This window comes from Cupriavidus sp. 22TCCZM04-2 (assembly GCF_057798895.1).
In genome coordinates, this window is record NZ_JBYOJS010000005.1 from 1 (window position 1) to 109,129 (window position 109,129).

112 protein-coding genes and 1 tRNA gene are annotated in these 109,129 nt (G+C 67.0%); 60 read left to right on the top strand and 53 right to left on the bottom strand.

All coding sequences use genetic code 11. From position 1 onward, the window contains the following. Positions 1-690: 690 nt before the first annotated feature. From AC3FKG_RS10005 to AC3FKG_RS10015, 3 genes are all read left to right on the top strand, one after another. Positions 691-1,077, top strand: coding sequence for a DUF488 domain-containing protein (locus AC3FKG_RS10005; RefSeq protein ID WP_483709660.1), 387 nt, complete (start codon positions 691-693; stop codon positions 1,075-1,077). A gap of 104 nt (positions 1,078-1,181) precedes the next feature. Next, entirely contained in the window at positions 1,182-2,426 is a 1,245-nt protein-coding gene (locus AC3FKG_RS10010; RefSeq protein WP_483709661.1) for a nucleoside recognition domain-containing protein, read from the top strand. 498 nt (positions 2,427-2,924) lie between these two features. Beyond that, complete coding sequence (locus AC3FKG_RS10015; protein WP_483709662.1) at positions 2,925-3,203, top strand: DUF1488 family protein; 279 nt, start codon at positions 2,925-2,927, stop codon at positions 3,201-3,203. Between the two features lie 17 nt (positions 3,204-3,220). Here the strand turns inward: AC3FKG_RS10015 and AC3FKG_RS10020 are convergent, their stop codons facing one another. Beyond that, on the bottom strand, positions 3,221-3,691 hold the full coding sequence (locus tag AC3FKG_RS10020; RefSeq protein WP_488742973.1) for a universal stress protein: 471 nt from the start codon (positions 3,689-3,691) through the stop codon (positions 3,221-3,223). A gap of 150 nt (positions 3,692-3,841) precedes the next feature. On the opposite strand from AC3FKG_RS10020, the gene AC3FKG_RS10025 reads away from it, so the two are divergent. Next, entirely contained in the window at positions 3,842-5,065 is a 1,224-nt protein-coding gene (locus AC3FKG_RS10025) for a helix-turn-helix domain-containing protein (protein WP_488742974.1), read from the top strand. Positions 5,066-5,102: 37 nt separating this feature from the next. After that, the gene (locus tag AC3FKG_RS10030; protein ID WP_483711563.1) at positions 5,103-5,756 is read left to right on the top strand and encodes a Vgb family protein; all 654 of its coding nucleotides are present in this window, start codon (positions 5,103-5,105) and stop codon (positions 5,754-5,756) included. A 5-nt stretch (positions 5,757-5,761) separates the two neighbouring features. On the opposite strand, the gene AC3FKG_RS10035 is transcribed toward AC3FKG_RS10030, so the two are convergent. Further along, the gene (locus AC3FKG_RS10035; RefSeq protein WP_483709665.1) at positions 5,762-6,505 is read right to left on the bottom strand and encodes an endonuclease/exonuclease/phosphatase family protein; all 744 of its coding nucleotides are present in this window, start codon (positions 6,503-6,505) and stop codon (positions 5,762-5,764) included. Further along, positions 6,502-8,706, bottom strand: a complete 2,205-nt coding sequence (locus AC3FKG_RS10040) for a VTT domain-containing protein (RefSeq protein WP_488742975.1) — start codon at positions 8,704-8,706, stop codon at positions 6,502-6,504. Before AC3FKG_RS10040 ends, AC3FKG_RS10035 begins: the two co-directional genes overlap by 4 nt. Before the next feature lie 240 nt (positions 8,707-8,946). On the opposite strand from AC3FKG_RS10040, the gene paaA reads away from it, so the two are divergent. From paaA to AC3FKG_RS10075, 7 genes are all read left to right on the top strand, one after another. Continuing rightward, the gene (gene paaA / locus AC3FKG_RS10045) at positions 8,947-9,960 is read left to right on the top strand and encodes a 1,2-phenylacetyl-CoA epoxidase subunit PaaA (protein WP_488742976.1); all 1,014 of its coding nucleotides are present in this window, start codon (positions 8,947-8,949) and stop codon (positions 9,958-9,960) included. A 22-nt stretch (positions 9,961-9,982) separates the two neighbouring features. Beyond that, positions 9,983-10,270, top strand: a complete 288-nt coding sequence (gene paaB / locus AC3FKG_RS10050) for a 1,2-phenylacetyl-CoA epoxidase subunit PaaB (RefSeq protein ID WP_483709668.1) — start codon at positions 9,983-9,985, stop codon at positions 10,268-10,270. 12 nt (positions 10,271-10,282) lie between these two features. Beyond that, on the top strand, positions 10,283-11,125 hold the full coding sequence (paaC, locus tag AC3FKG_RS10055; RefSeq protein ID WP_483709669.1) for a 1,2-phenylacetyl-CoA epoxidase subunit PaaC: 843 nt from the start codon (positions 10,283-10,285) through the stop codon (positions 11,123-11,125). A gap of 30 nt (positions 11,126-11,155) precedes the next feature. Continuing rightward, complete coding sequence (paaD, locus tag AC3FKG_RS10060) at positions 11,156-11,710, top strand: 1,2-phenylacetyl-CoA epoxidase subunit PaaD (RefSeq protein WP_483709670.1); 555 nt, start codon at positions 11,156-11,158, stop codon at positions 11,708-11,710. A gap of 31 nt (positions 11,711-11,741) precedes the next feature. Then, positions 11,742-12,830 carry a 1,2-phenylacetyl-CoA epoxidase subunit PaaE gene (gene paaE, locus AC3FKG_RS10065; protein ID WP_488742977.1) on the top strand — a complete coding sequence of 363 codons (1,089 nt, stop codon included), beginning with the start codon at positions 11,742-11,744 and terminating at the stop codon, positions 12,828-12,830. Between the two features lie 107 nt (positions 12,831-12,937). Next, the gene (locus AC3FKG_RS10070) at positions 12,938-13,732 is read left to right on the top strand and encodes a DUF1835 domain-containing protein (protein ID WP_483709672.1); all 795 of its coding nucleotides are present in this window, start codon (positions 12,938-12,940) and stop codon (positions 13,730-13,732) included. 44 nt (positions 13,733-13,776) lie between these two features. After that, positions 13,777-14,412, top strand: a complete 636-nt coding sequence (locus AC3FKG_RS10075) for a TetR/AcrR family transcriptional regulator (protein ID WP_483709674.1) — start codon at positions 13,777-13,779, stop codon at positions 14,410-14,412. A 19-nt stretch (positions 14,413-14,431) separates the two neighbouring features. On the opposite strand, the gene kefC is transcribed toward AC3FKG_RS10075, so the two are convergent. Together kefC and kefF are read right to left on the bottom strand one after the other, a co-directional pair. Next, a complete protein-coding gene (gene kefC, locus AC3FKG_RS10080) occupies positions 14,432-16,243 on the bottom strand; it encodes a glutathione-regulated potassium-efflux system protein KefC (protein WP_488742978.1) in 1,812 nt (603 codons plus the stop codon). After that, entirely contained in the window at positions 16,240-16,809 is a 570-nt protein-coding gene (gene kefF, locus AC3FKG_RS10085; RefSeq protein ID WP_488742979.1) for a glutathione-regulated potassium-efflux system oxidoreductase KefF, read from the bottom strand. Before kefF ends, kefC begins: the two co-directional genes overlap by 4 nt. 354 nt (positions 16,810-17,163) lie before the next feature. Here kefF and AC3FKG_RS10090 point away from each other — a divergent pair, with 354 nt between their 5' ends. Beyond that, positions 17,164-17,859, top strand: coding sequence for a GNAT family N-acetyltransferase (locus tag AC3FKG_RS10090; protein WP_483709679.1), 696 nt, complete (start codon positions 17,164-17,166; stop codon positions 17,857-17,859). Between the two features lie 84 nt (positions 17,860-17,943). Here the strand turns inward: AC3FKG_RS10090 and AC3FKG_RS10095 are convergent, their stop codons facing one another. From AC3FKG_RS10095 to AC3FKG_RS10115, 5 genes are all read right to left on the bottom strand, one after another. After that, complete coding sequence (locus AC3FKG_RS10095) at positions 17,944-18,435, bottom strand: Lrp/AsnC family transcriptional regulator (RefSeq protein WP_211946200.1); 492 nt, start codon at positions 18,433-18,435, stop codon at positions 17,944-17,946. A gap of 382 nt (positions 18,436-18,817) precedes the next feature. Next, positions 18,818-19,393 carry an EF-hand domain-containing protein gene (locus AC3FKG_RS10100; protein ID WP_483709680.1) on the bottom strand — a complete coding sequence of 192 codons (576 nt, stop codon included), beginning with the start codon at positions 19,391-19,393 and terminating at the stop codon, positions 18,818-18,820. Between the two features lie 173 nt (positions 19,394-19,566). Further along, complete coding sequence (locus AC3FKG_RS10105) at positions 19,567-20,271, bottom strand: type II secretion system protein N (protein ID WP_488742980.1); 705 nt, start codon at positions 20,269-20,271, stop codon at positions 19,567-19,569. A gap of 71 nt (positions 20,272-20,342) precedes the next feature. After that, a complete protein-coding gene (locus AC3FKG_RS10110) occupies positions 20,343-21,563 on the bottom strand; it encodes a globin domain-containing protein (RefSeq protein ID WP_483709683.1) in 1,221 nt (406 codons plus the stop codon). Positions 21,564-21,664: 101 nt separating this feature from the next. Beyond that, positions 21,665-22,117 carry an RrF2 family transcriptional regulator gene (locus tag AC3FKG_RS10115; RefSeq protein WP_488742981.1) on the bottom strand — a complete coding sequence of 151 codons (453 nt, stop codon included), beginning with the start codon at positions 22,115-22,117 and terminating at the stop codon, positions 21,665-21,667. A 198-nt stretch (positions 22,118-22,315) separates the two neighbouring features. Between AC3FKG_RS10115 and gspG the strand changes: the two genes are divergently transcribed. The 11 genes from gspG (at position 22,316) to gspF (ending at position 33,692) form a co-directional block, all read left to right on the top strand. Beyond that, entirely contained in the window at positions 22,316-22,789 is a 474-nt protein-coding gene (gene gspG / locus AC3FKG_RS10120; protein WP_483709687.1) for a type II secretion system major pseudopilin GspG, read from the top strand. Positions 22,790-22,804: 15 nt separating this feature from the next. Next, positions 22,805-23,305 carry a prepilin-type N-terminal cleavage/methylation domain-containing protein gene (locus tag AC3FKG_RS10125; protein WP_483709689.1) on the top strand — a complete coding sequence of 167 codons (501 nt, stop codon included), beginning with the start codon at positions 22,805-22,807 and terminating at the stop codon, positions 23,303-23,305. Continuing rightward, positions 23,302-23,709 (top strand): type II secretion system minor pseudopilin GspI, encoded by a 408-nt coding sequence (gene gspI / locus AC3FKG_RS10130; protein ID WP_483709690.1) that lies wholly within the window; start codon positions 23,302-23,304, stop codon positions 23,707-23,709. Before AC3FKG_RS10125 ends, gspI begins: the two co-directional genes overlap by 4 nt. Then, a complete protein-coding gene (locus AC3FKG_RS10135) occupies positions 23,687-24,403 on the top strand; it encodes a PulJ/GspJ family protein (RefSeq protein WP_483709691.1) in 717 nt (238 codons plus the stop codon). The genes gspI and AC3FKG_RS10135 overlap by 23 nt, the downstream gene beginning before the upstream one ends. Before the next feature lie 2 nt (positions 24,404-24,405). After that, the gene (gene gspK / locus AC3FKG_RS10140; protein ID WP_483711564.1) at positions 24,406-25,419 is read left to right on the top strand and encodes a type II secretion system minor pseudopilin GspK; all 1,014 of its coding nucleotides are present in this window, start codon (positions 24,406-24,408) and stop codon (positions 25,417-25,419) included. Positions 25,420-25,674: 255 nt separating this feature from the next. After that, positions 25,675-27,066 carry a type II secretion system protein GspL gene (gene gspL, locus AC3FKG_RS10145; protein ID WP_488742982.1) on the top strand — a complete coding sequence of 464 codons (1,392 nt, stop codon included), beginning with the start codon at positions 25,675-25,677 and terminating at the stop codon, positions 27,064-27,066. An 8-nt stretch (positions 27,067-27,074) separates the two neighbouring features. Then, on the top strand, positions 27,075-27,677 hold the full coding sequence (locus AC3FKG_RS10150) for a type II secretion system protein M (RefSeq protein WP_483709694.1): 603 nt from the start codon (positions 27,075-27,077) through the stop codon (positions 27,675-27,677). Then, the gene (locus tag AC3FKG_RS10155; RefSeq protein WP_483709695.1) at positions 27,677-28,483 is read left to right on the top strand and encodes a type II secretion system protein N; all 807 of its coding nucleotides are present in this window, start codon (positions 27,677-27,679) and stop codon (positions 28,481-28,483) included. Before AC3FKG_RS10150 ends, AC3FKG_RS10155 begins: the two co-directional genes overlap by 1 nt. Before the next feature lie 35 nt (positions 28,484-28,518). After that, the gene (gspD, locus tag AC3FKG_RS10160) at positions 28,519-30,927 is read left to right on the top strand and encodes a type II secretion system secretin GspD (protein WP_488742983.1); all 2,409 of its coding nucleotides are present in this window, start codon (positions 28,519-28,521) and stop codon (positions 30,925-30,927) included. Positions 30,928-30,935: 8 nt separating this feature from the next. Further along, on the top strand, positions 30,936-32,462 hold the full coding sequence (gene gspE, locus AC3FKG_RS10165; RefSeq protein WP_483709699.1) for a type II secretion system ATPase GspE: 1,527 nt from the start codon (positions 30,936-30,938) through the stop codon (positions 32,460-32,462). Positions 32,463-32,474: 12 nt separating this feature from the next. Continuing rightward, complete coding sequence (gene gspF, locus AC3FKG_RS10170; protein ID WP_488742984.1) at positions 32,475-33,692, top strand: type II secretion system inner membrane protein GspF; 1,218 nt, start codon at positions 32,475-32,477, stop codon at positions 33,690-33,692. Between the two features lie 35 nt (positions 33,693-33,727). Here gspF and AC3FKG_RS10175 read toward each other — a convergent pair whose 3' ends face one another. Next, entirely contained in the window at positions 33,728-35,005 is a 1,278-nt protein-coding gene (locus tag AC3FKG_RS10175) for an NYN domain-containing protein (RefSeq protein ID WP_488742985.1), read from the bottom strand. A gap of 346 nt (positions 35,006-35,351) precedes the next feature. Between AC3FKG_RS10175 and AC3FKG_RS10180 the strand changes: the two genes are divergently transcribed. Then, positions 35,352-38,945 carry an indolepyruvate ferredoxin oxidoreductase family protein gene (locus tag AC3FKG_RS10180; RefSeq protein ID WP_483709702.1) on the top strand — a complete coding sequence of 1,198 codons (3,594 nt, stop codon included), beginning with the start codon at positions 35,352-35,354 and terminating at the stop codon, positions 38,943-38,945. 70 nt (positions 38,946-39,015) lie between these two features. Here the strand turns inward: AC3FKG_RS10180 and AC3FKG_RS10185 are convergent, their stop codons facing one another. After that, positions 39,016-39,627: an HD domain-containing protein gene (locus AC3FKG_RS10185; RefSeq protein WP_483709704.1), complete on the bottom strand. Its 612-nt coding sequence runs from the start codon at positions 39,625-39,627 to the stop codon at positions 39,016-39,018. A 145-nt stretch (positions 39,628-39,772) separates the two neighbouring features. Between AC3FKG_RS10185 and AC3FKG_RS10190 the strand changes: the two genes are divergently transcribed. The 4 genes from AC3FKG_RS10190 to AC3FKG_RS10205 all read left to right on the top strand — a co-directional run bounded on the left by AC3FKG_RS10190 (position 39,773) and on the right by AC3FKG_RS10205 (position 43,225). Continuing rightward, the gene (locus AC3FKG_RS10190; RefSeq protein ID WP_483709706.1) at positions 39,773-40,123 is read left to right on the top strand and encodes a GFA family protein; all 351 of its coding nucleotides are present in this window, start codon (positions 39,773-39,775) and stop codon (positions 40,121-40,123) included. 21 nt (positions 40,124-40,144) lie between these two features. Beyond that, entirely contained in the window at positions 40,145-40,555 is a 411-nt protein-coding gene (locus tag AC3FKG_RS10195; RefSeq protein WP_483709709.1) for a VOC family protein, read from the top strand. Between the two features lie 78 nt (positions 40,556-40,633). Beyond that, positions 40,634-41,911, top strand: coding sequence for an MFS transporter (locus tag AC3FKG_RS10200; protein ID WP_488742986.1), 1,278 nt, complete (start codon positions 40,634-40,636; stop codon positions 41,909-41,911). A gap of 192 nt (positions 41,912-42,103) precedes the next feature. Further along, a complete protein-coding gene (locus AC3FKG_RS10205) occupies positions 42,104-43,225 on the top strand; it encodes an MFS transporter (RefSeq protein ID WP_488743099.1) in 1,122 nt (373 codons plus the stop codon). Between the two features lie 2 nt (positions 43,226-43,227). Here AC3FKG_RS10205 and AC3FKG_RS10210 read toward each other — a convergent pair whose 3' ends face one another. Next, positions 43,228-44,115, bottom strand: a complete 888-nt coding sequence (locus AC3FKG_RS10210; RefSeq protein ID WP_488742987.1) for a DODA-type extradiol aromatic ring-opening family dioxygenase — start codon at positions 44,113-44,115, stop codon at positions 43,228-43,230. Between the two features lie 180 nt (positions 44,116-44,295). Between AC3FKG_RS10210 and AC3FKG_RS10215 the strand changes: the two genes are divergently transcribed. The 3 genes from AC3FKG_RS10215 (at position 44,296) to AC3FKG_RS10225 (ending at position 46,615) form a co-directional block, all read left to right on the top strand. Next, positions 44,296-44,697: a hypothetical protein gene (locus AC3FKG_RS10215; protein WP_488742988.1), complete on the top strand. Its 402-nt coding sequence runs from the start codon at positions 44,296-44,298 to the stop codon at positions 44,695-44,697. Positions 44,698-44,856: 159 nt separating this feature from the next. After that, complete coding sequence (locus tag AC3FKG_RS10220; protein ID WP_483709716.1) at positions 44,857-45,852, top strand: hypothetical protein; 996 nt, start codon at positions 44,857-44,859, stop codon at positions 45,850-45,852. A 136-nt stretch (positions 45,853-45,988) separates the two neighbouring features. Further along, complete coding sequence (locus AC3FKG_RS10225) at positions 45,989-46,615, top strand: DNA-3-methyladenine glycosylase I (protein WP_483709717.1); 627 nt, start codon at positions 45,989-45,991, stop codon at positions 46,613-46,615. Between the two features lie 30 nt (positions 46,616-46,645). On the opposite strand, the gene AC3FKG_RS10230 is transcribed toward AC3FKG_RS10225, so the two are convergent. The 3 genes from AC3FKG_RS10230 to AC3FKG_RS10240 all read right to left on the bottom strand — a co-directional run bounded on the left by AC3FKG_RS10230 (position 46,646) and on the right by AC3FKG_RS10240 (position 48,647). Further along, entirely contained in the window at positions 46,646-46,873 is a 228-nt protein-coding gene (locus AC3FKG_RS10230) for a hypothetical protein (RefSeq protein WP_488742989.1), read from the bottom strand. 394 nt (positions 46,874-47,267) lie between these two features. Continuing rightward, positions 47,268-48,197: a cation diffusion facilitator family transporter gene (locus AC3FKG_RS10235; RefSeq protein ID WP_483709719.1), complete on the bottom strand. Its 930-nt coding sequence runs from the start codon at positions 48,195-48,197 to the stop codon at positions 47,268-47,270. A 6-nt stretch (positions 48,198-48,203) separates the two neighbouring features. After that, positions 48,204-48,647 (bottom strand): MarR family winged helix-turn-helix transcriptional regulator, encoded by a 444-nt coding sequence (locus tag AC3FKG_RS10240; protein ID WP_483709721.1) that lies wholly within the window; start codon positions 48,645-48,647, stop codon positions 48,204-48,206. Positions 48,648-48,773: 126 nt separating this feature from the next. Between AC3FKG_RS10240 and AC3FKG_RS10245 the strand changes: the two genes are divergently transcribed. Continuing rightward, positions 48,774-50,309, top strand: a complete 1,536-nt coding sequence (locus AC3FKG_RS10245; protein WP_488742990.1) for a DHA2 family efflux MFS transporter permease subunit — start codon at positions 48,774-48,776, stop codon at positions 50,307-50,309. Between the two features lie 121 nt (positions 50,310-50,430). Beyond that, positions 50,431-50,682 carry a hypothetical protein gene (locus AC3FKG_RS10250; RefSeq protein ID WP_483709723.1) on the top strand — a complete coding sequence of 84 codons (252 nt, stop codon included), beginning with the start codon at positions 50,431-50,433 and terminating at the stop codon, positions 50,680-50,682. Between the two features lie 69 nt (positions 50,683-50,751). Here the strand turns inward: AC3FKG_RS10250 and AC3FKG_RS10255 are convergent. The 18 genes from AC3FKG_RS10255 to AC3FKG_RS10340 form a co-directional block, all read right to left on the bottom strand. Further along, positions 50,752-50,827: transfer RNA gene (locus AC3FKG_RS10255), tRNA-Ala, on the bottom strand. Between the two features lie 73 nt (positions 50,828-50,900). After that, a complete protein-coding gene (gene soxB, locus AC3FKG_RS10260) occupies positions 50,901-52,622 on the bottom strand; it encodes a thiosulfohydrolase SoxB (RefSeq protein WP_488742991.1) in 1,722 nt (573 codons plus the stop codon). Positions 52,623-52,740: 118 nt separating this feature from the next. Beyond that, positions 52,741-53,238 (bottom strand): TlpA disulfide reductase family protein, encoded by a 498-nt coding sequence (locus tag AC3FKG_RS10265; RefSeq protein WP_483709725.1) that lies wholly within the window; start codon positions 53,236-53,238, stop codon positions 52,741-52,743. 10 nt (positions 53,239-53,248) lie between these two features. Then, positions 53,249-53,923: a sulfur oxidation c-type cytochrome SoxX gene (gene soxX / locus AC3FKG_RS10270; RefSeq protein WP_488742992.1), complete on the bottom strand. Its 675-nt coding sequence runs from the start codon at positions 53,921-53,923 to the stop codon at positions 53,249-53,251. A gap of 18 nt (positions 53,924-53,941) precedes the next feature. Beyond that, complete coding sequence (gene soxA, locus AC3FKG_RS10275) at positions 53,942-54,769, bottom strand: sulfur oxidation c-type cytochrome SoxA (protein WP_483709727.1); 828 nt, start codon at positions 54,767-54,769, stop codon at positions 53,942-53,944. A 76-nt stretch (positions 54,770-54,845) separates the two neighbouring features. Further along, on the bottom strand, positions 54,846-55,304 hold the full coding sequence (locus tag AC3FKG_RS10280) for a DsrE family protein (RefSeq protein ID WP_483709729.1): 459 nt from the start codon (positions 55,302-55,304) through the stop codon (positions 54,846-54,848). Positions 55,305-55,383: 79 nt separating this feature from the next. Continuing rightward, positions 55,384-55,695: a thiosulfate oxidation carrier complex protein SoxZ gene (soxZ, locus tag AC3FKG_RS10285; protein WP_483709730.1), complete on the bottom strand. Its 312-nt coding sequence runs from the start codon at positions 55,693-55,695 to the stop codon at positions 55,384-55,386. Between the two features lie 46 nt (positions 55,696-55,741). Further along, the gene (gene soxY, locus AC3FKG_RS10290) at positions 55,742-56,197 is read right to left on the bottom strand and encodes a thiosulfate oxidation carrier protein SoxY (protein ID WP_011299383.1); all 456 of its coding nucleotides are present in this window, start codon (positions 56,195-56,197) and stop codon (positions 55,742-55,744) included. Positions 56,198-56,364: 167 nt separating this feature from the next. Next, positions 56,365-56,691: a c-type cytochrome gene (locus AC3FKG_RS10295; protein ID WP_483709731.1), complete on the bottom strand. Its 327-nt coding sequence runs from the start codon at positions 56,689-56,691 to the stop codon at positions 56,365-56,367. Positions 56,692-56,808: 117 nt separating this feature from the next. Next, positions 56,809-57,843, bottom strand: a complete 1,035-nt coding sequence (locus AC3FKG_RS10300) for a c-type cytochrome (RefSeq protein ID WP_488742993.1) — start codon at positions 57,841-57,843, stop codon at positions 56,809-56,811. Continuing rightward, complete coding sequence (soxC, locus tag AC3FKG_RS10305; protein WP_488742994.1) at positions 57,827-59,176, bottom strand: sulfite dehydrogenase; 1,350 nt, start codon at positions 59,174-59,176, stop codon at positions 57,827-57,829. Before soxC ends, AC3FKG_RS10300 begins: the two co-directional genes overlap by 17 nt. 69 nt (positions 59,177-59,245) lie before the next feature. After that, positions 59,246-59,662, bottom strand: coding sequence for an ArsR/SmtB family transcription factor (locus AC3FKG_RS10310; RefSeq protein WP_483709736.1), 417 nt, complete (start codon positions 59,660-59,662; stop codon positions 59,246-59,248). A gap of 75 nt (positions 59,663-59,737) precedes the next feature. Further along, positions 59,738-60,637, bottom strand: coding sequence for an EamA family transporter (locus tag AC3FKG_RS10315; RefSeq protein WP_483709738.1), 900 nt, complete (start codon positions 60,635-60,637; stop codon positions 59,738-59,740). Between the two features lie 92 nt (positions 60,638-60,729). Next, positions 60,730-61,989, bottom strand: coding sequence for an FCSD flavin-binding domain-containing protein (locus AC3FKG_RS10320; RefSeq protein WP_488742995.1), 1,260 nt, complete (start codon positions 61,987-61,989; stop codon positions 60,730-60,732). Between the two features lie 8 nt (positions 61,990-61,997). After that, positions 61,998-62,324: a c-type cytochrome gene (locus tag AC3FKG_RS10325; RefSeq protein ID WP_483709742.1), complete on the bottom strand. Its 327-nt coding sequence runs from the start codon at positions 62,322-62,324 to the stop codon at positions 61,998-62,000. A gap of 128 nt (positions 62,325-62,452) precedes the next feature. Next, complete coding sequence (locus tag AC3FKG_RS10330) at positions 62,453-63,271, bottom strand: BON domain-containing protein (RefSeq protein WP_488742996.1); 819 nt, start codon at positions 63,269-63,271, stop codon at positions 62,453-62,455. Positions 63,272-63,302: 31 nt separating this feature from the next. After that, positions 63,303-63,890, bottom strand: a complete 588-nt coding sequence (locus AC3FKG_RS10335; RefSeq protein ID WP_483709746.1) for a phosphoheptose isomerase — start codon at positions 63,888-63,890, stop codon at positions 63,303-63,305. Positions 63,891-63,975: 85 nt separating this feature from the next. After that, positions 63,976-64,359 carry a YraN family protein gene (locus tag AC3FKG_RS10340; protein WP_483709748.1) on the bottom strand — a complete coding sequence of 128 codons (384 nt, stop codon included), beginning with the start codon at positions 64,357-64,359 and terminating at the stop codon, positions 63,976-63,978. Between the two features lie 11 nt (positions 64,360-64,370). Between AC3FKG_RS10340 and rsmI the strand changes: the two genes are divergently transcribed. Further along, the gene (gene rsmI, locus AC3FKG_RS10345) at positions 64,371-65,267 is read left to right on the top strand and encodes a 16S rRNA (cytidine(1402)-2'-O)-methyltransferase (protein WP_488742997.1); all 897 of its coding nucleotides are present in this window, start codon (positions 64,371-64,373) and stop codon (positions 65,265-65,267) included. A gap of 90 nt (positions 65,268-65,357) precedes the next feature. Here the strand turns inward: rsmI and AC3FKG_RS10350 are convergent, their stop codons facing one another. Continuing rightward, positions 65,358-66,104 (bottom strand): septal ring lytic transglycosylase RlpA family protein, encoded by a 747-nt coding sequence (locus tag AC3FKG_RS10350; protein ID WP_488742998.1) that lies wholly within the window; start codon positions 66,102-66,104, stop codon positions 65,358-65,360. 260 nt (positions 66,105-66,364) lie between these two features. Here AC3FKG_RS10350 and AC3FKG_RS10355 point away from each other — a divergent pair, with 260 nt between their 5' ends. The 3 genes from AC3FKG_RS10355 to AC3FKG_RS10365 all read left to right on the top strand — a co-directional run bounded on the left by AC3FKG_RS10355 (position 66,365) and on the right by AC3FKG_RS10365 (position 68,101). Next, a complete protein-coding gene (locus tag AC3FKG_RS10355; protein WP_483709751.1) occupies positions 66,365-67,015 on the top strand; it encodes an MBL fold metallo-hydrolase in 651 nt (216 codons plus the stop codon). Between the two features lie 24 nt (positions 67,016-67,039). Further along, positions 67,040-67,687 (top strand): exonuclease, encoded by a 648-nt coding sequence (locus tag AC3FKG_RS10360; RefSeq protein WP_488742999.1) that lies wholly within the window; start codon positions 67,040-67,042, stop codon positions 67,685-67,687. 186 nt (positions 67,688-67,873) lie between these two features. After that, on the top strand, positions 67,874-68,101 hold the full coding sequence (locus tag AC3FKG_RS10365) for a hypothetical protein (protein WP_483709753.1): 228 nt from the start codon (positions 67,874-67,876) through the stop codon (positions 68,099-68,101). 95 nt (positions 68,102-68,196) lie between these two features. On the opposite strand, the gene arsC is transcribed toward AC3FKG_RS10365, so the two are convergent. Continuing rightward, positions 68,197-68,556, bottom strand: a complete 360-nt coding sequence (arsC, locus tag AC3FKG_RS10370; RefSeq protein ID WP_488743000.1) for an arsenate reductase (glutaredoxin) — start codon at positions 68,554-68,556, stop codon at positions 68,197-68,199. A gap of 142 nt (positions 68,557-68,698) precedes the next feature. On the opposite strand from arsC, the gene AC3FKG_RS10375 reads away from it, so the two are divergent. Beyond that, positions 68,699-69,322 carry a GNAT family N-acetyltransferase gene (locus AC3FKG_RS10375; protein ID WP_488743100.1) on the top strand — a complete coding sequence of 208 codons (624 nt, stop codon included), beginning with the start codon at positions 68,699-68,701 and terminating at the stop codon, positions 69,320-69,322. Between the two features lie 173 nt (positions 69,323-69,495). Here AC3FKG_RS10375 and AC3FKG_RS10380 read toward each other — a convergent pair whose 3' ends face one another. Both AC3FKG_RS10380 and AC3FKG_RS10385 read right to left on the bottom strand, forming a co-directional pair. Then, complete coding sequence (locus AC3FKG_RS10380; RefSeq protein WP_488743001.1) at positions 69,496-70,764, bottom strand: M20/M25/M40 family metallo-hydrolase; 1,269 nt, start codon at positions 70,762-70,764, stop codon at positions 69,496-69,498. 49 nt (positions 70,765-70,813) lie between these two features. Continuing rightward, complete coding sequence (locus AC3FKG_RS10385; RefSeq protein WP_488743002.1) at positions 70,814-72,067, bottom strand: allantoate amidohydrolase; 1,254 nt, start codon at positions 72,065-72,067, stop codon at positions 70,814-70,816. 398 nt (positions 72,068-72,465) lie between these two features. Between AC3FKG_RS10385 and AC3FKG_RS10390 the strand changes: the two genes are divergently transcribed. The 6 genes from AC3FKG_RS10390 to AC3FKG_RS10415 all read left to right on the top strand — a co-directional run bounded on the left by AC3FKG_RS10390 (position 72,466) and on the right by AC3FKG_RS10415 (position 79,367). Next, complete coding sequence (locus AC3FKG_RS10390) at positions 72,466-73,857, top strand: C4-dicarboxylate transporter DctA (protein ID WP_483709759.1); 1,392 nt, start codon at positions 72,466-72,468, stop codon at positions 73,855-73,857. 47 nt (positions 73,858-73,904) lie between these two features. Next, entirely contained in the window at positions 73,905-74,597 is a 693-nt protein-coding gene (locus AC3FKG_RS10395) for a GntR family transcriptional regulator (protein ID WP_483711566.1), read from the top strand. Between the two features lie 506 nt (positions 74,598-75,103). Further along, positions 75,104-75,904 (top strand): SDR family oxidoreductase, encoded by an 801-nt coding sequence (locus AC3FKG_RS10400; RefSeq protein ID WP_488743003.1) that lies wholly within the window; start codon positions 75,104-75,106, stop codon positions 75,902-75,904. Positions 75,905-75,936: 32 nt separating this feature from the next. Next, positions 75,937-76,722: an enoyl-CoA hydratase-related protein gene (locus tag AC3FKG_RS10405; RefSeq protein WP_488743004.1), complete on the top strand. Its 786-nt coding sequence runs from the start codon at positions 75,937-75,939 to the stop codon at positions 76,720-76,722. Between the two features lie 79 nt (positions 76,723-76,801). Beyond that, positions 76,802-78,463 (top strand): long-chain-fatty-acid--CoA ligase, encoded by a 1,662-nt coding sequence (locus AC3FKG_RS10410; RefSeq protein ID WP_488743005.1) that lies wholly within the window; start codon positions 76,802-76,804, stop codon positions 78,461-78,463. Between the two features lie 70 nt (positions 78,464-78,533). Beyond that, the gene (locus AC3FKG_RS10415; RefSeq protein WP_488743006.1) at positions 78,534-79,367 is read left to right on the top strand and encodes a crotonase/enoyl-CoA hydratase family protein; all 834 of its coding nucleotides are present in this window, start codon (positions 78,534-78,536) and stop codon (positions 79,365-79,367) included. Here the strand turns inward: AC3FKG_RS10415 and AC3FKG_RS10420 are convergent. From AC3FKG_RS10420 to AC3FKG_RS10430, 3 genes are all read right to left on the bottom strand, one after another. After that, on the bottom strand, positions 79,364-79,723 hold the full coding sequence (locus AC3FKG_RS10420; protein WP_488743007.1) for a DUF2784 domain-containing protein: 360 nt from the start codon (positions 79,721-79,723) through the stop codon (positions 79,364-79,366). The genes AC3FKG_RS10415 and AC3FKG_RS10420 overlap by 4 nt on opposite strands. Before the next feature lie 20 nt (positions 79,724-79,743). After that, positions 79,744-80,658 carry a LysR family transcriptional regulator gene (locus AC3FKG_RS10425; protein WP_483709766.1) on the bottom strand — a complete coding sequence of 305 codons (915 nt, stop codon included), beginning with the start codon at positions 80,656-80,658 and terminating at the stop codon, positions 79,744-79,746. Between the two features lie 64 nt (positions 80,659-80,722). Further along, a complete protein-coding gene (locus AC3FKG_RS10430) occupies positions 80,723-81,673 on the bottom strand; it encodes a LysR family transcriptional regulator (RefSeq protein WP_488743008.1) in 951 nt (316 codons plus the stop codon). A 342-nt stretch (positions 81,674-82,015) separates the two neighbouring features. Here AC3FKG_RS10430 and AC3FKG_RS10435 point away from each other — a divergent pair, with 342 nt between their 5' ends. Continuing rightward, positions 82,016-83,311 carry an MFS transporter gene (locus tag AC3FKG_RS10435; RefSeq protein WP_483709769.1) on the top strand — a complete coding sequence of 432 codons (1,296 nt, stop codon included), beginning with the start codon at positions 82,016-82,018 and terminating at the stop codon, positions 83,309-83,311. A gap of 29 nt (positions 83,312-83,340) precedes the next feature. Beyond that, positions 83,341-84,552, top strand: coding sequence for a M20 aminoacylase family protein (locus AC3FKG_RS10440; protein ID WP_483709771.1), 1,212 nt, complete (start codon positions 83,341-83,343; stop codon positions 84,550-84,552). A gap of 69 nt (positions 84,553-84,621) precedes the next feature. On the opposite strand, the gene AC3FKG_RS10445 is transcribed toward AC3FKG_RS10440, so the two are convergent. After that, on the bottom strand, positions 84,622-85,425 hold the full coding sequence (locus AC3FKG_RS10445) for a hypothetical protein (protein WP_488743009.1): 804 nt from the start codon (positions 85,423-85,425) through the stop codon (positions 84,622-84,624). A 230-nt stretch (positions 85,426-85,655) separates the two neighbouring features. Between AC3FKG_RS10445 and gcl the strand changes: the two genes are divergently transcribed. From gcl to ypfJ, 6 genes are all read left to right on the top strand, one after another. Further along, on the top strand, positions 85,656-87,440 hold the full coding sequence (gcl, locus tag AC3FKG_RS10450) for a glyoxylate carboligase (RefSeq protein WP_488743010.1): 1,785 nt from the start codon (positions 85,656-85,658) through the stop codon (positions 87,438-87,440). A 127-nt stretch (positions 87,441-87,567) separates the two neighbouring features. Continuing rightward, entirely contained in the window at positions 87,568-88,350 is a 783-nt protein-coding gene (hyi, locus tag AC3FKG_RS10455; RefSeq protein WP_483709776.1) for a hydroxypyruvate isomerase, read from the top strand. 70 nt (positions 88,351-88,420) lie between these two features. Beyond that, on the top strand, positions 88,421-89,341 hold the full coding sequence (glxR, locus tag AC3FKG_RS10460; protein ID WP_488743011.1) for a 2-hydroxy-3-oxopropionate reductase: 921 nt from the start codon (positions 88,421-88,423) through the stop codon (positions 89,339-89,341). Positions 89,342-89,440: 99 nt separating this feature from the next. Continuing rightward, positions 89,441-90,748: a glycerate kinase type-2 family protein gene (locus AC3FKG_RS10465; protein ID WP_488743012.1), complete on the top strand. Its 1,308-nt coding sequence runs from the start codon at positions 89,441-89,443 to the stop codon at positions 90,746-90,748. A gap of 76 nt (positions 90,749-90,824) precedes the next feature. Beyond that, on the top strand, positions 90,825-92,288 hold the full coding sequence (gene pyk / locus AC3FKG_RS10470) for a pyruvate kinase (protein ID WP_483709780.1): 1,464 nt from the start codon (positions 90,825-90,827) through the stop codon (positions 92,286-92,288). Positions 92,289-92,522: 234 nt separating this feature from the next. Further along, positions 92,523-93,401, top strand: coding sequence for a KPN_02809 family neutral zinc metallopeptidase (gene ypfJ / locus AC3FKG_RS10475; RefSeq protein WP_488743013.1), 879 nt, complete (start codon positions 92,523-92,525; stop codon positions 93,399-93,401). Between the two features lie 254 nt (positions 93,402-93,655). Here ypfJ and AC3FKG_RS10480 read toward each other — a convergent pair whose 3' ends face one another. The 8 genes from AC3FKG_RS10480 to AC3FKG_RS10515 form a co-directional block, all read right to left on the bottom strand. Continuing rightward, entirely contained in the window at positions 93,656-94,012 is a 357-nt protein-coding gene (locus AC3FKG_RS10480) for a hypothetical protein (protein WP_483709782.1), read from the bottom strand. Positions 94,013-94,265: 253 nt separating this feature from the next. Next, positions 94,266-94,685, bottom strand: a complete 420-nt coding sequence (rnk, locus tag AC3FKG_RS10485) for a nucleoside diphosphate kinase regulator (protein WP_488678547.1) — start codon at positions 94,683-94,685, stop codon at positions 94,266-94,268. Positions 94,686-95,228: 543 nt separating this feature from the next. Next, the gene (locus tag AC3FKG_RS10490) at positions 95,229-95,675 is read right to left on the bottom strand and encodes a Cd(II)/Pb(II)-responsive transcriptional regulator (protein ID WP_483709784.1); all 447 of its coding nucleotides are present in this window, start codon (positions 95,673-95,675) and stop codon (positions 95,229-95,231) included. Between the two features lie 41 nt (positions 95,676-95,716). Next, entirely contained in the window at positions 95,717-96,130 is a 414-nt protein-coding gene (speD, locus tag AC3FKG_RS10495; RefSeq protein WP_483709785.1) for an adenosylmethionine decarboxylase, read from the bottom strand. A 10-nt stretch (positions 96,131-96,140) separates the two neighbouring features. Further along, a complete protein-coding gene (locus AC3FKG_RS10500) occupies positions 96,141-96,308 on the bottom strand; it encodes a hypothetical protein (protein WP_483709786.1) in 168 nt (55 codons plus the stop codon). Positions 96,309-96,312: 4 nt separating this feature from the next. Beyond that, positions 96,313-97,827, bottom strand: coding sequence for a DUF4178 domain-containing protein (locus AC3FKG_RS10505; protein WP_488743014.1), 1,515 nt, complete (start codon positions 97,825-97,827; stop codon positions 96,313-96,315). Between the two features lie 9 nt (positions 97,828-97,836). Further along, positions 97,837-98,868, bottom strand: a complete 1,032-nt coding sequence (locus AC3FKG_RS10510) for an SPFH domain-containing protein (protein WP_483709789.1) — start codon at positions 98,866-98,868, stop codon at positions 97,837-97,839. Between the two features lie 40 nt (positions 98,869-98,908). Beyond that, positions 98,909-99,295, bottom strand: coding sequence for a DUF350 domain-containing protein (locus tag AC3FKG_RS10515; protein ID WP_483709791.1), 387 nt, complete (start codon positions 99,293-99,295; stop codon positions 98,909-98,911). Between the two features lie 177 nt (positions 99,296-99,472). Between AC3FKG_RS10515 and AC3FKG_RS10520 the strand changes: the two genes are divergently transcribed. The 5 genes from AC3FKG_RS10520 (at position 99,473) to AC3FKG_RS10540 (ending at position 105,254) form a co-directional block, all read left to right on the top strand. After that, positions 99,473-100,984, top strand: a complete 1,512-nt coding sequence (locus tag AC3FKG_RS10520) for a polyamine aminopropyltransferase (protein WP_488743015.1) — start codon at positions 99,473-99,475, stop codon at positions 100,982-100,984. A 21-nt stretch (positions 100,985-101,005) separates the two neighbouring features. Next, the gene (locus AC3FKG_RS10525; RefSeq protein ID WP_488743016.1) at positions 101,006-102,673 is read left to right on the top strand and encodes an FAD-dependent oxidoreductase; all 1,668 of its coding nucleotides are present in this window, start codon (positions 101,006-101,008) and stop codon (positions 102,671-102,673) included. A 76-nt stretch (positions 102,674-102,749) separates the two neighbouring features. Further along, the gene (locus tag AC3FKG_RS10530; RefSeq protein WP_488743017.1) at positions 102,750-103,106 is read left to right on the top strand and encodes a hypothetical protein; all 357 of its coding nucleotides are present in this window, start codon (positions 102,750-102,752) and stop codon (positions 103,104-103,106) included. 112 nt (positions 103,107-103,218) lie between these two features. After that, positions 103,219-104,097 (top strand): protease HtpX, encoded by an 879-nt coding sequence (gene htpX / locus AC3FKG_RS10535; protein ID WP_483709795.1) that lies wholly within the window; start codon positions 103,219-103,221, stop codon positions 104,095-104,097. A 101-nt stretch (positions 104,098-104,198) separates the two neighbouring features. Further along, a complete protein-coding gene (locus AC3FKG_RS10540) occupies positions 104,199-105,254 on the top strand; it encodes a GNAT family N-acetyltransferase (RefSeq protein ID WP_488743018.1) in 1,056 nt (351 codons plus the stop codon). Here AC3FKG_RS10540 and arfB read toward each other — a convergent pair. The 3 genes from arfB to AC3FKG_RS10555 form a co-directional block, all read right to left on the bottom strand. Next, positions 105,244-105,648 (bottom strand): alternative ribosome rescue aminoacyl-tRNA hydrolase ArfB, encoded by a 405-nt coding sequence (gene arfB, locus AC3FKG_RS10545; protein ID WP_483709798.1) that lies wholly within the window; start codon positions 105,646-105,648, stop codon positions 105,244-105,246. The genes AC3FKG_RS10540 and arfB overlap by 11 nt on opposite strands. A 38-nt stretch (positions 105,649-105,686) precedes the next feature. Beyond that, positions 105,687-107,075 (bottom strand): FAD-binding oxidoreductase, encoded by a 1,389-nt coding sequence (locus AC3FKG_RS10550; protein ID WP_488743019.1) that lies wholly within the window; start codon positions 107,073-107,075, stop codon positions 105,687-105,689. A 298-nt stretch (positions 107,076-107,373) separates the two neighbouring features. Further along, positions 107,374-108,219 carry a MipA/OmpV family protein gene (locus AC3FKG_RS10555; RefSeq protein WP_488743020.1) on the bottom strand — a complete coding sequence of 282 codons (846 nt, stop codon included), beginning with the start codon at positions 108,217-108,219 and terminating at the stop codon, positions 107,374-107,376. Positions 108,220-108,461: 242 nt separating this feature from the next. On the opposite strand from AC3FKG_RS10555, the gene AC3FKG_RS10560 reads away from it, so the two are divergent. Both AC3FKG_RS10560 and AC3FKG_RS10565 read left to right on the top strand, forming a co-directional pair. Continuing rightward, positions 108,462-108,845, top strand: a complete 384-nt coding sequence (locus tag AC3FKG_RS10560; protein WP_488743021.1) for a hypothetical protein — start codon at positions 108,462-108,464, stop codon at positions 108,843-108,845. Between the two features lie 9 nt (positions 108,846-108,854). After that, on the top strand, positions 108,855-109,088 hold the full coding sequence (locus AC3FKG_RS10565) for a YMGG-like glycine zipper-containing protein (protein ID WP_483709803.1): 234 nt from the start codon (positions 108,855-108,857) through the stop codon (positions 109,086-109,088). Positions 109,089-109,129: the final 41 nt, after the last annotated feature.

The following is a 109,129-nucleotide window of genomic DNA, read 5'->3' on the forward strand; positions in this document are numbered from 1 at the left end:
GATCAAACTCTTCAGTTCAATCTCTGTGTGGACCCGAAGGTCCTCGCTCTTTCGAGCGGTCGCTCACTCTCAGAAAACTGACTGACCAGATCCGAAAATCCAGTCACGTTTTGCTGTGCGAGCACTGTATAACTTGTGAAGCTCCGAAGTCCGAAAACTTCGTGCGTCCGCTACCCAGCGCCCACACTTATCGGTTGTTTGGTTGTTAAAGAGCTTCGCCGCCGGCTTTGCCGCTCAGCGCGCTGCGTTGTTTGCAGCAGAGAAACGAGATTATGTAGCACTTTCTTCGTTTCGTCAACCAGGTCAGCAATCTTTTTTGCTCCGTTCGTCACGCCAACTTCGCGCCGCCGAACCACCCGATCAACCCCGCAACCCTTGCTGCGTCTGCTTTGCAGCGCCGCGTTGTGTTGCGAGGGGGCGAATATTACGGCGGCCCGCCGGCTTTGGCAAGCCATTCCGGAAAATAATTCCAGGCGACAGAAAGACGGCGCATGAAGCATGAGAAAGCGCGCGTTGGGATCCGCTATCCGCTCACTGTTCGGACGCCCTCCAAATGCCAGTGCACATATATATAAGGATGTTCCGAACAGACGACCGCCCCAAGCGCCACATGCAGGCGTTTGTCATGCGCGACACGATGATTCATCATCGAAGACTTCAGCATCTCGCAACTGCCGTGCGGAGACTTCCATGACCATCCGGATTGTTCGATTGGGTTCCCCGCGCGCCGCGGATGAAGGCCTTCGCATTGGCACGGTCCGACGCCCGCCTCGGGGCGTCCCCAAGGCAGAGTTTGCCAGCCGCGATTACTACGACGTCTGGTATCCCGTCCTGTCGCCCTCGGCTGAACTGGTCGCCGAGGCACTTTCCGCCGAGGACGATAAAGCCTGGCGCACCTTCGTCAGGCATTTCCGCAAGGAGATGGCCGAGCCCGATGCCAGCCATACGCTGGACCTGCTGGCAGCGCTCTCGCATAAGGCCAATTTCTCCGTGGGCTGCTATTGCGAAGACGAGGCGCACTGTCACCGCTCGGTACTGCGCGAACTGCTCGCCGAGCGCGGCGCACAAATCGCCTGACGAAGATCCTGCCACCCGCAACGGCGCGCGGCTATGATGCGACGCTTGTCCGGGTCCGGGGCCGCAAATCCGACCCGGCCATCCCTTCTTCGTCCTGACTTCCGATGGTCCTGAACTTCGTCTGGCTCGGTTTCTTCCTGACTGCCTTCCTGGCGGCGTGCATACGGCTCGCCAATGGCGACGTTGCAGTGTTCCCGGCGATGCTGGCCAGCCTGTTTGACAGCGCCCGCACAGCATTCGAGATCGCTTTGGGACTGGCCGGGATCATGAGCCTCTGGCTCGGCATCATGCGGATTGGCGAGCGCGCCGGCGTCGTGGATGCCTTTGCGCGGCTGGTGAACCCGCTGCTGCGTCACTTCTTCCCCGGCGTGCCGCAAGGCCATCCGGCCCAGGGCGCAATGATGATGAACATCTCGGCCAACCTGCTCGGGCTGGACAACGCCGCGACGCCGCTGGGCCTCAACGCGATGCGCGAACTCCAGACACTGAACCCGCGTCCTGAAGTGGCGACCAATGCCCAGATCATGTTCATCGTACTGAATACCGCTGGCCTGACGCTGATCCCGACTTCGGTCATCGCCATGCGGCAGGCCATTGCGATCAAGCAAGGGCTGGTCGGGTTCAATGCGGCGGATATCTTCCTTCCAACGCTGCTGGCCACCGGTGGCTCGTTCGTGGCAGGCCTGCTGGCGGTTGCATGGGTCCAGCGGCTGAACCTGTTCCGGCCGGCGGTGCTCGCCGCCTTTGCCATGGCCGCGCTAGGCCTGGGTGGACTCCTGGCCTGGCTTCGTCATGCGTCACCGGACAAGGTGAGCCAGCTCACAGCACTGGCAGGCAGCGGCTTCATTCTTTCGCTGATCACCCTCTTCCTGGTGTGCGGCGCCATACGCCGCATCAACGTCTATGAAGCCTTTATCGATGGCGCCAAGGAAGGCTTCGGCGTCGCCGTGCAAATCATTCCATACCTTGTTGCGATCCTGGTGGCAATCGGGCTATTCCGAGCTACCGGCTGTATGGACATTCTGATGCACGGCCTGACCGCCGGCTTCGCCTGGCTGGGCCTTGATACGGAGTTCGTGCCCGCGCTGCCCGTCGGGTTAATGAAGATCCTCTCCGGCGCCGGCGCCCGCGGACTGATGGTGGATGTGATGACGACCTATGGCGTAGGTTCCTTCCAGGGCCGGCTTGCAGCCATCATCCAAGGATCGACCGAGACCACGTTCTATGTCCTGGCGGTCTATTTCGGCAGCGTCAACGTGCGCAATACGCGGCAGGCGCTCGCATGCGCGCTGGTGGCCGATGTCGCCGGCTTGTTCTGCGCTGTCGGGGCTGCGTATCTGTTTCGATAGAACTTGAAAGAAGCGCCGCATTCGCCGCACGACAGCAAAATTCGGCCGCGCTCGTTGTAGTGACACAACACAATGTGTCAAAAGCAGAACATTCCCTGATCACTACTTGGTGCGTCGCAACAAGACGTGTATAGTGAAGTCTGTCTCCTCCACCACCTCGGTGGATTCCAACCCGCGCAGAACACTGCGCGGGTTTTTTTTGCCCGAAATCTGGCAAAGCTGACCCCGTCATTGGCTTTCCGCCGCGACCGCAGGCGCAATCCGGACGCGGCCCGAACTTGAGGCGATTGCCTCGCGATGATGCAACAGTGCTGCGGATCGTTGCGGACGACACATGGATTCGCTGATTTGCCGCATCGCACCAATTCTGCCGTCGCGGAGCGGAGCCAGTTGTTTCACCGTGCCCGATTCGACGCAAGGGCGATTTGCAGCCTTTACCACGCCGACCAATGTCCTAGACTGTTGTCATTGATTCGTCGACCGCACGAGGGGTACGTCATGTCCGCTGTCTCGTTTCCTCGCGCCACCCCGACCTACTGCGCGGTCAGCCTGAGGCTGTCCTGCCCGGCAACGGTCAACGGCAGTCCAACCCGGTATTCCGTCACAGCCGAAGCGCTCGAAGCGCACTTCGGCGCGCGTTCGCCGCGCGAGGAGGACCTGCTGGCTGCGTTTACCAGCAATCGCCAGCGCATCGAGCAACTGGCGGAAAGCCTGTTCGAACTGACCGAAGCCCGCGAGATCGTGCTGCGCAGCGGACATTTCCGCTTCGCGGGCTGACCGCCGGCCCCTGTAACTCAGTCCGCGGCGCCTTCACCACGCACCAGCAGCACCGGCATGGTGGATTGCCGGATCACCGCCTCGGCCACGCTGCCCAGCACCAGCCGGCGCACGCCGCGCCGCCCATGCGTGCCAATCACGAGCAAATCGGCCCCCCACTGATGCGCCGCTTCATTGATGGAGGCCCCGATGTCGCCCGGTACGGGTGCTTCGCTCACCAGCCTGGTTTCGTGCTTCACATTGGCGGCGGCCAGGTGCCTGGCGGCCTCTTCGAGCGCGCGCTGCCCACTCTCTACGAACGCCTTCTGAACCTGGCTTGGATCGTAGAAGCCCGCATCGAAAAGCGGCGTCGCGCTGTCCACGACATAGAGAGCGAGCACGGTTGCGCCGCCCGGGCCCGCCACCCGAACCGCCTCATCCAGGGCCAGGGTGGACGTGCTGCTGCCGTCCACCGCTACCACGATCTTGTTGTACGCCGCGCCGGTCATCTTCGTTACCTCCGTGGACAGGAAAAGGGAATGGCGGCTGCAAGCCGCCTTTCCCATACTACACGTGCTGCCTGCGGCACGCGGCGGACAGCCGCATGCTAGATTACGCGCGATCACCAACGATGAGATGAGAAGCGTGGCGGAATCCGGATGGACTCGCTAATCACAGCTGCCGCTTGCGCGCTTGCGTCAGGTGATCCGCTCGGCGCGCTCAACCGCGTCGCCCTCCGTGACGATGCACCGGCGCTGGCGCTCCGCGGGATCGCCATGGCGCAACTGGGCGATTTTGCCCGGGCCAAGGCACTGTTGCGTGCCGCCGCGCGCGCGTTCGGCCCGAAGGAGGCAGTGGCTGGCGCGCGTTGCATCGTCGCCGAGGCCGAGATCGCCCTCGCCTCGCGAGACCTGGGCTGCCCAGTCCGGGCGCTGGACGCGGCGCGCGCCACGCTGGAAGCGCACGGCGACCGAGCCAACGCAGCGCATGCCCACTATCTGCAGGTCCGTCGCCTGCTGCTGACCGGCCATCTCGATGAGGCTGAACACCGGCTTGCCGGACTGGATCTCGCTACGCCCCTGCCGCCCGCCCTGCGGGCCGCGCACGAACTTGTCGCGGCCGGCATCGCAATCCGGCGCCTGCGGACGACGGCGGCCCGCGTCGCGCTCGGCCGGGCCGCCGACGCGGCGCGTCAGGCCGGCATTCCTGCCTTGATGGCCGAGGTGGAAAACGCCTCCGTCGTCCTCGATACGCCTGCTGCACGCTTGCTCACGCGCGGCAGCGAGCGGTTGCTCCGGCTCGACGAAGTGGAAACGCTACTGGCCTCCGGAACACTGGTGGTCGATGCGTGTCGCCTCGTCGTGCGCAACAACCACAGCGTGGTCGCGCTTGCCCGGCGCCCGGTGTTGTTCGCCCTTGCACGCATGCTTGGAGAAGCGTGGCCGGACGATGTGCCGCGCGACACGCTGATCGCGCGCGCGTTCCGCACGAAGTTCTCCGATGCTTCGCACCGTGCGCGGCTGCGCGTGGAGATCGGCCGGCTTCGCGCGGCGCTTGGGCCGCTGGGTGACATCACGGCGACTGGCCGCGGATTCGCGCTCGCGCCCCGCGATGCAACCGATGTCGCCGTGCTGGCACTCCCCGTCGAAGACGCCTACGCCACCGTACTAGCCTGCCTGGCCGATGGCGAGTCGTGGTCAAGCTCAGCTCTGGCGCTTGCGCTCGGCGCCAGCCAGCGCACCATGCAGCGCGCCCTCGATGCCCTGGCGGCAACGGGCAAGGTGCAGCCCGTCGGCCACGGCCGCGCGCGTCGCTGGATGACGCCCCCTATCCCTGGATTCGCGACGACCTTGTTACTCCCTGCGCCGCTGCCAGGCAGCTAGCATGAAACGCACATCAACCCGTGACGAGGACAGGAACATGAAGCGATCATCAGCAGCGGAAATCATTCGGGAATACGGCCCGTTCCCGGGCGTCGACGCCATCCACGGCGTCACCTACGACGGACGCCAGGTATGGTTCGCCTCCGGCGACAAGCTCAACGCGCTCGATCCGGCCAGCGGGCAGACAGTGCGCGCCATCGAATTGCCCGCGCATGCGGGAACAGCGTTCGACGGACAACACTTGTTCCAGATCTCCGAGAGCCGCATCGAGAAAATCGATCCACAGACCGGCCGCGTGCTTGCCACCATTCCCGCGCCCGGCGGCGGAGGCGACTCGGGTCTGGCCTGGGCGGAAGGATCTCTCTGGGTGGGGCAATATCGCGAGCGAAAGATCCACCAGCTTGACCCGGAAACCGGCAAAGTGCTTCGCACCCTGGAGTCGAACCGCTTCGTAACCGGCGTCACATGGGTCGATGGCGAACTATGGCACGGCACATGGGAAGGCGAAGCCAGCGATCTGCGGCGCATTGATCCTCGCTCCGGCGAAGTCTTGGAGCGGCTCGAGATGCCAGCGGGTGTCAGCGTGAGCGGGCTCGAATCCGATGGCGGGGACCAGTTCTACTGTGGCGGCGGCAGCAGCGGAAAGCTCAGAGCGGTGCGCCGCCCTAGGAAGGATGCCGCGCAGGCATGACCCACCTACCTTGAACTGAGCTGCATGCGCGCCAGCAGCGGCAGGTGATCGGAGGCGAGCCGCGCGAGCGGGCTGCGGTGGCTTGCCACCGCGACCAGGTGCGCGCGCGGCGAGGTCCAGATCCGATCGAGCGCGAGCAGCGGGCAGCGCGACGGAAACGTCGAGACATGCGGCGTGCGTTCGAAATACGCATGCAACCAGCGCAACGGCCGGCCCCACAGGAACCATTCATTGACATCGCCCAGCAGGATGGTCGGCTGGGCCGGGACTTCGGCCAGCGCTGTAAGCAGCTTGCGCACCTGCGCACGGCGCTCGCCGGGTCGCAGGCCGAGGTGCGTGGCGATCACGCGCAACGCGAAGGTGCCGGACTCGACCGCATTGCAGGCGAGCTGCGCATCGATCGCGCCGCGTGGTTCGTACCCGTTCACGCTGAGATCGATGTGACGAACGGCCATCGGTGGGTAGCGCGTCAGCAAGGCATTGCCATAGTCGCCGCCATCGCGCACCAGCGTCGGTCCCGGTATCGCGTGCAGCCCGGTATGTTCGGACAGAAAGCGCAGCATGTCGAAGCCGGTGGCGCGGGTTTCCACCTCCTGCAGCGCGACCAGGTCGGCGCGCAGTTCGCGCAGCACTTCGCAGATCCGCTTGGGTACGAAATGCCCGTCAGTACCGACGCCGCCGTGGATGTTGTAGCTGGCCACCATGATTTCGGCATGCCTGGCCGCCACGGCCGGGGTGGGCGCGTTCATTGCGGCCGCTCGCTCGATGCGGCGCGCGTGCCGCTCGTGTGGACGACGCCTGTGCCGCATGCAGGGCCTTGCCGGGCCCGTGTGCGGCGCTGCCGTCTTCGCCGCAGGAACAGCCACAGGCCGGCCGGCAGCAATAACACAAGCCCCAGCAGCGCGAATGTCGCGGCGCCGGGATTGTGCGCCACGGCGGCGATGCGGTCGACCAATGACGCCGACACGATGATGCCCGGCGACATGCCGATGGCGGTCCCCAGCAGGCAATCGCGCAGGCGGATGCGCGACGCGCCGACCACGAGATTGACCAGCGTGAACGGCGCCACCGGCACGAGTCTTAGCGCCACCATCGCCAGCACGCCGTGCTGGCCGACCCGCTGGCTGAGCCGGTTCAGCCGCCGGCCGCCAAAGCGCTGCACCGCATCGCGACCGAGCAGGCGTCCGGCCGTGTAGCCCGCTGCCGTGCCCAGCACCGTGCCGGCCAGCGCCACCGCGGCCCCATACAACGGCCCGAACACCACCACCGTCACCACGATCAGCACGGTCACGGGGAACATCATCAACCCGCCAACGACATACGCTCCCAACATGACGAGCGGGGCCAGGGGCATGTCGTCGACCCGTTCCATCAGCGCCAGCAGATGCCGGAAGTCGGTCCACTCGCGCAGCGGCGTGTAGCGCCATGCGAACACCACGCCGGCCAGCGCGAGCACGAAAACCACCAGCATGGCCACGTGGCTGGCCGCGCGCGGCCGCGTCTCGTGGCCGATGAACTCCGCCATCACCTGGTCGGTGTCGATGGGCTCGATCGGGTCGAGCAGCGTGGCGTCGGGCAGCACGGCGTCGACATCTTCGGCAACGCTCGGCGTAAAAGGCTCCAGCGTGCGGCCTTCGGTCCGATGCAGCGCGCGCAGCGCGTCATGCAGCCGGGGATGCGTTGCCATCGCCCGATGCAGGACCTCGGGCGTGACCGCAAGGTGTTCGCAAAGCAGCCGGTCGCGCATCGCGCGGATCGAAGCCGCGATACGGGCGTCGCCGTTCGATTCGATAACCAGGTTGCATTCGGTATCGAGCCCGAAGGACCGGTTGCTGAGGTTCGCCGAGCCGATCGTCAGCAGGCGGTCGTCCACGACCATCACCTTGCTGTGGACGTTGACGCAGGCGCTTCGCAAGCCGGGCACTTCCGGACAATAGAGCCGGAAACGACCATGCGCATCGGCCGCGCGCAGGTCCCGGCAGAGTCGCGCCCGCAGTACGCCCATGGTGGCCTCCTCCAGCCAGCCGCTTTCCGAGCGGCGCGAGACCAGGGCGATGTCGGGCCCCTCGGGGTCGCGCAGGCGCGACGCAAAGGCGTCGGCAATCAGTCCCGAACTGAAGTACTGGTTTTCGAGATAGAGGCTGCTTTGCGCGGCGGCGATCGCATCGGCGTGGAGTGCGCGAACTTCGCTGACGGCGGGCGCATCGTCGCGGGCCGGATACGTGCGGCTGATGCCGACCGGCATCTCGGTGGCGTCCGGTGAGACCGCGCTGGGCCAAGGGTCCGACTGCGGCATCTCCGGTACGTGCGGATGGCGTCCCGTCGCGTGCAGCCAACGCTCGGCCGCGAGGTCGCCCAAGGCGCGCGCGGCCGCGCCGTCGACCATGCACTGCACGTCATGGAACGGCGCGTAAGGCTTGCCGTCCGGATCGATCCGGCGCGGGTCGTCGGCACGGTGGTCCGGCGTATCCCAGCGGCGGATGGTCAGGTCCAGCCCGCCCACGAACGCAAGACAGTGATCGATGACCACCACCTTCTGGTGGTGCGATGCGCCGGCAGGGTGACTTCCATCCAGGCAGAACGACAGCCGGCGGTGTGCCTGCCAGTGCTGCCGCGCCGCGGGCAGGAACTGGCGCTCGAACGCAAACACCATGGCGAAATCCCAGCTCAGCACATAGATGTGCAGGCCGCTGCGGCGCTCGCACAGGGCATTGAGAAAGTCGCGAAGCTCGGCCGGCAAGCCATCGTCCGGCGCGTCGTACGTCAGTCGCATTCGGCTGTCGATGTCCCACCCGAGGATGAAGATGGTTTGCTCGGCACGCATGAACGCCTCGCGCAGCGCGGTGAAGTAGGCATCCGCATCGACCAGCATCGCAAAGCGCGCGCATGGCTTCACGCGCCAGCAGTTGTGCCCGGGACGTAGCAGCGAAGCTTGAGCATCGTTTGTCATGGCGAACAGTACGCCGCGCAAGTTTCGTACCGATCGCCCAGTCATTGAAGCGAGCCCGCACGCGAGCCCATGTCGCGCCGGCTTTGCTTGTCTTTGTAAAAGTTGCCAGGACGCTGCTTCCGAGCCAGGTCGCGTGGCGCGCATTCCGTTTAATTGACCGACCGGTCGGCTTATATATAATGGGGCCGAACCCAGGCGCAAGCCGGTCGCGAGAACCGGGCGCCGCCAAAGGAGGCTCCCATGTACACGCAGAGTCTGGACTTGCCCGGCAATCCCGCTGCGGTCGCTCCATCCGAGCCTGGCCTCGACGACGCCAGCCGCCAGGCGGCGTTCGATGCACGCATGGCCGCCGACAGCAAGATCGAGCCGCAGGACTGGATGCCGCAGGCGTACCGCAAGACGCTGGTCCGGCAGATCTCCCAGCACGCGCACTCGGAAATTGTCGGCATGCTGCCCGAAGGCAATTGGATCAGCCGCGCGCCATCGCTCAAGCGCAAGGCCATCCTGCTGGCCAAGGTGCAGGATGAAGGCGGCCATGGCCTCTATCTCTATTCCGCCGCCGAAACGCTGAACGCCTCGCGCGACGAAATGATCGATGCGCTGCACACCGGCCGGGCCAAGTATTCGTCGATCTTCAATTACCCGACGCTGACCTGGGCCGACGTCGGCGTGATCGGCTGGCTGGTCGACGGCGCCGCGATCATGAACCAGATTCCGCTGTGCCGCTGCTCGTACGGGCCGTACGCGCGCGCGATGATCCGCATCTGCAAGGAAGAGTCGTTCCACCAGCGCCAGGGCTTCGACGCGCTGCTGGCGATGATGCGCGGCACCGACGCCCAGCGCGAGATGGTGCAGGACGCCGTCAACCGCTGGTGGTTCCCGGTGCTGATGATGTTCGGGCCGCCTGACGCCGCCTCCACCAACAGCACCCAGACCATGGCCTGGGGCATCAAGCGCATCTCGAATGACGACCTGCGCCAGAAATTCGTCGATGCGACGGTCGAGCAGGCCAAGGTACTCGGCGTCACGCTGCCCGACCCGGGCCTGCAATGGAATGACGAGCGCGGCCACTACGACTACAGTCCGCTGGACTGGGACGAGTTCTGGCGCGTGATCAACGGCGACGGGCCGTGCAACCGCGAGCGCCTGGCTACGCGCGTGAAGGCCCATGACGATGGCGCGTGGGTGCGCGAAGCCGCGCTGGCTCACGCCGCCAAGCAGGCTGCGCGCGCGGCGCGGCGTGAAGCCGCCTGAGGCAACGGACAAGGAGACCAGCATGACCCGGAACGAATGGCCGCTGTGGGAAGTGTTCGTGCGCAGTAAGCAGGGCCTGGAGCACAAGCATTGCGGCAGCCTGCATGCGGCCGACGCGCAGCAGGCGCTGCACATGGCGCGCGACGTCTATACGCGCCGCCAGGAAGGCGTGTCGATCTGGGTGGTGCCGTCGACCGCCATCACCGCCAGCGCGCCCGAGGAAAAGGCCGAGCTGTTCGACCCGATGGCCGACAAGATCTACCGGCATCCGACCTTTTACCAGCTGCCCGACGAAGTCAATCACATGTAAGGGCCCGCCACCATGACGACCCCGACGCCCGACCTCGCGCTGTCGCACCTGCCGCCCGAGCGCACCGCGGCGCTGCGCTACGTGCTGCGGCTCGCCGACAATGCGCTGATTCTGGGCCAGCGCAATGCCGAGTGGTGCGGCCACGGCCCGGTGCTCGAAGAGGACATCGCGCTGGCCAATATCAGCCTGGATCTGATCGGCCAGTCCCGGCTGCTCTACGCCCACGCCGGCGAACTCGAAGGCGCACTGACCGGCCGGCCGCGCCATGAGGACGACTACGCGTACTGGCGCGGCGAACGCGAGTTCGGCAACTGGACGCTGGCCGAGCTGCCGCATAGCGGCCCGCTGGCCGGCACCGCGAGCAGCGACCGCGACTACGCCGTCACCATCACGCGCAATTTCCTGTACAGCGCGCTGATGGTCGAGCTGTGGAACGTGCTGCAGGCCAGCACCGACTCCGGGCTGGCCGCCATCGCGGCGAAGTCGGCCAAGGAAGCGCGCTATCACCTGCACCACGCCGCCGGCTGGATGGTCCGCCTTGGCGACGGCACCGGGGACTCGCACCGGCGCATGCAGCGCGCGCTCGACCATCTGATGCCGTATATGAACGAGTGCTTTGCGGGCGATGACGTGGAGCGGATCGCTGCCGCGCAGGGCGTGGCCGTGCCCACCTCGGACCTGCGCGACGCATGGGAGGCAACGGTCGACGAGACCCTGGAGGTCGCCACGCTCGACAAGCCGGTGCCGAGCGCCTTCGTGTCCACCGGCAAGCACGGCCTGCATTCGGAGCATATGAGCTACCTGCTGGCCGAGATGCAAAGCCTGGCGCGCGCCCATCCCGGCGCGCAGTGGTAGCGCGCGAGCGGCAGCGAACGGGGAGCCGACATGAGTACCGTGGCCAAATCCGACCATGCCAAACGCACCGCGCGTGCCTGGATGGTGCTGGAGGCTGTCCCCGACCCGGAAATCCCGGTGGTGTCGATCCGCGACCTCGGCATCCTGCGCGAGATCGCGGTGGCCGACGGTGCCGTGCTCGAAATCACGATCACGCCGACCTATTCCGGCTGTCCGGCCATGTCGCAGATCGCGGAGGATATCGGCCACGCGCTGGACGCGGCCGGGCTCGGGCCGTGGCGGATCCGCACCGCCCTGTCGCCGGCATGGACGACCGACTGGATCAGCGACGCTGCGCGCGAACGCTTGCGCAAGTTCGGCATTGCCCCGCCGCAGCCGTGCGGCGCAGCGGCAGCAACGCCCGCCGTGCAGCCACTGAACTTCGTCCCACGCGCGGCACGCGCGGGGGCGCCTGACACGGTCGCGTGCCCGCGCTGCGGCAGCTTCCACACGCAGGAAATCTCGCGCTTCGCGTCGACGGCCTGCAAGGCGCTCTACCGCTGCCTGGACTGCCGCGAGCCATTCGACTATTTCAAGCCCTACTAAACCACTGATCCACCGTCCCGAGCGAGCTGCCATGACCCCACAGTTCCATCCGCTGCGCGTGGCGCAGTTGCGCCCCGAGACGGCCGACACGATCTCCATCGCGTTCGAGGTGCCGGAATCCCTGCGCGACGCCTACCGCTTTACGCAGGGCCAGTTCCTGACGCTGAAGGCCCCGGTCGATGGCCAGGATCTGCGCCGCTCGTACTCGATCTGCTGCGGGGTCCAGGACTACGCCGAGCGCGGCGAACTGCGCGTGGCGGTCAAGCTGGTGGAGGACGGCGTGTTTTCCAGCCACCTGCACGACTCCCTCGCGCCCGGCCAGCTCGTCGACGTCATGACGCCGGACGGCCGCTTCTACGTGCCGCTCGACGCCAGCGCGGCGCGCCACTATGTCGCCTTTGCCGCGGGCAGCGGCATCACGCCGGTGCTGTCGCTGATCCGCACCACGCTGGCGGCGGAGCCTCGCAGCCGCTTCACGCTGGTCTACGGCAACCGCAACGTCGACAGCATCATTTTTTCCGAAGCGCTCGAAGACCTGAAGAACCAGTACCTGGCGCATTTCACGCTGTACCACGTGCTGTCGCGCCAGCCGCAGGAAGTCGACCTGCTGCACGGACGCCTGGACCATGCCCGCGTCTCTGCCTTCCTGGCAACGCTGATCCCGGTGGACGATATCGACGCCGCCTTCGTGTGCGGCCCGGCGTCGATGATCGACGAGGTGGAAGCCGCGCTGCGCGACGCCGGGCTGGACCCGCACCGCATCCACGCTGAACGGTTTGGCGTGCCGTTGGATCGCCAGAAGCGCGCCCCGGCCCCCGCCCACGCCGATCATGCCGGCACGGCCGAGCTCGTCGTCGTGCTGGACGGCAAGCAGCACACCATGCGCCTGCCCATGGAAGACGGCAAAGTGCTCGACACCGCGCTGGCCGCAGGCCTGGACCTGCCATATGCGTGCAAGGGCGGCGTTTGTTGCACCTGCCGCGCCAAGGTGCTGGAAGGCCAGGTCGAGATGGAGAAGAACTACACGCTGGAACCGTGGGAAATGGAGAAGGGCTTCGTGCTGACCTGCCAGGCCCGTGCGCTCACGCCGCGGGTCGTGGTCAGCTACGACGAACGCTGAAGCTGCACCATCTAGCGAAGTTGCGCCGTGATTACAATAAGAAAGGGGCGCATTGCCGGCCCACGCAAGGTGACTGAGAACCGTCCCACGCATATACAATCACGGCCATGCAATATATCCACGTCGTCAACGGCGATGTCGCCGGAAATACCCTGCGCCAGGCGCTGGCCCAGGCTGCCCGGCCCGATCCCGTGATCGTGCTGCGCGACGACCTGGCCGTGGGACCGCTTGTCGACGTGGACGGCATTGGCCAGATCCGCGCCGGCTTCTGGCAACGGGTCGCCCCGCACACCGACATCGACTTTCCCGCCGAAATGCGCCAGGCACTGGAGCAGCTGCAGATGCTGCGCCAGAGCGAAATGGAAATCGCGATCTGGCACGGACAGAGCGCCGCCGACCAGCTGATGCTGCGCCGCGTGGTGTTCCACCTGTACCAGGCGCCCCAGCGCATCAATGAAGTGGCCATGGACCTGCGCGAGCTGGAACTGCCGCCGCAGGCCGGCCTGGCCGCGATCGGCATGTACTCGCCGGCGCGGCTGGCGCGGCGCTTCTCGACCATCGCGCCGGTGTCGGTGCTGCGCCTGGGGCGGCTCGGCTACGAATGGCAGCAGAACGTGCGCGAGAATGCCGACGTGCGGCTGTGGAAAGGCAATACGCTGGTACCGGCGGCCTACCACAGCATCGACGACATCATCATGGACCGGGCCCCGGCCGACTGGACACCCGCCGCCCAGGTGGTGGGCAGCGTGATGGGCGCTATCGAAGGCTTGCTGGCCAGCGACTGGTTCGTATTCTGGCGCTGCCGGGAACTGATCTCCACGGGCCGGCTGGTCCTGCGCGGCAACGCGGATTCCCTCGACACTTGCGAACTGCGCCGGCACCTGACGTCCGGCGCGGAATAACGCGCCCTTCCCTTCCCCCTCCCCGGACACCCTGCCGGACCGATATGGCGCGAACCAAGGCCCCCGACTTCGAAGCACAGCGCGAGCAAATCCTGGAACTGGCGGCCGCCGCCTTTGCCAACAGCAGCTATCCGAGCACCTCGATGGCCGACCTGGCCGCCGCCTGCGGCACCTCCAAGGCGCGCCTGTACCACTATTACGAGAGCAAGGAAGCGATCCTGTTCGACCTGCTGGACCGCTACACGCGCCGGCTGATGCTGATCGTCACCGAGGTCGAGGCCGATTCCGAGCGCCAGGGCCGCACCGACCGCGAAAGCTTCGCCAGCCTGATCCGCGCGTTCCTGGCCGAGTACGAGAACTCCCAGACGCGCCATATCGCGCTGATCAATGACGTCAAATTCCTGGCCGAAGAGCAGCGTGTGGTCATCCTCGGCCGCGAGCGCGACGTGGTCGCGGCGTTCTCGCGCATGCTGCGGCGTGCGTACCCGGAACGCGTCACGCGCGAGAACCAGACCGCGCTGACCATGACCGTGTTCGGCATGATCAACTGGACCTTCACCTGGCTCAAGCCGGGCGGCAAGCTGTCCTACGCGGCGTTCGCCGACATGGTGGTGGACCTGCTCGAAGGCGGCCTGCCGGGCAAGACGGGCGCCCCCGCCGAAGCACTGGCCCGCCGCTGAAGGCGGGCCGTCCACGGGATCAAGACCACTCCGCCTCTTCCTGCTGGCGCCGCTGCTCGCGGTCCTGGCGGAACATTTCCTCCAGCTCGTCGCGCGCCTGGCGCGCCAGCGACACCAGCTTCTTCTGGTCGGTGTAGTGCGGATAGAAGCGGTCGATTGCCTGGATGTTGTGGCGGCGGAAACGCAGCGCGACGCTGCGCGCCTGCGCCGGGTCAAACCCCAATCCTTCCAGCACCCGCCGGCCCAGCATCAGCGAGCCCTCGAACATCTCGCGCTCGAACAGCTGCACGCCGCGGTCCTTGAGCTGGTAGATATGCGACACATGGCGCGCCCGTGCGTAGATCTGCAGGTCCGGATAGCGTTCGCGCACGCGGTCGATCAGTTGCAGGCTGTCGTCCATGCCGTCGATGGCCACGACCAGGATGCGCGCCTTGGCGATGCCGGCGGCCTCCAGCAGGTCGAGCCGGGTGGCATCGCCATAGAAGATCGTGAAGCCGTACTGGCGCAGGAACTCGATCTGGTCGGGATCATGGTCCAGCACGGTGACGCCGATGCCCTGCGCATACAGCAAACGGCCGATGATCTGGCCGAAGCGCCCGAAGCCGGCGATCAGCACGGGGTTGTCCTGCGGCGTGATGGCATCGTCGGGGCGCCGGTTCATGGCGCCGACATGCGGTGCTACCAGGCGGTCATAGGCAAGCAGGAGCAACGGCGTGGCCACCATCGACAAGGCCACGATCAGCACCAGCAAGGCTTCGGTTTCGCGTGGCAGCAGGCCGGCGGAGCCGGCCACGCCGAACACGACGAAGGCGAACTCGCCACCCTGCGAGATCAGCAGCGCAAAGAGCAGCCGCTGGCCGCGCGCAATGGCAAAGTACCGCGCCAGCAGCACCAGCACGGCGGTCTTGGCGACGACGAATGCCGCCACCAGGCCGAGCACAGTCGCCGGCGACCGCGCCAGCACCGCGAAGTCGATCGACATCCCGACCGCCATGAAGAACATGCCGAGCAGCAAGCCCTTGAACGGCTCCAGGTCGGCCTCGAGTGCGTGGCGGTACTCGGAATCGGCCAGCAGCACGCCGGCCACGAAGGTGCCCAGCGCCATCGACAGGCCCACTGCGTCCATCATCAGCGCAATGCCCACCACCAGCAGCAGCGCAAACGCGGTGAACATCTCGCGCATGTCCGTGCGGGCGATGAAACGCAGGGCCGGGCGCACGAGGTAGCGGCCGCCGAACACCACGGCGGCAATCACCGCCACGCCCTTGGCCGCCGCCTGCCAGCCGCCTGCGCCGCTGGCGTCGGTCGCGCTTTCCGCCGCCAGCAGCGGCAACAGCGCGATCATCGGGATGGCCGCGATATCCTGGAACAGCAGGATGCCGAAGCTGGCCCCGCCCGCGGGCGTGCCGAACAGGTTGCGCTCGGCCAGCGTGGCCAGGGCGATGGCGGTGGACGAGAGTGCCAGTCCCAGCCCCGCCACCAGCGCCACCGGCCACGGCGCCCCGACCAGCACCGCCAGGATGCCGATCACCAGCGCGCAGGCGGCAAGCTGGACACCGCCATAGCCAAAGATGCTTTGCCGCAGCGCCCAGAGCTTGCGCGGTTCCAGCTCCAGCCCGATCACGAACATCATCAGCACGACGCCGAATTCCGAGAAATGCAGGATCGACTCGACATTGGTCACCATCCGCAGCGCGAACGGGCCAATCGCCGCGCCGGCCAGCAGGTAGCCCAGCACGGCGCCCAGCCCGGTGCGGCGCGCCAGCGGTACCGCCACCACGGCCGCCACCAGGAAAACCACGAGCGCGATCAGGAAATCATGCTGGTTCATGCGCGCACCTCCGCGCCTGCCGCTGCCGGGCCGCCTTCATGGGCGCCGATGCGCCGGCAGACATGGGCAATGTGCTCGGCCAGGACGTGGGCATCGGTGTTGTCGGCATCGTGCAGCACCAGCGGCGGCAGCCAGTCCATGCCGCACAGCCGCGCGGTCTGCTCCAGCGGCAGCAGGAAGGCTTCGATCGCGTGGCCATGGTTGCCTTCGGGCCCATAGGAATCGAACGTGCCGCCGGTACTCGCCACCGCGAGCACGGATTTCCCGCGCAGCGCCGTGCCGCCCGGGCCGTAGGCCCAGCCATATTCGAGCACCTCGTCCAGCCAGAGCTTGAGCAGCGCGGGCACGCTGTACCAGTGCACCGGATATTGCAGGACGACCGTCTCCGCAGCGGCCAGCGCGCGCTGTTCGGTGACGACGTCGATGTCGTAGTCGACATAGCGGCGATAGAGGTCATGGACAGCGACGTGTGGCAGCGACGCCAGCGCTTCCGCCAGCGGACGGTTGACACGCGAATGGCGCGGCTTCGGGTGCGCGTAGATCACAACGATGGGGGATTCGGTCATCGGCACGGAGGTTCAGTCTGGAATATCAGGCGTACCCGCTTCAGCGCGAGCGCCGCGGCCAGAGGAATGCGGCGTTGCACCAAATCCACAGGCAGAACGGTGCAACAATTCATCACATTTTCTTAAACTTTTGATTTTACTCATTATTTTTTGAAAAAACCGACCCGATAGAACCTGTTGCGGCGCAGGAAGCTTACGCCTAACTGACAGTTCCGCTACAATACTTTTCACGTCGCATCAATATAGTGTTTTCCCCAATCCGGCATATATGGAAGCAAAAAGTGCCTGGCGAAACACCGCGACAATGCTATTTTTATCGCTGATTGCACCGGATTGCACCGGGAAGGAAACATCGTGAATCCGCTCGAACTGAGCAAGGCCGTCGGCGCCGTTACCGACGAAGATCTGCGCAAGGCAGCCGCCGCACAGGCCGCCCAGCGCGCCACCGTTCTGGTGCGCGAGTTGGCCGCCCATCACCGGTCGCGCCTGCTGAAGCATTTCCTCGCCCTGGGCGAGGAGGATCGCCTGCTCCGTTTCGGCCAGTCGGTTGGCGATCACGTGATTGAAGCGTATGTCGACAGCATCGACTTCGACCACGACTCCGTGTTCGGCGTGTACGACGAAAAGCTCGAACTGGTCGGCGTCGGCCACTTCGCCAACCTGCGCGACAACGCGCAGGGCCGCGTGGCGGAATTCGGCGTGTCGGTGTCCAAGAGCGCGCGCGGTCGCGGCATCGGCAGTGCGCTGTTCGAGCGCGCCGCCATGCACGGCCGCAACACCAGCGTGCGCACGCTGTACATGCACTGCCTGTCGCGCAACGCGGCGATGATGCACATCGCCAAGAAGGCCGGCATGAAGGTGCAGTACGCGTACGGCGAGGCCGACGCCTACCTGGAACTGCCGCCCGCAGACACCATGAGCCGCCTGACCGAGGCCCTGGACGAGCAAGTCGCCGACCTCGACTACCTGGTGCGCCGCAACCTGCGCGACGCGCGCCGCTTCGGGCTGCGCTTCTGGCGCTCGATGGTGCCGCAGAAGGGCACCGCCTGATCCGGTCGCCGAGCGCCGGCCAGGCCCGACCCCACGCCAGACGGCGCATCGTGACGATGCGCCGTTTTTGTTTGGCGCGGCAGCTCAGCCGCCAGCAACCGGCAGCGCCGTGGTGTCCTTGATGCTTTCCAGCGCAAAGCTCGAACGCACGTCGATGACCGACGGGTGGGCCAGCAACTGTTCCTGCATGAAGCGCGCGAAGTGCTCCATGTCTTCCACGTAGACCTTGAGCAGCAGGTCCATCTCGCCCGTCATGGCATGGCACGCGGCCACCTCCGGCCACGTGGAGATGGAAGCGCGGAACAAGTCCAGCGGTGCCTTGCCCTTGGGCGCGCCCCCATGCTTCTCCAGCCGGACGTTGATATAGGCCAGCAGGCCCAGGCCGATCTTGCCGGGCTCCAGCAGCGCCGCATACTGCCGGATCACGCCGATCTCCTCCAGCCGGCGGATGCGCCGCAGGCACGGACTCGGCGAGAGGTTCACGCGCTCGGCAACCTCCAGGTTGGTCAACCGGCCGTTGGTCTGCAGGACCTCAAGGATCTTCCGGTCGATCTTGTCCAACTCCACCTTGCTCACGATTTCGTTGCTCCGCAATATGTTTATTGGCAATTTTTTTGCGCAAATTTAGCAAGTTGTGCACAAGTACGCAATTTTTTGTGGCATCTCTTCAGATTTGCGGCCGCATCGATCACTCTTGGGGCGGAATGGACGACGAGATACCGGTCTGCCGTACACGCTTTCGCGGGACCGGCCTGCCGTGGCAAAACCACTCGGGTGCAGGCCAGGGAGGACGCCAGGCCTGTTGCACGGGCAGCGGGCATTCTACGGTTGTTCGGCGGTTTTCCGGCATGCCATCCCGTATTTCGACCATCGCGACGCACGAAAACAAAAACGCGCGACCGGCGAAGGTCGCGCGTCCGTATCAGGCAACGCCCCGGGACAGGGCGCGCGTGGCTGGTCAGCCGCCGCTGCTGGAAGGCGCCGACGGCGCGCCCGGTCCGCGCGGCATGCGCTGCATGCGTTCCTGATGCATCTTCTCCATGCCCGCCTTGATTTCGTCCAGGGTCAGCTTGCCATCGTGGTTGGCGTCGAGCTGATCGAAGCGCTGCGCCAGGCGCGGCAGGCCGGCCTTGACTTCATCCCTGGTCAGCGCGCCGTCACCGTTCTTGTCGGCGGCCTTGAACCTGGCCTCGAACTCCTTCTGCATCTCGGCGCGGCGTTGCTCCATCGAAGCCTTGCGGAAGGCCGACAGTTCGCTCTTGTCGAGCTTGCCGTCGTGGTTGGTGTCGATGCGGTTGAAGAGCGCGTCGGCTTCAGCCTTGGAAATCGTGCCATCGCCATCGGTGTCGATCGACTTCATCCACATGCCACCGCCGTGTTCCATGTGGCGGTGCATGTCGCCGCGTTGCCCCGGTGCGGGCGCGGTTCCCGGTGCAGGCGCCGCGGCCTGGGCGAACGCCCCGCCGGCAACGAGGAATGCGGCAGACGCGGCCAGGAAGTGCTTGAGGATCTGCGACTTGGATTTGCCTTGCATGTCTTGCTCCTTTTCATCACGTGGGCATGTACGGATTAGAACGCGGACGATGCAGCGAAGTTGGCGCTTTTAATACGATGTTACGCGGCTCACAGAAAGGGCTACCTGGCGTAAGCGATCGCAAGCGATGACGAATATGTGAATACGTGCCGGCACCGGCAGCGCGGCCGGACTCAGTTCTTGGGCACGAGCGGGTTCAGGGGCGCGTGTGGCGCCACGGCGGGCTGCAGCTGGTGCGGGTCGATGTCTTGCATCTGCGGTTGTGCCGGCGCTTGCTGCAACATGGTCGCCGGTGGTGGTACCGGCTGCGGCGTCTGCGCAGGCGGCTGGCTCACCGCGGGTGCAGGTGCAGGCGCGGGTGGCGGCATCGGCGTGGCAAGGGGCGCCGCCGCGCCCGAGGGGGGCGTAGCGGGCAGCGGCGCCGCACCGGCCTTCGGCACGCCGGCCTGCAACGGCAGCACGATTTCCTGGCGCACGCCATTGCGCTCGATCACCACGGAACGGCCGTGGATTTCCACCAGGCGAATCTGCTGCGACAGTGCCGTGCCCGCCCGCACGGCCTTGGGCGGGCCGCCGTCGAGCGACACGATCGCGGCGCCCGCGCCGTCGGACACATCCGCCACGACGCCGATCAGCTGCACGTCGCGCACGCCGCCCTGGGCCGAGCCGCCGAACAGCGTGGCCACGGCGCCCGTCTCCACCGCTTCGGTCTGCGCCACGCGCGCGGCTTGCGGGACCGGGATGGTCCGCATCGCGCTGAAGGTCAGCATCCAGCGTGTCGCCAGCGCGCAAAGCGCGACGAAGAGAACCAGGGCCGCTGCGCGCGGCAGCCAGGCCGCGGCATCGAGACGGAAAACAGGCCGGACGGAGAGTTGCACGGGATGGGCGCGGTACGCTCGAAAGGAACGCGCCAAGCGTACCAGAGGCCCATGACCGTGTCTGTGACGGCTTACAGCAGATCGTCGAGCAGATCGGGGCCGAACACTTCGCGGTGGATATGCCCGACCGGAACGCCGGCGCTGATCAGCGCATGACGCTGTGCCTGCATGAAGCCGAGCGGACCGCACAGGTGGAAGTCGCCATCGACGAACAGGCTGGTCTCGGGCGCGCCCAGCAGCGCGGCAACCGGCATGGTGCCAGCATGGTCGTAGTCGCGGCCGGCCACGTCGGCGGCCTGCGGCTGTTCATAGCTGACATGGGTACGCAGTTGCGGCAGGCGCTCCCTGGCCCACGCCACGTCGGCGCGGTGCGCGTGGTGGCGGCCGTCGCGCGCGGCATGGGCGAAAAGGATTTCACGCCTGGAGCCCTGCAGGGCCAGCGTGCGCAGCACCGACAGCATCGGCGTGATGCCGATACCGGCCGACAGCAGCACCAGCGGGCGGTGGCCGTCCAGGCGCGGCGCGAATTCGCCGAACGGTGCGCTCACCCGCAGCTCGGTGCCGGGCTGGGCGTTGGCGTGCAGCCAGTTGGACACGGCGCCCGCCGGCGTGGCATGGTCGCCATCCTCGCGCTTGACCGAGATCCGCCACGTCGGCAGCCCGCGCTCGGCGGACAGCGAATACTGGCGTTGCTGGCGGTTGCCGTCGGCGAGCGTGACTTCGACGCTGACGTACTGGCCGGGGCGGAAATCGCGCAGCGGCTGGCCGTCGACGGCCGCCAGGGTGAGCGCGACCACGTTGTCGCTCTGCACATCGCGGCGCTCGACGCGCACTGCGATGCGCTCGCCGGCGGCCAGGCCCGTGCTCTGGTACAGGCGCGCTTCGGCCGCGATCAGTTCGCCGGCCAGCAGCCAGTAGGCTTCGTCCCAGGCGGCCAGCAGGTCAGGCGTGGCGGCGCCGCCCAGCACGGCGGAAATGGCGCCCAGCAGGTGCTTCCCGACAATCGGATAGTGCGCGGGCGTCAGGCCCACGGCCGCATGCTTGTGCACGATGCGATCGACCACCGGCGCGAGCGCGCTCGCGTTGTCGATATTGGCGGCGTAGGCGAATACCGCGGACGCGAGCGATTGCTGCTGCGAACCGTTGGCCTGGTTGCCCATGTTGAAGAGCTGGGTCAGTTCGGGCCGGTCCGCGAACATCTCGCGGTAGAAATGGGTGGTGATGGCGAGGCCATGTTCGCGCAACACCGGTACGCTGGCATCAATGTAGGGGCGGGAAGCAGCAGACAACATCAGGTAAGGCTCCGTTTAATTCATGCAAATTAAATGCATGTTTTTACTCACAACAAAGCCGGCGCGCGGGGCGTCTGAACGGACGACTCAGGGAGTACCGTTCAGGCCGTACGCCGGCTCATAAAATCGCGATGCAGCCGGATGATCGACTCGGCGGTCTGGCTGCCGGTGACATCCGCCAGGGTGACGGTGTCGAGTGCGCCGTAGAACGCCTGCTCTGCCACATCCAGCGCCCGGCGCAGACGGCAATTGCCGTTCAGCGCGCAGGGCGGGTTGTCACAGTCGATCACCGGCTTGTGGCCTTCCAGCTCGCGCAGGATCGTGCCGATGGTCAGTTGCTGGGCTTGCGGACCCAGTTCCAGACCGCCATGGCGACCGCGCGTAGCGGTAATCCACCCCAGCTTCGACAGGCGCGCCGCCACCTTCACGAGGTGATGGTGCGAGATCTCGAACTGCTGCCCCACCTCGGCAATGGTGATTTGCCGGCTGCCGTCGGCGCGCGCGACGTACATCAGCAGCCGCAGTGCGTAGTCGGAGAAGCGGGTCAGTTGCATCGTGGTGACATGGTAGATAAACAGTATTTGGAATGCAAGTTATTGTTGCGCCGCGCAATGCCACGACATCCACCAGACTACGGCGTGCGAGAATCGGACGCCACAAAAAACAGTCATGGCCGGCGGTTATACTGGCTGTCGAACGCCGGGCGCGCGGCCAGCGGGCCGCCCCGAGATCCAGCAAGAGGCCCAGATACGATGCGCAGACTCTCACCCCTTTCCGCCAACACCCGCTCCTCGAGTTCGCTCCGCGCCCGCGGCAGCCGTGGCTTCACCCTGATCGAAATCATGGTGGTGATCGTGATCCTGGGGGTGCTGGCGGCACTGGTGGTGCCCAAGATCATGAGCCGTCCCGACGAAGCCCGCATCGTGGCGGCGCGCCAGGACATCTCGTCGATCATGCAGGCGCTCAAGCTCTACCGGCTCGACAACAGCCGCTACCCGACCACCGAGCAGGGCCTGGCCGCGCTGGTGGCCAAGCCGACCACCGAGCCCGTGCCCAACAACTGGAAGGGTGGCGGCTACCTGGAGAAGCTGCCCAAGGACCCGTGGGGACATCCGTACCAGTACCTGAACCCTGGCGTGCGCGGCGAGATCGACGTCTTCAGCTTCGGTGCCGACGGCCAGGCCGGCGGCAGCGGCAATGACGCCGACATCGGCAACTGGGAATAACGCCGCCCCCGCAGCATGAAACCGGCCCCGCGCCGCCGCGCCGCCGCTTGCCGGCCACGGGGCTTCACCTTGCTGGAACTGCTGGTGGTCATGGTGATCGCCGGCATCGTCATTTCGCTGGTGGCCGTCAATGCATCACCCAATGAGCGCGGGCGCCTGCTGGACGACGGCCAGCGCATCGCGCGCCTGTTCGAGCTGGCGCAGGAAGAAGCCCAGCTCGGCGCCCGGCCGATCGCCTGGGAAGGCAACACCAGCGGCTGGCGCTTCCTTGAATCCACCCCCAACGGCTGGGTCCCCATGCGCACCGATGTGTTCGCGCCGGGTCATTGGCGCCTGATGCCGGACCAGGTGATCGTCGCCGAAGGCGGCCGCAACGCCGGCACGGGCGGCCCGCTCCGCCTGGTCTTCGGGCGCGAGCTGATCGACGGGCCGCAGCGGCTGATCCTGGTGCGCGGCGATATCCGCGTGGAGGTCGCCGGCGATGGCGGCGGCCGCTACTTCGCCAGCGCGCCATGATGCAGCGCGCGCATCCCGGCCACCGCGAGGCAGGCGGCTTCACGCTGATCGAAGTGCTGGTGGCGCTCACCATCCTGGCCGTCGCGCTGACCGCAGCCATGCGGGCCATGGGCAGCATGGTCGATGCCAGCGCGGCGCTGCAGTCGCGCATGCTGGCCGAATTCAGTGCCGAGAACCAGCTGGCCACGTTGCGCCTGACCAAGACCTGGCCCGAGCCCGGTGTCAGCGGTTATGCCTGCCCGCAGGGCGGCACGCCGCTTTATTGCGAGCAGACCGTCTCCGGCACGCCCAATCCCGTGTTCCGGCGCGTGGAAGTCGCGGTCTATCCGTCCGCCGCCGACCGCTCGGTGCGCCTGGCGTGGCTGGTCACCATCATCCCCAATGAAACGCGCAACCTGCTCTGAGCGCCGCCAGGCGGCCGGGCGCGGCTTCACGCTGCTCGAGATGCTGGTGGCCATCACGCTGCTGGCGGTCATGGCCGTGATCGGCTGGCGCGCGCTGGACAGCATGACGCGCAGCCGCGAACGGCTCATCGACCATGACGCCCGGCTTGACGCCCTCAAGGTGCTTTATGGCCAGTTCCAGTCCGACTGCGAACACCTGGCCAGCGCGGACCTGCTGCAGGCAAGCCCGGTGGAAGTCGGGAACGGCCAGGTGTTGATGGTGCGCGACCGCCGCGAAGAGAACCAGCCGCCAATGTGGCAGGCGCTCAGCTACCGGCTGGACGGCAACGCGCTGGTCCGCCTCGCGGCCCCGCCGGTCGACAGCCGCGCCGCCGTGCAGTCCGCGCTGCTCGGACTGCGCCAGGCCGGCCGCCAGAATAACGTGCAGGTGCGCCGCGTGCTGTCAGATGTGGACAGCCTGGGCACGCGCGTATGGATCGATCCGCAGGGCTGGCTGGCGGACAACGGCCGCATCCGCAGCGCGCTGTTCAATCCCTCCAGTTCCAATGCCAATGCCAGTTCCGGTGCCAGCGCCGTAGCGGCGCCCACACCGACCAGCGCGGTCGTCCGGGCCGTGGAGCTGTCGGTCCAGGCGCGCATGGGCGACGGCGACGCACCGCGTAACTTCCTCAAGATCTGCATGACGGGCCTGTGACCATGCGCCAATGCTTCCCGTCCCTGCCCCGCCGCCGTGCTCGCGGTGCCGCCGTGGTCACGGCGCTGCTGATGGTCACGCTGGCCGTGGTGGTGGTGTCCGGCATGCTGTGGCGCCAGCAGGTGCAGATCCGTTCGATCGAGAACCAGCGCCTGCTGGCGCAGGCGACGTGGATCGAGCGCGCGGCCGTGGACTGGGCGCGGCTGATCCTGCGCGACGACCAGCGCCGCAGCAGCGTGGACGAGCTGGGCGAGCCCTGGGCCGTGCCGATCGCCGAGACCCGGCTGTCGGACTTCCTTGGGGCGGCGCTGCGCACCGACCAGTCAGGCGAGACTTCGTTCCTGTCCGGGCGCATCCTGGACGCACAGGCGCGCTTCAACCTGACCAACCTGGTGCTGTGGACCGCCACGCCGACCGGGGGCCGCGCCGCCACGGTGGACCCGGCCGGGCTGGCGGTCTACCGCCGCCTGCTGCAGACCGTGGGCCTGAATCCGTCGCTGGCCGACACCACGGGCCGCTTCATGCTGCGTGCCGCGCAAGGCGGCACCGACGGCCAGCCCGTGCCGCGCCCGCCCGACAGCGCCCAGAGCCTGCTCGCGATCCCCGGCTACACGCCGGAGATGGTCACCGCACTGGAGCCGTTCATCACGGTGCTGCCCGAGCGCACCCTGGTCAACGCCAATACGGCCGATCCCGAAGTGCTGTCGGCCGTGATCAACAACCTGGCGCTGGATCGCGCGCGCGAACTGGTCCGCGTGCGCGACCGCGCCTACTTCAATAACGTCGGCGACCTGCAGACCAAGCTGGCCAGCGTGGCGCCGCAGGCCGACACCAGCACCCTGAGCGCCATGCTGGACGTGCGCACGCACTATTTCCTGATCTACGGCCTGGTGCGCCATGAACGGGCGAGCCGGCTGCAGGTCTCGCTGGTCTACCGGGGCGAGGTCCTGGGCAACGCCAACACCACGCGCGTGCTGTGGATCCACGACACCGACCGCCTGCCCGACCTGCGATGACCCATATCCGCGATTTGCGCGCGACCAGGCGGGCTGCTACCGATATTGGCGGCCGGGATACCGGGGGAGAATGCTATTGACGCGGATTAGTCACACAGGCAAGGTATGCTGCGGCGCTGCCGCGACCGTGGCGCCATGCCGAGCGGCGCCACGCCAGTCCGTATCCGCCGGTCGGCATCTCCGTACCCCGGCACTCCCGCTGCCCCGGCACGCCACCCCAACTCACGGCCTCACTGACGTCAACGCTAGGAAACCTTGAGTACCATCCTGTACGTTCGCCTGCCGCACCGGCCGCACGACCAACCGCAGCCCTGGCATTTTGGCGCACTGCCGTTTGCCCTCGTACGCGACCCGGCTAAGCCGGCCGCCCGGCGCACGGGCGCCGCGCAGGCGCCGGAAGTGTTGCGCGAAGGCCACGCCCAGATTGCTGCACTGCCCGCCGCGGAGCGCCTGGTGCTCATCCTCGCCGCCAGTGACGTACTGCTCACCACGGCCACCGTACCCCCGCTGCCGCCGGCGCGCCTGAAGCAGGCCTTGCCCAACCTGGTGGAAGATGCGCTGGCCACCGACGCACAGCCATGCCACATCGGCGTGGGGCCCGCGCTGGACGCCGACGCCGCGCGGACCGCGCGCGGCCCGCAGCGCCGCCTGCTGATGGTGGCTGACCGGGCCTGGCTGCGCGCGGTACTTGATGCCTTTGCCGAACACCGCCATCGACGCCGCCATATCCTGCCGGCACAGATGTGCCTGCCGCTGGCGACGCCGCCGCAAGCCGGAGACGACGAGAGCGTCCCGGCGCAGCCGGCCACGCTGGTCGTCGAAGCCGCGGCCGCTTCGCTGGCCCAGCCCGAAGGCCTGGTCGAGCCGACGCTGGCGCCTTCGACCGCGCCTGGCAGCGGCCAGTGGCAACTCACGGTACGCACCGGTCCCCATGAAGGCTATGGCCTGTTGCTTGGCAATGACGCGCTTGCCGCATGGCAGGCGCTTGCGCCCGATGGCAACTGGCATGGCGACGCCAGCGCCGTGGCCAGCGCACCTGCGCCAGCGCTGCGCCAGGCTCCCGCCGCCGACTGGCGCCTGTGGATCGCCGGCGCCCAGGGCTGCCTGCAAGAACCCGGGCTCGACCTCGCGCAGTTCGAGTTTGCCCAGGGTCGCGCCGATCGCTGGAACCTGCTGGCGTGGCGTCTGCCGCTGGCGCTGGCTGCCGGCGTCGTGCTGGTCCAGTTGCTCGGCATGAACGTGCACTGGCTGATGCTGCGCCACGAACAGCAGCGACTGGAAGCCGCACAGCTGCAGACCCTGCACACCGCCTTCCCGCAGATCCAGACCGTCCTCGATGCCCCGCTGCAGATGCGGCGGCAGGTGGAACAGCTTCGCCTGGCCAGCGGGCGCAGCACGCCGGACGACTTCCTGCCGCTGGCCGACCGGTTTGGCCAGGCGGCCCGCCAGCTCGCCCCGGATGCGCTGCAGGCGCTCGAATATCGCGGGCACGCGCTGGTTGCCACACTGAAGCCCGGCACCGATACCGCCGCGCTGCGTGGCGCCGTGCGGCAGGCCGGCCTGCAGATGGAAGAAGACAAGACGGACGTGGCCACGCGCCCCGCCGGCCCTGCCGGCTCGCGCTGGCTCATCAAGCCAGGCCTGTGAACCGAATCATGAGCCCGAGCCAAGACAACCTCCGCCCACAGACATCACAGGGCTCCGCGAAGCGCCGCCCCGCCGCCGCCTGGTTCACGCGCATGAAGCCGCGCGTGCCGCAAGCCTGGCGCGACCAGTTCGACGCGTTCTGGTCCGCGCGCAATCCGCGCGAGCAGGCCATCCTCGCGGGGGGCGCCGCGGTACTGGGACTGGTGCTCATCTATACCGTGCTGTGGGAGCCCGCCGCGGATGGCCGGGCGCGACTGTCGCGCAGCCTGCCGGCGCTGCGCGCCGAACTCGCGGAAATGCAAACCCTTGCGCAAGAGGCTCGCGGCCTGAACGCGAGCCCCGCGCCTGCCTTGCGCGGCGAGGCCCTTACCCAGGCCTTGCAGGACAGCCTCGGCAAATATGGCCTCAAGGCGACACGGCTGGCCGCCGGGGCCGACAACAGCGTCCAGGTACAGCTCGACAAGGCGCCGTTCGGCGCGGTGGCGGGCTGGCTGCAGGACGTGCGCCAGCAGCAGCGCCTGAAAGTCACGGATGCGCGCATCGTCTACGTCGGCGCCACCGCGCTGGTCAATGTCAGCGCGACCCTGCAGGGTCCGGGCGGCCGCAGCTGATGGTACGCCTGGAGTCCCTGCGGCTGCCCCGACGCAAGCTGCGCCAGCCGGCGGGCTGGCGCAGCGCCGGCTGGCTGCTGCTGGGCCTGGCCACTGCCGGCATTACCGTGCTGGCCATGCTGCCGGCGGCCTGGATTGCCGATACGGTGGCAGCCCGGACGCAACGCCGGGTGCTGCTCGCCGACGCCTCCGGGTCGATCTGGCACGGCAGCGCCACGCTGGCACTGTCGGCGGGCGCGGGCAGCCAGACCGCGGCGGTGCTGCCGGGCCGGCTGCAATGGTCGCTGGCCTTCTGGCCGCTGCTGACGGGCCGTGCGCGCCTGGTCCTCACGCATACCGAAGCCATGCCCGCGCCAGTCGCACTGACCGTCACGCCGGGCGGCTGGACCGCACAGTCCGGCGCCATCCGCCTGCCGGCCGCGCTGCTGGAAGGCGTGGGCGCGCCGTTCAACACGCTGCGCCCGGACGGCCTGATGCGCGCGGACTGGTCCGCGCTGCAGGGCAAGTTCGCCGGCGGACTGCTGTACGGCCATATCACGCTGCGCATCGAACAAGTATCGTCGTCGGTCAGCCGGCTGCGCCCGCTGGGCAGCTACCGTGCCGAAATCGACTGGAACGGCGCCGATGGCAAGCTCGCGCTGAGCACCATTGCCGGTCCGCTGCACCTCGATGGCAGCGGCACGCTGGGCCGGCAGGCGCGCTTTGAAGGCACGGCCCATGCCGAGCCCGAAGCCGCCACCCCGCTGAACAGCCTGCTGAGCCTGCTGGGACGAAGAGAGAACAATGTGACAAGGCTGAGCTTCTGATGCCTGCCTACGCCAGGAGCCGACCGGAACCAAACATGAAAACCGAAGCCACCCGACCCTTTTTCCACACCGCCAGTGCCCGCGCCGTGGTCCTGCTATGCGGGCTTTCACTGCTGGCGCCCGCGCCGCTGTGGGCGCAACAGCCCGCCAGCGCTGGCGTGCCCCCGCCCCCGGACATCACGCCGCGCAACCGGGACCAGGTGGTGCTCAACTTCGTCAACGCCGACCTCGAATCCGTCGTCAAGGCCGTGGGCCAGGCCACCGGCAAGAATTTCGTGATCGATCCGCGCGTGAAGGGCACGGTCAACCTGGTGACCGAGCAGCCGGTTTCGCGCGCCCAGGCGCTGGAGACGCTCGGATCGGTGCTGCGCATGCAGGGCTATGCGATGGTGGAAAGCAACGGCTTCACCAAGGTCGTGCCCGAAGCCGACGCCAAGCTGCAAGGCTCGCCGATCGTGGCCGGCGGCGCCGGCGGGCGCGGCGACCAGGTGGTGACGCAGGTCTTCCGCCTGAACTACGAGTCGGCCAACAACCTGGTGCCGGTGCTGCGGCCGATGATCGCGCCCAATAACACGATCACCGCCTACCCGGCCAACAACACGCTGGTCATCACGGACTATGCCGAGAACCTGCGCCGTCTGGGCCGCATCATCGCCGCGATCGACGCGCCGGCCTCCGGCGAGGTCGAACTGGTACCGCTGAAGAACGCCATCGCCAGCGACACCGCGCTGGTCCTGCAGAAGCTGCTCGATCCGGCAGCGTCCGCGACCGGTGCGGGCGGCGCAGCGGGCGTCGACAGCAGCCTGCGCACGACCGTGGTGGCCGAACCGCGCAGCAACTCGCTGATGATCCGCGCGTCGAGCCGTGCGCGGCTGCAGCAGGCACGCATGCTGATCGAAAAGCTCGACCAGCCCTATGCGCGGCCCGGCAATATCTGGGTCGTGCCGCTCAAGAACGCGGATGCGGTCAAGCTGGCCGCGACGCTGCGCGCCATCGTCGCCGCGGACAGCAGCTTTGCCGCCAGCACCCAGCCCGGCGCGGCCGGTGCCGCCGGCGCGGGCGGCCTGACCAACGTTTCCACGCCGGCCGGCAGCCAGTTTACCGGCGGCACCACGGCGAACCAGACCGGCATGCGCGCCAGCGGCACCAGCGGTTCCGGTTCTGGCGGCGCCTATGGCAATTCAGCATTTGCTGCATCGTTCAACCAGAACACCCAGCCGACCACGGGCGGCATCATCCAGGCCGACCCCTCCACCAACTCGCTGATCATCACGGCCAGCGAGCCGGTCTATCGGAACCTGCGCGGCGTGATCGAAGACCTCGACGCGCGCCGCGCGCAGGTCTACATCGAGTCGATGATCGTCGAAGTCACCTCCACGCAAGCCAGCGAGCTGGGCATCCAGTGGCAGGGGCTGATCCGTTCGGACAGCGGCAACAACAATGTCTTCGCCGGCACCAACTTTGGCAAGGGCGGCCAGAACATCGTTAACCTGACCCTGGCCGGCGCCGCCTACAACGCCAACCATGCTGCGGGCATTGCAGCGGCCACGCAGCTGGTGCCCGACCTCGGCGGCCTGAACCTGGGCGTCGTCAACAAGGCGCTCGGCCTGGGCGCGCTGCTGCGCGCGCTAGGCACCAACGGCAGCGTGAACCTGCTGTCGACGCCGAACCTGATCACGATGGAAAACGAGGAAGCGAAGATCCTGATCGGCCAGAATATCCCGATCACGACCGGCTCCTATGCGCAGACCGGCGGTGCGGCTTCGGTCACCCCGTTCCAGACCTTCGACCGCAAGGACGTCGGCATCACGCTGCGCGTGCGGCCGCAGATCACTGACGGCGGCAGCGTCAAGATGCAGATCTTCCAGGAATCGTCATCGGTGGTGCCGGGCACACTGGCACAGGTGCAGGGCCCGACCACCAATGTGCGTTCGATCGAGACCAATGTGCTGGTCGACGACGGCCAGATCATCGTGCTGGGCGGGCTGATCGAAGACTCCTACGGCGACGGCGTGCAAAAGGTGCCGGTGCTCGGCGATATCCCCTGGATCGGCGGCCTGTTCCGCTATGAGAACAAGAACCGCTCCAAGACCAACCTGCTGGTGTTCCTGCGCCCGTATGTAATGCGCACGGCGGGCGCCGCCGACCGCCTGACGGCGGACCGCTACGACTACATGCGCAACCAGCAGGGCAGCTTCATCTCGCCTAACATCATGGTGCGCGACGAAAACACGCCGGTGCTGCCGCCGGCAGATGCGCCCGCCACGCCATTTGTGGACCCGCGCAATACCGGCCCGGTGCCGGGCCCGCTGCCCTTGCCGCAATCGGTGCCGCAATCGGTTCCGCAGACAGCACCGCAGTCCCCGCAACCCGTGCCGCAGCCGCTGACCCAGCAAGGCAGCAACGGTGCGTTCGCCGGGACGGCGTCCGGACGCGGCAACTGAACCCCATCATGGCAAGCGAAGCCCCAGCCGTCACCGAACTCCAGGAGCCGCCGTCACCGATCGCGGCGCGACTGGTCCCGTACAGCTTTGCGCGCGAAGCGCCGCTACTGATCGCGCACCAGCGCCCTGACGGCCTGGAAGTCTGGGTCAGCCGCGCGACCTCGCCGGCGGCACTGGCCGAAGTGGCGCGCGTGCATGGCGCGCTGCGCCTGAGGGTGATGGAGCCCGACGCGCTGGAGCGGGCCATGTCCGATGCCTACAACCGCCAGGACGGCAGCGCCGCACAAGTGGTGGGCGAAGTGGAAGGCGAAGTCGACCTGTCGCGCCTGATGCAAGACATTCCCGCCGTGGAAGATCTGCTCGAATCCGAAGACGATGCGCCGATCATCCGCATGATCAACGCGCTGCTCACGCAGGCCGCGCGCGAGGGCGCGTCGGATATCCACATCGAGCCGTTCGAATCGGCGTCGGTGGTGCGCTTCCGCGTCGATGGCACGCTGCGCGATGTGGTGCGGCCCAAGAAGGCGCTGCATGGCGCGCTGATCTCGCGCATCAAGATCATGGCGCAGCTCGACATCGCCGAAAAACGCCTGCCGCAGGACGGCCGCATCACGCTGCGCGTGGGCGGGCGTCCGGTGGACGTGCGGGTGTCGACGCTGCCCACCGGCCATGGCGAACGCGCGGTGCTGCGCCTGCTGGACAAGGAGGCGGGCCGCCTCGACCTGGCCAAGCTCGGCATGTCGCCGCGCACGCTGGGCGGCTTCGACGACCTGATCCGCCAGCCGCACGGCATCGTGCTGGTCACCGGGCCGACCGGTTCGGGCAAGACCACCACGCTGTATGCGGCGCTGTCGCGCCTGGATTCGCGCACCACCAACATCATGACGGTGGAGGATCCGGTCGAGTACGACCTCGACGGCATCGGCCAGACCCAGGTCAACGCGCGCATCGACATGACCTTCGCCAAGGCCCTGCGCGCGATCCTGCGCCAGGATCCGGATGTGGTGATGATCGGCGAAATCCGCGACCTGGAGACCGCGCAGATCGCGGTGCAGGCGTCGCTGACCGGCCACCTGGTGCTGGCCACGCTGCACACCAATGATTCGGCCTCGGCCATCACGCGGCTGGTGGACATGGGCATCGAGCCATTCCTGCTGTCGTCGTCGCTGCTGGGTGTGCTGGCGCAGCGGCTGGTACGGCGGCTGTGCCCCCATTGCAAGCGCGAGGAAGTCATCGAAGTCACCGCCGGTGAGGCGGAAACCCTGCATACACAGGGCAAGCCACTGCAGCATGTATGGCATGCGGTGGGCTGCGACAAGTGCGGCAACTCGGGCTATCAGGGGCGCATGGGCGTGTACGAACTGCTCACCGTCGACGATGAGATCCGCACCATGATCCACCGCCAGCAGCCCGAATCGGAGATCAAGCAGGTCGCGCTGGCGCACGGCATGCAGACCATGCGCGGCGATGCGCAGCGCTGGATCGACAGCGGCGCCACGTCGCTGGAAGAAGTGCTGCGCGTCACGCGCGACTGACGGGACGCCGCCATGCCCGCATTCCGCTACGAAGCCGCCGACGCCCGGGGCAAGACCGACCGCGGCGTGATCGAGGCCGACAGCCCGCGGCAGGCGCGCACGCAACTGCGCGCGCGCGGGCTGACGCCGCTGACAGTCGACCCGCTCGCCGGCGCCGGGCAGGCGCCGCGCAGCGGCACGCAGCTGTTCACGCGCCGGCTGTCCACGCAGGAACAGGCGCTTTTCACGCGCCAGCTGGCCAGCCTGATCGTTTCGGGCCTGCCGCTGGACGAAGCGCTCGGCGCGCTGGCCGACCAGTCCGAGCGCCCGTACGTGCACGAATTGCTGGCCGGCATCCGCGCCGAGGTGATGGGCGGCAGCGCGCTGTCGGTGGCGCTGGCCCAGCATCCGCGCGATTTCCCGGACATCTACCGCGCGCTGGTATCCGCCGGCGAGCATTCCGGCCACCTTGGCCTGGTGCTGGAGCGGCTGGCCGGCTACATCGAATCGCGCAATGCGCTGACGTCGAAGATCCGGCTGGCGTTCACTTACCCGGCCATCGTCACGGTAGTGGCGTTCGCCATCGTCATCTTCCTGCTGTCGTATGTGGTGCCGCAGGTGGTCAGCGTGTTCGCCAACACCAAGCAGAAGCTGCCGACGCTGACGATCATCATGCTGGCGCTGTCGGATTTCGTGCGGAACTGGTGGTGGGCGGCGCTGATCGTGATCGGCATCCTCGCCGCGATCGTGCGCAGCCTGCTCAGGCGGCCCGCCGTGCGGCTGGAATGGCACCGCTGGCTGCTGACCGCGCCGCTGCTGGGCAAGCTGATCCGCGGCTACAACACCGCACGCTTCGCCGGCACGCTGGCGATCCTGGTATCGGCCGGCGTGCCGATCCTGCGATCCCTGCAAGCCGCGGGCGAGACGCTCACCAACGAGGCGTTGCGGGCCAATGTGGAGGATGCGAACACCCGGGTGCGGGAAGGGGCATCGCTGGCGCGGGCGCTGGCGGCACAGAACCAGTTCCCGCCGGTGCTGGTGCACCTGATCCGGTCCGGAGAAGCCACCGGCAACCTGCCAACGATGCTCGACCGTGCCGCGCAAGGCGAAGCCCAGGAACTGGAGCGGCGCACGCTGTTTCTCACCAGCCTGCTTGAGCCGCTGCTGATCCTGACGATGGGGGTTGTGGTGCTGCTGATTGTCCTGGCAGTGCTGATGCCGATTATCGAGATCAACCAGCTGGTCAGATGAATCGTGCCCGGTATGCCGGGCACGACGCCTGACGTTCAGGCCTTCGCTTTCCTGCGTGGCTTCCTTGCAGGCTTGGCTTCTTCTTCGACCACCGCCGGCGCTTCGGCAAACCCTTCAAACGCTTCCTGCACCTGCGCGGTCAAGACCGTATCACCGGGTGCAGCGAAAACCGACTGGTCGATCGGCCAGGGTGTCTCGCTGAGGCTGACATCAGGCCGGCGCGGCGCCCGCTTGCGGGTTTTCCTGGCCGGAGCAGCCGGTTCCTCCTGAACGGCATCCGCGACGACCGGAGGCTGAGGTTCTGCAACCGGCGCGGGCGCAGGTTCGGGTACGGCCTCCGGAGCAACCGGAGCCGCTTCCACAGCTGCGCCCACAGGTTCCGGTTCGGGCACGGAAACCGGGGCCGCCACGGCTTCCACCTGAGCCACCGGCCGGCGATTGTCCGGCCGCGGCGCAGTCTGGGATTGCTGCGGCTGCTGCTGCGGCTGCTGCGGCTGGCCTTGCTGCTTCTCCGGCTGACGCTGGCCCGCAACAGCGCGGCCATCGCCGTCCTGGCCGCCCTTGCCGCGCTTCTTCAAGCGCACCCAGATGGTCTTGTTGTTGCCGCCGTTGCGCGTCTCGACCTCGAACAGGCCCGTGGCGACCACCAGTTCCGATAGCTTGCCGTAGCCGTAGTTGCGCGAATCGAACTCCGGCGCCTGCTTGGCGATGTGGTTGCCCATGCCGCCGAGCGTCGACCAGCCGTCTTCATCCGACACCGCCTGCGACGCGCTCTGCAGCAGCCGCACCAGGCGCGAATCCTGGCGCAGTTCGCCGGTACTGCGGCGGCGCGGCGGCGGGGCCGCCTCGTCCACCTCGGTTTCGGCGCGCAGCACGTCGGAATAGATGAACCGGTCGCACGCCGTCACGAACGGCTTGGGCGTCTTGCGTTCGCCAAAGCCATAGACCGTCAGCCCCTGTTCGCGGATGCGCGAAGCCAGGCGCGTGAAGTCGCTGTCGCTCGACACCAGGCAGAAGCCGTCGAAGCGTCCGGTGTACAGCAGGTCCATGGCGTCGATGATCATCGCGCTGTCGGTGGCGTTCTTGCCGACCGTGTAGCGGAACTGCTGGATCGGCTGGATCGAGTGCGACAGCAGGCAATCCTTCCAGCCGGACAGGTTGGGCTTGGTCCAGTCGCCGTAGATGCGCTTGACGGCGGCGACGCCAAATTTGGCGACTTCGGCCAGCAGTCCTTCGATGATGGCCGGCGCCGCGTTGTCGGCGTCGATCAGTACGGCCAGGGTCGCGGTGCCCTGGCGGGGGGAGTTGGTCATGTTCTGTCCTGCTCGGAGGAGATTCCCGGCCAGGTTGCCGGGTGAAGGTTGCACCGGACCAAGCGCGCGCCGGTCCGTCACAGGGGCGCCTTGGGCCACATCGTAGTGCATGCGGGCGCCGCGTTGGATGCAACGCAGTGTACACGCGAAGCCTTGTCCATACGGGAAACCACGGGCGGCGGGCGCGCCTGTATTGCTGCATTGCAAGGTGCCCCGGCAATTTCAGCGGTGCTACCATGCCCCGCAGAGACACAACCTGCCGAACCCTTCACAAGAGGCTAAGGTCGGTTGCCCCACGCATGTAGGAGTCGGTGATCCCGACCACACACCCCATAGAGGAGCACCTATGAATGCCCCCCTGACCACCCCGGTCAGCGACGCCATCCGCCGCGCGCTCGCTAACGTTTCCCTCGACGACAAATACACGCTGGAGCGTGGCCGCATCTACATCAGCGGCACGCAGGCGCTGGTACGCCTGCCGATGCTGCAGCAGGAACGCGACCACGCCGCCGGCCTGAACACGGCCGGCTTCATCTCCGGCTATCGCGGGTCGCCGCTGGGTGCGCTGGACCAGTCGCTGTGGAAGGCCAAGAAGCATCTCGCCGCGCACAACATCGTGTTCCAGGCCGGCCTGAACGAGGACCTTGCCGCCACGTCGGTATGGGGCTCGCAGCAGGTCAACATGTATCCGGATGCGAAGTTCGATGGCGTGTTCGGCATGTGGTACGGCAAGGGGCCGGGTGTGGACCGTACCGGCGACGTGTTCAAGCACGCCAACTCCGCGGGTTCTTCGCGCCACGGCGGCGTGCTGGTGCTGGCGGGCGATGACCATTCGGCCAAGTCGTCGACGCTCGCGCACCAGTCGGAGCACATCTTCAAGGCCTGCGGCCTGCCGGTGCTGTATCCGTCGAACGTGCAGGAATACCTCGACTACGGCCTGCACGGCTGGGCCATGAGCCGCTACTCGGGGCTGTGGGTGGCGATGAAGTGCGTCACCGATGTGGTGGAGTCTTCCGCATCGGTGGAACTCGATCCGCACCGCGTGCAGATCGTGCTGCCCGACGATTTCGCGTTGCCGCCGGGCGGCCTCAATATCCGCTGGCCCGATCCGCCGCTGGAGCAGGAGGCGCGGCTGCTCGACTACAAGTGGTACGCGGGCCTGGCCTATGTGCGCGCCAACCAGATCGACCGCATCGAGATCGATTCGCCGCATGCGCGCTTCGGCATCATGACGGGCGGCAAGGCTTACCTGGATACACGCCAGGCGCTGGCCGACCTGGGCCTGGACGATGCCATGTGCGCGCAGATCGGCATCCGCCTGTACAAGGTCGGCTGCGTCTGGCCGCTCGAAGCCCATGGCGCGCGCGCGTTTGCCGAAGGCCTGCAGGAAATCCTGGTGGTCGAGGAAAAGCGCCAGATCATGGAGTACGCACTCAAGGAAGAGCTGTACAACTGGCGCGACGACGTGCGCCCGAAGGTCTACGGCAAGTTCGACGAGAAGGACAACGCGGGTGGCGAATGGTCGATCCCGCAGAACAACTGGCTGCTGCCGGCGCACTACGAGTTGTCGCCGGCGATCATCGCCAAGGCCATCGCCACGCGGCTGGAGAAGTTCGACCTGCCCGTGGATGTGCGCGCGCGCATTGCCGCGCGGCTGGCGATCATCGAGGCCAAGGAAAAGGCGCTCGCCACGCCGCGCGTGACGGCGGAACGCAAGCCGTGGTTCTGCTCCGGCTGCCCGCACAATACCTCGACCAACGTGCCCGAAGGATCGCGCGCGCTGGCCGGCATCGGCTGCCACTACATGACGGTGTGGATGGACCGCAATACCAGCACCTTCAGCCAGATGGGCGGCGAAGGCGTGGCGTGGATCGGCCAGGCACCGTTTGCCGGCGACAAGCATGTGTTCGCCAACCTCGGCGACGGGACCTACATGCACTCGGGGCTTCTGGCCATCCGCGCGTCGATCTCCGCCGGGGTCAACATCACCTACAAGCTCCTGTACAACGACGCGGTGGCCATGACCGGCGGCCAGCCACTGGATGGCCAGCTCTCGGTGCAGGACATCGCCTGGCAGGTCCACAGCGAAGGCGCGAAGAAGGTCGTCATCGTCACGGACCAGCCGGAGAAGTACAACGCGGCGATCAAGCTGCCGGACGGCATCACGGTCTACCATCGCGACCAGCTCGATACGGTCCAGCGCGAACTGCGCGAGATCCCGGGCTGCACGATCCTGATCTACGACCAGACCTGCGCCACCGAGAAGCGGCGCCGCCGCAAGCGCGGCATCATGGAAGACCCGCCGCGCCGCGCCTTCATCAACGATGCGGTCTGCGAAGGCTGCGGCGACTGCTCGGTCAAGTCCAACTGCCTGTCGGTGGAACCGCTGGAGACCGAATTCGGCACCAAGCGGCAGATCAACCAGTCGTCGTGCAACAAGGACTTCTCGTGCGTGAACGGCTTCTGCCCGAGCTTTGTCACGGCCGAAGGCGCGCAGGTGCGCAAGCCCGAGCAGCACGGCGTGGCGATGGACAGCCTGCCCGCGCTGCCAGAGCCTGCGCTGCCCGAGATCCGTCGCGCGTACGGCATCCTGGTGACCGGCGTAGGCGGCACGGGCGTGGTGACCATCGGCGGCCTGCTCGGCATGGCCGCGCACCTTGAGAACAAGGGCGTCACGGTGCTCGACATGGCGGGCCTGGCGCAGAAAGGCGGCGCGGTGCTTTCGCACGTCCAAGTCGCGACGCGGCCGGAAGACCTGCATGCGACGCGCATCGCGATGGGCGAGGCGGACCTGGTCATCGGCTGCGACGCGATCGTCTCGGCCAACGACGAAGTCATCTCGAAGACGCAGCAGGGCCGCACGCGCGCGGTGGTCAACACATCGCAGACGCCGACCGCCGAGTTCATCAAGAACCCGAAGTGGCAATTCCCGGGGCTGTCGGCCGAGCAGGACATCCGCAACGCCGTCGGCGCGCAGTGCGACTTCATCAACGCGAGCGCACTGGCCGTGGCGTTGCTGGGCGATGCCATCTATACCAATCCGCTGGTGCTCGGCTATGCCTGGCAGAAGGGATGGATTCCGCTGACGCTGCAGGCGCTGGAGCGTGCGATCGAACTCAACGGCGTGGCCGTGGAAAAGAACAAGGCCGCCTTCGACTGGGGCCGCCACATGGCGCATGACCCCGAGCATGTGCTGTCGCTGACCGGCAAGCTGAAGGTGTCGGCCGAAGGTGCGGACGTGGTGAAGCTGCCGACTGCGTCGGGCGCGCTGCTGGAAAAGCTGATTGTCCGACGCGTCGAGCATCTGACCGCCTATCAGGACGCGGCCTACGCACGCACCTATCGCGAAGCCATCGACCGCGTGCGCGCGGCCGAAAGCGCGCTGGCGGGCAGCGGCAAGCCGCTGCCGCTGACCGAAGCGGCCGCGCGCAACCTGGCCAAGCTGATGGCCTACAAGGACGAGTACGAGGTCGCGCGCCTGTACACCGACCCGGTCTTCCTGGACAAGCTGCGCGAGCAGTTCGAAGGCGAGCCGGGCAAGGACTACCAGCTCAATTTCTGGCTGGCGCCGCCGACCACCGCCAAACGCGACGACAAGGGCCAGCTGGTCAAGCGCAAGTTCGGGCCGTCGACCATGACGCTGTTCCGCTTGCTCGCAAAGATGAAGGGCCTGCGTGGCGGCATGCTCGATATCTTCGGCCGCACCGAGGAACGCCGCACGGAACGCGCGCTGATCGGCGAATACCGTGCGTTGCTGGATGAGCTGACCGCTGGCTTGAATGCGGCCAACCATGACACCGCCGTAGCACTGGCCAACCTGCCGGATGATATCCGCGGCTTTGGCCACGTGAAGGACAACAACCTGAAGGCTGTGCGTGCGCGCTGGGCAAAGCTGCTGGAGCAGTTCCGCCATCCGGAGACGGCGCAGCGCGTGGCGTGATGACCGGTGGCTCCCTCTCCCGCTGAGGGGAGAGGGAACACAAACGGTCGGCTTGCGGTTGCGGCTTTCCCTACGCCTTCGCCAGCGCCTTCTCCCCTGGCTTCACATACATCGAGTTGCGCGGGTGGGAAAGCACGCGCCGCACCATCGGCTCGAAGAACGACAGCGGCAGCGTGTCGTAATCCGTCATGAAAGCGGCCGCGTCATATTTCTGGCAAAACTCCGCGGTACGCTCGAACAGTTCTTCCTGGCCGCGGAATTGCTCGCGCAGGTTGCGGTCCAGCCCCAGGTGATGGAAGAAGTAGTAGCCCTGAAACACGCCGTGCTTCTCAACCATCCACAGGTTCTCCGCGCTGACGAAGGGCTTGAGGATGGCGGCGGCGATATCGGGGTGGTTGTAGCTGCCGAGCGTGTCGCCGATGTCATGCAGCAGGGCGCACACCACGTATTCCTCATCGCGCCCATCGCGGTGCGCGAGCGTGGCGGTCTGCAGCGAGTGCGTGAGCCGGTCCACGGGAAAGCCGCCGCAATCGCCTTCGAGCAGGCGCAGGTGCGCGAGCACGCGGTCCGGCAAGGCCTTGGCGAACGGCATGAACTCGGCGGAGATGGCGGCCCAGTCCTCACGGGTGCCGTGCTCCATGTGGCTGAAAGTGGCGTGCGCGGGCACGTGAGTGTCGCTCATGCTGGTCTCCTTGGCGGCTGGGTCGCCTGTCGTGATTGATGCGTGCGGGCATTGTGGCACTGGCCGCGCGACTAAACTGTCAAAAACTGAACAATGCGCGGATTGATGCGACGCATCATGCGTCCGGCCAAAACAAGGAGACGACATGACTTTCCACGGCAGCTGTCATTGCGGAGCCATCGCCTTCGAGGTGGAGGCCGACAACATCCCCAGCGTGATTCGCTGCAATTGTTCGATCTGCCGCCGGCGCGGGCACTTGCTGTGGTTCGTGCCGCGCCTGGAGTTCAAGCTCGCGACGCCGGAAGAAAACGCGTCGACCTACCGCTTCAACACCATGAAGATCGCGCACCGCTTCTGCGCGGTATGCGGCTGCGGGCCGTATGCGGATGGGCAGGACAAGGACGGCAAGCCGATGGCGGCGATCAATGTGCGCTGCCTCGACAACGTCGACCTGGACGCGCTGAAGGTCATCGACTACGACGGCCTGCACCACTGAACGCCGCACCGGGAGCCTGATATGTTCCGCATCCTCGGTATCGACCACCTGGTGCTGCGTACCGCCGACGTGGACCGGCTGCGGCGTTTCTACGTCGATGTCCTTGGCTGCAGCGTGGAGCGCGAGCAGCCCGCGTTCGGCCTGACACAGTTGCGCGCGGGCAGCGGACTGATCGACCTGGTCTCGCTCGATGGCCCGCTTGGCCGCGCCGGCGGTGCGGGCCCCGGCGCGGAGGGCCGCAACCTTGACCATTTCTGCCTGCGCATCGACCCGTTCGATGCCGACGCCATCCGTGCCGCGCTGGCACGCCACGGCGTGGAGACCGGTGCGGTGGAGCAGCGTTTCGGCGCCGAGGGCAAGGGGCCGTCGCTGTACCTGAAGGACCCGGATGGCAATGTGGTCGAACTCAAAGGCCCGGCCGAAAGTGCCTGAGCGTCACCACGGCGCGCCGGTGGTCGCTACAATTTCCGCTTAGCCCGCAGCGCCAGTTCCCCAAGCGCCGGGCGCGCCATGATCCGAACCGACGCCACGCCCGACGCGGACTCCGCCCCGCCTGCCGTTCCCGCCGACACCGCGAGCACAGCCGCGCCGCCACGCCGGCTGGTCTGGATTCTCGGGCTGACCGAGACCATCTCGTGGGGCACCCTGTACTTCGCCTTCACGGTCTTCATCGAGCCCATGACGCGCACGCTGGGCTATTCCAAACCGTTCCTGGCCGGCGGCTATTCGCTCGGGCTGCTGGTGTGGGCGCTATGCTCGTTTGCCGTAGGCCGGCTGCTGGACCGCATGCCGGCGAATCGCGTGATGGGCGCCGGCTCGCTCCTGGGCGCGGCCGGGCTGCTGCTCTGGGCGTGGTCGCCCTCTCCCACGATGTTCCTGCTGATGTGGGTACCGCTGGGCCTGGCCATGGCCACGACGCTCTATGAACCCGCCTTCGTGGTACTGCGCCAGGCGTACGGAGATGGCTACCAGAAGCCGATCGTGACGGTCACGCTGATGGCCGGCTTTGCCAGCACGATCTTCGTGCCGCTGGCGCAATGGCTGGTGCTGCTGGTCGGCTGGAGGCTCACGCTGGTCGGCTTTGCCGCGCTCAACCTGCTGGTCTGCGCGCCGCTGCATGCGCGCCTGCGCTACACGCTGCACGCCAGCTACGCGGCCGTGCAGCCGGCCTCGCCGTTGCCCACGGGCGATGCCGCCGGCCACAGCATCGCGCGCGCCACGCTGCGCCAGCCGGTGTTCTGGGCGGTCGTGCTGGCCTTCACGGCAACGATCATGGTGGCGTCGCTGCTCGGCGCGCACCTGATCCCGATGCTGACCGAAAAGGGCCTGCCGCTGGGCCAGCAGCTCGCGGTCGCCGCGCTGATCGGCCCGGCGCAGGTGGTGGGCCGCCTGCTGATGATGCGCGCTTCTGTGCGGCACCGGGTGCGGCTGTCCGTGCCGGTCTACGCGCTGATGACCACCGGCTTGCTGTGCATGGCGCTCGGGCACGGTGCCTGGCTGATGGTCGCGGCGGTGCTCTACGGCTGTGCCAATGGCGTCAACACCATGCTGCGCGCCATGGCCATGCCGGAGCTGATCTCGCGCCATCACTACGCCACCCTTAACGGCCTGATGATGACGCCCGTGCTGCTGATGCAGGCCGCCTCGCCGTGGCTGGGCGCGCTACTCTGGCGCGCGGTCGGGGGCTACTGGCTGATGCTGTGGGCGATGGTGGCGCTGGGGTTGGCGGCCCTGCTGTCGTTTGCGTTCGCGCTGCACCGGCGCGGCCTGCTGCGCGTGATGGACTGAAGCGGGTTTTTGCGCTTTCCCTTTCACACGGCCATCATGGCAATGCGGGACAATGGCCCCTTTGCCAAAGGCCGCGCCTGGCGCGCGCGCCATGCAGTTCTCGCCATGTCCGAGTCGAGTCCCGGCGTATCGCCGCCGTCCACCGTTCCCGCCGCATCGCCCCAACGCGTGTCCCGCGCCACCCGGGGCACCATGGCGCTGTTCTTCGTCAACGGCGCCACGTTCGCGACGTGGGGCGTGCACATCCCCACCATCAAGGCGCGCTTCGGCCTGTCCGACGCGATGCTGTCCATCGCCATGCTGGCCGTGGCCGGCGGCGCGATCGCCGCGATGGGGCCGGTCGGGCGCTGGGTCGCGCGCGTGGGCAGCGCGCGGGCGTCGATGGCCAGCGGGCTGGCCTACGCGCTGGCGACGGTGGTCATCATGGCCATGCCCGACTTCCGCCTGCTGCTGCCCGCCCTGCTGGTCTTCGGCATGGCCAACGCGGCGTTCGACGTGGGCATGAATGCGCAGGCCGCCACCGTGGAGGCCAGCCGCACCCGGCCCGTGATGTCGGCGCTGCATGGCATGTTCAGCCTGGGCGGCATGGCCGGCGCTGCGGTTGGCGGGCTGATGCTGTCGCTGGGCGTGCCGCCGCTGGTCCATGCCGCGATGATGGCGGGCCTGACCGCCGCTATCGCTCTTGGTACGGCGCCGGGGCTGCTGGCCGACCATCCGGTGCTGCCGACGGCCGGCCACCATCGGGATCACGCGGTGCGCGCGCTGTGGCTGCTCGGCCTGCTGGCGTTCCTGGGACTGATCGGCGAAGGCGCGATGTACGACTGGTCCAGCGTCTACATGCGGGAGGTCGCCATGGCGCCGACGGACTGGATCAGCTTTGGCTATGCGGCATTTTCGGGCGGGATGGCGTGCGGACGCTTCGGCGGCGATCGCCTGCGCGCGCGTTTCGGCGAAGCCGGTACGCTGACCGCCAGCGCCTGGCTGGGCTTTGCCGGCATCGCGCTGGCGCTGGCCGTGCCGGTGCCCGTGGCGGCGCTGGCGGGTTTCAGCCTGATGGGGCTGGGGGCGGCCAATATGGTGCCGATCTTCTTCGTGGCGGCGTCGCGCCTGCCGGGCGTGGCCCCGGCCGAGGCGATCGCGCGCGTGGCGCGCTTTGCGTACCTGGGCCTGCTGCTGGGCCCCGTGCTGATCGGCGGCGTGGCGCACCTGGCCAGCCTGCGCGCCGGACTGGCCGTGGTGGCGCTGACCATGGGGTGGATCGCACTGGCAGGCGCCCGCTCGGCGCGACGCTACCTGCCTGCGCGCAAGCGCTAGACTCAGGCGGCGGCGCGCACGGGTGGCTGCGCACCGGCGCCCAGGCCGTTGAACACGAAGGTGTCCATGGCCAGCACGCCATATGTCACTTCGTCCGCGACGCGCGCCACATCCGCGGGCGCTTGCGCAATGCCGGCCTCGCGCGGGCCCAGCGCGGCGCCGAGCGCCACGTAGAAGGGCAGCAAATGCTCGTCGGTCGGATGCGCGCGGCGCGCGTGCGGCGCCTGGGCGCGGTAATCGGCGATGCGGCTGGTATCGCCGCTCGCCAGCGCCTCGTCGAGCGCGTCGAGCATCCAGTTGCGGAAGGCATCGACATACGGCTCCGTCGCGGGGCCGTGCTGGGCGCGCCGGCCGCCGCCGAACACTTCCTGCAGGTTGTGCGTGAAGCTGCCCGAGGCAAGCACCAGCACGCCTTCGTCGCGCAGCGGCGCCAGCGCCCGGCCGATCTCGATCTGCACGGCCGGCGCCAGGTACGGGTTCAGCGCCAGTTGCACCACGGGGATGTCGGCATCGGGGACAAAGTGGCGCATCGGCATCCAGGCGCCGTGGTCCAGCGGACGCTCTTCGTCAAAGCCGACAAAGCCCGCGCCCGGAATGTGGGCGGCTTCGACCAGCGCCTTGACGCGCGCGGCCAGGTCGGGCGAGCCCGGTGCGTCATAGCGCAGCGCGTAGAGTTCGCGCGGAAACCCGCCGAAGTCGTGCCACGCCTCCTGCCGTTCACGCGTGCTGACCGCCAGCGTGCTGTAGATCCAGTGCGCCGAGATCACCAGCACCGCGCGCGGCCGCTGCGCGCGCAAGCTTGCGCCAAGCGCGTCGAAGATGGCCCCGGTCGGGCCCGGGTCGATCGCCAGCATGGGCGAACCGTGGGAGACGTAGATCGAGGGAAGCATGGCAATCACCTTCAAAGCCTTTCGTGGAATGAACTCAGTTTGACAAAGAAGGGGCTGCCCGGCGGATCGCATTTGCGGACACTTCGTGCAAAAAAATTGAATGGGCTTGCATCAGCGTTCGTGGGATGTCCCACACAGCGCATCGTCCCTGTGTCCCGGGGGCCGGGCAGAAGGCATACGATGCCTGCGAGGAGCCTGTTCCGGCTCATCCGGCGCGCGGCCCACGACGCACGCCGCCAACCATCACCCGGCGAGAGGGAGATCTTCGTGGTCCAGCGCATTCCGCGCCGCCACAGGCGGCCCGCACCAATCCCCGCCCCTTGGTGGCGGCCCGGCGCCTATGCCAGCGCGCCGGCTGTCGCGCTATGGATTGCCGCGCGGATGCCGGCCGCCGTCCTGTATGCCGTCTTCGGCACGCCCGGCGCGTCCTACTGGATCAACCATGCGGGAGACACGGTATTCGTCGCCGGGTGGCTGGCCAGCGCCGCGCTGCTGTGGTTCACGCGCAAGCGCGCCGCGCTGCCGCCGCAGGCCGAGCCGGACCCGGCATCCCATCCGCCACGCCGCCGCCCTGCGGGATAGCCGCGCAGCATCCATGTGAAACCTTGCGACGGGTGATCTGAAAAGATTCGTGCAGGCGCACCAGACCTCATACAGCAGGCATCATCCCTAGCTAGAATGCACCACCGGTGAGGCGCGCGCAGCACGGCGCCGGATTCGGAACCCTACCCGGCAACTCGAATGTCCGCATTCCAGCAAATTCGCAGGGCCGCGGCGGCCCTGCCGGCCTGCCTGGCCCTATCGGGTTCGCTCTCGCTGATTCCGGGGCAGGTATGGGCACAGGCGCAGGGTTCGAACGGCTTCCAGGTCATCGGCACCAATGTGCAGAAGCATGCCAACGGCGTGCTCACGCTGATGTCGTACTCGGTCGTGCCGGACCTGGCTTCCAGCTCTTTGTCGATCAACAACGCGGCCACCGACAATCCCGGCGTCTTCATGTGGCAGCTGGGCGGCGGTTTCACCTGGAGCAAGTCGTTCCCGCTCTACCTGGAAGGGGCGATCGCCTACAGCCGCTACGACCCGACCTTCGTCGCCACCCGGGGCGCCGAATCCCGCCCGCTGCCGGTCAGGTGGAACACGTTTTCCGGGACCATCGGCGTCGGATGGGACTTCCCGCTGACCGAGAACAAGGAACTGGTATTCCGGCCGATTTTCAACGCTTCGCTCGGCAACGTCTCCAGCGACCTCCGCGTGGGCGAACTCGTGATCGAGCGGAACACCGATGCCAGCATCAATTTCCTTGAGCACGGATCCCTGAACGCCTACGGCCTCGGCGGCTCCGTCATGCTCGACTGGGAGCACTACCGCGATACCCACGAGATCGACCTGGAACTGCGCTACACCAATATCCACCTACAGAGCTTTGGCGGCTCGTCCTCCGGCGTGACGGGCACGGCCACCGCGCAAACCGCCAACCTGTACGCCCGCTGGCGTGCGCCGACAGGCTGGCACGCGCTGGACCGGCCCGTGCGCTATGTGCTGGAGCTTTCCCATTCGCACTATCTCGGCAGCCAGGCCGGCGTGCTCGGCTTCAACTACCTGACCACGCTCGGCACCGGGCTGGAACTGGACACCAGCGCCCATGAGGTTTTCGTCACGCGGATCCGGGCGGTGGTGCGGTATGTGTTCGGCAATAACGTCTCCGGCGTGTCGTTCGGGCTCGCGGCAAGTTTCTGAGCACCATTGCCGCAATCGGCATGTCCGATTCCGGCCTTCCGCAAACAGCTGGCCAGGAGCATGATCACCGGCTGGCGCCGGCACCGCGCAAGCGCGCCGCCGGCCATGACAAACCCGGGGCCATGGAAAGGCACGCATGACGAGTAAACAGGAAGCCGCCGCCGAACGCGTGCGCTGCGGCTGGTGCGGCACGCTGGAAGACTACTGCCACTACCACGACAACGAATGGGGCTATCCGGTCGACGATGATCGCCGGCTGTTCGAGAAGCTCTGCCTGGAAGGCTTTCAGGCCGGGCTGAGCTGGCTGACCATCCTGCGCAAGCGCGAGTCCTTCCGCAAGGCGTTCGCCAATTTCGACATCGAGAAGGTGGCCCGCTTTGGCGAGCGCGATATCCAGCGCCTGCTCGGCGATGCTGGCATCGTGCGCCACCGCGGCAAGATCGAAGCCGCCATCAACAATGCGCAGCGGGCGGCGGAACTGCTCGAAACGGAATCGTCGCTGGCGGCCTATTTCTGGCGCTACGAGCCCGACCCGGCCAGCCGGCCCAGGGTGCTGACGCCGGAAGTCCTGCGCACCATGGCGACCTCGCCGGAATCGGCGGCGCTGTCCAAGGACCTGAAGCGGCGCGGCTGGCGCTTTGTCGGACCGACCACGATGTACGCGCTGATGCAGGCGATGGGGCTCGTCAACGACCACCAGGACGGCTGCTGGGCCCGGGCCGAAGCACTGCGCGCGCGCAAGGCGTTCAAGGTGCCGCGCTAGGGAACCTCATGCCGGCAGACTGCCCGGTACTCAGGGCAGGCAGAACGTGACCGCCGGGACATCCCCCACTGACACCGGCGCTGGCATCGAGTAGACGCTTTCGAGGATCTGCGGCGTCAGCGCCTGCGCCGGCACGTCATGCGCTACCGTGCGGCCCTTTGAAAGCAGCAGCAGGCGGTCGCACCAACGCGCCGCCAGGTTGATCGCCACGACTTCGAGCACCCACAGGTCAAAGCTGAGCGTGGCCGATTGCGGCAACACCGCGCGGCAAGCTTTAGGGAGCAACGCTTGGAAAGAAGAGGTGCGGCACGTATACGCCGCGGTTGGCACGAATCTGTAAACCTGATTCTTCGGCGACAGGAATGATCTGCCTGCTGTCTTTAATACTGTTTACGTATACGTAGATAGTAGTAGTAGGTAAACGTCTCCCTTGGCGTGGATAACCTCTCTTTTCCCTTTCGGATCAAGAGGTTGCAATAGAGATAACCCTTTGGAGCGATGGCCGGTGCACCGGGATATCCGGGACCATCCGTATACGTCGGCAAAAACGACGCTCGTCTTGTCCGTATACGGCTCACAGCGCACCCCCAGGCGGGGCACAGCTTTCCCGTGGAGTTATCCCCAGGCCGGAGCGTGGATATCCACAGGACGCTCAGCGCGGCGCCCGGGACGCGAAGGTGTATACCGGATCGACATGGGTCATGACGTTCAGCACGCCGTGGGCGACCACGGTGCGCCGATGCGCTTCGGCCGCGATGGCATGGCCCTGGGCAACCGTGAGGGTGGCATCGATTTCCAGATGCACGTCGACGAGTATCTGGTCGCCCATCTTGCGCGTGCGCAGGTCATGGACGCCCAGCACGCCCGGCGTTTCGAGGATGGTGTGCCGGATAGCCTCGACGGTTTCGGCATCGGCGGCGCGGTCCATCAGGTCATTGAGCGCATCCCAGCCGAACTTCGCGCCCATGCGCGCCACCATCAGGCCCACCACGACGGCGGCCACCGGATCGAGCACGTGATAGCCGAGCAGGTTGCCGCCAATGCCCAGCGCCACCACCAGCGAGGACGCGGCATCCGAGCGCGCGTGCCAGGCATTGGCCACCAGCATGCCAGAGCGCACCCGCTTGGCCACGGCCAGCATGTAGCGGAACAGCAGCTCCTTGGACAGCAGCGCGACCGCGGCCACCCATAGCGCGATCGGCTTGACCGCCTGGGCACCCTGCGGATGCTGGATCTTGCCGACTGCCGACCACAGCATGCCCAACCCGACCGCCAGCAGCAGGCAGCCCAGTACCAGCGAGGCGGCGGTTTCGTAGCGTCGGTGGCCGTACTGGTGATCGGAGTCCGGGTCCTTGCGGCCGTGGTGCCCGGCCAGCAGGACCACGAAGTCCGACACCAGGTCGGACAGCGAGTGCAGCGCGTCGGCAAGCAGCGCCTGCGAGCCCGCCCACAGCCCGGCCACGGCCTGGGCCAGGCTTAGCCCGATATTGAGCGCGACACTGACCAGCGTGCTGCGCCGGCCGGCAAGGTAATCGGCGTGTGCGTCCGCTGCGCGGCGCACGGAAGGATCCTGAAGGGGCATGATGATTCAGCGCTCCACCGCGTCGACCAGGTTGGCGCGCACGCGCTGCAGCAGGGTGATCAGTTGTTCTTGCTCTTGGGGCGTGAAGCCGCGCATGGCTTCGCCGGCGATCTCGTCGCCGACGCGCCGCGCCCGGTCCAGCGCCTTGCGGGCCTTGCCGGTCATCTGCACGAGACGCTCGCGGCGGTCGTCCGGGTTGGGCCGGCGCAGGATCCAGCCGCCCTCCTCCATGCGGTCGAGCAGCCGCCCCGCCGAAATCGGCGCCACCTCGAGAATGTCGGCCAGGCTGGCCTGGTTGATCTCGCCGTGGTGAGCCAGGTAGGCGAGCGCGCGGCATTGCGCGCGCGTGAGGTCCAGCGTGGACTTCGCCAGGTCGTCGAAGCGCTTGCCGCACAGGCGGCCCACGTCGGTGACCAGGAAGCCAAGGCGTTTTTCCGATTCCGATTCCATCGCGCGACTATAGCCGAAGAACCATGACAGTGAACGGGCCGGCACACGGCTCGCTGGAAGCCGGCGTACAACGCCTGACCGGCCATATAATAAGCACGCTTATCAATCGCGCACCCCACGCCCTCCATGTCTTCCATTGCCCGGCAGGCCGGCGCCGACACGCCACTGAACCGGCCGATGATCACGGTATCGATCATGCTGGCCACGCTGATCCAGACGCTGGACAGCACCATCGCCAACGTCGCGCTGCCCCATATGCAGGGCGCGTTGTCGGCATCGCAGGACGAAATCACGTGGGTGCTGACCTCGTACATCGTGGCGGCGGCCATCGCCACGCCGCTGACCGGGTGGCTGTCGGACCGCCTGGGCGTGAAAAAGCTGCTGCTGCTCGCCATCGGCGGCTTCACCGTGGCCTCGGCCCTTTGCGGACTGGCCGACACGCTGCCGCAGATCGTGGCAGCGCGCCTGCTGCAGGGGATCTTCGGGGCGTCGCTGGTGCCGCTGTCGCAGTCCATCCTGCTCGACATCAACCCGCCCTCGCGGCAAGGCCAGGCCATGGCGGTCTGGGGCATGGGCGTGATGGTCGGCCCGATCCTCGGCCCGACGCTGGGCGGCTGGCTGACCGACAGCTACAACTGGCGCTGGGTGTTTTTCATCAACGTGCCGATCGGCGCGTTTGCGATGTTCGGGGTCATGACCTTCCTGCCCGACCGGCCGCCGCGCCGGGAAGTCCGGTTCGACGCGTTCGGCTTTGCCACGCTGAGCCTGGCCATCGGCGCCTTGCAGGCCATGCTGGACCGCGGCGAGCAGCTCGACTGGTTCAGCTCGCTCGAAATCCGCATCGAGGCGCTGCTGGCGGTCGTGAGCTTCGCCTACTTCGTCGTGCACACGGCCACCGCCGGTTCGAAGTCCTTCTTCCGCTATGAACTGCTGAAGGACCGCAACTTCGCCACCGGCACCTGCTTCATCTTCGTCATCGGCGCGGTCATGTACGCGACGCGCGCGCTGCTGCCGCCGATGCTGCAGGGCCTGATGCAGTATCCCGTGGCCACCACCGGCCTGGTCACCGCGCCAAGCGGCGCCGGCACCATGGTGGCGATGCTCTTGGCGGCCCGCCTGCTGCGACGCATCGACGCGCGGCTGCTGCTCTTGTCGGGGTTCCTGATCTCCGCGTTTGCCCTGTGGCAGATGATGCACTACACCATTGTGCTGTCGATGTCCGATATCGTCTGGCCCGGCGTGATCCAGGGTTTCGGGCTTGGGCTGGTATTCGTGCCGCTCAGCGCGCTGACATTTTCCACGTTGCGGCCGGATCTGCGTGCCGATGGCACTGCCACCTACAGCCTGGTGAGAAATATCGGCAGCAGCATCGGAATCTCCGTGTTCCAGTCGCTGATGACGCGCAACACGCAGGTCGCGCACGCCGACCTGGCCGCGCATGTCAGCGTCTTCAACCCGAACCTGCAGTCGATGGTCGCGAACGGCTCGCGCACCGACCTGCTGGCGTTGAACCATGCCATCAACCAGCAGGCATCGATGATCGCCTACCTCAACGATTTCAAGCTGATGTTCATCGCCACGCTGCTGGTCGTGCCGCTGATCCTGCTGATTCGCCCCGCGCGGCAGGTTCCGGCCGACGTGGCGCACGCGGCGACGGACTGAGCGGCTGCCGTCGCCTGCAAGAGACGAGACAGGTGTATGGAGACGTAACAGCACTGGCGATCCTGCTGTGACGTACTACCGTACAAATTGCGCCCCCGATGTCGACGTCCAAGGAGTTCGCATGGCAATCCGGTCGCTTGCTTCGCATAGCACATCCCAATTGCGCCGTTTGGTCGGCCAGATGCAGGCTGAGGTCGATGCGCTCGAGCATTTGTCCGCGCCGGACCCGGATATGCAAAGCCGGCTGGGCTATGCCACGGCACGGCTGCGTGACGGGATCGAGGCGGTGGAGGATGCGCTGCAGTCGTTGCGGGCGCTGCAACAGGTACGGCCTTCGGCGCTGAAGGCGCGGCGGGGACCGCGGGTGGCGTGAGGCACGGCGAAGAAAGCGGTAGGCAAAAAGCAAAAGGGCTCGGAACGAATTCCGAGCCCTTCTTGTATCTGGTGGACCGAAGGAGGATCGAACTCCCGACCTCTGCATTGCGAACGCAGCGCTCTCCCAGCTGAGCTATCGGCCCGTCGCGGATGATTGTAGCTTACTTCCGTTTGGCGCTTCAATCCGTACCGGCCGGGTGATGACCGCACGCAACATCACGCCGCCATGCCCGGATTGCGCTCCATGCCGACCACGCGCGGCTGGTTCAGCGGGCGGGCGCTGACTTCCTTGCTCTGGCGTAGCCACTGGGCCATGACATCCCAGATCGGCGCGCCGCCGGTCTGGCGCGCCTCTTCGGCCACCGGCGCCCAGCCGGCCACCTTGTAGGTCTTGCCTGCATCCAGTGGCTGGCCGTTCAGGCGCATGTCGCTGATGCGCTTGCCCATGCCGGCGTTCGGATCGATGGTGTACTGCAGGCCGCCCACCCGCACCATGTCGCCGCCCTGCTGGTAATACGGGTCCGGGTTGAACAGGTTGTCGGCCACGTCTTCGAGGATGGTCTTGATGGTCTCGCCGCTCATGTCCGTCACCGTGGTGTACGGATAGGTGATGGCGGTCTGGTCCATCAGGTGCTCCATGGTAATGGCCTCGCCCGGCAGCAGCGTGGTGCCCCAGCGGAAGCCCGGCGAGAACGCGATCTGCGCGCCCTGCACCTCCATCAGTCCGTCCAGGATCAGCTGGTCGAAGGTGCCGTTGAAATTGCCACGCCGGTACAGCAGCCCGCGGTTGACGGCAAGCACTTCGCCGAGCTTCTGTTCATACGGCGCGCGGACCTTCTTGATCAGCGCGTCCATGGCAGGATCGGCCGGCAGGTAGTTGGCGAACACCGGCAGCAGGCGGTAGCGGAAATCCGTCACCCTGCCGTTCTTCACGTCGAAGTCAAGCACGCCTAGGAACTTGCCGTTGGAGCCCGCGTTGGTGACCAGCGTGGTGCCGCCGGCATTCTTCACCGGCACCGGCGCCGGCATGCCGTCATGCGTATGGCCGCCCAGGATCGCGTCGAGCCCGCGCACGCGCGACGCCAGCTTCAGGTCGACATCCATGCCGTTGTGCGACAGCAGCACCACCACCTGCGCACCCTTGCTGCGCGCATCGTCGATGACCTGCTGCAGATTCTCTTCCTGGATGCCGAAGGTCCAGTCCGGCACGAAGTAGCGCGGGTTGGCGATCGGCGTGTACGGGAAGGCCTGGCCGATGATGGCCACGGCCACGCCATTGATGTCGCGCATCACGTATGGATCGAAGACCGGATCGCCGAAGTCGTTGGTCTTGATGTTCTGCGCCAGGAAAGAGACCTTGTCCTTGAAGTCCTTCTCGACGATTTCCTTGACGCGGTCGGCGCCGAGCGTCATTTCCCAGTGCGGCGTCATGACGTTGACGCCTAGTGCCAGCGCCGCGTCGACCATGTCCTGGCCCTTGGTCCACAACGCGGTGGCGGAGCCCTGCCAGGTGTCGCCGCCATCGAGAAGCAGCGCGCCAGGCCGGCTGGCCTTCATGCGCTTGACCAGCGTGGCCAGGTGCGCAAACCCGCCGACTTTGCCATAACGCTGCGCGGCCTCGTTGAAGTCCAGGTAGGTGAACGCATGCGCCTGCGGCGTGCCGGGGCGGATGCCGTAGTGGCGCAGCAGCGCGTCGCCGACCAGGTGCGGCGGCTTGCCGGCATAGGTGCCGATGCCAAGGTTGACGTTGGGCTCGCGGAAGTACACCGGCCGCAGCTGCGCATGGCAGTCGGTGAAATGCAGCAGGTGGACATTGCCAAAGCGCGGCAGGTCGTACATGGCCTCGGCGGACTTCGCCGCCTGGGCCGCGCTGGCAGGAAAGCTCATGCCACCGGCGCCGGCGATGGCCAGCACCTGCAGGAACTCGCGTCGGTTCATGTCGTCTCTTCCTGGAATCGGCGTGCCGGTTCGCGCCCCTGCAAGGCATGCGGGGCGTCACGGCATCGTTTCAAGTTGGCCGAGCGCGGATCGGCGTCCGCGCGCGGCAAGGCAATGTTCAGGGCTTCGCGTACCGGTCGAGCGCCGCGACCTCGTCTTCGAGCATCTCACCCACTTCCTTCTGCACCACGCGCCCGCGCGCGTCGATCACATACAGCTCCGGCAGGCCCTTGCGCGGGCTGATGGCGCTGCGCAATGCCGGCGAATCCATCGTGACCGGAAAGGTGTAGCTGCGCTTGCGCAGGTACTCGGCCGCCTCGCGCGGATCCTTGTCGATGCTGATGGTCAGCACTTGCAGCGGCGTGCCGCGCGTGCGCTCGTAGAGCTTCTGCAGGCGCGGGTTCTGCATGGCGCAGAACGGGCACCACGAGGCCCACACCTCGACGATCAGCGGCTTGCCGGCCAGCGACGCGGCGCTGACGGTGCGGCCATCGAGCGTCTGCATATCGGGCAGCCGCACGGTGTCGCCGACCTCCAGCGCGCCCGCGCCGCCGGCGCCTGCCATCAGGCCAACGGCCAGCAGCCACGCGATGAAGGCGGTGCGAGCGCGCAGCATGCCCGTGCCCTTACTGGTTGACCGGCGAAGCCGGGTCCAGCAGCAGCGCCATCACGTCGCGGATCTGCGTTTCGGTCAGGATGCCCTTGTGGCCGAAGCGCGGCATGTTGGAGCAGGCCGCATAGGCGCTGGAGTCCCAGATCTTGCCCCAGGTGTACTTGACCACGTCTTCGGAATTGCCGCGCAGCTTGCCGTACTGGTACAGCGACGGGCCGATATTGCCGAACGAGATCTCCGCCTTGGTCATCTGGTGGCAGGCATAGCAATTGCCGCCGTTGGTGCCCCCGACCTGGTCCGTGAACTGCATGCCACGGCCGTTCTGCGCAACCTTCTCGCCTTCCTTCCAGTCGCCGAGCCACTTGCCGTCGGCCGGATACCTGACCTGCTTCAGCTCTGCGGCTTCGATCTTCTTGGCCGTCGCCGCCGGCACCTTGGAGCGGTCCGGGTACTGGCTGCAGGCCTGCTGCATGGCGTCCTGGCTGAGCACGCCCTCGACCGTGGCCGGCCCCTTCGAAGTGAACGAGCCTTCGATCAGGTGCTTCATGTCGGCGCTGCTGACGGCGGCGACCTTGGCCTTCGCCGCCGGCTTCGTCCTGGCGCTGTCCTGCGCGATCGCGCCGGTGCTCGCGGCCAGCGCCAGCGCGGCAGCCGCCCACACCCCGTGTTGCTTGGTGAATCGTTGCATGTCTGTCTCCCGTGCTGGTCAGCGCTTCATGGCGGGGCCATCGTAGGTGCCGCCGTTGGCGTTCCTGGCCAGGAACATGGTGAGGGCGGTGATCACGTCCGAGCCGTAGGCCGGTTCGGGAAAGCGCTGCTGGCGCAGGCAGTCATACAGGCGGTGCTGCATGGTGCGTACCTCGCCCTGCGAGACACGGTAGGCCGGCCACGTCGTGTAGGCGGCCTGTGCGCCCTTCTCGGTCAGCAGGTTGGGCAGGTCTTGCAGGCGGATGCGCTGGCCGTCCACCGCGTGGCAGGTGGCGCAGGCAAAGTCATAGGCGCCGCCGCGGTAGAAGAACATCTTCTGGCCGAGCGCGTAAGTGCGCTGCTCTTCGGGGTGGCTCAGTTGCACGTTCATCTTCACGCCGCGCGATTCGGCGCTCAGGTACGAGACCAGGCGCTCGATGTCCGACGGCTTGCCCGACGACGAGAACGGATTGGCCATCGCCTGTTCCTGGGTCAGGCCCTGCAGCGTCACGCGGCAATAAGCCAGGCGCTGCTCCAGGTCCATCACCTTGCCGGTGTCCTTGAAGTAGCGCGGCAGTTCGGCGTAGGCGCCCTTGGTCACGCCCGGGCCCTTGCCCAGGTCGCACTGTTCGAGCGAGACGTTCTTCGGGCCGGCGGGCTTTTTCCACAGCTCTTCGCCGGCGGCTTCCCACAACTCGGCGGGGTTGCCTTCGGCCAGCATCTGCCGGTACTTGGCGATTTCGTCGGCGGTGCTGCCCTGCGCGTGCACGGCGGCCGCCAGGGTCAGCGCAGCCGCACCGGCCGCGGCCAGCGCGGCGCCCGTGGCAAGGCGTCGGATCTTGGTCATTGGGGGCTTCTCCTCCCGGCCGCTCGTGCGCCGGGTCATTCTTCTGTTGCCGGGCCGTCCCTTGCCCGGGGCATCCTCAAGGCTTGATGTAGGCGTAGCCTTCGTCAAACTGCAGGCGGGCGATTTCCACCACGCCGGCCGGTACGATCTTCGACTCCATCAGCAGGCTCGATTCGGAGATCTTGCGTGCGTTCAGCGTATTGCGGCAGACGCGGAATTCCACGCCGGCCGAAGCCAGCGCGCCCACCGGCCCTTCAAAGGTGTTGCCGCGCGAATCCTTGGCGCCTTCCACCAGGAAATCCACGCCGTAGCCGAATGCGACCACGACGATCTTGGCCCCCGGTGCGCCGTTCAGGTGGTTGCGCAGGTTGCCCATGGCGCGCACTGCCTGGTCGATGCCTTCCGAAAGCTGGTACACCACCTTGACGGGCCTGCCCTTGCCTGCCGGCGCGGCCGGCGCTGTCTGCGCCGCCGCCTTGGCCGCCAGTCCGATGGCGGCCAGTGCCGCCGATGCCCGAATGAATGCTCGCCGCATGATTGTTCCCGAGGTCAGTTTCCGACCCGAACCATAGCAGACGACAGCCGTGCGCGCCGGGCCGCCTATCCGTCGATGATCAGGCGATCGTCGCTTCGTCGGTGCGCTTGTCGCCGCGGTTGTCGACCCAGGTCACGGTGACCTTGTCGCCCTTGGCGCCGCCCTTGAACTTGAAGTTCAGGAACGGGTCCTTGGACACCGCCGGGCCGAACTGGGCACGGAACACTTCCTTGCCCTTGCACTGGGCGATCACAGTCTGGATATGCCACGCCGGAATGGTCTTGCCGGCGCTGTCCTTGCGCTGGCCGGTTTCCATGTCGTGCTTCATCAGAATCTTGACGTCTGTCACGCCGCCGTTTTCGGTGGCGCGTACGCGCATCGGGTCTGCCATGGTTCTCTCCTGTTGCAGATGTTCGTGGTGTCGCGGGGCGCGGGGCTCAGCCGCCGCAGCCACCCAAGGTGACCTTGATTTCCTTGGATGCCACGTACCACTTGCCGCCGGCCTTGACCGCGGCATGCACCACGGAGGTCTGGCCCATCTTCACGCGCGTGGAGACGAACGGTTCGGTGCCCGCCGGGATCACGAAATCCGCGGCCAGCGTGTTCGGATTCTTTTCGACCAGGATGGCGATCTGCTCGGTATCCGGGATCGTGCTGGTCACGGCCACCGGCACCACGGCGCCGTTTTCGGCGATATCCGGGGCGTTGAAGGTGATCGCGGTGCTCTTCTCGGTGCCACTGCCGCCGAGGGCCTTGATGACGTCGGCCACGCTCTTGCCGTCAAAGGCGGTCTTGTTCCACTCGGCTGCCTGCGCCTCGGTGATCAGGCCCGTTGCGGCCATCAGCGACAGGACAGCGGTGACCCGCAGTACTTCTCTTCGTTTGGAATTCATTGGGCTTTGCTCTCCGGCTACTCCGTTCCCAGTCGTGGTTGACCGCCAGGGCGGTGCTTGCTGCATGCGGCCGGTGCTTGGCCGGCCGCTGTGCTCTGTGTCCAGGGCCGCGCGGCGGATGCCCGCGGGCCTGTTGCATCGGTGCGCTGGCCCTTGCGGGCCGGTGCTTACTTGGCCGGCGCGCCAGCCAGGACCCACTCCACCACGGTCTTCGCCTCGGCGTCGCTCAGACCGGTGTTGGCGGGCATCGGCACAGGACCCCAGACGCCCGAACCACCGGTCTTGACCTTCTTGACCAGGGTCGCCAGGGCGTTCTTGTCGCCCTTGTACTTGGCGGCCACGTCCTTGTAGGCGGGACCGACCAGCTTCTTGTCGACCTGGTGGCAACCCATGCAGGCGTTCTTGTTGGCAATCTCCTGTGCCTTGGCGGCATCGACCGCGTGGGCCGATGCGGCGGCGCCAAGCATCAGCGCTGCGATGACAAACTGCTTCATTATTAAGCTCCAAGCTTTGTAAAGCCGTGGGGACGGCAAAGGCAACGCCACAACCGGACCGCGCTGCGGCGCAACACACGCTGGCCGCCGCCTGGGGGCACTCCAGCGGCCAGCCCGCTATTTTGCCTCAAGAATCCACCCCACCATGGCGCGGATGTCCGAATCGGGTATCTGTGGCTGCGGCGGCATCGGCACGCTGCCCCAGGCGCCCTGCCCGCCCGCCTTGACCTTGCGTTCCAGCGCGGCGTGGGCGTCACCCTGCCCGCGATACTTGCCGGCGATATCCGAAAATGACGGTCCCACCACTTTACGGTCGAGTGCATGGCACGCCATGCACTGGTACTGGCCGGTTAGTCGGGCGCCGGGCGCTACCGGCCCCGCCGCCACCGGTACCGCTTGCGCGGAAGCCTGCGCCGCCACGCCGCGCGTCGGCCCGAAGGCACGCTGCTGCTGCGACAGGTCGCCGTGAGAATCGCGCGCGTAGTCCGGCATGGCCGAGACTACCTTCACCGTCGCTTCGCAGTTCTTCATGCACGCCGTATTGTGCGTATCCGGCCGGCCCCGGCCCGGCCACATGCCGTGGTCCGTGGTCATGCCGTTGCGGTTCGGCATCTTGCGCTGCACCTCGGCGATGTTCGTGTCCGACAGCGTGAAGTCGTTCGGGACGATTTCGCCCAGGTTCAGCAGGTACGCCGTGACGGCATAGACATCGTCGGCGCTCAGGCTGCGCGGCGCATTCCACGGCATGGCGCGATGGATGTAGTCCCACAGCGTGCTCACCGTGCTGACTTTCATCAGCGTGGTGCGGTACGGCTGGTTGCCGGTCATCGCCGCGACGCGGCCGCTGCGGATATCGTCGGCCGTGGTGCCGCCCACGATAGGCGAGAACACTTCGTTCGATTCGCCGAAGTCGCCGTGGCACGATGCGCACTTGCCGTCCCAGACCTTCTGACCCTGGGCCACCGTGCCGCTGCCCTTGGGCAGTCCTTTGAAATCGGGGCGCACGTCGATATCCCAGGCCGCAACTTCCGCCGCGGTCGCGGTGCGGCCCAATGCCGCGCGCGCCGTGTCTGCCGTACCGGCCCAAGCCGCCGAGGCCAGGCAGCAGGCCGCCAGCGCCAGCGCCCGCGTCGTGTCAGCCCACGTGGACATTGGACACCTCCCCGCTCTGGGCCACCTGCCAGCTCTGGATGGCGTTGTTGTGATAGATCGAGCGCGTGCCGCGCACCGCGCGCAGCTGCGCCATCTTCGGCTGCACGTAGCCGGTCTCGTCAATCGCGCGGCTTTGCAGGATGGCCGGCCTCCCGTCCCAGTCCCAGTCGAGGTTGAAGCGCGTGAGGCACTTCGACAGCACCGGCGCTTCCAGCCGTGCCGTGCGCCAGTTGCGCCCGCCGTCGGTCGAGACATCCACGCGGCGCACGCGCCCGCGTCCGGACCATGCCAGCCCGCTGATGTTGTAGAAGCCCTTGCCGACCATCTGCTGCCCGCCCGATGGCGAGGTGATGACCGACTTGCATTCCTGGATCGAGGAATACTGGCGCAGCTTGCCGTCCGGCATCATGTCCACGTAATGGATGGTCTCGTCCTTGGCGTTCCAGGGCTGCTCGCCCAGTTCGAGCCGGCGCAGCCACTTGACCCACGACACGCCCTGCACGCCCGGCACCACCAGCCGCAGCGGATAGCCGTTCTCCGGGCGCAGCATTTCTCCGTTCATGCCCCAGGCGACGATGATCTCGTCGGCCAGCTCCATCGGGATGGTGCGCGTCATGCCGGAGCCGTCGCCGCCCTCGGCCAGCAGGTATTTGCCGCGGCGCAGGTCGGCGCCGGCGTCGTCCAGCAGCACCTTGAGCGGCACGCCGGTGAATTCGCAGCACGACAGCATGCCGTGGGTGTACTGCACCGTCGGCACCGCCACGTTGCCCCACTCCATGCCGGTATTGGCGCCGCACTCGATGAAATGCATGCGCGACACCGACGGCAGGCGCATCAGGTCGTCCATCGTATAGACGCGCGGCGCCTTGACCAGTCCGTTGATCATCAGGCGGTGGCGGGCGGGGTCGATGTCCTGCCAGCCCTGGTGGTGCCGCTCGAAATGCAGGCCGCTGGGGGTGATGATGCCGAACAGCCCCTGCAGCGGCGCGAATGCGACCGAGGCCGCCGAGACGCGCGTCAGGCCCGGAGACTCGCGCCGCACGAGGTTCTTCTCATGGATCGAAGGCTGTCCGTAAGGCCGCGCCGCCACCGGCTGGCCCAGTGTCGTGGCCCACGGCTGCGGCTCAAGGATGGCGGGATCGCCGTCGGCGGCCAGCGCGCGCCGGCCCAGTCCGGCCGCGGCGATGCCGGCGGCTGCGCCAAGGAAGCTCTTGCGCAGGAAGTCACGGCGCGGACTGTCCAGGCCGTGCCGGTCGATGTCCTGCTGCAGCGTGGGGCTGACGAAGTGTTCGGGCGCTGGCACGATGCGCCCGCGCGGATTCCGTTCCTGCAATGCCGTCTCCTCCGGCACGCTCGCCACGGCGGCGCGCCTGTTCTGATGCGGTCTGCAGGAAGAGCCAGGCTACTGCGCGGCCTTGCGACGCCGGGCCGGTGGCGGTTCGGGCTGGGCCATGAAGCGGTCCACCGCGCCGGAGGTCAGGGCATTGTCCTCCAGCCGGCTGGCCACCTGCACGCAAACCGTGCGGCACAGCTCCACCACGCTTTCGTCCGCAATGGCGTAGTACACCAGGTTCGCCTCCTTGCGGCGCGATAGCACGCCCGAGCGGTACATCGCGTTGAGATGCCGCGACACGTTGGTCTGGGACGAGCCCACCGTCTCGACCACCGTATTCACCGGCTTCTCGCCGTCGCACAGGGCGTGCAGGATTTTCAGCCGCGTAGGCTCCGCCAGCAGGCTGAAATAACCCGACACCTTTTCGAACACGCGATCCAGCTCTTCCATGGCGTCCAATATATTCGTATATGCGTGATTGCGCATATAGTGTTTACCCATTGATGCAGAACAGCATGATTGTGCCGCCAGTGGCATGGCGGCACGAGAACCCGCGCTTCTTCAGCGGCGTGCGAAGCGCCGGCCGACCCACAAACGGCCACCGAAGACATTGAGCAACAGCCCCGCCATCACCACGGCGGCGCCGGCCCACTGCGCCAGCGACAAGTCTTCGCCGAGCAGCCCGTGCGCGGCCAGGAGCCCGACCACCGGCACCAGCAGCGTGAGCGGCGCCACCTGGCTGGCCGGATACCGGGTCAGCAGCCTACCCCACATGGTGTAGCCGAAGATGGTCGCGGCGAAGGCCAGGTACAGCACCGCGAACACCGCGCCGCCGGAGACATGGGTGAGGCTTGCAGCGATGCGCGCCGGCCCCTCGAACCACAGGGACAGCAGCGCGAACGGCACGATCGGGATCAGCGCCGCCCACACGACCAGGCCCAGCAGGTCGACCGGACCGATCTTCTTGCTCACGATATTGCCGCTCGCCCAGCAGGCCGCGCCGCACAGCGTCAGCAGGAATCCGGCCACGCTCATGCCGCCGGGTGCCGTACCCGTTGCCGCGCCCGAACCGATCAGCACCAGTCCGCAAGCGGCCACCAGCATGCCGGCCACATTGTGCCAGCGCACCGGCTCGCCCAGCCACAGCGCGGCGATGCCCACCGTGAAGAAGACCTGCGACTGCAGCACGAGCGACGCCAGTCCCGCCGGCATGCCGACCGCCATGGCATAGAACAAGAAGGCGAACTGCCCGAGGCTGATGGTCGCGCCATAGGCCAGCAACATGCGCAGCGGCACGCGCGGGCGCGGGACGAAGAAGATGGCAGGAAAGGCAACCAGACAGAAGCGCAGCGCGCCGAGCAACATCGGCGGAACGCCGGCCAGGCCGACCTTGATGACAACGAAGTTGACGCCCCAGACGCAGACGATGGCTAGGGCGAGTAGGCGGTCTCTGGCTTGCATTGGGGGCCCGGATAATTTGTCCTGGAAACCCTCAAGCGTATCAGCCGGCTCGGGCGCCGCGTTGCATGTTCTTGCGGTTATTGCGGAGCCAGCTAGCTCAACATATCCGCCCAGATACCCTTCGCCCATGCTAGGGCGAAATCCCCCTCCGGCACATTGGGCGCCGCCGACAGTCCCCCCGATCCGGGCACCGTCACCATAGTCTTCTGCGCGGCATCGTAGCGATGCACGCTTGCAACATGCACTGCTTCGCGATCCGACGTGAAGCTGTAGCAGGTGTTGTTGTAGAGCGGCTCGGCGTCAGGCGTGCCGCCCGAGAGCAGCGCGACAATGGCCGCGGCCGCGACCTTGCCATGCTGGTTGGCCATGTGCCCCGATTTAGGCATCAGCGGCGCAATCTGGATGGCATCGCCGAGCACGTGGATATTCGGTACCGCGATCGATTCGAAGGTCAGGAAATCCACCTCGCACCAGCGGCCATTGGCCGTGGCCAGCCCGGCCGACACGGCGATCGCACCGGCCCGCTGCGGCGGCAGCACGTTGAGCACGTCGGCCCGCTCGTCGTCCTGCACGTCGAACTTGAGTGTGCGCGTGGCGGCGTCGACGTCGACCGCGTTGTACTGCGGCCGGTACTCCACCATGCCCTTGTACTGTGTGCTCCAGACCTGACGGAACAGCGCCGCCTTCGAGGTGATGTCCGGATTGGCATCGAGAACCAGCACCTTGCTGCGCGGCTTGTGCCGGCTGAAATAGTGCGCCACCTGGCAGGCGCGCTCGTAGGGCCCCGGCGGGCAGCGGTAAGGCGCCAGCGGGATGCTGATGGCAAAGGTGCCGCCGTCCGGCATGGCTTCGAGCTGGCGGCGCAGCGCCAGCGTCTGCGGACCCGCTTTCCAGGCATGCAGGATCTGGTCGCCGCCGGGCTGCTGCAGCCCGGGCAGCGCGTCGCTCATCATGTCCACGCCGGGCGACAGCACCAGGCGGTCATAGGGCAGCGTCGCGCCGCTGGCCAGGCGCACCGTGCGCCTGGCGGCGTCGATGGCCAGCGCGCGGTCGCGCACCAGCTTCACGCCATGGCGGCGGACCAGCGCGTCGTAGGGCACGGTGATGTCCTCTATCCGCCGGCTGCCGCCGATCACAAGGTTGGACAGCGGACACGAGATGAAGGCGGCATCGGGCTCTACCAGCGTGACGTCGATGGTGTGGCGGCTCCACTCGCGCAGGTAGCGCGCCGCGGTGGCGCCGCCATAGCCGCCGCCGACCACCACCACCTTCGCCGGCGCAGCGGCGTGCGCGCCCAGCGTACCCAGAGCAGCGGCGCCGGCCGCCGCTATCAGGAAGTTACGTCGTTGCATGGCACCCCTTACTTGACGGCGGCGAACCAGCCCGCAATCGCCGTGATCTGGTCGTCGCTGTAGCCCCTGGCAATCTGCTGCATGACGGTGGCCGGGCGCTTGCCGGCCTTGAATGCCTGCATCTGGGAGACGAGTTCGGATTGGGAGCGTCCGGCCAGCGCCGGAATGGGGCTGCCGGCGGGCGGCCGGCCCTGCGGGCCATGGCAGTTGGCGCAGGCCGCGGCATGGTTGCGCGCGCGCAGCGCCGATGCATCCGTGTCGGCCGCGGAGGCGGTGCCGCACGCGATCGGCAAGGCCAGCGCGGCCAGCGCCGCGGGCAAGGGGATCCTGGTCATGGTCACGCTCCGGGGTCCGCCCGGCGGGCGGCGCGTGGCTACCGTATCACATTGCGCGCGGGCGGGCGGAACGAAATCCGCATGATGTCAGGCAGGCGTTGCTGCCCGACGGCGAGGCAAGGTCCTGCTCAGGGCAGGCTGCGGCCCGGCGGCAGCGCCACCGGGGAAGCCACGGGCGACGTCACCGGCGTTGCAACAGCGCCATTGGCGGCAGAGGAGTCGGCCGGCGCATTGACGGGGCCACCCACGCCCGGCACCGATTGCACGGGCGCCGGCGTACCGACGGTGCCATCCAGCTGCGGGTTCTGCGAGGTGGAGGCCTGGTCCAGGCGCGCGCGCTCGGCTTCGTTCACGTAGTCGAACGCCTTGACGACCTTGGTGACACCGCTGGTGTTACGGGCCACTTCGGTGGCGCGGTCGCCTTCGGGCGTAGTGACGATGCCAAGCAGGTAGACCACACCCTTGTCGGTGGTGACCTTGATGGAGTTGGATGGCACGCCTTCGGCGGCCATCAGCTGGGTCTTGACCTTGCTGGTCAGGTAGGTGTCCTCGCTCGTCGTCATGAACGACGGCGACGACGCGATCTCGAGCTCGTTGATCACCACGCGCGCATTGGGCAGACCGCGCACGTACTGGTCGACCTGCTGCTTCACGTTGTCGTTGGCGGCCTCGCCCGTCAGCAGCACCTTGCGGTTGAATACAGTGACGCTTACGCGCGCCTGGCCGTTGTAGCGCGAGCTGAGCGTGCTGTCGGCCTCCATCTGCAGGCCGCGGTCAACGGTCTGCGTGGCAGTCGGGCGGCGGTCGGTGGCAACCGCCACGCCACTGGCCACGGCGCCGGCCATGACCGGGAGGCAGCCGGCGAGCTGCGTGGTGCCGACGGCGAGCACGGCTGCGGTGAGCGCGATGCGGGTCAGCCGGGAGGCTTGGAAAGGCAGTTTCTTCATGCTGTCCTTGCTGGTGCTTGGGGTAAGTGGGTCAGGCTTCGCCGAGCAATGCCTCGTCGATACCATCGCACAGGCAATGCAGGGTGAGCAGGTGGACTTCCTGGACGCGCGCCGTTCGCTCGCTCGGCACGCACAGGTGGATGTCGAATTCGTCGAGCATGGCGCCGATCTGGCCGCCGCCCTTGCCCGTCAGCGCGATCACGCTCATGTCGCGCTGGCGCGCGGCTTCGATCGCGGCGATCACATTGGCGGAATTGCCCGACGTGGACAGCGCCAGCAGGATGTCGCCGGGCTGGCCCAGCGCCTCGACCTGCTTGGAGAACACCATGCTGAAGTCATAGTCGTTGCCGATGGCGGTCAGGATCGAGCTGTCGGTGGTCAGCGCGATCGCCGCCAGGCCGGGCCGCTCGCGTTCGAAGCGGCCCACCAGTTCGGCGGCGAAATGCTGGGCGTCGGCGGCCGAACCGCCATTGCCGCAGGCCAGGATCTTGTTGCCGCTGGTCAGCGCGCCGACCATGCGTTCGATGGCGGCGTCGATGTGCGGCGCCATCATGTCCGCGGCCTGGCGCTTGGTGTCGGCGCTGTCCAGGAATTGCTGCTGAATGCTTTCGATGCTCATCGCTCGATGGGGGCCTTGTTGTTGCTGTCGCGGCACGTGCCGCGCGATATCGCGCATTATGAACCAGCGCGGCCGCCAGCCGCGCTCAGAAAAGGTCGCCCGCGGCATCCAGGTCGAAGGCGTGCGGCAGCCATTCGAGCCGCCCTGGCGCCAGGGCCACTACGTCGAACCGGCATGGCGGCTGCTGCGCCAGCGTACCCAGGTAGTGCAGCGCCGCCAGCACCAGGCGCCGCTGCTTGGCCGGCGTCACGCTGGCCGCCGCGCCGCCAAACGCGGCCGCGCTGCGCTGGCGCACCTCGACAAACACCAGCGTGTCGTCCGGCGCGCGCATCACCAGGTCGATCTCCCCGCCTTTGCAGCGATAATTGCGCACCACGGGCTGCAAGCCGTGCCGCTGCAGGTGGGCCAGCGCGCGGTCTTCGGCCAGCGCACCACGCGCCTGCGTCGTGCTTTTGAATGATCGAATCAACGGAAGTTCTCATGAGTGACTGGATCTCGCTGGCGGCCGGCCAGTCGTACCCGGCCGGCACGCTGTATGTCGTGGCGACCCCGATCGGCAATGTGGCGGACCTGTCGCTGCGCGCGCTGCATGTGCTCGGCCTGGCCGATGCCATTGCCTGCGAAGACACCCGCAATACCGGGCAGCTGCTGTCGCGCGTGGGCCTGCAGCGCCCGCTGGTCGCGGTGCACGAACACAACGAGCGCGAGGCCGCCGGCCGCATTGTGCAGCGCCTGGTTGCCGGCGAGCGCATTGCCTATGTGTCGGACGCCGGCACGCCGGGCATTTCCGATCCCGGCGCGCGGCTGGTCGAGGCGGCGCGCGCCGCCGGCCTGCCCGTGGTGCCGCTGCCCGGCCCGAGTGCCGCCGTGGCGGCGCTGTCGGTCGCCGGCGAAATGCTCGAACCTGGCGCGGGCCGTTTCACCTTTGTCGGCTTCCTGCCGAGCAAGGCCAAGGCGCGCGCCGAGGCAATCGCCACGCTCGCTGCGCTTGACCACGCCTGGGTCCTGTACGAAGCGCCGCACCGCATTGCCGAAACGCTGGCCGCGCTGGCCGCCGGCCTGCCGGGCACGCGCCGGCTGCTGATCGGGCGCGAGCTGACCAAGCTGTTCGAGGAAACCCCGGTGATAACCGTCGGCGAGGCGCCCGCATGGCTGGCCGCCGAGGCCACACGCGCCAAAGGCGAATTCGTTCTGGTGGTTGAAGGCGCGGCGGGAACCGCGGACGATGGCGCGCCCGACGCCGAAGCGCAGCGCGTCCTGTCGTTGCTGCTGGCCGAGCTGCCCGCGAAGCGCGCGGCCAAGCTGGCCGCCGCGATCACCGGCGCGGATACCGATGCGCTCTACAAGCTGGCGCTGGCGCAGCGCGGCGGGGACTGAGGAAAAGCGGGGAAAGCCGGGAAGACGGGAAAGGCAGAGACAGGCGGAAGGGAGGACCGGCGCGCGCGGCGGCATGCTCGGCCGCGCTGTTCAGTGGCGCTTGCGCCTGGCCGTCGATCGGCCCTTCGCGGACGCCTTGTGCGATTTGGCGGGCGCGAGCGAGTTCGCCAGTTCGGGCACCGCGACATCGTCATCGCCGGCGCCGTCGCCGGCTTCATTGCCGCCGGCGTCGAACTGCGGGCCCAGCGCGGCCACTTCGGTGCGCGACAGGCGGCGGATCTCCACCTGCGTGGCGCCGTGGTCGACAAAGCCCAGGCGGCGCGCGGCGCCGTAGGAAACGTCCAGCACGCGGTTGCCGTGGTACGGGCCGCGGTCGTTGATGCGCAGCACGGCCACCTTGTTGTTGCGCAGGTTGCGCACCAGCACCCAGCTATCGAGCGGCAGCGACGGATGGGCCGCGGTCATCGCGCGCATGTCGAAGCGTTCGCCATTGGCGGTCTTGCGGCCATGGAAGCCCTTGCCATACCAGGATGCCATGCCGCGCTGCTCGAACGAGCCCATGTCGGCGCGCAGGCCGTCCAGCGACCGGCCGCTCAGGCTGCTGTCTTCCTGCTCGACACCGAACAGGTTCCAGCTGCCGGTGTCCGGCTTGTCGGCCTGGGCCGTTTTCGGGGTGCGCGCAGCCTTGGTCGGCACAGCGCCGGAAGTGCCGGCGCTCGAAGAATCGCTGCCTTCGGGCGGCGTTGCACAGGCGGCCAGCACTACGGCGCATGCCGTGCATGTGCCCAGTTTTGCCAGCCGCTGCCAGCCGGAGGAGATCGGCAGAATCCAATTCATCGCGGGAGTCTAACATCGTACCGCTGCAGCTATACCATTGATTTTGTTACGAATTATGTGCGATCTCGCACGAACGGCCCCTCAATTCCCCGGAATCCACCGCCTGGCAAGGGATTGCGGGCGATGGCGAGTGTGCGATCGGGGTAACTCAATAGTCACATTCGTGGCGATGAACGAGCCTCGAGGTCGGCCGGCGCTACAATGCCGGCACAACCCGCCGCATGCGACCGAGCCCCGTCGCGGCCTACGAAAAGACACTCATGAAAGTCCTGCTGATCCCCGTCACGCCCTTCCAGCAAAACTGTTCGCTGCTGATCGACGAGCACACCGGCAAGGCGGCCGTGTGTGATCCCGGCGGCGACCTGGATCGTATCCTGGAGGCGGTGAAGGAACAGGGCGTGACGCTGGAAAAGATCTTCCTGACGCATGGCCATGTGGACCACTGCGCCGGTGCCGCGGCGCTGTCGCGCCAGCTCGGCATCCCGATTGAAGGCCCCCAGGAGGATGAACGCTTCTGGATCGAACAGTTGCCGGAACAGACCCGCCGCTTCGGCTTTGGCCAGGCCGAGGTGTTCGAGCCCGATCGCTGGCTGCAGGACGGCGATAGCGTCCAGTTCGGCGGCGAAACGCTGGAGGTCTACCACTGCCCCGGCCACACGCCGGGCCACGTGGTGTTCTTTTCGCGCGGGAACCGGCTCGCGGTGGTCGGCGACGTGCTGTTCGCCGGCTCGATCGGCCGCACCGATTTTCCGCGCGGCAACCATGCCGACCTGGTCCGCTCGATCCGCACGCGGCTGTGGCCGCTGGGCGAGGACGTGACCTTCATCCCCGGCCACGGCCCGGTATCGACGTTCGGCGAAGAGCGCCGCAACAACCCGTACGTCGCCGATCACCTCATCGACGCGGCCTGAACGGCAGGCCAGTCCGCAAGCGCCATGGCCAAACGACAAGCCCCCGATACCCGCCCGGAAATCTACGTCAGCACCGACATCGAGGCCGACGGGCCGATTCCCGGCCCCCACTCGATGCTGTCGTTCGCCTCGGCCGCCATGCTGGCCGACAAGACCGTGGTGGGCACGTTCTCGGCGAACCTTGAAACCCTGCCGGGCGCGGTGGGCCATCCGGTCCAGATGCAATGGTGGGAGACCCAGCCCGAAGCCTGGACCGCCTGCCGGCGCGACCTGCAGCCGCCCGAGCTGGCCCTGGTGCGCTACGTCGAATGGGTCGAGAGCCTGCCTGGCAAGCCGGTCTTCGTGGCCTTCCCGGCCGGCTTCGATTTCACGTGGATGTTCTGGTACATGATGCGCTTCGCGGGCCGTTCGCCGTTCGGCTGGGCCGCGCTCGACGTCAAGACGCTGGGCTTCGCGCTGACTGGCCTGCCGTACCGCAAGACCATCAAGCCGGCCTTCCCGGACGCCTGGAAGGACCCGCTGCCCCATACCCACGTGGCGCTGGACGACGCGCTCGAGCAAGGCGCCTTGTTCTGCAACATGCTCGCTGAAGTCCGTGCGCGAGAAGCCCGATTGGCCTCTGACGAGGCTTTTGACGCAAGCGAACCCTCACCTCCACCCCTCGCTCCGTAGGTCAGGGGCCGCACTGCATGTGCGCGGACTGGCATCTGCGCCCAGCCCGCCTATAGTAAAGATGCAGGTGGCGACACCGGGTGAAACCAGACGACTTGCGATGCGCGGGCCCAGCGCAATCAACGCCATCTGCCAGCCTGATCCTGTCACCCGGCCTGCGCGGCTCCCGTCGAGGAGGAGTTGATCATGCGTATTCCAACCGACCTGCACTTCAGGGAACTGGCCGGCCGGATCCATTGGCCGCATCCGGCGCGCCATGAAACGCAGATCCAGCACCGCCACAGCCTGGACGAGGACGCCGAAGTCGCCAGGGCCACCCTGTACGTGAGCACGGTCGTGCTGGTCGTGCTGCTCGTTGTGATGGCGGCTATCTCTTTCGGTCAGGAAGCCGCGCACTGGCTGGGTGTTTATTAGACGACTCGCCTGAAGCGATTCCGCTTGACTGACCGGGCCGGCCTTCACGTTCGTGAAGGCCGGTTTTATTTGAGGGCTACCAACTTCTCAAACCCTCAGGCCAGCAACGGCACCACATTCTCCGGCGGCCTGCCGATCACGGCGCGGCGATTCCGTACCACCACGGGCCGCTGCAGCAGGACAGGATTGTCAGCCACCGCGGCCAGCAACTCCGCCTCGGTCAGGCCCGGGTCCGCCAGGTCCAGTTCCGCATAAGGCGCCTCGTTGTCACGCATCATCTCGCGCGCGGACACGCCCAGCATGGTCTGGAGTTGGCGCAGCGTCGTCAGGGAGGGCGGAACCTTCAGGTACTCCACGATCTCCAGCGGTTCGCCCAGGCGTTCGGCGGCGGCTTCGACCATGACCAGCGTTTCGCGCGATTTTGAGCAGCGGGGGTTGTGATAGATCGTGATCATGGCAGCTGTCCTTCTTGTCGAATAATGACGCACTATATACGTGCACCAGCGTAGTGCAAGTTCGCGTGTGTGCTCCGGCATGCAATGTGCTGGTCCCATGCACATCTACCCTTCCTTGGAGCGCGGTGTGCGCCCTTCCATCATGACGAATCCGCCCATGCCGGCCACCAAGGGGCCGCTAAGCAAGCCCTTCACCCTGCGTGACGCCAGTCCGGCCGACGTCCCGGCTATCCAGGCCATCTACGCCCATCATGTGCTCCATGGCCGGGCTTCGTTCGAGGAAACGCCGCCGAACGCCGATGACATGCAGCTGCGCATGGCCGAAGTCCTGCGCAAGGGCATGCCCTACCTGGTCGCGGAGCGCGATGGCGAGGTGCTCGGCTACGCCTACGCGTCTTCGTACCGTGCGCGCAGCGCCTACCGCTTTGCCATCGAGGATTCGATCTACATCGACCATCGATGTGTGGGTGAAGGCCTGGGACGGACGCTGCTGGAAGCGCTGATCGCGCGCTGCGAGACCGGTCCCTGGCGGCAGATGGTGGCCGTCGTCGCCTGCACGGCCAGCGGCGAAGGCGCCGGATCGCTCGCCGTGCACGAACGGCTCGGGTTCCGAACAGTCGGCCGGCTTGAAGCGGTCGGCTTCAAGCATGGGCAGTGGATCGATACGGTGTTGATGCAGCGCGAGCTTGGGATCGGGCGCGGTAGTTTGCCAGAAATCAGCCCGTTAGCACGGTCGGACACCAGTTTGGTGCATGGCGATCCCTAACAGGCGCGTACCCATTGCTGCAATGGCGTCGATTCCATCGACGTAATGAATGATTAATGTAATAAATTGGATAACATTATTCATACGGCGAAGATATCGGTTTGCCTCACGCGACACAAATGAAAACAGCCCGCATCGCTGCGGGCTGTCGTCACGGGTGATGCGGCTTTGACTTACTTCATCAGGTCCGACAGCGCCAGCGCCACCACCTTGGTCGCGCGGTTCAGGTCATTCAGGCGCAGGTTCTCGTCCGAGTTGTGGCCGCGCGCTTCCATCAGCGTGCGCGGGCCGGCACCGTACAGCACCGTCGGGATGCCGCGCTTGGTGTAGTGGCGCGCGTCGGTGTAGAGCGGCACGCCCTGCACCGGGATGTCCACGCCGAACACGGACTCGGCACGGCCCTTCAGCGCGCCGATCAGCTTTTCCACGCCGGGCAGTTCCGACAGCGGCTCGGCCAGGATGATGCGCTCGACCTTCACCTCGATGCCCGGGCGATCCTTGGCGGCTTTTTCCACCACGGCGCGCAGCTCGCCCTCGGCGTCGAAGCCGATTTCCTCCGGGATCATGCGGCGGTCGACGCGGAAGGTCACCAGGTCCGGCACCACGTTGGTGTTGATGCCGCCCTTGATCAGCCCGACGTTCAGCGTGGCGGTGTCGATGCCCGGCACCTTCGACTTGCGCGTGGCCAGCTCGGCGCGCAGGCCGTAGATGGCCTGCAGGATATGCGTGGCGGCTTCGATCGCGTCAACGCCGGTGTGCGGCATGGCGGCGTGGCCCTGCTTGCCCTTGACCGTCACTTCGACGTGCAGGCAGCCGTTGTGCGACGACGTGATGCCGTACGAGAAGCCCGCCGAGATCGCGTAGTCGGCCTTGCTCAGGTTGTTGTCGAGCAGGAACTTGGGACCGATGTCGCCGCCGGTTTCCTCGTCATAGGTGAATTGCAGCTCGACCGCGCCGTTGATCTTCGCGCCCTGCTTCTCGGCTTCCATCAGCGCCAGCACGGCGTAGGTGTAGGTGGCGAAGTCCGACTTGGACACAGCCACGCCGCGGCCGTACATGACCGGGCCGTGCTCGCTGTCCGCAATCTCGCCGCCGTACGGGTCCTTGGTCCAGCCCAGGCCCGGAGGCACCACGTCGCCGTGGGCGTTCATGGCGATGACCGGGCCGCCCGTGCCGAACTGCTTGCGCACGATCAGGTTGGTGGCGCTGATCATGCCGGCCGCCTTGACTTGCTCGTCAGGCACCTTGTGCGCTTCGACGGTGAAGCCCAGGCCTTCGAGCAGTTCCTTGGCGCGCTTGCCATGGGCGTCGCAGTCGCCCGGCGGGTTGTCGGAGGGCACCTTGACCAGCTCGGCCAGGAAGGCTTGCTGCTGCGGGCGGTGCTGGTCGATGAACGTCGTCAGCGTGGTTTCGGTCGGGTTCATATTGTCTCGTGCGGTCATGTCTTGTTCTCAGGGGTTGTGCTGTAGCTTAAGCGTTCCGGGGCGCAGCTTATTGCTGCCGTTGGAATTGCTCGACGAAATCGCTGAACACGCGCGCGGACAGTTCGGCGTCCTCGGCGGTCATGATTTCGGTGGGGTGGTGGCTGATGCCGCCGTTGCCGCAGCGCACGAACAGCATCGCGACGTCGGCAATCGCGGCAATGGCCATGGCGTCATGGCCGGCGCCGGAGGGAAGGTGGCGCACCGGCACGCCCTGGCGGGCGATGGCGGCGGCCCATTGTTCCTGCAGCCACGGGGCGCATGGAACACTCCTGGCTTCGTGCGTCTTGCGCACCTGCGCCCGCACGTTGCGGCGTGCGCACACGCGTTCGATCTCGGCCAGCACGTCATTGACGGCGGCCTCGCGCTCGGCGTCCTCGCCGCAGCGGATGTCGATGGAGAACACCGCGCGGCCCGGCACCACGTTCGTCGCGCCATTGGGCACGTTGAACTGGCCGACCGTGCCGACCAGCCCCGGCTTGCCGCCGCAGCGCTTCTCGATGTACAGGCCGATCTCGGCACCGGCCATGGCCGCATCGCGGCGCATGTCCATCGGCACCGTGCCGGCGTGGCCGGCCAGGCCTTCCAGTTCGACGAGGAAACGGCTCGCGCCGGAGATGGCGGTCACCACGCCGACCGGCAGGCCTTCATTCAGCAGGACCGGTCCTTGTTCAATGTGGACTTCGATGAAGGCCAGCACCTGTTTCGGATCGTGCGCGGCGGCGGGCAGGCCAGCCGGGTCGAAGCCGGCCGCGGCCATGACTTCGCGCATCGTCTTGCCGCTGTCATCGACGTTGTCGAGCACGTTGGCGTCAAAAGTGCCGGCAATCGCACGGCTGCCCAGCAGCGTGGCCTTGAAGCGCACGCCCTCTTCCTCCGCGAACCCGACCACCTCGATGGCGAACGGGAAGCGCTTGCCCTGGCGATTCCATTCGGCCACGCAGGCGACCGGCAGGATCACGCCGAGGTTGCCGTCATAGCGGCCGCCGTCGCGCACGGAGTCGAAGTGCGAACCGGTCAGCAGCGCGGGCGCGCCGGGCTCGGTGCCTTCATAGCGGCCGATCACGTTGCCGGCGGCATCGCGGCGCACGGTCATGCCGGCGGCCTGCATCCACTCGGTCAGCTGCGCGGCGGCGCCGTGGTGGGCCTCGGTCAGGTAGGTGCGGGTGAGCATGCCGGGCTGCTCGGTATGGACGGCCAGGGCGTCGTGCCAGGCCATGATGCGCGTGCCGATGTCTGCGGACGGCGACAGGTTTGCTGCCATGCGTTGTCTCCTGCTGGAAGGGCTTTGGAGCGGCGGCACGCGGTCTGGCGAGGGCGCCAGACGGAGTACGAAACCCCGGGCCGAAGCTCTATTCTGTGCGATTCATGGTAGCACAGTGAATTCAAAAATTGCATACAAAAATGATATGCACTATATTCGCTTCAACGTTCAGACAATCCGTTGCGGACAATCCGGTCCGAACAATGGATTGCGTGGATTCCGCCCCGACAAGGGGGGCATTCCGCGGGGTGATGCTTCCGAGACTCGACGGTGCGTCCTGAACGGCAGGCCGGCAGCCCGGGCAATAAATCAGTACCCGGCAGCCAGGCAATCCTGGAATCAGATAACGGGCGGGCCAGCGAACGGCGCAGGCGACGACCCGGTACGGAGACACAACCATGCAGCACGCAGTCCAGTCGCGCCCCGCCCCTGGTGGCCGCCTCCACACCCGCTTTACCCGCTCGTTGTTCGGCCAGGTGCTGATCGCCCTGGTGATCGGCACGGTGCTCGGCATGCTATTCCCCGAATTCGCCGCCAAGCTAAAGCCGCTGGGCGACGCCTTCATCAAGCTGGTCAAGATGCTGATCGGCCCCATCGTGTTCTGCGTGGTCGTGGCCGGCATCTGCGGCGCGGGCGAACTAAAGAAGGTCGGCCGCGTGGGCATCAAGGCGGTGCTCTACTTCGAGATCGTCACCACCATTGCGCTAGGGCTCGGCATCCTGCTGGCCTATGTGTTCCATCCGGGCACCGGCATGAACGTAGATCCACGTTCGCTCGACGCTTCCGCCATTGCCGGCTACATCGAGAACGCCACCAAGGTGAAGAGCGAGGGCACGGCCGACTTCCTGCTCAAGCTGATCCCGAACACGATCATGGGCGCCTTCTCCAGCGGCGACGTGCTGCAGGTGCTGCTGGTCTCGGTGCTGTTCGGCTGCGCGCTGTCGCTGGTCGGTGAAAAGGCCAGGCCGCTGGTCAGCCTGATCGATACCTTCTCGCACACGCTGTTCAAGATGATGGGCTTCATCATCAAGCTCGCGCCGCTGGGCGTGCTGGGCGCGGTGGCATTCACGGTGGGCAAGTACGGCATCGGCTCGCTCAAGCAGCTGGGCTTCCTGGTGGTGCTGTTCTACGGCGCGGTGACCCTCTTCGTGCTCGTGGTGCTGGGCACAATCATGCGGCTGTGCGGCTTCTCCGTGATCAAGCTGATCCGCTACCTGCGCGCGGAGCTGCTGGTGGTGCTGGGCACCGCTTCGTCCGACAGCGTGCTGCCGCAGGTGATGAAGAAGCTCGAATTCATGGGCATCAAGAAGTCCGTGGTCGGCCTGGTGATCCCGACTGGCTATTCGTTCAACCTCGACGCGTTCTCGATCTACCTGACATTGGCTGCCGTGTTTATCGCGCAGGCCACCAATACGCCGCTGGCCATGGGCGATCTGCTCGGCATCCTGGCGGTGGCGCTGATTACCTCGAAGGGCGCGCATGGCATCCCGGGCTCCGCGATCGTGATCCTGGCGGCAACACTGTCCGCGCATCCGGCCATCCCGGCGATTGGCCTTGTGCTGGTGCTTTCCGTTGACTGGTTTATCGGCATTGCCCGTGCCCTGGGCAACCTGATCGGCAACTGCGTGGCCACCGTGGTGGTGGCCGCCTGGGAAAAGGATATCGACCGCGGCCGCGCGCATGACGTGCTCAACGGCATGGTGCCGGCCACTGAACTGGACGAGGGCCTGCCGATGGCCGATGCGGCCGAAGTGGTGGCGCCTGTGCCGTCGCCCGCGGCGGGACGCTAGAATCTCGGCATTTCCTCCAACGCGCAGGCCCTGCGCCCATGCAAGCCATGCCCGAGCATATCGATCCCGACATGACCGCCGAAGCGATCGCCGAAGACATCGTCGCGGCGATCGTCTCGCACCGGCTGCCCCCGGGCACCAAGCTGCGGGAGGAAGCCCTGGCCAGCGTCTACCGCGTGAGCCGCACCAAGGTGCGCGCGGCGCTGCTGATGCTGTCCAAGGACAAGGTCATCCAGATCGTGCCGGACAAGGGCGCCTTCGTCGCCAAGCCGAGCGCCGAAGAGGCGCGCGAGGTCTTTGCGGTTCGCCGCATCCTGGAAGCCGCGCTCGCGCGCGAGTTCGTCGCCAAGGCGCGGCCGGCGGACTACAAGCGCATCGACAAGCACCTGGCGTCCGAGCGCAAGTCGATTGAAGGCATCGACGCCCAGACCCGCACCCGCCTGCTTGGCGATTTCCACATCGTGCTGGCCGAAGTGGTCGGCAACAGCGTGCTGACCGAGATGATGCGCGAGCTGTCCGCGCGCAGCGCGGTCATCACCATGCTGTACCAGTCGCGGCGCGACGCGGCCTGCTCGTCCGACGAGCACCGCGAATTCATCGAAGCGGCCCGCGCGGGCGACGTGGAGCGCGCCGTGGCATTGATGGTCGACCACCTGAGCCATGTCGAAGCCGCCCTGCACTTCGAGGAAAGCGCGCCCGCGGCGCGCGGCAAGGACCTGGTTGCGGCGCTGCTCGCCTGAGTGGTTGACCCCAATCAAAGCGCTTCCGGGTGCGGCGATGCAATATTGACCCCGCTCGTGAAGACGCGGGGGCGCACTTCACGGGCACTGCGCCTACCTGATACATCTCTGATTCATCCGGCAGGCCCGCCCGCACACCGCAACGGTGTGCGGGCTTTTTCTTTTTGGAAGCCTGTCTTTGCTGGTTGCCGCGCCGCCGCGTGGCGCCACATAATTTCCGGTGCTGCGGCGCGGTATTGCGCAGGGCGTGCATGAATCGAATCCGTCTTCGGGTTAGCATGTCGCAGGCCGAGCCAGCCAAAACTACAGACAGGAGACACCCATGCACGTTTGCGCCTACGCCGATCCCTGCAGCAATGCCTGGCCGACCCAGCGCGCATCGCGCTGAAACTGGCCACTTTTCCCCTGCATCCCCTGCTTCCCCTGCTCCCTTTACGTGAACCGCTGGCATGCCGTCCGCACGCCGGCGCCTTGCTTCGCTCACTCATTCAACAGAGGGAATCCCCATGTCCAGTGCATTTCGTCCTGACGCGCTCGCCGGCAAGACCGTGTTCGTGGCCGGCGGCTCGTCCGGCATCAACCTTGGCATCGCACAGAACTTTGCCCGCGCTGGCGCAAAGCTCGCGCTGATCAGCCGCGACCCGGAGCGCGTTGCCGCTGCAGCAGCCACCATTACCGAGGCCGGCGGCACCGCCATCGGCATGGCCGCCGACGTGCGCGACTACGCCGCCGTGGAAGCGGCGCTGAAACAGGCACGCGACACGCTCGGCCCCATCGACATCGTCATCTCGGGCGCGGCCGGCAACTTCCTTGCGCCGGTGGTCGGCATGTCGGCCAACGGCTTCAAGACCGTGGTGGATATCGACCTGATCGGCACGTTCAATGTGTTCCGCGCGTCGTTCGACTACCTGAACAAGCCGGGTGCCTCGCTGATCGCCATCACCGCGCCGCAGGGTGTGAACGCGATGATGTTCCAGGCCCACGCGTGCGCGGCCAAGGCCGGCATCAACATGCTGGTGAAATGCCTGGCGATGGAATGGGGCCCGGCCGGCGTGCGCGTGAACGGCATCTCTCCCGGTCCAATCGCGGATACCGAAGGCATGGCGCGCCTGGCGCCCACGCCGGAGATGGAAGCGCGCTACAAGGGCCGCCTGCCGCTGCGGGACTACGGCAGCAAGCAGGACATTGCCGATGCCGCGCTGTACCTGAGCTGCGACAACGCGCGCTACGTCACCGGAACCATCCTCGACTGCGATGGCGGCAGCAAGCTCGGCGACGCCTCGGCCGATGCCCTGAAGACCAACTGAACCACCAAGATCACCCGAAGGAAAATACCGCGATGACTTCCCCCGTCCTCTACCACGCCAGCGAAGGCGTGGCCACCATCACCCTGAACCGCCCTGAAGTCCTGAACGCGCTCAACGCCGAACTGTTGCAGGAACTGCGCGCTGCCGTCGATCGCGCCGCCGACGACGCGTCGGTGCGCGCCGTCGTGCTGACCGGCGCCGGCCGCGGCTTTTCGTCGGGCGCTGACCTGGCCGCGCGCCAGAATGCCGGCGGCGAGATGGCCGATTCCGGCGCGCTGCTGCGCGAGCGTTATCACCCGCTCATCCTCAAGCTGCGCGAAATGCCCAAGCCCGTGATCAGCGCCGTGAACGGCGTTGCCGCCGGTGCTGGCATGAGCATCGCACTGGCAGCGGATGTGGTGCTGGCCGGAAAATCGGCCTCGTTCCTGCAGGCGTTCTCGAAGATCGGCCTGGTGCCCGATGCCGGCAGCACCTACTTCGTGCCGCGCTACGCGGGCGAAATGCGCGCCCGTGCGCTGGCCATCCTGGCCGAGAAGATCGACGCCGAGGAAGCCCAGCGCATTGGCCTGGTGTGGAAGGTCCACGCCGACGACGCGCTGCAGGCCGAAGCCAGCAAGATGGCCCACCACCTCGCCAACATGCCGACCCTCGCCTACGGCCTGATCAAGGCGTCGCTCAACGCCAGCCTGGGGAATGACCTGGCGGCGCAGCTCGAGCTGGAGGCGTCGCAGCAGTCGGTGGCCTGCCGCAGCGAGGACTTCCGCGAAGGCGTGGCCGCGTTCACGGCCAAGCGCCCGCCGCAGTTCAAGGGCCGCTGATCCACCTGTTGTCGCCGTATGCAGTACCCCCGGGATGACTATCCCGGGGCATCACGAGAACAACACAAGGAGACGCATCATGCTGGGCCTCATGCAAGACCGTCCGTTGTTGATTTCATCGCTGATCGAGTACGCGGCGGCGTACCACCCGCAACAGGAGATCATCTCGCGCACCGTGGAAGGCGGCACGGTGCGCAGCAACTACGACCAGGTGCATCGCCGCGCCAAGCGGCTGGCCAACGCGCTGGCCAAGCTGGGCCTGAGCGAAGGGGACCGCATCGGCACGCTGGCGTGGAACACGCACCGGCACCTGGAGATGTATTTCGGCGTGTCAGGCTCCGGCGCCGTGCTCCATACGGTCAACCCGCGGCTCTTCCCCGAGCAGATCGGATACATCGTCAACCACGCCGAAGACAGCGTGCTGTGCTTCGACAGCTGCTTCGCGCCGCTGGTCGCGAAGCTCGCACCGCAGCTCAAGACCGTCAGGCACTACGTGGCCATGACCGATCCCGAACACATGGCGGTGCTGGCCGACGCGGGCATTCCCAACCTGCTCTGCTACGAAGACCTGCTCGCCGGCAGCAGCGAGGATTACGAGTGGCCCCAGTTCGACGAGCGCACCGCATCGTCGCTGTGCTACACGTCCGGCACCACGGGCAATCCCAAGGGCGTGCTGTATTCGCACCGCTCCACCGTGCTGCACAGCCTCAAGGCGAGCGGCTCCGACACCTTCGGCGTCAGCCCGGCCAGCAGCATCCTGATGATCGTGCCGCTGTTCCATGCCAATGCCTGGGGCCTGCCCTACGCGTGCGCGATGAATGGCGCGAAGATGGTGCTGCCGGCCCAGCATCTCGACGGCGAAAGCGTGTACCGCTTGCTGCGCGACGAGCGCGTGGACTATTCCACCGCGGTGCCTACGGTGTGGCTGATGCTGTTCCAGTACCTGGACGCCCACCCTGAGATCGATCCGCGCGAGCTGGCATTGCGCGTGGCTGGCGTGGGTGGATCGGCCGCGCCCCCGGCGATGATCGAGCGCTTCGAGAAGCAGTTCGGCGCGTCGCTGGTGCAGGGCTGGGGCATGACCGAGACCAGCCCGATCGGTGTGATCAACACCTTGTTGCCGCAGCATGCCGGCCTCAGCGAGGCCGAGCAGCTCAAGATCAAGCTCAAGCAAGGCCGCGCGCTGTGGGGCGTCGAACTGCGCATCGAGGACGACGAAGGCCGCGCGCTGCCGCACGACGGCAAGGCTTTCGGCCGGCTCAAGGTGCGCGGGCCGTGGATCGCGTCGGGCTATTTCAAGGCCGAGCACGACGCACTCGACAACGATGGCTGGTTCGATACCGGCGATGTGGCCAACATCGACTCCGAAGGCTATGTGCAGCTCGTCGACCGCGCCAAGGACGTGATCAAGTCCGGCGGCGAGTGGATTTCTTCGATCGATCTGGAAAACGCGACGATGAGCCACCCGGCCGTGGGCGAGGCCGCGGTGATTGGCGTGCCGCATCCGAAGTGGCAGGAACGACCGCTGCTGATCGTCGTGAAGCGGCCTGATCACGAAGTCACTGCTGCAGAACTGCTTGCCTTCCTGGCTGGCAAGGTGGTGCGCTGGTGGGTGCCTGACGACGTGGTGTTCGTCGATTCGCTGCCGCATACGGCCACCGGCAAGCTGCTCAAGCTGAAGCTGCGCGAGCAATACCGCAATTACGTGCTGCCGACCACGCGCGACGAGCGCACGGCGTAAGTCCCGCTGCCCGTGCTATCGCAGCGCGGGCAACGACCCCAACACTGAACCAAGACCGAAGGAGCCGCGCATGAGCGCCAGCAGCACCGACCGCATCATTGTGACCATCGAGGACGGCGTCGCCGATGTGCGCCTGAACCGCGCCGACAAGATGAACGCGCTCGATCCCGCCATGTTCGACGCGCTCATCGCCACTGGCGAACAGCTGCGCGAGACCCCGGACCTGCGCGCGGTGGTGCTGTCAGGCGAAGGCCGCGGGTTCTGCGCGGGCCTGGACATGGAAAGCATGGCCGGCATGCTCGGCAATGGCGCGGGCGGTGATCCCGGCATGCGCCCGGGGCGTCTTGCCGCGCGTGCGCATGGCATCTCCAATCGACCGCAGTACGCGTGCATGGTGTGGCGCGAGTTGCCAGTGCCGGTGTTTGCCGCCGTGCATGGCGTGGCGTTCGGCGGGGGCTTGCAGGTCGCGCTGGGCGCGGATGTGCGCTTCGTCACGGCCGACGCCAAGCTCTCGATCATGGAGATCAAGTGGGGCCTGGTGCCCGACATGGCCGGCATGGTGCTGACGCGCGGGCTGGTGCGCGCGGACGTGCTGCGCGAGCTGGTCTACACGGGCCGCGTGCTCACCGGCGTGGAAGCGTGCGAGTTAGGCCTGGCCACGCGCGTCGTGGTAGATCCGCGCAGCGCCGCGCTGGAAGCGGCGCGCCAGGTTGCGCAGAAGAATCCGCACGCGATTCGGGCCGCGAAGCGGCTGATGGACGTGGTCGAGGGTGGCGACAACGCGGCCATTTTGATGGCCGAGTCGCTGGAGCAGGACAAGCTGGTCGGCTCGCCGAACCAGCGTGAAGCGGTGCGGGCGAACCTGGAGAAACGCGCGCCGCGATTTGAGGCGGCGCAGAGCTAGGGTCGCCGGCGGCGCCACCATCCCGCGTAGATGATCAGATTGAGCGCCAGCACAAACACGCCCAGCCATAGCTGTATGGCTGGGGTCAGTCCCGCCGGATAAATCACCGGCAGCAAATACCGCTCGACAAACCCGCCGCCATATCCCGCCTCCCCCGCCGCGCGGCGCAACGCATTCTCCAGCGGCGTCAGCGGACAAATCCGCCCTGACCACTCCGCGAAGACGCCCCACGCTGCCGCCGGCAGATGCACCCACGCCACGCGAGGCCAGCGAAACAGCAGCAGCGCGCCACCCACCACGAACGCAATGAACAGGAGGTGGATCACGACCACCAGGTCCGCCAGCCACGCCGCCATCGCTTGCTCCCGTCGATCGGTCAGCCGCTGCGCCCGGTCCAGTAACCCGGCAGCGCGAACTGCGCCTTCAGGTGCTCGATGAAGAAGCGGATCTTGGCCGGTACCGGACGCTGCTGCGGGTACACGGCAAGGATGTCGTAGTCCGGCAAGGCGTACTCGTCGAGCACCGTGACCAGCTCGCCGCTCTCCAGTTGCGGCAGGATCTCCCATGTGGAACGCCAGCCCAGGCCCAGGTGCTCGCCGGTCCAGCGGTGCAGCAGCTCGCCGTCGTTGCAGTCGAGGTTGCCGTTGACGCGCACCGTCACGGTCTTGCCGTTCTGCTGGAAGTACCAGCCGCGCTGCTGGCCGCCCTGCAGGTTGAAGGCCAGGCAGTTGTGGTGCTGCAGGTCGTCGAGCGTGAGCGGGACGCCATGTTTCGCGAAATAGCCGGGCGTACCGCATACCACGCGCTTGTTCGTGGCGAGCTTGATCGCGACGAAGTTCGGGTCGATGGCGCCGCCGATGCGGATGCCTACGTCGTACCCTTCGCGGACCAGGTCCACCACGCGGTCGGTCAGGTTGAAGGAAATCTGCACTTCCGGGTTCGACGCCAGGAAGGCCGGCGCATGCGGCGCCACGTGCTTGCGGCCGAACGCGGCCGGGGCCGACACGATCAGGTGGCCGGTGGCCTTGTGCTTGCCTTCGGCGATCAGCATCTCGGCGCGGTCCAGGTCGGCCAGCGCCTTCTTGCACTGCTCCATGAACACGGCGCCCTGTTCGGTCACCACGATGCGCCGCGTCGAGCGGTGCAGCAGCTTGACGCCGATGCGCGCTTCCAGCGCGTTGATGCGGCGTCCGATCATCACCGGCGTGACGTCCTGGGTCAGCGCGGCGGCTGCCATGCTCCCGTGTTCGACCACGGCGATGAAGGCTTCTATCTGTTTCAGTTTGTCCATAGGGTATTGCGTCTCCTGCCCGCCATTGTGCGGCATCGGCGCGGCACTGGCACCTCGCCGGCACTTATGAAGCGGATCGGGACTTGCGCATGGTGGCATGCGGCGCCTCCATCTGGCGGGCACAATGGCGCACCTCACGCACGAATTCCGCGCAGACGTGGGTCATCAGGTCCACCGAGCGGTAGACCAGGAACACGCGGAAATCAGGCAGCTCGTCCTGGATCGGCAGCGGCGTGAGCGCATCGCGTACCAGTTGCAGCGGGCCGCCCGTGCCGAAGAAGACAAAGTCCGACCACATGCTGACCAGGTCGGTCTTGGTCGCCAGTTGCAGGCCGAGCAGGTTGGATGCGCTCTGCACCACGCGCTGCGGCATTTCCAGCCGGTGCAGGCGCATCAGGCTGGCCAGGGGGCTGCCGGCGTCGTCCACGGGATCCAGCACGAGCCAGTCCGCATCGAGCAACGGCCGCAGGCGCCGCGCGCGCCGCAGCGGGTGGCCGGTGCGCACGGCCAGCTTCATGCCGACCGAAAACAGCGGCTCCCATTGGAATGACGCCGATCCCGGTCCGCTGTTGGTGGAGATCAACCCCAGATCCAGGCGGCCTTCGCGCAAGCCTTCCTGGATCTGCTGCGGACGCAGTTCGAAGCCGCGCAGCGCCACGTTCGGAAAGCGCTGGCGGAATGCCGCCATCGCATCCGGCAGCGGCCCGCTCGACGCCACCGCCGTGAAGCCGATATTGAGTTCGGCCTCGGCGTGGCCGCGGATCGACTCGATGTCCTCCAGCGCGTGCCGCAGCTCCTGTTCCACCACGCTGGCACGCTTGACCAGCGCCACGCCATAGGTCGTCAGGCTCACGCCGCGCACCGAGCGCGACATCAGCGTGACGCCCAGTTCGCGTTCCAGCTCCGCGATCGCCTTGGACAGCGCCGGCTGCGAGATATGCAGCGCGCGCGCCGCCTCGTGGATGCTGCCGTGCTCGGCCACGGCCAGCAGGATGCGCAGTTGTTGCAGCTTCATCGGTCCCCTGTTTCGTGATGCCGTGCGCCCGCATGCAGTGCAGCACGCCCCGTTTGCGGGCTTGCGCGATCCATGCGCGGCGCACGCCGCTTTCCCGCCATCCCGCGCCGGCGCTGGGTTTCGCCCCGGGATCAGTAGTTGTCCTGATACCCGCCAGCAACCGGTTATGACGGTGATTCGATTTGGTTATCAAGATGAAAATATATGATTTTTTGTCCCACCGCGTTTGCCTGAATACTTCATCGCAGCCTTAGCCACCCACGGCCAGCGCGGACCCCAACCAACCGGCACGAACAAGACCGGCCCTGCGCGCGCCTCCCCCCACCAGTTCGTGGAGACCGCATGAACGACACCACCCTCGCCGCGAATACCGGCACGCTTGCCACGCCGGCACGCACGCAGAGCCAATTCCGGCTGATTGCCGCCTGCTCGCTGGGCAATGCGCTGGAGATGTTCGATTTCACCGTCTACAGTTTTTTCTCGCTGCTGATCGGCAAGCTGTTCTTCCCGTCCGACAATCCGTACGGTTCCCTGCTGCTGGCCGTGGCCACCTTCGGCATCGGCTTCGTGATGCGTCCGCTTGGCGGCGTCGTGATCGGCAGCTACGCCGACCGTCGCGGCCGCAAGAACGCCATGACGCTAACCATCGCCCTGATGGTTGCGGGCACGCTGTGCATTGCCCTGGCACCGCCGTATGCGTCGGCAGGTGTGTTCGGTTCGCTGATGATCCTGGCCGGCCGCCTGTTGCAGGGCTTTTCGCTCGGCGGCGAAATTGGTGCCTCGACCGCCATGCTGATGGAATCCGGCGGCGTGCGCGGCCGCGGCTGGCGCGTGAGCTGGCAGCTCGGCAGCCAGGGCATCTCGGCGCTGCTGGGCGCGCTGACCGGTGCCGCTCTTTACACGCTGCTGCCGACCGAATCGCTGGAAAGCTGGGGCTGGCGCCTGCCGTTCCTGGTGGGCCTGCTGATCGCCCCTGTGGGCCTTTACATCCGCGCCAACCTCGATGAAACGCACCAGGCCGACGCCCACGCGCCGAGCCCGCTCGGCGAGCTGTTCCGCCACCACTGGGCCACGGTGGTGAAGGGCATTCTCGCTACCACGGCCGGCACCGCGACCATGTACCTGGTGGTGTTCTTCATGCCGACGTACATGATCCGCGTGCTGAAGATGCCGCCGTCGCTGTCGTTCCTGTCTGGCTGCGTGACCGGTATCACATTGACGGTCGTATCGCTGATTGCGGGGCGCCTGGCCGACCGCCTGACGCATCGCAAGCCGCTGGTGGTGGCGTCGCTGGTGTTCAGCATGCTGGCGGTCTATCCCGCCTTCTGGCTGATCAATGCCTACCCGAGCGTGCCGCTGGTGCTGGGCCTGTCGGCGCTGCTGACCGCCGGCATCAACCTGGGCACCACGCCGATGTTCCTGATGATGCTGGAGATGCTGCCGGCCAGTGTGCGTGCCAGCGGGCTGTCGGTGATCTACAGCGTGGGCGTCACCGTATTCGGCGGCTCTTCGCAGTTCATCGTCACGTGGCTGCTTTCGCGCACCGGCAACCCGCTGTCGCCGGCCTGGTACATGCTGGTCTGCAGCGTCATCACCCTGATCGCCGTGCTGAGCATCCGCGAGCGCCGCGCGCACTGAATCCCACCATTCTTCCGGAGACCCGATCCATGACCCGCGCACCTACGCTCAAGCCTTTCCAGTACCTGCCGCACCTGCTGCCGAACATCAATATCGACGCCGAGACCTTCGTCGGCATCCGCCGCCAGATCCATGCGCAACCCGAACTCGGCTTCGAAGTCGGCGTGACCAGCAAGCTGGTCGCCACGATGCTCGCCGCGTGGGGCTATGAAGTCCACACGGGCATCGGCAAGAGCGGAGTGGTGGGGCAGCTCAGGCGCGGCAGCGGCAAGCGCCGCCTTGGCATTCGCGCCGACATGGATGCGCTGCCGGTGGTCGAGGCCACCGGCCTGCCCTACGCCAGCCAGTTGCACGGCAAGATGCATGCATGCGGCCACGACGGCCACACGGCGATCCTGCTGGCCGCGGCCAAGGCGCTGGCCGACCACCCCGATTTCGACGGCACGCTGAACCTGATCTTCCAGCCCGACGAGGAAAACCTGTGCGGCGCGCGCGCGATGATCGAGGACGGGTTGTTCGAGCGCTTCCCGTGCGACGCCGTATTCGCGCTGCACAACATGCCCGGCGTGCCGGCCGGCACCTTCCGCGTGCTGCCGGGTCCGGTCAGTCTGTCGTCCGATGTGGCGGACGTCACCATCAAGGGCGTCGGCGGCCACGGGGCGATGCCACACCGTGCGCGCGACCCGATCGCAGCGTCGGCGGCGATCGTCACCGCATTGCAAACCGTGGTCGCGCGCAATGTCGCGCCCGACGACACCGCCGTCGTGTCGGTCGGCTTTATCCGCGGCGGCGCTACGCACAACGTCATCCCCGAGTCCGTGACGATCGGGCTGAACGTGCGCGCGGCGCGTCCTGAAACGCGCGCGCTGGTGGAGCAGCGCATCCGCGAGATCGTGTCGCTCACTGCGCAGGCGCATGGCGTGGAAGCACAGATCGACTACCGCCAGCTCACGCCTCCGATGGTCAATACCGAAGCGGAAACGCAGCTGGCGCAGCGTGTTTGCGCGGAACTGGTTGGCGCGGACAACGTGGTCACGCAGGCGCCCAAGGGCCTGAACGGCAGCGAGGATTTTGCGTGGATGCTCAATGCGGTGCCGGGCTGCTATCTGATCCTTGGCAACGGCGAAGGCGAGTTCGGGGGATGCATGGTGCATAACCCGGGCTATGACTTCAATGATGCGGTGTTGCCGCTGGGAGCGGCGGCGTGGGTGAGGCTGGCGCAGACGTACCTGGTGGAATAAGACACGCAGGCGCCGGTTGGCTCCCCTCTCCCACGCCAGTGGGAGAGGGGAGCCAACATGCGTCAGCGCTCAAACGGGAGCGGCCTGTTCAGGAACGACCGCGGAACGGCTCCGCGCCCCCACCCGCGCATTGATCTCGGCCGCCTCACCCAGCACATGCGACAGCCGCCGCAGCGGCCGGCTGCATTGCACATGCACGTAGAGATAAAACGCCGCGCCAACCACCACCATCACGGCGTAAAGCCCCAGCAGCGATCCCTTCATCTCGGCCTGATGCGGCAACGGATGCAGCCCGCTCACCAGCACCAGCGCCGCGGGCGCCAGCGCAAGCAGCAGCCCCACGGTGCGCGCCATCCCTTCCCATAGCCGCAGCTGCAAGGCCACGCGCCGTTGCCGCGCCTGCAGCTGCAGCGGATGAATCCGCCCCAGCCGGCGCAGCAGCGCGTTCTCGATGGCGCTGTCCAGGTCCATCTGGCCGGCCTGCCAGCGCAGCGGATTGCGAACGATCGCCAGCACGCCCGGCAGGCGCATCAGGCCTGCCCCGGCATAGCACGCGGCACACAGCACCAGCAGGGCCTCGGCCAGCCGGACCGACCACGGTGCCAGCGGATGCTTCAGTACCAGCCGCCATACAGCCAGGCCGCCGGCCACCAGCAGCGTTGCCACCAGCGTGACCACGAAACCCAGCCACAGACCCCGCGCAATCCGCGGCGCCTGCGGCCCCGACCCGGCAGCGCTGACGGAGGCCGGCACGGGTGCGGGCGCGGGCGCGGGCGCCAGGGCCTCGAGCAGTTCGTAGGTGGACGGTAGCCGGGAGTACATGGCGCTGGGAAGGTGGTGGTTCGAGTCGGCGCGGCGGGACGAATGCGCCATTGTCGCCGCAGCCGCGTAGCGCGGATAGCACTTCGCGTATCCAGATCATCACACGGCATCTCGAATCCCGGCACGGGCGGACAGGGCGCCGACCGTCCGTCAGGCCTTCCAAGGCTACATTGCAAACTCCAGGTATCGAATCAACTGATCTCGCTTCCCTTTATCCCACACCGGCTGCGGGAATAGGATCAACTCCAACGGAAAACCCACCCCAACTGGAGACAAAGATCATGGCAAAGATGAGAGCAATCGACGCGGCCATCGCGGTGCTGGAGAAGGAAGGCGTGACCACGGCGTTCGGCGTGCCGGGCGCGGCGATCAACCCGTTCTACTCGGCGATGCGCAAGTCGGGCAACATCAACCACGTGCTGGCCCGCCACGTCGAAGGCGCCTCGCACATGGCCGAAGGCTACACCCGTGCCAAGCCGGGCAATATCGGCGTCTGCGTCGGCACCTCGGGTCCCGCCGGCACCGACATGATCACCGGCCTGTACTCGGCCTGGGCCGATTCGATCCCCATCCTCTGCATTACCGGCCAGGCCCCGCGCGCCCGCCTGTACAAGGAAGATTTCCAGGCCGTCGACATCGAGTCGATCGCCAAGCCCGTGACCAAGTGGGCCGTGACCGTGCGCGAGCCGGCACTGGTGCCGCAAGTGTTCCAGCAAGCGTTCCACATCATGCGCTCGGGCCGTCCGGGTCCGGTGCTGGTCGACCTGCCGTTCGACGTGCAGGTGGCCGAGATCGAATTCGACATCGAGACCTACCAGTCGCTGCAGCCGTACAAGCCGGCCGCCTCGCGCGCCCAGATCGAGAAGGCCATCGCCATGCTCAACGCGGCCGAGCGTCCGCTGCTGGTGTGCGGCGGCGGCGTGATCAACGCTGACGCGGCCGACCTGATGGTCCAGTTCGCCGAGCTGGTCAACGTGCCGGTGGTGCCGACGCTGATGGGCTGGGGCGTGCTGGCCGACGACCACCCGCTGCAAGCCGGCATGGTCGGCCTGCAGACCTCGCACCGCTACGGCAACGCCACGCTGCTGGCCTCGGACTTCGTGATGGGCATCGGCAACCGCTGGGCCAACCGCCACACCGGCAGCGTCGACGTCTACACCAAGGGCCGCAAGTTCGTGCACGTCGATATCGAACCGACCCAGATCGGCCGCGTGTTCGGCCCGGACCTGGGCATCGTGTCGGATGCCAAGGCCGCGCTTGAACTGTTCGTTGAAGTCGCCCGCGAAATGAAGATGGCCGGCCGCCTGCCGTGCCGCAAGTCGTGGGTGGCCGACGTGCAGAAGCGCCGCCGCACCATGCAGCGCAAGAGCGACTTCGACAACGTGCCGGTCAAGCCGCAGCGCGTGTACCGCGAGATGAACCAGTACTTCCCGCGCGACGTGCGCTATGTCAGCACGATCGGCCTGTCGCAGATCGCCGCGGCGCAGTTCCTGTCGGTCAACGAGCCGCGCCACTGGATCAACTGCGGCCAGGCCGGCCCGCTGGGCTGGACCATCCCGGCCGCGATCGGCGTGAAGACCGCTTCGCCGGATTCGGATGTGGTGGCGATCTCGGGCGACTACGACTTCCAGTTCATGATCGAAGAACTGGCCGTAGCCGCGCAGTTCAAGGTGCCGTACATCCACGTGGTGGTGAACAACTCCTACCTCGGCCTGATCCGCCAGGCGCAGCGCGGTTTCGAGATGGACTACTGCGTGCAGCTCGCGTTCGACAACGTCAACTCGCCCGAGCTGAACGGCTACGGCGTGGACCACGTCAAGGTTGTGGAAGGCCTGGGCTGCAAGGCGATCCGCGTGTTCAAGCCGGAAGACATCGCCCCGGCCTTTGCCGAAGCGCGCGACCTCATGGCCGAGTTCTCCGTGCCGGTGGTCGTTGAAGTGATCCTGGAACGCGTGACCAATATCGCGATGGGCACCGAGATCGACAACATCAACGAGTTCGAGCCGATCGAGGACCTCGAAGACATCGAAGAAGCGATCCTGAAGGAAGAAGTGGAAACGGCGTAAGCAAGCCTCCCCATGCGGCGCGGAAAAAAGCAACCCGCGCCGCTGTCAGCGCCCCCTTGATTTGCAGCACACGCAGTAACCGGCTCCGCACCGGCGGAGCGACAACACAATTAAACCGGAGAGATTCATGACCAAACTTGCGGCAAACCTCACCATGCTGTTCAACGAAGTCGGTTTCCTCGACCGCTTCGAAGCCGCCGCCCGCGCGGGCTTCCGTGGCGTGGAATTCCTGTTTCCGTATGCGTTCCACGCGGACCAGATCGCGGACCGCCTGAACCGCTTCCAGCTCGACCTGGTGCTGCACAACCTGCCGGCCGGCAAGTGGGATGCGGGCGAGCGCGGCATTGCGTGCCACCCGGACCGCGTCGGCGAATTCCAGGACGGCGTGGGCGAGGCCATCAAGTACGCCAAGGTGCTGGGCGTGCGCCAGCTCAACTGCCTGGTGGGCATCCAGCCGCAGAACGTGAAGCGCGAGCAGGCGCAGGAAACGCTGGTGGAAAACCTGCGCTTCGCCGCCAACGCGCTGGCCGCCGAGCATATCGACCTGCTGATCGAGCCGATCAATACCTTCGATATCCCGGGCTTCTTCCTGTCGCGCACGCAGCAGGCCGTTGACCTGATCAGCCAGGTCAACGCGCCCAACCTCTACGTGCAGTACGACATCTATCACATGCAGCGGATGGAAGGCGAAATTGCCAACACCATCAAGGCGAACCTGCCGAAGATCAAGCATGTGCAGCTGGCCGACAACCCGGGCCGCAACGAACCCGGCACCGGCGAGCTGAACTACGCATTCCTGTTCAAGTACCTGGACGAGATCGGCTACACCGGCTGGATCGGCTGCGAGTACAAGCCGAAGACCACCACCGAAGCCGGCCTGGGCTGGCGCGCCGCCCACGGCGTGCAGTAACGACGTGCAGTAACGGGTTACCGCACACGCTATCCATCACAGACTTAACATCCAATCGGAGACTAACAACATGGCAAACCAACGCAATATCGGCTTTATCGGCCTGGGCATCATGGGCGCACCGATGGCAGGGCACCTGCGCGCCGCCGGCCACACGCTGTTCGTGCATGACGTCAACCCGGCCCCGCAGGTCCTGGTCGATGCCGGCGTGACGGTCTGCACCAGCGCCGAGGAAGTGGCCAAGCGCGCCGACATCATCATCATCATGGTGCCGGACACCCCGCACGTGGAAGCGGTGCTGTTCAGCGAGAAGGGCGTTGCCGCCGCGTTCAAGGCCGCCGGCAAGGAAGCCAGCTACAGCAAGATCGTGGTCGACATGAGCTCGATCTCGCCGATCGCGACCAAGGACTTCGCCGCGCGCATCAACAAGCTGGGCGCTTCGTACCTGGACGCACCGGTGTCCGGTGGTGAAGTGGGTGCCAAGGCCGCGTCGCTGACGATCATGGTCGGCGGTCCGGAAGAAGCGTTCGACCAGGTCAAGCCGCTGTTCGAGCTGATGGGCAAGAACATCACGCTGGTGGGCGGCAACGGTGATGGCCAGACCACCAAGGTGGCCAACCAGATCATCGTCGCGCTGAACATCCAGGCCGTGTCCGAAGCACTGCTGTTCGCATCGAAGGCCGGCGCCGATCCGGCACGCGTGCGCCAGGCGCTGATGGGCGGCTTCGCTGCGTCGCGCATCCTGGAAGTGCACGGCGAACGCATGGTCAAGCGCACTTTCGACCCGGGCTTCCGCATCGAACTGCACCAGAAGGACCTGAACCTCGCGCTGCAGGGCGCCAAGGCGCTGGGCGTGGCACTGCCGAACACGGCGACCGCGCAAGAACTGTTCAACACCTGCGCCGCGAACGGCTTCGGCAAGGCCGACCACTCGGCCCTGTGCCGCGCGATCGAGATCATGTCGAACCACGAGATCGCCAGCGCCAAGTAAGCGCTTCGTTGTACTCGCAATATCCGCAGTACCTGTAGTTGCAGCAAACGCCGTCCCCTTCGCCGGGGACGGCCTCAGTTTCAGTTCCCAGGATTCCCCATGCTCGACACCGAAACCAGCGCCGCCCTGCTGACCCCACAGCGCCCCAGCCTCCAGCCGCGTGCCCTGCTGCGCGACCTGTTCGATACCGCCGTGGCATCGGTCAGCGCCAGCCACTGCCTGCCCCCGCACCTGCCGCAGCCGCCAAAGGGCCGCACGGTGGTGATCGGCGCCGGCAAGGCCGCCGCCGCGATGGCGCAGGCGGTCGAAGCCCACTGGCAGGGCGAGCTGAGCGGACTGGTGGTGACGCGCTATGGCCACGGTGCCGACTGCAAGCGCATCGAAGTCGTCGAGGCCGCGCATCCGGTGCCCGATGAAGCCGGCGCCCGCGCCGCGCAGCGCATGGTCGAACTCGTGCAGGGCCTGAGCGCCGACGACCTCGTGCTGTGCCTGATCTCCGGCGGCGGCTCCGCGCTGCTGGCCGCGCCCGCGCCTGGCATCTCGCTGGCCGACAAGCAGGCCGTCAACAAGGCGCTGCTGCGCAGCGGCGCAAGCATCGGCGAGATGAACTGCGTGCGCAAGCACCTGTCCGCGCTCAAGGGCGGCCGCCTGGCGCTGCACTGCGCGCCGGCCCGCGTCGAGACCTTGCTGATTTCCGATATTCCCGGCGATGACCCGACGCTGATCGCCAGCGGCCCGACGCTGCCCGATGCGACCACGTGCGCCGACGCGCTCGCCGTCATCGCCAAGTACGGCATCGATGTGCCGGCCAATGTGCGCGCGCATCTGGAAAGCGGCGCGGGCGAAACGCCCAAGCCCGGCGATGCCCGCTTTGAAGGCCACCGCAGCGTGACGCTGGCGACCGCGCAGCAATCGCTCGAAGCCGCGGCGGCACGTGCGCGCGAACTCGGCTTCGAGGCGCACATCCTGTCCGATTGCATCGAAGGGGAGGCCCGCGACGTGGCCGTCGTGCATGCCGCCATCGCGCGCCAGATCGCGCAGCATGGCCAGCCCTTCAGCAAGCCATGCGTGCTGTTGTCGGGCGGAGAAACTACGGTGACCGTGCGCGGCAAGGGCCGCGGCGGACGCAATGCCGAGTTCCTGCTGTCGCTCGCCGTCGCGCTCGACGGACTGCCCGGCGTGCATGCGATTGCGTGCGACACCGACGGCATCGATGGCTCCGAGGACAACGCCGGCGCCCTGCTCGCGCCCGATACGCTGACGCGTGCCGCGGCACGCGGCCTGTCGGCCCGCGCGCATCTTGAAAACAACGACGGCTATGGCTTCTTCGCCGGCGTGGACGACCTGATCGTCACCGAGCCGACCCGCACCAACGTGAACGACTTCCGCGCGATCCTCATCGTCTGAGCATCGCGACCGACCGAACCGCATTACCGGCACGCCAACCATGGCGCGCCGTTCCGAGAATGGAAGAGGAGACATCATGAGACGCCAGCGCAAAGCCAAGATCGTTGCCACGCTCGGACCCGCGAGCACCGATATCGCGGTGATCCGACAGCTGTTCGAAGCCGGGGCCGACGTGTTCCGCCTGAACTTCAGCCACGGCACACATGAAGACCACCGCGCGCGTTACGACGCCGTGCGCCAGATCGAAGCCGAGACCGGCCGCCCCATCGCGATCCTCGCCGACCTGCAGGGCCCCAAGCTGCGCATCGGCGTGTTCGCCGCGGGCAAGGTGGCAGTGCGTGCCGGCGATCCCTTCGTGCTCGACAGCGATCCCACGCCCGGCGACGGCACGCGCGTGCATCTGCCGCACCCCGAACTGTTCCGCGCGGCGCAGCCGGGGCAGTCGCTGCTGATCGATGACGGCAAGGTGCGCCTGGCGATCGAGGCCGTGGCCAGCGGCAGCATCACCACGCGCGTGGTGAACAACGGCACGCTGTCCGACCGCAAGGGCGTGAACGTGCCCGACGCGGTGATCCCCATTCCCGCGCTGACCGAAAAGGACCGCAAGGACCTGGATTTCGCGTTGTCGCTCGGCGCCGACTGGATCGGCCTGTCGTTCGTGCAGCGCCCGTCCGACATCGTCGAAGCACGCGAGATCGTCGGCACGCGGGCCGGCATCCTGTCGAAGATCGAAAAGCCGGCCGCGCTGCAGCAGCTCGAAGAGATCGTGCGCGTGTCGGACTCGGTGATGGTCGCGCGCGGCGACCTCGGCGTGGAACTGCCGCCCGAGCGCGTGCCCGGCGTGCAGAAGCGCATCCTGCGCGTGTGCCGCCAGCTCGGCAAGCCGGTGGTGATCGCCACGCAGATGCTCGAGTCGATGATCGATTCGCCGGTACCGACGCGTGCCGAAGCCTCCGATGTGGCAAGCGCGATCTACGAAGGCGCCGATGCGGTGATGCTGTCGGCCGAGTCGGCCAACGGCCGCTACCCGGTGCCGGCCGTGTCGATGATGAACCGCATCGTCACCGAGGTCGAGCGCGACCCGCTGTATCGCAACCTGCTCGACGCCCAGCACGAGACGCCGCTGAACACGCGCCAGGACGCGATCTGCGCGGCGCTGCGCGAAGTCACGCAGATCATCGGTGCGGCGGCGACCGTGACCTACACGTCCTCCGGAGCCACGGCGCTGCGCGCGGCGCGCGAGCGGCCGTGCGCGCCGATCGTCAGCATCACGCCGAACCTGGAAATCGCACGCCGGCTGGCTATTGCCTGGGGTATCCACTCGACCGTGAGCCCGGACGTGCAGAGCGTCGACGAGATGGTGGAAGCGGCTACGCGCGCTGCGCTGGTCGAAGGCTATGCCGCGCCCGGCGACCAGATCACGATTGCCGCCGGCATGCCGTTCGGACAGGGCGGGACGACCAACCTGCTGCGTGTGGCCGAAGTCGGTGGCAATGCAGTGGCCGCGGTGGACGCCGCCCGGGAGGCCGCCACGGTCTGATCCGCTTTCTTGTAGTGGCCGGGGCACTGGCCGTGCCCCGTGGTGCCAGTTGCCGCCCGCCACCCGCGAAGGCCTTCTCCAAGGCTGCGCGGGTGGCGTTTTTTTGGGGAACGGGTTGCCGGAAACCGGACGCGTGGTCCTGCCCGCCGGCCATCGCGCACACGAAAATGCCCGTCAACCCGCATTGCTATACTTCAATCCAAACCCCTTCCCCCAATCCCCGGAGCACCCCCCATGCGTCTCGATGACGAATCCGAAAGCCAGAACGTGGAAGACCGCCGCGGCGGCTTTGGCGGCGGCGGGTTCGGTGGTCCGAAGACCATTGGCATCGGCACGGTCATCATAGCCCTTGCCGCCTCTTACTTCTTTGGTATCGATCCCTCGGTCATCATGCAGGGCGCGTCGGTGCTGCAAGGCCAGCAGGCCCCCCAGCAGCATCAGCAGGCCAACCGCCCGCCGGCCAATGACCAGATGACGGTGTTCACGCGCAAGGTGCTGGGCAATACCGAGCGGACATGGGAGCACATCTTCGAGACCGAGCTGAACCGGCGCTACGATCCGCCCAAGCTCGTGCTGTTCTCGGGCGCGACGCCGACCGCGTGCGGCACGGGGCAATCGGCCATGGGTCCGTTCTACTGCCCCGGCGATCACAAGGTCTATATCGACCTGGCTTTCTATGACGAGCTGCGCCAGCGCTTCGGCGCGGGCGGCGATTTTGCGCAGGCGTATGTGATCGCGCATGAAATCGGCCACCACGTGCAGAACCTGCTGGGCGTCTCCGACAAGGTCGATGCCGCGCGCCGGCGCATGGGCGAGGCGCAGGCCAACCAGCTGTCGGTGCGCATGGAGTTGCAGGCCGATTGCCTGGCCGGCGTCTGGGCCGCCAATGCGCAGCGGGCCAACCAGCAACTGCTCGAACCCGGTGATATCGAGGAAGGCCTGAAAGCCGCCGCCGCCATCGGCGACGACCGGCTGCAGAAGCAGTCGCAAGGCTATGTCGTGCCGGAAGCCTTTACCCATGGCACCAGCGAGCAGCGCGTGCGCTGGTTGCGCCAGGGCCTGACCACGGGCGATATCCGCAAGTGCGACACCTTCGCCGCGCGCCAGCTTTGACCCGGCCAGTGTGATGCGAACTTTGTTCGCCACGTAATGCTTGTCCCTTCCCGAGGCACGGCGCGACGAAACGGACGCACGGGCGCACGACCGCCACCGGATCGGATGCCGGAGTCAGCTTGTCATCGTCAGGGGAAAAATCGCCTGCCCGGCGCAGAGAGAAGGAGGAGGAGGTCTGCCGGGCAGGCGGGAGAGAAAACTTGCGGCCACCGAAGGTGGCCGCTGCAGGTCCTGAGAGAACCCTGGCGAGTGCGTCAGACGCGATACCCGTAGAGCGAACCGTCGCCGGTGCGCGAGTTGTCGGTCGAGCTCGCGGAGATCTCGCCGCTAAATACCGCTCCGTCCGTATAAGGATTGAAGCGGTCCGTGCGCGCCCCGTCGGTGTACGGGTCGTAGCGGTCCTTGCGCGCTCCGTCGGTGTAGACGTCGTACTTGCCTTGCTTGGCTCCGTCCACATACGGGTCAAACTTGCCGGTGACACTGCGCAGTGCATCGGCGTACACATCGAATTTGCCGGCCTTGCTGGTCGCGGCGGGGGCAGCGATCGACGCGGCCGATGCGACCAGCGCCGCCACCAGGAACGCGCCGCCAAGAATGCGTTTGGCGATCATTTCGGACTCCTTCAACTGATTTCGTCTTGCTTTGTGTGACCAGCTAACGTCTTGCCGCCACGCAATCTTTGTTGCGGTGCGAGCACGGACTGAAGCTTAGTCACTGGCTACGTCATCGGAAATGACGCTGCGACGAATGGTGAGTTGATAGTCGTGAAACGACGGACTTGGTGACGAACGGCGTGTGTGGACCGCTATCCGCACGGTGCGCGCCCATTGGAACCGGGGGCCGTGCGGCCCTCGTTCCACAGGATCAAAGCGTGTACTGGCCGCTGGCCTCCGGCTGGAACGTGATCTCGGTGACCGTCACGTGCTGTTCGCGGCCATCGGGCATGCGGTAGCTGACGGTCTGCCCGGCGCGTGCGCCCAGCAAGGCATGGCCGACCGGCGACAGCACCGAGAGGCGGCCGGCATCGAAGTCGGCTTCGTCGGGGTAGACCAGCGTCCACTGGCGCGGCGCGGCATCGCCTTGCAGCGCGCAGACCAGGCGCGAGTTCATGGTGACCACGTCGGTCGGGATCTCCTGCGGCGTCACGATGGCCGCGCGCGCGAGCAGTTCATCGAGCATATCGGCCATGTGGGCCGCGCCGGGGCGGCTGGCCATGCGCTCCAGGCGCGTGACGTCGAGCTCGGTCAGGTAGAGGGTCGTTGCGGTCGGGTTGGTGGCCGTCATGGCTAATCCTCCGTCAGGTATCGGTGGCGGTCAGGTGAAGTCCGGCACGGCGACCGGACGGCATTGCCGACGGACCATGCGGGAACATCTGGGAACAGTGAACGGTGAAGCGGTGAATCAGTGCCGGCGTTGCAGCGTCACGCGGCGCCGGCAAGGCGCATCGGTGTCACGCGGCAGGCGTGAGGCTCGGGCCCGGTTCGGCCCGGGCCCCTGGTGGTGGGACTGTCAGGCTGGGAACCGGGCGGGATCAGGCGGAGCGCTGACCCGGCGGCGGGGCGTCGTGCGCGTGGCCAGTGCGGGAGCGCCGGCGCGCGCGCGCACCTGTCGCGCGGGGCGGGCAGGTACGGTGGGCAGCGAACGGCGGGCTGGCATGGCGGTCACGCGGATAACAGGAATCAGGATAGGAAACCCGGAGTGGATCGCGGCAACGGCAGATCCGAACATCCGGCAACAGGGCCGACAGGGCTTCGTTTGCCTGCGCACCGGCCTGGTGCAGGAACGGCCATCGTAGCACAGGCAGATGGCCGGCGCGGCGCGCCCGGTTCAGTGGGCGTGGCCAGTGGCGGGCGCGTGGCATTCGCACGGCGCGCCGGCCGCAGCCTGCTGCAGATTCTGCAGGATGCCGCATTCGCTGGCGGCCTGGTGCTGGTGATGACAGGTCTCGCGCAAGGCGCGCAGCTGGCTTTCCAGCGCTTCCAGCGCCACGCGCTGGGCGTGGATCTGTTCGATCTGGCGGTCCAGCAAGGCGTTGACATCGTCACAGTCCTGCGACGGATTGCGTTCGAAATCGCGTAGGCGGCGCACGTCCGACAGGCTCATGCCCAGCGACCGGCAGTGCCGCACGAAATTGAGCTGCATCAGGTGGGTGTCGCCGTAGCGCCGATAGCCGTTGGCCTCGCGCTGCGGGGCGTCGAGCACGCCTTCGCGCTCGTAGTAGCGGATGGTTTCAATATCGCAACCGCTATGCCGGGAAAGTTCGCCGATTCGCATGGAGCCGGAATCTCTGTAGTGACTACGGGGTTTTGCGTAGTCTAGCGCAGACCCGGCGAGCTTGCCGAAGCGTCCTCAGCAGCACCGGCAATGCCCCGCGCCTCGTCGCGCAGCGTCGTGGCGCGCGGCGCCAGCGCGGCGCGGATATGTTCGGCGGCGAGTTCGGGCCTGGCCGTACCGCACATGAAGATATCCACAGCCGCGAAGCCGTATTCGGGCCATGTATGGATGCTGATGTGCGACTCCTTGAGCAGCAGCACGCCCGTCACGCCAAGCCCCGGCCCGAAATGCTGGAAGCGCGCATCCACGGGCGTTGCGCCGGCCGCCTGTGCCGACGCGTACAGCACGCGCTCGACCAGCGCCGCGTCGGTCAGCAATGCCGGCGCGACGCCCTGCAGGTCGAGCAGCAGGTGGCGGCCGAGCACGGCCGGGCAAGGCAGTTGCGGTGCGTTCACGATGCGCGTCTCACTTGTGCCCGCCACCCGACGACCAGCTGCCGCCGCCGCTGCTGCCGCCCCATACGCGGCCGGAACCGCCCGAGCCGCCGGCTTTGTAGTCGCTGCCCGAACCGAGGTTGTAGAACGTCGCACCGAACAGCACGATCAGGCCGTAGATCAGATAGAGAAGTCGCACGTCATCAGTCCTTGGCTGACCAGCGGCCCACCAGCCATAGCGGTACCCACAGCAGCAGCAGCCCGAACACCAGCGTGACCCAGCCACTGTCCTTCACCAGCGCCACCGGTACATTGAGAATGGCCAGCGCAATCGCGTACCACTTCGCCGCCTTGCGGCAGAAGGCCAGGTCGGCGTTGTCGGGCTTCTTGCGCAGGGCCGCGCCCGGCTGCGCCGCGGCCGCGGTCAGCGCCTTGTTCCGCGGGAACCACTGCGCCACCTGCATACGCGCGACCGGGGCGGAGCGCGTCCAGACGATCTCTGTCGCGGACGTTTCACGCGTGAGCCGCAGTGCCTGTTCGCCGAATTCCGTGAGCTGCGTGCTGTCGCCCACGCGCACGCGCCAGTTGAACGTGCCCGCGGCATAAAGGACTTCGCTGCGGTAGTCGAAGCCCTTGCGGAAGTTCTTGCCCTGCAACGTGGCCACCTCCGCCGAGGCCATGCGCGGCCAGGTGTCGAGCACTTCGACCTTGTCCCAGCCGCTGTCCTGCTCGACCAGCCAGAACAGGCCGCGCTCCTCGTTGAAGAGCAGGTATTCGACCCATGTCGACGCTTCGTCCTCGTCGTTGTCCGTGCATTGCATCAGGCCGAGGACGGCATAGGGCTTGCCGCCGATCTGGCCGATATCGCCCGGCGCCAGGCTGGTTTTCAGCGCCTCCAGTTCCTCGTGCTTTTCGAGCACGATAGCGGTGGAGGTGGTGCAATCGACCTCGCTGTGGCAGCTGCCGCAGACGACGAAGCTCGCCATGCCGGCGCGATAGGCAATCGGGCTGCCGCAGTTCGGGCACGCCAGCGATACCGCCTTGCCGCGATAGCGGTCCGCCGTGCGGCCGACCTCATCGGCGCCACGCAGAAGCTGGGCCTTGAGCTGGTCCAGCGTGACCAGCTGGCCCATGTAGACGGCCGGCGGATAGCCGTCGGCATAGTCGAGCGTCAGGAAGCGGCCTTCGTCGCGGAAGTCTGCCACCTGCGCGGTCCAGCCCGTGCCGACGACGAATGGCAACTCGCCTTCGCCGCCCGTGCAGCGCGCAGTGCGCACATCGCCCGCGAGCCAGCGGCGCTTGTCGTAAAACAGGCTGTCGCCGGGGCGCAGCGACTCGAACTTCGGTGGCTTGTCGAATTGTTCGGCCGCGGCCAGTTCCGGCGATACGCGGCGCGTGAGCATGTATTGGCCCGATGCATCGGCCAGCCAGCCGTCGCTGCCATCGTCGAACAGCAGGTACCACTCATTCCACAAGCCGGCTTCGTAACGCAGCTGGATGCGCCCGACCAGCGTGAAGCTCTGCCCCTGCCACTGGCCCGACGCGTGGAGCTGCAGCGGCGTGTAGTCTTCGAGCACGGCCGACATCTTGCCGATGTCCTTGACGGACTCGGCGTCCTTGACCAGCGTGCTGTGGCAGTACTCGCAGACCGCCATGACGGCGGCGGAGGAACGGAACGCGACCTCCGCGCCGCAACCGGGACAGTTGACCTGTTGCATGCAGCCCCGTCAGCCGACCAGCTTCTTCAGGATCTCCGCCTTGGCGCTGTCGAACTCGGCCTGGGTGATCAGCGCCTTGTCGAGCAGTTCCTTGAGCTTCTGCAGGCGCGCGGCCGGATCTTCCGCAGGGGCAGCCGCCGTGGCAGGCGGCACCGCAGGGGCGGGTACGCCCGGTGCGCCCGCTGTCCCAGCCAATCCGCCGGCCATCGCTTGCCCCATCACCGCCCCCGCGGCCAGGCTCGCGCCCAGGCCGGCGACGCCGCCTTCATTTTGCGCAGCCAGCGGGATCGAACTGGCGACCTGGTACTGCGTATACTTCGCCATGTCCCCCATCATGCCCATCGAGATGCGGGTGTCGATGGCTTTCTGCAGTTCTTCCGGCAGCGAGACGTTGGTGACCGCGAAATTGTCCAGCGCCACGCCGTAGCGCTCGAACTCCGGCGCCAGCCGCTCGCGGATGGTCTGCGACATCAGCGCCTGGTTGGCGGCCATATCGAGGAACGGCAGCGACGACGCGCCGAGCGCGTTGGTCATGGTGGCGATCAGCAGGTTGCGCAGCTGCTCTTCCACTTCATCGCGCGTGTATTCGGCGCGTGTGCCGCTGATCTCGCTGTAGAACTTCGCCGGGTCCGCGACCTTGTACGAATACAGGCCGAACGCGCGCAGCCGCACCATGCCGAAGTCCGCGTCGCGGATAGTGATGGCTTGCGGCGTGCCCCACTTGCGGCCGATCTGCAGGCGCGTACTGAAGAAGTAGACGTCGGACTTGAAGGGCGACTCGAACAGCTTGTCCCAGTTCTTCAGGTAGGTCAGCACCGGCAGCGTCTGCGTGGTGAGCTTGTACATGCCGGGTCCGAACACGTCGGCGATCTTGCCTTCGTTGACGAACACCGCCATCTGCGACTCGCGCACGGTCAGGCTGCCGCCGTACTGGATCTCCATGTCCTCCATCGGATAGCGCCAGGCCAGCACGCCGTCGGTGTCCTCCGTCCACTGGAGGATGTCGATGAACTGCTTCTTGATGAAAGAACCGATGCTCATGTCAGGTCTCCTTGCGGCGGGGATGCGAGCGAAGCGCGTTTCAGGACAGGCAGGCCGCGTTGATCGCGCCCACGGTGACCGAGATGGTGCCCATCAGGGCGCCCATGCCGATATTGTCGGATTCGATGGCGGCGTCCATGTCGGGCAGCGCGCGCGTCAGGCCCGCGTAGACCAGCGCCTGGACCACCATGGCGCCGACCGCCCACATCAGGAATGCCGGAAAGGTGTCGTTATGCTGGATCGACGACGACAGCGTGAAGCAGAAACCCAGGATCGCGCCACCGAGCGACAGCGCCGCCGCGATGTTGCCCTGGCGGATCAGCGCGAACTCGTGGAACGGCGTGATCCTGGTGTAGACTCCGACGAACACGGCAAGCAGTACCAGGCTTGCCAGCAGGTGCAGGGCGTAGGCGTAGATCGGTTGCATGCTGTTCCCGTGGCGGTTGTCGACAGCGCCGGTGTCCGGTGACATGGAACCCTTGCCGGGCATGTCATGGACATTTGACTACGATTGCGCCGGCAGTGCGCGAATGCGCCGCAAGTATATCCGCAGTCTCATCCGCTCGATCTCCCGATCCTCGCAAATTCCCCAGACCGCCGCCTGATGCGCGACCGTACCCTTGTCATTTCGGTGTTGATCGTAGCTTCTTGCGGGCTTGGCTACGAACTGATCGCCGGCGCCTTGTCCAGCTACCTGCTGGGCGACTCCATCCTCCAGTTCTCGTCGATCATCGGCTGCTACCTGTTCGCCATGGGCGTGGGCTCGTGGCTGTCGCGCTATGTAAAGGACGAGGACGTGCTCGCGCGCTTCATCGACATCGAGGTGCTGGTCGGCCTGCTCGGCGGCATCTCGGCGGCGCTGCTGTTCGTGGTGTTCGCGTGGCTGTCGGCGCCGTTCCGCACGGCGCTGTATGCGCTGGTGTTCCTGACCGGCGTGCTGGTGGGCATGGAGATCCCGCTGGTCATGCGCATCCTGAACGCGCGCCGCGCCGAATTCAGCGACCTGGTGAGCCGCGTGCTGACGTTCGACTACCTGGGCGCGCTGGCGGTGTCGCTGGTGTTCCCGCTGGTGCTGGCGCCGCGGCTGGGCCTGTCGCGCACGGGCTTCCTGTTCGGCATGCTCAACGCGGCGGTGGCGCTCTACACCACGCGCCTGTTCCGCGACGAGCTGCCGCAGGTGCCGCTGCGCACGATGCGCGCGCTGGTCGTGATCGCGCTGCTCGGCGCGGGCTTTGCCGGCTCGGACCGGCTGACGCACTGGGCGGAGCGCGGGCTGTTCGGCGACGAGATCATCCACAGCGAATCGACGCCGTACCAGCGCCTGGTGATCACGCGCTGGAAAGACGACCTGCGTCTCTACATCAACGGCAACCTGCAGTTTTCCTCGCGCGACGAGCACCGCTACCACGAGGCGCTGGTGCATCCCGTGCTGCAGGCACTGCCGTGGGCGCGCACGGTGCTGGTGATCGGGGGCGGCGACGGCCTGGCGCTGCGCGAGATCCTGCGTCATCGCCATATCGAGCATGTGACGCTGGTCGACCTGGACCCGGCCATGACTACGTTGTTCTCGCAAAGCGCACCGCTGCGCGCGCTCAACCGCGATTCATTGCGCGATGCGCGCGTGAAGGTCATCAACGCCGATGCCGCGCAATGGATGGAGCAGAACGCGGACGTGTTCGACGCGATCATCGTCGACCTGCCCGATCCGTCCAACTTCGGGCTCGGCAAGCTGTACTCGGTGCCGATGTACCGGCTGCTGTCGCGGCACCTCGCCGAGAAAGGCTATGCCGTGGTGCAGTCCACCTCGCCGTACTACGCGCCGCGCTCGTTCTGGGGCATCGACGCGACGCTGCACGAAGCCGGCCTGCATACCTGGCCTTACCACGCCTATGTGCCGTCATTCGGCGAATGGGGTTTCATCCTCGCCGGCAAGCGCGGCGACTACACGCCGCCCACGCACTACGACATGCCGATGCGCTTCCTGGATGCGGACAGCACCGCGCTGATGTTCCGCTTTCCGCCGGACATGGCGCCGCGCGCCGGCCACCCTAACCGGCTTAACGAGCAGTCGCTGGTGCATGACTTCGAGCGGGACTGGGGCAATGTCATCCGCTGATACGTCGGTGCGCGCACGGTGATGGATCGCCGCACGTTCCTGATCGGCGCGTCGGCCGCGCTGGCCGGCTGCGACAAGCTGGGCGATGCGTCGCGCCGCTTCCTGTCCGGTGTCGGCATGTACGAGCCCACGCCGGTCGTGCTGCGGCCCGGCATGGCACAAGGGCACGCCTTGCGCGACGCCGCGCAGTGGCCCAAGCCCGATGGCGAGCTACGCACGGATGTCGCGGTTCTCGGCAGCGGTGCCGCGGGCCTTTCCGCTGCGTGGCAGCTCGCGCGCGCGGGCCTGCGCGATTTCATCGTCATCGATGGACCCGAGTTCGGCGGTAATACGGCGGCCGGGCAGTTTGGCGACCTCGGCTTCCCACGCGGCGCGCACTACCTGCCGCTGCCGTCGGCGGAATCGACCCATATGCGCGAGATGCTCGCCGACGTCGGCGTGATCGAGCACGATCCGTTCAGCATGCGCCCGCGCTTCGATGAACGCGTGATCGTGCATGCGCCCGAGGAGCGCCACTTCCGCAATGGCCAGTGGCATGACGGCCTGCTGCCGACCGATGCCCTCGGTGCCGGCGAGAGCGAGCAGCATGCACGCTTCTTCGCGCGTATCGGCGAACTTCGCGACGCGCACGGCGATGACGGCCGCAAGGTCTTTGCGATCCCGCTCGCACTCGCTTCGCGCGACCCGAAGTGGACGGCGCTCGATGCACGCACCTTCCGCCAGTGGCTGCTGGACGAAGGCTTCACATCGCCCACGTTGCACACGTATGCCGACTACTGCTGCCGCGACGACTACGGCGCGGGCCATGGTGCCGTGTCGGCCTGGGCGGGGCTGCACTACTTCGCCAGCCGCGGCGGCCATGCGCGGAACGCTGCGGATGGCGCCGTGCTGACCTGGCCGGACGGCTTGCACGGATTGGTGTCGAAGCTGACTGCACGCATCGACGCATTGACGGGGCGCGCGGACTGGCATCGTGCAGGCATGGCACTCAGGCTCGACGAATCGCGCGAGGGCGTGGACGTGCTCTGCACCGGCATGACGGATCGCGACGGCACCCCGCGCACCGTGCGCCTGCGCGCGCGCCGCGTGATCTGCGCGATGCCGCTGCACGTCGCCGCGCACCTGACGCCGCTCGCGCGCTTCGGCTTCGATCCGGCGCGCCATCTGCCGCCGCACGCGGCGTGGCTGGTGTCGAGCTTTTACCTGCGCGGCTTTCCCGGCGAGGCACCGGGCGTGCCGCTGGCCTGGGACAACGTCGTGCACGGCTCGCGTGCGCTGGGCTATGTGGTCGCGACGCATCAGCTGATCCGGCAGGCGCCGCCGGCGCGCACGGTCTTCACCGCCTATTGCCCGCTCGATGCCGCCGCGCTGGGCCGCCCGACGCAGCCGGCCGAGATGCGGCGCTGGCTGGCCGACGCAAGCGCAGCCGAACTGATGGACCATGCCGTGACCGACCTGCGCGAAGTGTACGGGCGTGGCTTCTGGCGCCACGCCGACCGGGTGGAGATCACGGCACGCGGCCATGCCATGGCGTCGCCGCTGCGTGGCTTCCTGGCCAACGCCGGCACGAGCGCACTGCGTGACGTGGAGGGTCCGATCCAGTTCGCGCACGCGGATCTGTCGGGCCTGTCGGTGTTCGAAGAGGCAACCTGGTGGGGCACTCGCGCGGCCGCGCGCATCGTGGGCTAGCGCTCATTACGTCACCGCGCACGCCATGACCATCCTGTAGAATTCCGGGCACCCCCATTTGATTTTCCGCTGTCGCGTGCGCAATATCCGGCTCTTCCTGCTGGTTCTGATGCTGGCCTTCCTGCCGTTCCAGGCATGGGCCGGTACAGTCGCGCCCGTCACGGAGGTAGCCCACCCCGCCCTGCAAACGGACAGCCACCCGGCCGGACTGTACAAGGCGGCGCAAAATGCCGCGCCTTGCAGCACGGCTCCGGCGGATCCGGCCGACGCGCCCGACACGTCGCCGGCCGGCATCGACCTTGCGGAGCAGCTTCTGCCCGCGCCAGAGCTCCGTTTTGCCGCCGGCCCCGCCCAATCCCGGCCGCCGCGCTATGCGGGGACTGCCCTCCCCGACCCCGACCTTCCGCTCCTGCCGCGTCCTCCGCGCGGCTGACACCCAACTGCGCGGCATTCGCCGCGCATGACCGTTCCTGCGCGCCGTGCCATCCAGGCGCCGCGCGCCCCTGCGGCTCGTCCGCGCCTATCCGTAGTCCAGTTCCACTCTCATGAAACGCGTCCTGCTTTTCCTGGCGACCAACCTCGCCGTCATGCTTGTCCTCAGCATCACCGCCAGCGTCCTTGGCGTGAACCGCTTCCTGGCCGCCAACGGTCTCAACTTCGGCATGCTGCTCGCCTTTGCCGCGCTGATGGGCTTCGGCGGCTCGTTCATCTCGCTGCTGATGTCCAAGACCATCGCCAAGTGGTCCACTGGCGCGCAGGTCATCACGCATCCGAGCACAAGCACCGAACTGTGGCTCGTGCAGACCGTGCAGAAGCTGTCGCAGAAGGCGGGCCTGCCCATGCCCGAAGTGGCGATCTACGAGGGCGAGCCCAACGCGTTCGCGACCGGCGCGACGAAGAACAGCTCGCTGGTGGCCGTTTCCACCGGCCTGCTGCAGTCGATGTCGCATGACGAGGTGGAAGCCGTGCTCGCGCATGAAGTGGCGCACGTGGCCAATGGCGACATGGTGACGCTCACGCTGATCCAGGGCGTGGTGAACACGTTCGTGATCTTCCTTGCGCGCGTGGTCGGCTACTTCGTCGACTCGATGCTGCGCAAGAACGATGAGGAGTCGAGCGGGCCCGGCATCGGCTACATGGTCACCGTGATCGTCTGCGAGATCGTCTTCGGCATCCTGGCCAGCATCATCGTCGCTACCTTTTCGCGTCGCCGCGAGTTCCGCGCCGACGCAGGCGCGGCGGGCCTGATGGGCTCGCCGGCGCCGATGGTCGCCGCGCTGCGCCGCCTCGGCGGCCTGGAGCCGGACGGCCTGCCGCAGAACATGCAGGCCATGGGCATTGCCGGAGGGAAATCATGGATGGCGCTGTTCTCCAGCCATCCGCCGATCGAGCAGCGCATCGCCGCGCTGCAGTCGGCACGCTGAAATCCGATCCATCGCTGCGATCCGTCCGGGAATGCCACGACGGCACCCGGGGCGGACATCGCAGGCATCCTGTCAGGGGGCAAGAGATGCAAGCGAAGCTGTTGGACACGAACAGTACCGCGTGGCGCGCCGCCCTGGAGCGCTGTAGCCACGATTGCTATCACACGCCGGCGTGGATGAAGACGGCGCAGAACAGCGAGCGCGGCCAGGCGTTCGCCTTGCATGCGACGGATGGCGACCATGAATTGCTGGTTCCGTACATCCGTCGCCCCATCATCGGGGATCTGTGGGACGCCACCTCGGCCTACGGCTATGGTGGCCCGCTCGTGAGCACCGGGGCGCCGGCGAATTTCGCGGATGCGGCATTCTGCGCCGCGGTAGCGATGCTGCGCGAAGCCGGCTGCGTGTCTTGGTTCCTGCGGCTGCACCCGCTGCTCAATGCGCAATGGAAAAGTTCGCTGGGGCTTGTGCTCGAGCAGGGCCAGACCGTGTCGATCGACCTGACCAAGGCGCCCGAAAAGCACTGGCAGGAAACGCAGTCACGCCACAAGCTCGGCATCAACCGCGCCCGGCGCGCAGGCGTGACGGTGCGGCTGGACCGCGACTTTGACGCGCTGTCATGCTTCATCGACCTCTACAACGAGACCATGACGCGCCGCGGTGCGGCGGAGTACTACTTTTTCGACGTGCAGTACTACCGTTCCCTGGTGGAAGAGCTCGGCGACGACCTGCTGCTGATGGTGGCGGAGGAAGCGGACGAAGTCATCGGCGGCGCCCTGTTCACGCTGTCGCGGCGCTCGGGCATCATGCAATACCACCTGTCCGGGTCCGACTGGGACTACCGCCACCGCCAGCCGACCAAGATCATCATCCACACCGCCCGCGAATGGGGCCGCATGCATGGCTTCTCGCGGCTGCACCTTGGCGGTGGCCTTGGCTCCGCGGCGGACTCGCTGCACGAATTCAAGCGCGGATTTTCGCCCGACACGCATGTGTTCCGCACGCAGCGCGTGGTCGTCAACCGGCAGGCCTACCAGTCGCTCTCGGCGGGGCGCATCGCTTCGACCGGCGATCTCCATGGCTATTTCCCGGCCTATCGGCGGCCCGTCGCTGCCATGGCGCACGCGTGCAGCGAACTGCCCGAGCTTACTCCGTGACGCGTCCGCGCAGCGCTTTCACCTGGCTGCGCTGGCTCTTGCCTTCCAGGCGACGTTTGCGCGAAGCGAGCGTCGGGCGGGTCGGGCGGCGCGTGCGTGGCGGTGTCGCCACGCTGGCTACCAGTTCGTGCAGCCGCCGGATGGCATCGTCGCGGTTCAGTTCAAGGCTGCGATGCTGCTGCGCCTTGATGACCACCACGCCATCACGCGTGATGCGGTGGTCATGCAGCTGCAGCAGGCGCGCCTTGTGGTCCGGCGCGAGCGAGGACGCGTTCACGTCGTAGCGCAGGTGCACCGCGTTGGACACCTTGTTGATGTTCTGCCCCCCCGCGCCTTGCGCGCGGATCGCGGTGATGTCGTACTCGTGGTGGGGGATGAGGAATTCGCCGGACATGCGCGCATCATAACAAGGCGCATGTCCGGGCAATGCGGCTATGCAGCCGGCGCGATGTTCTGGTTCACGCGGAACAGGTTGTCCGGGTCGTACTTCTGCTTGATGCGAGCCAGGCGCTCGAAATTGGGCCCATAGGCCGCGCTGATGCGGCCGGCTTCATCCTCGGTCAGGAAGTTCACGTACACGCCGCCGGTCGCATAGGGCTCGGTGGCGCGGAAGAAGTCGCGCGCCCAGGCCACGCAGGCTGCGTCCTCGGCGGGACTTTCCCATCGCGTATGGACGTTCATGACATAGCGCGCATCCCGGTGGTGGTAGGCCGTGGCATCCGCGGCAACGCTGTTGGCCCGCCCGCCGACCTGCCCGATGAAGATCTCGGAGTGCGGCGAAGGCAGGCGGCCGGAGTAATCGATCATGGCATCGATGGCTTCGTCCGGCAGCTGCGTGAAGTTGTGCGATTTCCAGTAGTTGCGCGCGCCCGGCGCCAGCAGCGGGTCGAATGCCTGCTGCCAGGCCACGTAAGGCATGGCGCCCGTGTGCTCGCCGAGCACGGTGCCAAAGCTGCGCAACGGCGCCAGCAGTGGCTCGCCCTGCGCCGGATCGCCCGCGTAGAACACCGCCAGCACCACCACGTCGGTGCCGTGGGCGGCGGTCGGCAGGAACGGCAGCGGCGGCGCCTTGCGCAGCACGACCCAGATATTGAGGTCCTCCGGCATGGCTTCGGTGAACACCCGGTACTGGCTGAGCACAGCGCGCCCCTGCGCGGCGGGAAACACCAGCAGGCCGGCCAGGATCTGCGGTCCGACAGCGTGCAGCCGGAATTCGAACAGCGTCACCACGCCGAAGTTGCCGCCGCCGCCGCGCAGGGCCCAGAACAGGTCGGAGTGGGCCTGCTCGCTCGCGTGGAGGCGCTGGCCATCGGCGGTCACGACTTGCGCCGACAGCAGGTTATCCACAGTCATGCCGTACTTGCGCGTGAGCCAGCCGAAGCCGCCGCCAAGCGTCAGCCCGGCCACGCCCGTGGTCGAGTTGATGCCCAGCGGCGTCGCCAGCCCACAAGCCTGGGCCTCGTGGTCGAAGTCGGCCAGCAGCGCGCCAGGCTCCACCCAGGCGCGCCGTGTGCCGGTGTCGATATGAACGGCGCGCATGGCGGACAGATCGATGACGACGCCGTCATCGCAGAGCGCCTTGCCGGCAATATTGTGGCCACCGCCGCGCACCGCGAGCAGCAGGCCGTTGTCACGCGCAAAGGCCACGGCTGCCGCGATGTCGGCAACCCCGGCGCACTGCACCACCACGGCGGGGCGCTTGTCCACCATGGCATTCCAGATCGTGCGCGATTCGTCGTAGCCGGGCTCGCCGGACAGCAGTACCTTGCCGCGCACGGCCGTGCGCAGTGACGCAAGCAGGTCTTTCGACAGTGCAGGCATGGCGAACCTCCGCATCGACATCACGGGGCCGCCATGCGCAGGGGAAAGCGGGCGATGGCGGCCCGTCCAGGGGTTCAGCGACGCAAATTGCGCGCCATGTGCGCCGACGCACCGACTGGAGACGTATTGCGATGCGTGCGCGCAAAGGCCTTCCCACAATCAGGCAGAAGTGTTTCAACCGTGATGCACGGCGCGGGTTCCGGCAGCCGCGCCAGCGCGCCAAAACGATGCCGGGTGTGACGCCCCCTCGTCTCGGCAAGGATGGACAACCTGTTGCAGGCGCGACACGTGTCCGGCGCTAGCGCCACGTGTAGCCCAGGCCCACGCCATAGGTGATCTGGTTGCGCGTGCCGCGCTGGGCAACGATGGGACTGTCGGCCGCGTCGCCGGCCAGCCGCTGCGCATAAACCATGGCCCCGGCATACCAGTTCCTGTCGATCTGGTAGAGCAGCGCGAGCCAGCCGGTGTACTGCTCCAGCCCGCCCCCGGGGTTGTAGGCCGGCAGCCCGCTGGCGGCCGCATCGCCGTCGGTCACGCCGAAATAGGTACGGTTGAAGCTGTCGCTGACCCAGCTCGCACCGAGGCCGACGCCGGCATAGACGCGTCGATGCATCGGCACCCACGCCGAGGCGTTGGCGCTGACGCGCGCGCCGCCGTAAACGATGCCCGCATTCGTCATCACGTTGATGCCGCCGCGCAGCCGGAACGGGATCGCGCCTTCGTGCAGGTACTCGTAGCCGAACCAGCCGCCGGCCTCGACGGTCGTGTCGATCTCGTGGATGCGCGACACCACCGGGTCGTCGACACCGCTGCGCCCCAGGCGCAGCGACACCGCGGGCCCCCACTGCCAGCCGGTCAGCCCGCCGAAGTTGAATTGCGCGTAAGGGCCGTACCATTCGAGCAGCCGGCCGCCCGGGGTCACGTAGCGCACGCCGGGCACGACCCCGATGGTGCGGTCCTTGCCACCGGCGAACTCGGTGGTCGAGCCCACGCCGATGCCAACCATATTGGGCAGCGAGCCGGGCAGGTCCAGCGGCGATGCGGCGCTGCCGCTTGCGGACAGCGCCAAAGCGAGGGCCGCCAGGCCCGGGCCTGCGATACGCCGGATCCGTGCCCGCAGTGCTGTCCGCGCAGTGCGTGCCATGTCTCGCCCTCCCCGATCGAATACGCCGAATCAGGCGAATCTATCAGCACATAGGCGACGTGGACGCAGTCGGTGATATGAAAGTTTTCGGCCGCCGGCGCTGCCGGGCACCGTTGCACGGCGGCGTACCGGTCACTGGAATAGCGACTAATATGAAAGCGCGCCAACCGGCACCCGCTGCCCGGAACCAGGCGCGACGGTAAGGCGGACCGCCGCGCACCTGGTCCGCACGGGAGTGTGCAATGACAACCAGGCAGAAGCTGCACGCATGGACCGCCGCCGCGTGCATGGCGCTGGCCATGGCATCCGGCGTGGCCAGCGCGGACGAGGTTCCGCTCGTAACGGGCAAGCAGTGGACAGAGTCGACGGAGCAGATGAAGAAGGCCTATCTGGTCGGCATCGCCAATGTGGTGCAGGTCGATGTCGCCTACCACGCCGGCAATGTCCCGCCGGACTCGCAGACCATCGTGCCGCGCCTGGCGCGGGGCCTGAAAGGCCAAACGCTGGACTCGGTCCGTGACGGCCTGGACCGCTGGTATGCCGCCCACCCCGACCGCCTGCAGCGGCCGGTGCTCGAAACCATCTGGTTCGAGATGGTGGTGCCTGGACTGCAGGTCAAGAAATAAGGCGAGGCCATGAAACGACTTCAATGGATCGGCGCGGCGCTGGCGGTGGCCAGCGTGACCGCATGCACCGGCATGACGCCGCAGCAGCAAGGTACGGTTTCGGGGGCTGCCATCGGTGCCGCCGCCGGCGCGGGCATTGCGGCCATCGCAGGCGGCAGCGGCTGGACCGGCGCGGCCATCGGCGCGGTGGCGGGCGGTGTGGCAGGCAATATCAAGGGGCGCAACGAGCAGCAGCGGTACTGACCGCCGGGGCGGGCCACCGTCCGGCCACGGCACAGTCGGTC

Excerpts from the sequence above, each read along its gene's own strand:
- AC3FKG_RS10005 (WP_483709660.1), top strand. The coding sequence starts at position 691 with ATGACCATCCGGATTGTTCGATTGGGTTCCCCGCGCGCCGCGGATGAA.
- AC3FKG_RS10010 (WP_483709661.1), top strand. The coding sequence starts at position 1,182 with ATGGTCCTGAACTTCGTCTGGCTCGGTTTCTTCCTGACTGCCTTCCTG.
- AC3FKG_RS10015 (WP_483709662.1), top strand. The coding sequence starts at position 2,925 with ATGTCCGCTGTCTCGTTTCCTCGCGCCACCCCGACCTACTGCGCGGTC.
- AC3FKG_RS10020 (WP_488742973.1), bottom strand. The coding sequence starts at position 3,691 with ATGACCGGCGCGGCGTACAACAAGATCGTGGTAGCGGTGGACGGCAGC.
- AC3FKG_RS10025 (WP_488742974.1), top strand. The coding sequence starts at position 3,842 with ATGGACTCGCTAATCACAGCTGCCGCTTGCGCGCTTGCGTCAGGTGAT.
- AC3FKG_RS10030 (WP_483711563.1), top strand. The coding sequence starts at position 5,103 with ATGAAGCGATCATCAGCAGCGGAAATCATTCGGGAATACGGCCCGTTC.
- AC3FKG_RS10035 (WP_483709665.1), bottom strand. The coding sequence starts at position 6,505 with ATGAACGCGCCCACCCCGGCCGTGGCGGCCAGGCATGCCGAAATCATG.
- AC3FKG_RS10040 (WP_488742975.1), bottom strand. The coding sequence starts at position 8,706 with ATGACAAACGATGCTCAAGCTTCGCTGCTACGTCCCGGGCACAACTGC.
- paaA (WP_488742976.1), top strand. The coding sequence starts at position 8,947 with ATGTACACGCAGAGTCTGGACTTGCCCGGCAATCCCGCTGCGGTCGCT.
- paaB (WP_483709668.1), top strand. The coding sequence starts at position 9,983 with ATGACCCGGAACGAATGGCCGCTGTGGGAAGTGTTCGTGCGCAGTAAG.
- paaC (WP_483709669.1), top strand. The coding sequence starts at position 10,283 with ATGACGACCCCGACGCCCGACCTCGCGCTGTCGCACCTGCCGCCCGAG.
- paaD (WP_483709670.1), top strand. The coding sequence starts at position 11,156 with ATGAGTACCGTGGCCAAATCCGACCATGCCAAACGCACCGCGCGTGCC.
- paaE (WP_488742977.1), top strand. The coding sequence starts at position 11,742 with ATGACCCCACAGTTCCATCCGCTGCGCGTGGCGCAGTTGCGCCCCGAG.
- AC3FKG_RS10070 (WP_483709672.1), top strand. The coding sequence starts at position 12,938 with ATGCAATATATCCACGTCGTCAACGGCGATGTCGCCGGAAATACCCTG.
- AC3FKG_RS10075 (WP_483709674.1), top strand. The coding sequence starts at position 13,777 with ATGGCGCGAACCAAGGCCCCCGACTTCGAAGCACAGCGCGAGCAAATC.
- kefC (WP_488742978.1), bottom strand. The coding sequence starts at position 16,243 with ATGAACCAGCATGATTTCCTGATCGCGCTCGTGGTTTTCCTGGTGGCG.
- kefF (WP_488742979.1), bottom strand. The coding sequence starts at position 16,809 with ATGACCGAATCCCCCATCGTTGTGATCTACGCGCACCCGAAGCCGCGC.
- AC3FKG_RS10100 (WP_483709680.1), bottom strand. The coding sequence starts at position 19,393 with ATGCAAGGCAAATCCAAGTCGCAGATCCTCAAGCACTTCCTGGCCGCG.
- AC3FKG_RS10110 (WP_483709683.1), bottom strand. The coding sequence starts at position 21,563 with ATGTTGTCTGCTGCTTCCCGCCCCTACATTGATGCCAGCGTACCGGTG.
- AC3FKG_RS10115 (WP_488742981.1), bottom strand. The coding sequence starts at position 22,117 with ATGCAACTGACCCGCTTCTCCGACTACGCACTGCGGCTGCTGATGTAC.
- gspG (WP_483709687.1), top strand. The coding sequence starts at position 22,316 with ATGCGCAGACTCTCACCCCTTTCCGCCAACACCCGCTCCTCGAGTTCG.
- AC3FKG_RS10125 (WP_483709689.1), top strand. The coding sequence starts at position 22,805 with ATGAAACCGGCCCCGCGCCGCCGCGCCGCCGCTTGCCGGCCACGGGGC.
- gspI (WP_483709690.1), top strand. The coding sequence starts at position 23,302 with ATGATGCAGCGCGCGCATCCCGGCCACCGCGAGGCAGGCGGCTTCACG.
- AC3FKG_RS10135 (WP_483709691.1), top strand. The coding sequence starts at position 23,687 with ATGAAACGCGCAACCTGCTCTGAGCGCCGCCAGGCGGCCGGGCGCGGC.
- gspK (WP_483711564.1), top strand. The coding sequence starts at position 24,406 with ATGCGCCAATGCTTCCCGTCCCTGCCCCGCCGCCGTGCTCGCGGTGCC.
- AC3FKG_RS10150 (WP_483709694.1), top strand. The coding sequence starts at position 27,075 with ATGAGCCCGAGCCAAGACAACCTCCGCCCACAGACATCACAGGGCTCC.
- AC3FKG_RS10155 (WP_483709695.1), top strand. The coding sequence starts at position 27,677 with ATGGTACGCCTGGAGTCCCTGCGGCTGCCCCGACGCAAGCTGCGCCAG.
- gspD (WP_488742983.1), top strand. The coding sequence starts at position 28,519 with ATGAAAACCGAAGCCACCCGACCCTTTTTCCACACCGCCAGTGCCCGC.
- gspE (WP_483709699.1), top strand. The coding sequence starts at position 30,936 with ATGGCAAGCGAAGCCCCAGCCGTCACCGAACTCCAGGAGCCGCCGTCA.
- gspF (WP_488742984.1), top strand. The coding sequence starts at position 32,475 with ATGCCCGCATTCCGCTACGAAGCCGCCGACGCCCGGGGCAAGACCGAC.
- AC3FKG_RS10175 (WP_488742985.1), bottom strand. The coding sequence starts at position 35,005 with ATGACCAACTCCCCCCGCCAGGGCACCGCGACCCTGGCCGTACTGATC.
- AC3FKG_RS10180 (WP_483709702.1), top strand. The coding sequence starts at position 35,352 with ATGAATGCCCCCCTGACCACCCCGGTCAGCGACGCCATCCGCCGCGCG.
- AC3FKG_RS10185 (WP_483709704.1), bottom strand. The coding sequence starts at position 39,627 with ATGAGCGACACTCACGTGCCCGCGCACGCCACTTTCAGCCACATGGAG.
- AC3FKG_RS10190 (WP_483709706.1), top strand. The coding sequence starts at position 39,773 with ATGACTTTCCACGGCAGCTGTCATTGCGGAGCCATCGCCTTCGAGGTG.
- AC3FKG_RS10195 (WP_483709709.1), top strand. The coding sequence starts at position 40,145 with ATGTTCCGCATCCTCGGTATCGACCACCTGGTGCTGCGTACCGCCGAC.
- AC3FKG_RS10200 (WP_488742986.1), top strand. The coding sequence starts at position 40,634 with ATGATCCGAACCGACGCCACGCCCGACGCGGACTCCGCCCCGCCTGCC.
- AC3FKG_RS10205 (WP_488743099.1), top strand. The coding sequence starts at position 42,104 with ATGGCGCTGTTCTTCGTCAACGGCGCCACGTTCGCGACGTGGGGCGTG.
- AC3FKG_RS10210 (WP_488742987.1), bottom strand. The coding sequence starts at position 44,115 with ATGCTTCCCTCGATCTACGTCTCCCACGGTTCGCCCATGCTGGCGATC.
- AC3FKG_RS10215 (WP_488742988.1), top strand. The coding sequence starts at position 44,296 with ATGCCTGCGAGGAGCCTGTTCCGGCTCATCCGGCGCGCGGCCCACGAC.
- AC3FKG_RS10220 (WP_483709716.1), top strand. The coding sequence starts at position 44,857 with ATGTCCGCATTCCAGCAAATTCGCAGGGCCGCGGCGGCCCTGCCGGCC.
- AC3FKG_RS10225 (WP_483709717.1), top strand. The coding sequence starts at position 45,989 with ATGACGAGTAAACAGGAAGCCGCCGCCGAACGCGTGCGCTGCGGCTGG.
- AC3FKG_RS10235 (WP_483709719.1), bottom strand. The coding sequence starts at position 48,197 with ATGCCCCTTCAGGATCCTTCCGTGCGCCGCGCAGCGGACGCACACGCC.
- AC3FKG_RS10240 (WP_483709721.1), bottom strand. The coding sequence starts at position 48,647 with ATGGAATCGGAATCGGAAAAACGCCTTGGCTTCCTGGTCACCGACGTG.
- AC3FKG_RS10245 (WP_488742990.1), top strand. The coding sequence starts at position 48,774 with ATGTCTTCCATTGCCCGGCAGGCCGGCGCCGACACGCCACTGAACCGG.
- AC3FKG_RS10250 (WP_483709723.1), top strand. The coding sequence starts at position 50,431 with ATGGCAATCCGGTCGCTTGCTTCGCATAGCACATCCCAATTGCGCCGT.
- soxB (WP_488742991.1), bottom strand. The coding sequence starts at position 52,622 with ATGAACCGACGCGAGTTCCTGCAGGTGCTGGCCATCGCCGGCGCCGGT.
- AC3FKG_RS10265 (WP_483709725.1), bottom strand. The coding sequence starts at position 53,238 with ATGCTGCGCGCTCGCACCGCCTTCATCGCGTGGCTGCTGGCCGTTGGC.
- soxX (WP_488742992.1), bottom strand. The coding sequence starts at position 53,923 with ATGCAACGATTCACCAAGCAACACGGGGTGTGGGCGGCTGCCGCGCTG.
- soxA (WP_483709727.1), bottom strand. The coding sequence starts at position 54,769 with ATGACCAAGATCCGACGCCTTGCCACGGGCGCCGCGCTGGCCGCGGCC.
- AC3FKG_RS10280 (WP_483709729.1), bottom strand. The coding sequence starts at position 55,304 with ATGCGGCGAGCATTCATTCGGGCATCGGCGGCACTGGCCGCCATCGGA.
- soxZ (WP_483709730.1), bottom strand. The coding sequence starts at position 55,695 with ATGGCAGACCCGATGCGCGTACGCGCCACCGAAAACGGCGGCGTGACA.
- soxY (WP_011299383.1), bottom strand. The coding sequence starts at position 56,197 with ATGAATTCCAAACGAAGAGAAGTACTGCGGGTCACCGCTGTCCTGTCG.
- AC3FKG_RS10295 (WP_483709731.1), bottom strand. The coding sequence starts at position 56,691 with ATGAAGCAGTTTGTCATCGCAGCGCTGATGCTTGGCGCCGCCGCATCG.
- AC3FKG_RS10300 (WP_488742993.1), bottom strand. The coding sequence starts at position 57,843 with ATGTCCACGTGGGCTGACACGACGCGGGCGCTGGCGCTGGCGGCCTGC.
- AC3FKG_RS10310 (WP_483709736.1), bottom strand. The coding sequence starts at position 59,662 with ATGCGCAATCACGCATATACGAATATATTGGACGCCATGGAAGAGCTG.
- AC3FKG_RS10315 (WP_483709738.1), bottom strand. The coding sequence starts at position 60,637 with ATGCAAGCCAGAGACCGCCTACTCGCCCTAGCCATCGTCTGCGTCTGG.
- AC3FKG_RS10320 (WP_488742995.1), bottom strand. The coding sequence starts at position 61,989 with ATGCAACGACGTAACTTCCTGATAGCGGCGGCCGGCGCCGCTGCTCTG.
- AC3FKG_RS10325 (WP_483709742.1), bottom strand. The coding sequence starts at position 62,324 with ATGACCAGGATCCCCTTGCCCGCGGCGCTGGCCGCGCTGGCCTTGCCG.
- AC3FKG_RS10330 (WP_488742996.1), bottom strand. The coding sequence starts at position 63,271 with ATGAAGAAACTGCCTTTCCAAGCCTCCCGGCTGACCCGCATCGCGCTC.
- AC3FKG_RS10335 (WP_483709746.1), bottom strand. The coding sequence starts at position 63,890 with ATGAGCATCGAAAGCATTCAGCAGCAATTCCTGGACAGCGCCGACACC.
- rsmI (WP_488742997.1), top strand. The coding sequence starts at position 64,371 with ATGAGTGACTGGATCTCGCTGGCGGCCGGCCAGTCGTACCCGGCCGGC.
- AC3FKG_RS10350 (WP_488742998.1), bottom strand. The coding sequence starts at position 66,104 with ATGAATTGGATTCTGCCGATCTCCTCCGGCTGGCAGCGGCTGGCAAAA.
- AC3FKG_RS10355 (WP_483709751.1), top strand. The coding sequence starts at position 66,365 with ATGAAAGTCCTGCTGATCCCCGTCACGCCCTTCCAGCAAAACTGTTCG.
- AC3FKG_RS10360 (WP_488742999.1), top strand. The coding sequence starts at position 67,040 with ATGGCCAAACGACAAGCCCCCGATACCCGCCCGGAAATCTACGTCAGC.
- AC3FKG_RS10365 (WP_483709753.1), top strand. The coding sequence starts at position 67,874 with ATGCGTATTCCAACCGACCTGCACTTCAGGGAACTGGCCGGCCGGATC.
- arsC (WP_488743000.1), bottom strand. The coding sequence starts at position 68,556 with ATGATCACGATCTATCACAACCCCCGCTGCTCAAAATCGCGCGAAACG.
- AC3FKG_RS10375 (WP_488743100.1), top strand. The coding sequence starts at position 68,699 with ATGACGAATCCGCCCATGCCGGCCACCAAGGGGCCGCTAAGCAAGCCC.
- AC3FKG_RS10380 (WP_488743001.1), bottom strand. The coding sequence starts at position 70,764 with ATGACCGCACGAGACAATATGAACCCGACCGAAACCACGCTGACGACG.
- AC3FKG_RS10385 (WP_488743002.1), bottom strand. The coding sequence starts at position 72,067 with ATGGCAGCAAACCTGTCGCCGTCCGCAGACATCGGCACGCGCATCATG.
- AC3FKG_RS10390 (WP_483709759.1), top strand. The coding sequence starts at position 72,466 with ATGCAGCACGCAGTCCAGTCGCGCCCCGCCCCTGGTGGCCGCCTCCAC.
- AC3FKG_RS10395 (WP_483711566.1), top strand. The coding sequence starts at position 73,905 with ATGCCCGAGCATATCGATCCCGACATGACCGCCGAAGCGATCGCCGAA.
- AC3FKG_RS10400 (WP_488743003.1), top strand. The coding sequence starts at position 75,104 with ATGTCCAGTGCATTTCGTCCTGACGCGCTCGCCGGCAAGACCGTGTTC.
- AC3FKG_RS10405 (WP_488743004.1), top strand. The coding sequence starts at position 75,937 with ATGACTTCCCCCGTCCTCTACCACGCCAGCGAAGGCGTGGCCACCATC.
- AC3FKG_RS10410 (WP_488743005.1), top strand. The coding sequence starts at position 76,802 with ATGCTGGGCCTCATGCAAGACCGTCCGTTGTTGATTTCATCGCTGATC.
- AC3FKG_RS10415 (WP_488743006.1), top strand. The coding sequence starts at position 78,534 with ATGAGCGCCAGCAGCACCGACCGCATCATTGTGACCATCGAGGACGGC.
- AC3FKG_RS10420 (WP_488743007.1), bottom strand. The coding sequence starts at position 79,723 with ATGGCGGCGTGGCTGGCGGACCTGGTGGTCGTGATCCACCTCCTGTTC.
- AC3FKG_RS10425 (WP_483709766.1), bottom strand. The coding sequence starts at position 80,658 with ATGGACAAACTGAAACAGATAGAAGCCTTCATCGCCGTGGTCGAACAC.
- AC3FKG_RS10430 (WP_488743008.1), bottom strand. The coding sequence starts at position 81,673 with ATGAAGCTGCAACAACTGCGCATCCTGCTGGCCGTGGCCGAGCACGGC.
- AC3FKG_RS10435 (WP_483709769.1), top strand. The coding sequence starts at position 82,016 with ATGAACGACACCACCCTCGCCGCGAATACCGGCACGCTTGCCACGCCG.
- AC3FKG_RS10440 (WP_483709771.1), top strand. The coding sequence starts at position 83,341 with ATGACCCGCGCACCTACGCTCAAGCCTTTCCAGTACCTGCCGCACCTG.
- AC3FKG_RS10445 (WP_488743009.1), bottom strand. The coding sequence starts at position 85,425 with ATGGCGCATTCGTCCCGCCGCGCCGACTCGAACCACCACCTTCCCAGC.
- gcl (WP_488743010.1), top strand. The coding sequence starts at position 85,656 with ATGGCAAAGATGAGAGCAATCGACGCGGCCATCGCGGTGCTGGAGAAG.
- hyi (WP_483709776.1), top strand. The coding sequence starts at position 87,568 with ATGACCAAACTTGCGGCAAACCTCACCATGCTGTTCAACGAAGTCGGT.
- glxR (WP_488743011.1), top strand. The coding sequence starts at position 88,421 with ATGGCAAACCAACGCAATATCGGCTTTATCGGCCTGGGCATCATGGGC.
- AC3FKG_RS10465 (WP_488743012.1), top strand. The coding sequence starts at position 89,441 with ATGCTCGACACCGAAACCAGCGCCGCCCTGCTGACCCCACAGCGCCCC.
- pyk (WP_483709780.1), top strand. The coding sequence starts at position 90,825 with ATGAGACGCCAGCGCAAAGCCAAGATCGTTGCCACGCTCGGACCCGCG.
- ypfJ (WP_488743013.1), top strand. The coding sequence starts at position 92,523 with ATGCGTCTCGATGACGAATCCGAAAGCCAGAACGTGGAAGACCGCCGC.
- AC3FKG_RS10480 (WP_483709782.1), bottom strand. The coding sequence starts at position 94,012 with ATGATCGCCAAACGCATTCTTGGCGGCGCGTTCCTGGTGGCGGCGCTG.
- rnk (WP_488678547.1), bottom strand. The coding sequence starts at position 94,685 with ATGACGGCCACCAACCCGACCGCAACGACCCTCTACCTGACCGAGCTC.
- AC3FKG_RS10490 (WP_483709784.1), bottom strand. The coding sequence starts at position 95,675 with ATGCGAATCGGCGAACTTTCCCGGCATAGCGGTTGCGATATTGAAACC.
- AC3FKG_RS10505 (WP_488743014.1), bottom strand. The coding sequence starts at position 97,827 with ATGCAACAGGTCAACTGTCCCGGTTGCGGCGCGGAGGTCGCGTTCCGT.
- AC3FKG_RS10510 (WP_483709789.1), bottom strand. The coding sequence starts at position 98,868 with ATGAGCATCGGTTCTTTCATCAAGAAGCAGTTCATCGACATCCTCCAG.
- AC3FKG_RS10515 (WP_483709791.1), bottom strand. The coding sequence starts at position 99,295 with ATGCAACCGATCTACGCCTACGCCCTGCACCTGCTGGCAAGCCTGGTA.
- AC3FKG_RS10520 (WP_488743015.1), top strand. The coding sequence starts at position 99,473 with ATGCGCGACCGTACCCTTGTCATTTCGGTGTTGATCGTAGCTTCTTGC.
- AC3FKG_RS10525 (WP_488743016.1), top strand. The coding sequence starts at position 101,006 with ATGGATCGCCGCACGTTCCTGATCGGCGCGTCGGCCGCGCTGGCCGGC.
- htpX (WP_483709795.1), top strand. The coding sequence starts at position 103,219 with ATGAAACGCGTCCTGCTTTTCCTGGCGACCAACCTCGCCGTCATGCTT.
- arfB (WP_483709798.1), bottom strand. The coding sequence starts at position 105,648 with ATGTCCGGCGAATTCCTCATCCCCCACCACGAGTACGACATCACCGCG.
- AC3FKG_RS10550 (WP_488743019.1), bottom strand. The coding sequence starts at position 107,075 with ATGCCTGCACTGTCGAAAGACCTGCTTGCGTCACTGCGCACGGCCGTG.
- AC3FKG_RS10555 (WP_488743020.1), bottom strand. The coding sequence starts at position 108,219 with ATGGCACGCACTGCGCGGACAGCACTGCGGGCACGGATCCGGCGTATC.
- AC3FKG_RS10560 (WP_488743021.1), top strand. The coding sequence starts at position 108,462 with ATGACAACCAGGCAGAAGCTGCACGCATGGACCGCCGCCGCGTGCATG.
- AC3FKG_RS10565 (WP_483709803.1), top strand. The coding sequence starts at position 108,855 with ATGAAACGACTTCAATGGATCGGCGCGGCGCTGGCGGTGGCCAGCGTG.